The organism is Bacillus velezensis (genome assembly GCF_001461825.1).
Taxonomy (GTDB): Bacteria; Bacillota; Bacilli; order Bacillales; family Bacillaceae; genus Bacillus; species Bacillus velezensis.
The window spans coordinates 56,351-170,386 of sequence record NZ_LLZC01000012.1 but is presented as its reverse complement, the minus strand read 5'-3'; the positions used below and the strand labels follow the sequence as shown (position 1 = coordinate 170,386).

119 protein-coding genes, 4 pseudogenes and 1 other annotated feature (2 of these 124 only partly in view) are annotated in these 114,036 nt (G+C 46.3%); of the genes and pseudogenes, 35 read left to right on the top strand and 88 right to left on the bottom strand.

Going from position 1 to position 114,036, the window contains the following annotated elements:
- The 10 genes and pseudogenes from AR442_RS05055 to AR442_RS05020 all read right to left on the bottom strand — a co-directional run.
- Positions 1-655 carry the 5' portion of a response regulator transcription factor gene (locus tag AR442_RS05055; RefSeq protein ID WP_014418615.1) on the bottom strand. It extends 65 nt beyond the left edge of the window, so the window shows 655 of its 720 coding nt (coding positions 1-655); its start codon is at positions 653-655; the stop codon falls past the left edge of the window.
- Positions 656-870: 215 nt separating this feature from the next.
- Positions 871-1,809: a malate dehydrogenase gene (gene mdh, locus AR442_RS05050; RefSeq protein ID WP_003152455.1), complete on the bottom strand. Its 939-nt coding sequence runs from the start codon at positions 1,807-1,809 to the stop codon at positions 871-873.
- Between the two features lie 45 nt (positions 1,810-1,854).
- Positions 1,855-3,126, bottom strand: a complete 1,272-nt coding sequence (gene icd, locus AR442_RS05045; protein ID WP_007408075.1) for an NADP-dependent isocitrate dehydrogenase — start codon at positions 3,124-3,126, stop codon at positions 1,855-1,857.
- Between the two features lie 160 nt (positions 3,127-3,286).
- Entirely contained in the window at positions 3,287-4,405 is a 1,119-nt protein-coding gene (gene citZ, locus AR442_RS05040) for a citrate synthase (protein WP_017418343.1), read from the bottom strand.
- 717 nt (positions 4,406-5,122) lie between these two features.
- Entirely contained in the window at positions 5,123-5,275 is a 153-nt protein-coding gene (locus AR442_RS20610; protein WP_017418344.1) for a hypothetical protein, read from the bottom strand.
- The gene (locus AR442_RS05035) at positions 5,265-6,398 is read right to left on the bottom strand and encodes a Rap family tetratricopeptide repeat protein (RefSeq protein ID WP_014418617.1); all 1,134 of its coding nucleotides are present in this window, start codon (positions 6,396-6,398) and stop codon (positions 5,265-5,267) included. The genes AR442_RS20610 and AR442_RS05035 overlap by 11 nt, the downstream gene beginning before the upstream one ends.
- Positions 6,399-6,690: 292 nt before the next feature.
- The gene (locus AR442_RS05030; RefSeq protein WP_053284942.1) at positions 6,691-7,128 is read right to left on the bottom strand and encodes a hypothetical protein; all 438 of its coding nucleotides are present in this window, start codon (positions 7,126-7,128) and stop codon (positions 6,691-6,693) included.
- Between the two features lie 156 nt (positions 7,129-7,284).
- Positions 7,285-7,419, bottom strand: a pseudogene (locus tag AR442_RS19815) (peptidoglycan-binding domain-containing protein); the annotation flags it as partial.
- Positions 7,420-7,603: 184 nt separating this feature from the next.
- Positions 7,604-8,014 (bottom strand): YjdF family protein, encoded by a 411-nt coding sequence (locus tag AR442_RS05025; protein ID WP_053284943.1) that lies wholly within the window; start codon positions 8,012-8,014, stop codon positions 7,604-7,606.
- A 420-nt stretch (positions 8,015-8,434) separates the two neighbouring features.
- A complete protein-coding gene (locus tag AR442_RS05020; RefSeq protein ID WP_003152447.1) occupies positions 8,435-8,899 on the bottom strand; it encodes a DUF441 domain-containing protein in 465 nt (154 codons plus the stop codon).
- Between the two features lie 97 nt (positions 8,900-8,996).
- Here AR442_RS05020 and ytvI point away from each other — a divergent pair, with 97 nt between their 5' ends.
- Positions 8,997-10,112, top strand: a complete 1,116-nt coding sequence (ytvI, locus tag AR442_RS05015) for a sporulation integral membrane protein YtvI (RefSeq protein WP_021494434.1) — start codon at positions 8,997-8,999, stop codon at positions 10,110-10,112.
- 31 nt (positions 10,113-10,143) lie between these two features.
- Here the strand turns inward: ytvI and AR442_RS05010 are convergent, their stop codons facing one another.
- The 7 genes from AR442_RS05010 to dnaE form a co-directional block, all read right to left on the bottom strand.
- Positions 10,144-10,527, bottom strand: a complete 384-nt coding sequence (locus tag AR442_RS05010; RefSeq protein WP_012118168.1) for an FxsA family protein — start codon at positions 10,525-10,527, stop codon at positions 10,144-10,146.
- 110 nt (positions 10,528-10,637) lie between these two features.
- Positions 10,638-12,395 (bottom strand): pyruvate kinase, encoded by a 1,758-nt coding sequence (pyk, locus tag AR442_RS05005; protein ID WP_007408069.1) that lies wholly within the window; start codon positions 12,393-12,395, stop codon positions 10,638-10,640.
- Between the two features lie 39 nt (positions 12,396-12,434).
- On the bottom strand, positions 12,435-13,394 hold the full coding sequence (pfkA, locus tag AR442_RS05000) for a 6-phosphofructokinase (protein WP_007408068.1): 960 nt from the start codon (positions 13,392-13,394) through the stop codon (positions 12,435-12,437).
- Positions 13,395-13,585: 191 nt separating this feature from the next.
- Positions 13,586-14,563 carry an acetyl-CoA carboxylase carboxyl transferase subunit alpha gene (gene accA, locus AR442_RS04995; protein ID WP_014418621.1) on the bottom strand — a complete coding sequence of 326 codons (978 nt, stop codon included), beginning with the start codon at positions 14,561-14,563 and terminating at the stop codon, positions 13,586-13,588.
- The gene (gene accD, locus AR442_RS04990) at positions 14,548-15,420 is read right to left on the bottom strand and encodes an acetyl-CoA carboxylase, carboxyltransferase subunit beta (RefSeq protein WP_017418350.1); all 873 of its coding nucleotides are present in this window, start codon (positions 15,418-15,420) and stop codon (positions 14,548-14,550) included. The genes accA and accD overlap by 16 nt, the downstream gene beginning before the upstream one ends.
- A 328-nt stretch (positions 15,421-15,748) precedes the next feature.
- Positions 15,749-16,981: an NADP-dependent malic enzyme gene (gene ystJ, locus AR442_RS04980; RefSeq protein WP_007613079.1), complete on the bottom strand. Its 1,233-nt coding sequence runs from the start codon at positions 16,979-16,981 to the stop codon at positions 15,749-15,751.
- Positions 16,982-17,120: 139 nt separating this feature from the next.
- The gene (gene dnaE, locus AR442_RS04975) at positions 17,121-20,459 is read right to left on the bottom strand and encodes a DNA polymerase III subunit alpha (RefSeq protein WP_032863545.1); all 3,339 of its coding nucleotides are present in this window, start codon (positions 20,457-20,459) and stop codon (positions 17,121-17,123) included.
- A 142-nt stretch (positions 20,460-20,601) separates the two neighbouring features.
- On the opposite strand from dnaE, the gene ytrH reads away from it, so the two are divergent.
- The 3 genes from ytrH (at position 20,602) to AR442_RS04960 (ending at position 21,740) form a co-directional block, all read left to right on the top strand.
- The gene (gene ytrH / locus AR442_RS04970; protein WP_003152438.1) at positions 20,602-20,943 is read left to right on the top strand and encodes a sporulation membrane protein YtrH; all 342 of its coding nucleotides are present in this window, start codon (positions 20,602-20,604) and stop codon (positions 20,941-20,943) included.
- On the top strand, positions 20,940-21,443 hold the full coding sequence (gene ytrI / locus AR442_RS04965) for a sporulation membrane protein YtrI (RefSeq protein WP_007408062.1): 504 nt from the start codon (positions 20,940-20,942) through the stop codon (positions 21,441-21,443). Before ytrH ends, ytrI begins: the two co-directional genes overlap by 4 nt.
- Before the next feature lie 105 nt (positions 21,444-21,548).
- Positions 21,549-21,740 (top strand): YtzJ family protein, encoded by a 192-nt coding sequence (locus tag AR442_RS04960; protein ID WP_003152436.1) that lies wholly within the window; start codon positions 21,549-21,551, stop codon positions 21,738-21,740.
- 17 nt (positions 21,741-21,757) lie between these two features.
- Here AR442_RS04960 and AR442_RS04955 read toward each other — a convergent pair whose 3' ends face one another.
- The gene (locus tag AR442_RS04955) at positions 21,758-22,699 is read right to left on the bottom strand and encodes a DHH family phosphoesterase (protein WP_014418624.1); all 942 of its coding nucleotides are present in this window, start codon (positions 22,697-22,699) and stop codon (positions 21,758-21,760) included.
- A 116-nt stretch (positions 22,700-22,815) separates the two neighbouring features.
- Here AR442_RS04955 and AR442_RS04950 point away from each other — a divergent pair, with 116 nt between their 5' ends.
- The gene (locus AR442_RS04950; RefSeq protein ID WP_014418625.1) at positions 22,816-23,118 is read left to right on the top strand and encodes a YtpI family protein; all 303 of its coding nucleotides are present in this window, start codon (positions 22,816-22,818) and stop codon (positions 23,116-23,118) included.
- A 28-nt stretch (positions 23,119-23,146) separates the two neighbouring features.
- Here AR442_RS04950 and AR442_RS04945 read toward each other — a convergent pair whose 3' ends face one another.
- From AR442_RS04945 to sppA, 14 genes are all read right to left on the bottom strand, one after another.
- A complete protein-coding gene (locus AR442_RS04945) occupies positions 23,147-24,463 on the bottom strand; it encodes a CBS domain-containing protein (RefSeq protein ID WP_007408058.1) in 1,317 nt (438 codons plus the stop codon).
- Between the two features lie 138 nt (positions 24,464-24,601).
- A complete protein-coding gene (locus tag AR442_RS04940; protein ID WP_053284944.1) occupies positions 24,602-25,288 on the bottom strand; it encodes a metal-dependent hydrolase in 687 nt (228 codons plus the stop codon).
- Between the two features lie 60 nt (positions 25,289-25,348).
- Positions 25,349-26,116: an SDR family oxidoreductase gene (locus tag AR442_RS04935; RefSeq protein WP_053284945.1), complete on the bottom strand. Its 768-nt coding sequence runs from the start codon at positions 26,114-26,116 to the stop codon at positions 25,349-25,351.
- Between the two features lie 137 nt (positions 26,117-26,253).
- Positions 26,254-26,382: a hypothetical protein gene (locus tag AR442_RS20975; protein ID WP_007408056.1), complete on the bottom strand. Its 129-nt coding sequence runs from the start codon at positions 26,380-26,382 to the stop codon at positions 26,254-26,256.
- Positions 26,383-26,455: 73 nt separating this feature from the next.
- Positions 26,456-27,832 (bottom strand): argininosuccinate lyase, encoded by a 1,377-nt coding sequence (argH, locus tag AR442_RS04930; protein WP_017418356.1) that lies wholly within the window; start codon positions 27,830-27,832, stop codon positions 26,456-26,458.
- Positions 27,829-29,040 carry an argininosuccinate synthase gene (locus AR442_RS04925; protein ID WP_003152428.1) on the bottom strand — a complete coding sequence of 404 codons (1,212 nt, stop codon included), beginning with the start codon at positions 29,038-29,040 and terminating at the stop codon, positions 27,829-27,831. Before AR442_RS04925 ends, argH begins: the two co-directional genes overlap by 4 nt.
- 151 nt (positions 29,041-29,191) lie before the next feature.
- Entirely contained in the window at positions 29,192-29,704 is a 513-nt protein-coding gene (locus AR442_RS04920; RefSeq protein WP_007408054.1) for a MogA/MoaB family molybdenum cofactor biosynthesis protein, read from the bottom strand.
- A gap of 99 nt (positions 29,705-29,803) precedes the next feature.
- On the bottom strand, positions 29,804-30,991 hold the full coding sequence (locus AR442_RS04915; protein ID WP_007408053.1) for an acetate kinase: 1,188 nt from the start codon (positions 30,989-30,991) through the stop codon (positions 29,804-29,806).
- Positions 30,992-31,301: 310 nt separating this feature from the next.
- Positions 31,302-32,288 carry a class I SAM-dependent methyltransferase gene (locus AR442_RS04910; RefSeq protein ID WP_014418629.1) on the bottom strand — a complete coding sequence of 329 codons (987 nt, stop codon included), beginning with the start codon at positions 32,286-32,288 and terminating at the stop codon, positions 31,302-31,304.
- A 61-nt stretch (positions 32,289-32,349) separates the two neighbouring features.
- Positions 32,350-32,853 carry a thiol peroxidase gene (gene tpx / locus AR442_RS04905; RefSeq protein ID WP_007408050.1) on the bottom strand — a complete coding sequence of 168 codons (504 nt, stop codon included), beginning with the start codon at positions 32,851-32,853 and terminating at the stop codon, positions 32,350-32,352.
- Positions 32,854-32,968: 115 nt separating this feature from the next.
- A complete protein-coding gene (gene ytfJ / locus AR442_RS04900; RefSeq protein WP_003152423.1) occupies positions 32,969-33,409 on the bottom strand; it encodes a GerW family sporulation protein in 441 nt (146 codons plus the stop codon).
- A 12-nt stretch (positions 33,410-33,421) separates the two neighbouring features.
- Positions 33,422-34,111 (bottom strand): DUF2953 domain-containing protein, encoded by a 690-nt coding sequence (locus AR442_RS04895; protein ID WP_032863542.1) that lies wholly within the window; start codon positions 34,109-34,111, stop codon positions 33,422-33,424.
- Between the two features lie 77 nt (positions 34,112-34,188).
- Positions 34,189-34,680, bottom strand: a complete 492-nt coding sequence (locus AR442_RS04890; protein WP_022552833.1) for an RDD family protein — start codon at positions 34,678-34,680, stop codon at positions 34,189-34,191.
- A gap of 13 nt (positions 34,681-34,693) precedes the next feature.
- The gene (sppA, locus tag AR442_RS04885) at positions 34,694-35,701 is read right to left on the bottom strand and encodes a signal peptide peptidase SppA (protein WP_003152419.1); all 1,008 of its coding nucleotides are present in this window, start codon (positions 35,699-35,701) and stop codon (positions 34,694-34,696) included.
- Between the two features lie 181 nt (positions 35,702-35,882).
- On the opposite strand from sppA, the gene AR442_RS04880 reads away from it, so the two are divergent.
- Positions 35,883-36,689 carry an NAD kinase gene (locus AR442_RS04880; RefSeq protein ID WP_017418362.1) on the top strand — a complete coding sequence of 269 codons (807 nt, stop codon included), beginning with the start codon at positions 35,883-35,885 and terminating at the stop codon, positions 36,687-36,689.
- 16 nt (positions 36,690-36,705) lie between these two features.
- Here the strand turns inward: AR442_RS04880 and AR442_RS04875 are convergent, their stop codons facing one another.
- From AR442_RS04875 to AR442_RS04855, 5 genes are all read right to left on the bottom strand, one after another.
- Positions 36,706-38,301, bottom strand: a complete 1,596-nt coding sequence (locus AR442_RS04875; RefSeq protein ID WP_053284946.1) for an amidohydrolase — start codon at positions 38,299-38,301, stop codon at positions 36,706-36,708.
- A 23-nt stretch (positions 38,302-38,324) separates the two neighbouring features.
- Positions 38,325-39,911, bottom strand: coding sequence for an acyl-CoA synthetase MbcS (gene mbcS, locus AR442_RS04870; RefSeq protein WP_014418632.1), 1,587 nt, complete (start codon positions 39,909-39,911; stop codon positions 38,325-38,327).
- A gap of 148 nt (positions 39,912-40,059) precedes the next feature.
- A complete protein-coding gene (locus AR442_RS04865) occupies positions 40,060-40,281 on the bottom strand; it encodes an alpha/beta-type small acid-soluble spore protein (RefSeq protein ID WP_007408043.1) in 222 nt (73 codons plus the stop codon).
- An 80-nt stretch (positions 40,282-40,361) separates the two neighbouring features.
- Positions 40,362-41,567: a tRNA uracil 4-sulfurtransferase ThiI gene (thiI, locus tag AR442_RS04860; protein ID WP_007408042.1), complete on the bottom strand. Its 1,206-nt coding sequence runs from the start codon at positions 41,565-41,567 to the stop codon at positions 40,362-40,364.
- 3 nt (positions 41,568-41,570) lie between these two features.
- Positions 41,571-42,716: a cysteine desulfurase family protein gene (locus AR442_RS04855; RefSeq protein ID WP_032863539.1), complete on the bottom strand. Its 1,146-nt coding sequence runs from the start codon at positions 42,714-42,716 to the stop codon at positions 41,571-41,573.
- Positions 42,717-42,909: 193 nt separating this feature from the next.
- Between AR442_RS04855 and brnQ the strand changes: the two genes are divergently transcribed.
- Complete coding sequence (gene brnQ, locus AR442_RS04850) at positions 42,910-44,250, top strand: branched-chain amino acid transport system II carrier protein (protein WP_012118184.1); 1,341 nt, start codon at positions 42,910-42,912, stop codon at positions 44,248-44,250.
- A 113-nt stretch (positions 44,251-44,363) separates the two neighbouring features.
- On the opposite strand, the gene ezrA is transcribed toward brnQ, so the two are convergent.
- Complete coding sequence (gene ezrA / locus AR442_RS04845; RefSeq protein WP_014418634.1) at positions 44,364-46,055, bottom strand: septation ring formation regulator EzrA; 1,692 nt, start codon at positions 46,053-46,055, stop codon at positions 44,364-44,366.
- A 195-nt stretch (positions 46,056-46,250) separates the two neighbouring features.
- On the opposite strand from ezrA, the gene hisJ reads away from it, so the two are divergent.
- Positions 46,251-47,063, top strand: coding sequence for a histidinol-phosphatase HisJ (hisJ, locus tag AR442_RS04840; RefSeq protein ID WP_014418635.1), 813 nt, complete (start codon positions 46,251-46,253; stop codon positions 47,061-47,063).
- Here hisJ and refZ read toward each other — a convergent pair.
- A complete protein-coding gene (refZ, locus tag AR442_RS04835; RefSeq protein WP_007408038.1) occupies positions 47,053-47,676 on the bottom strand; it encodes a forespore capture DNA-binding protein RefZ in 624 nt (207 codons plus the stop codon). The genes hisJ and refZ overlap by 11 nt on opposite strands.
- Positions 47,677-47,801: 125 nt before the next feature.
- Here refZ and AR442_RS04830 point away from each other — a divergent pair, with 125 nt between their 5' ends.
- On the top strand, positions 47,802-48,284 hold the full coding sequence (locus tag AR442_RS04830; protein ID WP_007408037.1) for a GAF domain-containing protein: 483 nt from the start codon (positions 47,802-47,804) through the stop codon (positions 48,282-48,284).
- Positions 48,285-48,318: 34 nt separating this feature from the next.
- Here AR442_RS04830 and AR442_RS04825 read toward each other — a convergent pair whose 3' ends face one another.
- A complete protein-coding gene (locus tag AR442_RS04825; protein ID WP_014418636.1) occupies positions 48,319-50,067 on the bottom strand; it encodes a sensor domain-containing diguanylate cyclase in 1,749 nt (582 codons plus the stop codon).
- Between the two features lie 290 nt (positions 50,068-50,357).
- Between AR442_RS04825 and rpsD the strand changes: the two genes are divergently transcribed.
- Positions 50,358-50,960 carry a 30S ribosomal protein S4 gene (rpsD, locus tag AR442_RS04820; RefSeq protein WP_003152406.1) on the top strand — a complete coding sequence of 201 codons (603 nt, stop codon included), beginning with the start codon at positions 50,358-50,360 and terminating at the stop codon, positions 50,958-50,960.
- A 254-nt stretch (positions 50,961-51,214) separates the two neighbouring features.
- On the top strand, positions 51,215-52,585 hold the full coding sequence (locus AR442_RS04815; RefSeq protein WP_053284947.1) for an aldehyde dehydrogenase: 1,371 nt from the start codon (positions 51,215-51,217) through the stop codon (positions 52,583-52,585).
- 137 nt (positions 52,586-52,722) lie between these two features.
- Here the strand turns inward: AR442_RS04815 and AR442_RS04810 are convergent, their stop codons facing one another.
- The 5 genes from AR442_RS04810 to AR442_RS04795 form a co-directional block, all read right to left on the bottom strand.
- Positions 52,723-53,280: an SMI1/KNR4 family protein gene (locus tag AR442_RS04810; RefSeq protein WP_014418638.1), complete on the bottom strand. Its 558-nt coding sequence runs from the start codon at positions 53,278-53,280 to the stop codon at positions 52,723-52,725.
- An 18-nt stretch (positions 53,281-53,298) separates the two neighbouring features.
- Positions 53,299-53,844 carry an HNH endonuclease signature motif containing protein gene (locus AR442_RS04805; protein WP_014721671.1) on the bottom strand — a complete coding sequence of 182 codons (546 nt, stop codon included), beginning with the start codon at positions 53,842-53,844 and terminating at the stop codon, positions 53,299-53,301.
- Positions 53,845-54,456: 612 nt separating this feature from the next.
- Positions 54,457-55,137 carry a hypothetical protein gene (locus tag AR442_RS04800; RefSeq protein WP_014418639.1) on the bottom strand — a complete coding sequence of 227 codons (681 nt, stop codon included), beginning with the start codon at positions 55,135-55,137 and terminating at the stop codon, positions 54,457-54,459.
- 23 nt (positions 55,138-55,160) lie between these two features.
- Positions 55,161-55,337 carry a hypothetical protein gene (locus AR442_RS21030; RefSeq protein ID WP_017418372.1) on the bottom strand — a complete coding sequence of 59 codons (177 nt, stop codon included), beginning with the start codon at positions 55,335-55,337 and terminating at the stop codon, positions 55,161-55,163.
- Between the two features lie 314 nt (positions 55,338-55,651).
- Entirely contained in the window at positions 55,652-56,224 is a 573-nt protein-coding gene (locus tag AR442_RS04795) for a hypothetical protein (RefSeq protein WP_017418373.1), read from the bottom strand.
- A 181-nt stretch (positions 56,225-56,405) separates the two neighbouring features.
- On the opposite strand from AR442_RS04795, the gene AR442_RS21065 reads away from it, so the two are divergent.
- Positions 56,406-56,516, top strand: coding sequence for a type II toxin-antitoxin system HicA family toxin (locus AR442_RS21065; RefSeq protein ID WP_101287773.1), 111 nt, complete (start codon positions 56,406-56,408; stop codon positions 56,514-56,516).
- Positions 56,517-56,600: 84 nt separating this feature from the next.
- The gene (locus tag AR442_RS04790) at positions 56,601-57,017 is read left to right on the top strand and encodes a type II toxin-antitoxin system HicB family antitoxin (RefSeq protein ID WP_014418641.1); all 417 of its coding nucleotides are present in this window, start codon (positions 56,601-56,603) and stop codon (positions 57,015-57,017) included.
- Positions 57,018-57,035: 18 nt separating this feature from the next.
- On the opposite strand, the pseudogene AR442_RS04785 reads toward AR442_RS04790, so the two are convergent.
- The 5 genes and pseudogenes from AR442_RS04785 to hmpA all read right to left on the bottom strand — a co-directional run bounded on the left by AR442_RS04785 (position 57,036) and on the right by hmpA (position 59,650).
- Positions 57,036-57,517 (bottom strand): annotated as a pseudogene (locus AR442_RS04785) (sigma-70 family RNA polymerase sigma factor).
- Positions 57,510-57,752 carry an XtrA/YqaO family protein gene (locus AR442_RS21060; protein WP_014418643.1) on the bottom strand — a complete coding sequence of 81 codons (243 nt, stop codon included), beginning with the start codon at positions 57,750-57,752 and terminating at the stop codon, positions 57,510-57,512. Before AR442_RS21060 ends, AR442_RS04785 begins: the two are co-directional and overlap by 8 nt.
- Before the next feature lie 159 nt (positions 57,753-57,911).
- Entirely contained in the window at positions 57,912-58,082 is a 171-nt protein-coding gene (locus AR442_RS20605; RefSeq protein ID WP_014418644.1) for a hypothetical protein, read from the bottom strand.
- A pseudogene (locus AR442_RS19795) lies at positions 58,051-58,356 on the bottom strand (DnaB-like helicase C-terminal domain-containing protein); the annotation flags it as partial. The gene AR442_RS20605 and the pseudogene AR442_RS19795, both read right to left, overlap by 32 nt.
- Positions 58,357-58,459: 103 nt before the next feature.
- Positions 58,460-59,650, bottom strand: coding sequence for an NO-inducible flavohemoprotein (gene hmpA, locus AR442_RS04770; RefSeq protein ID WP_014418645.1), 1,191 nt, complete (start codon positions 59,648-59,650; stop codon positions 58,460-58,462).
- 236 nt (positions 59,651-59,886) lie between these two features.
- Here hmpA and AR442_RS04765 point away from each other — a divergent pair, with 236 nt between their 5' ends.
- From AR442_RS04765 to AR442_RS20970, 3 genes are all read left to right on the top strand, one after another.
- Positions 59,887-60,114 carry a hypothetical protein gene (locus AR442_RS04765; protein WP_007613133.1) on the top strand — a complete coding sequence of 76 codons (228 nt, stop codon included), beginning with the start codon at positions 59,887-59,889 and terminating at the stop codon, positions 60,112-60,114.
- A gap of 170 nt (positions 60,115-60,284) precedes the next feature.
- Positions 60,285-60,794, top strand: coding sequence for a type 1 glutamine amidotransferase domain-containing protein (locus AR442_RS04760; protein WP_014418646.1), 510 nt, complete (start codon positions 60,285-60,287; stop codon positions 60,792-60,794).
- A 141-nt stretch (positions 60,795-60,935) separates the two neighbouring features.
- On the top strand, positions 60,936-61,064 hold the full coding sequence (locus tag AR442_RS20970; RefSeq protein WP_014721673.1) for a hypothetical protein: 129 nt from the start codon (positions 60,936-60,938) through the stop codon (positions 61,062-61,064).
- Between the two features lie 15 nt (positions 61,065-61,079).
- Here AR442_RS20970 and AR442_RS04755 read toward each other — a convergent pair whose 3' ends face one another.
- The 4 genes and pseudogenes from AR442_RS04755 to AR442_RS04745 form a co-directional block, all read right to left on the bottom strand.
- On the bottom strand, positions 61,080-61,832 hold the full coding sequence (locus tag AR442_RS04755; protein ID WP_014418647.1) for an SGNH/GDSL hydrolase family protein: 753 nt from the start codon (positions 61,830-61,832) through the stop codon (positions 61,080-61,082).
- Positions 61,833-62,011: 179 nt separating this feature from the next.
- Positions 62,012-62,257 (bottom strand): hypothetical protein, encoded by a 246-nt coding sequence (locus AR442_RS20430; protein ID WP_032863536.1) that lies wholly within the window; start codon positions 62,255-62,257, stop codon positions 62,012-62,014.
- A 47-nt stretch (positions 62,258-62,304) separates the two neighbouring features.
- Positions 62,305-62,355: pseudogene (locus AR442_RS21055) on the bottom strand (hypothetical protein); the annotation flags it as partial.
- Between the two features lie 160 nt (positions 62,356-62,515).
- Entirely contained in the window at positions 62,516-63,385 is an 870-nt protein-coding gene (locus AR442_RS04745) for a cation diffusion facilitator family transporter (protein ID WP_014418648.1), read from the bottom strand.
- Between the two features lie 222 nt (positions 63,386-63,607).
- Here AR442_RS04745 and AR442_RS04740 point away from each other — a divergent pair, with 222 nt between their 5' ends.
- The 3 genes from AR442_RS04740 to AR442_RS04730 all read left to right on the top strand — a co-directional run bounded on the left by AR442_RS04740 (position 63,608) and on the right by AR442_RS04730 (position 65,538).
- On the top strand, positions 63,608-64,414 hold the full coding sequence (locus AR442_RS04740; protein ID WP_007408765.1) for a TrmB family transcriptional regulator: 807 nt from the start codon (positions 63,608-63,610) through the stop codon (positions 64,412-64,414).
- A gap of 72 nt (positions 64,415-64,486) precedes the next feature.
- Entirely contained in the window at positions 64,487-65,218 is a 732-nt protein-coding gene (locus AR442_RS04735) for an AzlC family ABC transporter permease (RefSeq protein ID WP_014418649.1), read from the top strand.
- Entirely contained in the window at positions 65,215-65,538 is a 324-nt protein-coding gene (locus AR442_RS04730) for an AzlD domain-containing protein (protein ID WP_007408767.1), read from the top strand. Before AR442_RS04735 ends, AR442_RS04730 begins: the two co-directional genes overlap by 4 nt.
- Before the next feature lie 40 nt (positions 65,539-65,578).
- Here AR442_RS04730 and sr7p read toward each other — a convergent pair whose 3' ends face one another.
- From sr7p to acsA, 3 genes are all read right to left on the bottom strand, one after another.
- A complete protein-coding gene (sr7p, locus tag AR442_RS20965) occupies positions 65,579-65,704 on the bottom strand; it encodes a small protein SR7P (protein WP_007408768.1) in 126 nt (41 codons plus the stop codon).
- A gap of 119 nt (positions 65,705-65,823) precedes the next feature.
- The gene (gene tyrS, locus AR442_RS04725; RefSeq protein ID WP_007613147.1) at positions 65,824-67,089 is read right to left on the bottom strand and encodes a tyrosine--tRNA ligase; all 1,266 of its coding nucleotides are present in this window, start codon (positions 67,087-67,089) and stop codon (positions 65,824-65,826) included.
- A 50-nt stretch (positions 67,090-67,139) separates the two neighbouring features.
- Positions 67,140-67,373, bottom strand: a binding site (T-box leader).
- Between the two features lie 53 nt (positions 67,374-67,426).
- The gene (gene acsA / locus AR442_RS04720; RefSeq protein WP_053284948.1) at positions 67,427-69,145 is read right to left on the bottom strand and encodes an acetate--CoA ligase; all 1,719 of its coding nucleotides are present in this window, start codon (positions 69,143-69,145) and stop codon (positions 67,427-67,429) included.
- A gap of 158 nt (positions 69,146-69,303) precedes the next feature.
- Here acsA and AR442_RS04715 point away from each other — a divergent pair, with 158 nt between their 5' ends.
- From AR442_RS04715 to AR442_RS04705, 3 genes are read left to right on the top strand one after another with little or no spacing between them, the layout of a single operon-like run.
- Positions 69,304-69,936 (top strand): GNAT family N-acetyltransferase, encoded by a 633-nt coding sequence (locus AR442_RS04715; RefSeq protein WP_014418651.1) that lies wholly within the window; start codon positions 69,304-69,306, stop codon positions 69,934-69,936.
- Positions 69,937-69,960: 24 nt separating this feature from the next.
- On the top strand, positions 69,961-70,605 hold the full coding sequence (locus AR442_RS04710) for an acetoin utilization AcuB family protein (RefSeq protein WP_014418652.1): 645 nt from the start codon (positions 69,961-69,963) through the stop codon (positions 70,603-70,605).
- On the top strand, positions 70,602-71,768 hold the full coding sequence (locus AR442_RS04705; RefSeq protein WP_053284949.1) for an acetoin utilization protein AcuC: 1,167 nt from the start codon (positions 70,602-70,604) through the stop codon (positions 71,766-71,768). The genes AR442_RS04710 and AR442_RS04705 overlap by 4 nt, the downstream gene beginning before the upstream one ends.
- 9 nt (positions 71,769-71,777) lie before the next feature.
- Here AR442_RS04705 and motS read toward each other — a convergent pair whose 3' ends face one another.
- The 12 genes from motS to AR442_RS04645 all read right to left on the bottom strand — a co-directional run bounded on the left by motS (position 71,778) and on the right by AR442_RS04645 (position 83,392).
- The gene (gene motS, locus AR442_RS04700; protein WP_053284950.1) at positions 71,778-72,467 is read right to left on the bottom strand and encodes a flagellar motor protein MotS; all 690 of its coding nucleotides are present in this window, start codon (positions 72,465-72,467) and stop codon (positions 71,778-71,780) included.
- Complete coding sequence (motP, locus tag AR442_RS04695) at positions 72,457-73,272, bottom strand: flagellar motor protein MotP (RefSeq protein ID WP_007408775.1); 816 nt, start codon at positions 73,270-73,272, stop codon at positions 72,457-72,459. Before motP ends, motS begins: the two co-directional genes overlap by 11 nt.
- 68 nt (positions 73,273-73,340) lie before the next feature.
- On the bottom strand, positions 73,341-74,345 hold the full coding sequence (ccpA, locus tag AR442_RS04690; RefSeq protein ID WP_003152385.1) for a catabolite control protein A: 1,005 nt from the start codon (positions 74,343-74,345) through the stop codon (positions 73,341-73,343).
- Between the two features lie 279 nt (positions 74,346-74,624).
- Positions 74,625-75,701: a bifunctional 3-deoxy-7-phosphoheptulonate synthase/chorismate mutase gene (locus AR442_RS04685; protein WP_003152383.1), complete on the bottom strand. Its 1,077-nt coding sequence runs from the start codon at positions 75,699-75,701 to the stop codon at positions 74,625-74,627.
- 236 nt (positions 75,702-75,937) lie between these two features.
- Positions 75,938-76,264 (bottom strand): bacillithiol system redox-active protein YtxJ, encoded by a 327-nt coding sequence (gene ytxJ, locus AR442_RS04680; protein ID WP_053284951.1) that lies wholly within the window; start codon positions 76,262-76,264, stop codon positions 75,938-75,940.
- A gap of 25 nt (positions 76,265-76,289) precedes the next feature.
- On the bottom strand, positions 76,290-76,703 hold the full coding sequence (locus AR442_RS04675) for a YtxH domain-containing protein (RefSeq protein ID WP_003152380.1): 414 nt from the start codon (positions 76,701-76,703) through the stop codon (positions 76,290-76,292).
- Between the two features lie 32 nt (positions 76,704-76,735).
- A complete protein-coding gene (locus AR442_RS04670; protein WP_007408777.1) occupies positions 76,736-77,158 on the bottom strand; it encodes a DUF948 domain-containing protein in 423 nt (140 codons plus the stop codon).
- A gap of 155 nt (positions 77,159-77,313) precedes the next feature.
- Positions 77,314-78,612, bottom strand: coding sequence for a UDP-N-acetylmuramate--L-alanine ligase (murC, locus tag AR442_RS04665; RefSeq protein ID WP_053284952.1), 1,299 nt, complete (start codon positions 78,610-78,612; stop codon positions 77,314-77,316).
- A 240-nt stretch (positions 78,613-78,852) separates the two neighbouring features.
- The gene (locus AR442_RS04660; RefSeq protein WP_053284953.1) at positions 78,853-81,456 is read right to left on the bottom strand and encodes a DNA translocase FtsK; all 2,604 of its coding nucleotides are present in this window, start codon (positions 81,454-81,456) and stop codon (positions 78,853-78,855) included.
- A gap of 167 nt (positions 81,457-81,623) precedes the next feature.
- Positions 81,624-82,229 carry a YtpR family tRNA-binding protein gene (ytpR, locus tag AR442_RS04655; protein ID WP_022552814.1) on the bottom strand — a complete coding sequence of 202 codons (606 nt, stop codon included), beginning with the start codon at positions 82,227-82,229 and terminating at the stop codon, positions 81,624-81,626.
- A 14-nt stretch (positions 82,230-82,243) separates the two neighbouring features.
- Complete coding sequence (locus AR442_RS04650; protein ID WP_021494468.1) at positions 82,244-83,053, bottom strand: DUF1444 domain-containing protein; 810 nt, start codon at positions 83,051-83,053, stop codon at positions 82,244-82,246.
- Positions 83,054-83,068: 15 nt separating this feature from the next.
- Positions 83,069-83,392, bottom strand: coding sequence for a thioredoxin family protein (locus AR442_RS04645; RefSeq protein WP_003152373.1), 324 nt, complete (start codon positions 83,390-83,392; stop codon positions 83,069-83,071).
- Positions 83,393-83,588: 196 nt separating this feature from the next.
- Between AR442_RS04645 and AR442_RS04640 the strand changes: the two genes are divergently transcribed.
- On the top strand, positions 83,589-84,035 hold the full coding sequence (locus AR442_RS04640; RefSeq protein WP_053284954.1) for a YtoQ family protein: 447 nt from the start codon (positions 83,589-83,591) through the stop codon (positions 84,033-84,035).
- A gap of 230 nt (positions 84,036-84,265) precedes the next feature.
- Here AR442_RS04640 and AR442_RS04635 read toward each other — a convergent pair whose 3' ends face one another.
- The 3 genes from AR442_RS04635 to AR442_RS04625 form a co-directional block, all read right to left on the bottom strand.
- Positions 84,266-84,754: an HPP family protein gene (locus AR442_RS04635; RefSeq protein ID WP_026092269.1), complete on the bottom strand. Its 489-nt coding sequence runs from the start codon at positions 84,752-84,754 to the stop codon at positions 84,266-84,268.
- 401 nt (positions 84,755-85,155) lie between these two features.
- The gene (locus AR442_RS04630; RefSeq protein WP_014418661.1) at positions 85,156-85,737 is read right to left on the bottom strand and encodes a CGNR zinc finger domain-containing protein; all 582 of its coding nucleotides are present in this window, start codon (positions 85,735-85,737) and stop codon (positions 85,156-85,158) included.
- 188 nt (positions 85,738-85,925) lie between these two features.
- A complete protein-coding gene (locus tag AR442_RS04625; RefSeq protein WP_014418662.1) occupies positions 85,926-86,999 on the bottom strand; it encodes a M42 family metallopeptidase in 1,074 nt (357 codons plus the stop codon).
- 158 nt (positions 87,000-87,157) lie between these two features.
- Between AR442_RS04625 and AR442_RS04620 the strand changes: the two genes are divergently transcribed.
- The gene (locus AR442_RS04620; RefSeq protein ID WP_003152366.1) at positions 87,158-87,475 is read left to right on the top strand and encodes a PepSY domain-containing protein; all 318 of its coding nucleotides are present in this window, start codon (positions 87,158-87,160) and stop codon (positions 87,473-87,475) included.
- Between the two features lie 55 nt (positions 87,476-87,530).
- Here AR442_RS04620 and AR442_RS04615 read toward each other — a convergent pair whose 3' ends face one another.
- The 3 genes from AR442_RS04615 to trmB all read right to left on the bottom strand — a co-directional run bounded on the left by AR442_RS04615 (position 87,531) and on the right by trmB (position 90,864).
- Positions 87,531-89,228, bottom strand: coding sequence for an NAD-dependent malic enzyme (locus AR442_RS04615; protein WP_007408782.1), 1,698 nt, complete (start codon positions 89,226-89,228; stop codon positions 87,531-87,533).
- A gap of 78 nt (positions 89,229-89,306) precedes the next feature.
- Positions 89,307-90,152, bottom strand: a complete 846-nt coding sequence (locus AR442_RS04610) for a YtnP family quorum-quenching lactonase (RefSeq protein WP_032863531.1) — start codon at positions 90,150-90,152, stop codon at positions 89,307-89,309.
- Between the two features lie 58 nt (positions 90,153-90,210).
- A complete protein-coding gene (gene trmB / locus AR442_RS04605) occupies positions 90,211-90,864 on the bottom strand; it encodes a tRNA (guanosine(46)-N7)-methyltransferase TrmB (RefSeq protein ID WP_003152359.1) in 654 nt (217 codons plus the stop codon).
- 185 nt (positions 90,865-91,049) lie between these two features.
- On the opposite strand from trmB, the gene AR442_RS04600 reads away from it, so the two are divergent.
- Complete coding sequence (locus AR442_RS04600) at positions 91,050-91,328, top strand: YtzH-like family protein (protein ID WP_003152357.1); 279 nt, start codon at positions 91,050-91,052, stop codon at positions 91,326-91,328.
- Here the strand turns inward: AR442_RS04600 and AR442_RS04595 are convergent, their stop codons facing one another.
- From AR442_RS04595 to thpR, 4 genes are all read right to left on the bottom strand, one after another.
- Positions 91,329-92,126, bottom strand: coding sequence for a phosphotransferase family protein (locus AR442_RS04595; RefSeq protein WP_003152355.1), 798 nt, complete (start codon positions 92,124-92,126; stop codon positions 91,329-91,331).
- 270 nt (positions 92,127-92,396) lie between these two features.
- Entirely contained in the window at positions 92,397-93,326 is a 930-nt protein-coding gene (locus AR442_RS04590) for a YegS/Rv2252/BmrU family lipid kinase (protein WP_007408786.1), read from the bottom strand.
- A gap of 52 nt (positions 93,327-93,378) precedes the next feature.
- The gene (locus AR442_RS04585) at positions 93,379-94,311 is read right to left on the bottom strand and encodes a hypothetical protein (protein WP_014418665.1); all 933 of its coding nucleotides are present in this window, start codon (positions 94,309-94,311) and stop codon (positions 93,379-93,381) included.
- A gap of 26 nt (positions 94,312-94,337) precedes the next feature.
- Entirely contained in the window at positions 94,338-94,889 is a 552-nt protein-coding gene (gene thpR, locus AR442_RS04580) for an RNA 2',3'-cyclic phosphodiesterase (RefSeq protein WP_014418666.1), read from the bottom strand.
- Between the two features lie 128 nt (positions 94,890-95,017).
- On the opposite strand from thpR, the gene cysK reads away from it, so the two are divergent.
- Positions 95,018-95,950, top strand: coding sequence for a cysteine synthase A (gene cysK, locus AR442_RS04575; protein WP_007408789.1), 933 nt, complete (start codon positions 95,018-95,020; stop codon positions 95,948-95,950).
- A 37-nt stretch (positions 95,951-95,987) separates the two neighbouring features.
- Here the strand turns inward: cysK and pepV are convergent, their stop codons facing one another.
- Positions 95,988-97,379 (bottom strand): dipeptidase PepV, encoded by a 1,392-nt coding sequence (gene pepV / locus AR442_RS04570; RefSeq protein ID WP_014418667.1) that lies wholly within the window; start codon positions 97,377-97,379, stop codon positions 95,988-95,990.
- Positions 97,380-97,474: 95 nt separating this feature from the next.
- On the opposite strand from pepV, the gene AR442_RS04565 reads away from it, so the two are divergent.
- Positions 97,475-98,779, top strand: coding sequence for an NCS2 family permease (locus tag AR442_RS04565; protein ID WP_014418668.1), 1,305 nt, complete (start codon positions 97,475-97,477; stop codon positions 98,777-98,779).
- Positions 98,780-98,812: 33 nt separating this feature from the next.
- Here the strand turns inward: AR442_RS04565 and AR442_RS04560 are convergent, their stop codons facing one another.
- Together AR442_RS04560 and AR442_RS04555 are read right to left on the bottom strand one after the other, a co-directional pair.
- Positions 98,813-99,973, bottom strand: a complete 1,161-nt coding sequence (locus AR442_RS04560) for an ABC transporter permease (RefSeq protein WP_014418669.1) — start codon at positions 99,971-99,973, stop codon at positions 98,813-98,815.
- Positions 99,970-100,674 carry an ABC transporter ATP-binding protein gene (locus AR442_RS04555; protein ID WP_014418670.1) on the bottom strand — a complete coding sequence of 235 codons (705 nt, stop codon included), beginning with the start codon at positions 100,672-100,674 and terminating at the stop codon, positions 99,970-99,972. The genes AR442_RS04560 and AR442_RS04555 overlap by 4 nt, the downstream gene beginning before the upstream one ends.
- A gap of 279 nt (positions 100,675-100,953) precedes the next feature.
- Between AR442_RS04555 and AR442_RS04550 the strand changes: the two genes are divergently transcribed.
- Entirely contained in the window at positions 100,954-101,175 is a 222-nt protein-coding gene (locus AR442_RS04550) for a DeoR family transcriptional regulator (protein ID WP_003152337.1), read from the top strand.
- Positions 101,176-101,302: 127 nt separating this feature from the next.
- Here the strand turns inward: AR442_RS04550 and AR442_RS04545 are convergent, their stop codons facing one another.
- Positions 101,303-102,022, bottom strand: coding sequence for a pseudouridine synthase (locus tag AR442_RS04545; RefSeq protein ID WP_007408795.1), 720 nt, complete (start codon positions 102,020-102,022; stop codon positions 101,303-101,305).
- A 55-nt stretch (positions 102,023-102,077) separates the two neighbouring features.
- Positions 102,078-103,715: a putative polysaccharide biosynthesis protein gene (locus AR442_RS04540; protein ID WP_014418671.1), complete on the bottom strand. Its 1,638-nt coding sequence runs from the start codon at positions 103,713-103,715 to the stop codon at positions 102,078-102,080.
- 207 nt (positions 103,716-103,922) lie between these two features.
- On the opposite strand from AR442_RS04540, the gene AR442_RS04535 reads away from it, so the two are divergent.
- The gene (locus AR442_RS04535) at positions 103,923-105,188 is read left to right on the top strand and encodes a BaiN/RdsA family NAD(P)/FAD-dependent oxidoreductase (RefSeq protein WP_014418672.1); all 1,266 of its coding nucleotides are present in this window, start codon (positions 103,923-103,925) and stop codon (positions 105,186-105,188) included.
- A gap of 179 nt (positions 105,189-105,367) precedes the next feature.
- Positions 105,368-106,903 (top strand): glycine betaine transporter OpuD, encoded by a 1,536-nt coding sequence (gene opuD / locus AR442_RS04530; RefSeq protein ID WP_014418673.1) that lies wholly within the window; start codon positions 105,368-105,370, stop codon positions 106,901-106,903.
- 35 nt (positions 106,904-106,938) lie between these two features.
- On the opposite strand, the gene AR442_RS04525 is transcribed toward opuD, so the two are convergent.
- Positions 106,939-107,121, bottom strand: a complete 183-nt coding sequence (locus tag AR442_RS04525) for a sporulation protein Cse60 (protein WP_003152309.1) — start codon at positions 107,119-107,121, stop codon at positions 106,939-106,941.
- Between the two features lie 200 nt (positions 107,122-107,321).
- Between AR442_RS04525 and AR442_RS04520 the strand changes: the two genes are divergently transcribed.
- Genes AR442_RS04520 through melA form a run of 5 tightly spaced genes read left to right on the top strand, consistent with a single transcriptional unit; the run spans position 107,322 to position 112,716 of the window.
- Positions 107,322-108,347, top strand: a complete 1,026-nt coding sequence (locus tag AR442_RS04520; protein WP_014418674.1) for a LacI family DNA-binding transcriptional regulator — start codon at positions 107,322-107,324, stop codon at positions 108,345-108,347.
- 41 nt (positions 108,348-108,388) lie between these two features.
- A complete protein-coding gene (locus AR442_RS04515; protein WP_007408801.1) occupies positions 108,389-109,666 on the top strand; it encodes an ABC transporter substrate-binding protein in 1,278 nt (425 codons plus the stop codon).
- On the top strand, positions 109,663-110,577 hold the full coding sequence (locus AR442_RS04510) for a carbohydrate ABC transporter permease (protein ID WP_014418675.1): 915 nt from the start codon (positions 109,663-109,665) through the stop codon (positions 110,575-110,577). Before AR442_RS04515 ends, AR442_RS04510 begins: the two co-directional genes overlap by 4 nt.
- Positions 110,574-111,395, top strand: coding sequence for a carbohydrate ABC transporter permease (locus AR442_RS04505; RefSeq protein ID WP_014418676.1), 822 nt, complete (start codon positions 110,574-110,576; stop codon positions 111,393-111,395). The genes AR442_RS04510 and AR442_RS04505 overlap by 4 nt, the downstream gene beginning before the upstream one ends.
- A gap of 22 nt (positions 111,396-111,417) precedes the next feature.
- Positions 111,418-112,716 carry an alpha-galactosidase MelA gene (melA, locus tag AR442_RS04500; RefSeq protein ID WP_014418677.1) on the top strand — a complete coding sequence of 433 codons (1,299 nt, stop codon included), beginning with the start codon at positions 111,418-111,420 and terminating at the stop codon, positions 112,714-112,716.
- Positions 112,717-112,752: 36 nt separating this feature from the next.
- Here the strand turns inward: melA and AR442_RS04495 are convergent, their stop codons facing one another.
- The 3 genes from AR442_RS04495 to leuS form a co-directional block, all read right to left on the bottom strand.
- Positions 112,753-113,229, bottom strand: coding sequence for a GNAT family N-acetyltransferase (locus tag AR442_RS04495; protein WP_014418678.1), 477 nt, complete (start codon positions 113,227-113,229; stop codon positions 112,753-112,755).
- An 84-nt stretch (positions 113,230-113,313) separates the two neighbouring features.
- Complete coding sequence (locus AR442_RS04490) at positions 113,314-113,625, bottom strand: rhodanese-like domain-containing protein (RefSeq protein WP_007613212.1); 312 nt, start codon at positions 113,623-113,625, stop codon at positions 113,314-113,316.
- 116 nt (positions 113,626-113,741) lie between these two features.
- On the bottom strand, positions 113,742-114,036 hold the 3' portion of the coding sequence (gene leuS / locus AR442_RS04485; protein WP_014418679.1) for a leucine--tRNA ligase. 2,120 nt of this gene lie beyond the right edge of the window; only the last 295 of its 2,415 coding nucleotides appear in the window; the start codon falls outside the window, past its right edge; the stop codon is at positions 113,742-113,744.

The window sequence follows — 114,036 nt, the reverse complement described above, 5'->3', positions numbered from 1 at the left end:
GTTTTTTGGTATTTGATTCGATTTTGTCGCGCAGATGGCTGATATGAACGTCAACAATCCGGGTATCCCCGGCAAAATCATAGTTCCAGACCGCGCTCAGCAGAAGATCTCTCGTCAGCACTCTTCCCTTATGTTTTCCCAAATACAGAAGCAGTTCAAATTCTTTAGGCGTCAGTTCCAGCTGTTCTGACTTAAAGTACGCTTCGTAATGCTCCGGAAGAATTTTCAGCTCGCCGATGAGGATCTGCCCGTCCTTTTCCTCTTCTCTGCCTTGTGACAGCGAAGAAATGTCAGCCCTTCTTAAAATGGCTTTCACCCGCGCAGTGACTTCCCGCGGACTGAACGGCTTTGTCATGTAATCATCCGCTCCGAGCTCCAGTCCCAGCACTTTATCAAACTCCTCATCTTTTGCTGTCAGCATCAAGATCGGAACCATCATTTTCTGCTGTCTGAGCTGTTTACAGACGTCGATTCCGTCCACTTTCGGCAGCATGACATCCAGTACGATTAAATCCGGATTTTCATTCTCTGCCTGCTCCAGAGCCTCTTCGCCGTCTGATGCGGTGATGACATCATAGCCGGACCGTTCCAGATTATACTGTAAAAGAGTAACGATAGATTGTTCATCATCTACAACTAAAATTTTTTTGTTCATGCTGCGCCCTCCGCTGTCTAATTTCCCCGACATCCAATTTTCTCTATTTTATGTGCTGCATATCACTTTATGATTTCATTTTATCCAATACTGCCCGTTCAGACAATTCGCCTTTTTGATCATTTTCAGAGAAAGGATCGCTCAGGGAAAAAGAAAACGCTTTCATTAATTGTAAAAAGAGGAAGGCTTCTGATTCGGAAGCCTTCCCTTTTTTCTTATGACAATACTTTCATCACGTTTTTGACAGATTCAACTGATTTACTCAGCTGCGCTTTTTCATAGTCTGTCAGTTCAAGCTCGATGATTTGCTCTAGGCCGTTTCCTCCGATAATCGTCGGTACGCCTAAGTAAATGCCTTCATGACCGTATTCGCCTTCTAAGTAAGCGATAGTCGGAAGCACGCGGCGCTGATCTTTCAAAATGGCTTCTACCATTTCAGTCAGTGATGCAGCAGGCGCGTAGTAGGCGCTTCCGTTGCCGAGAAGGTTGACGATTTCCCCGCCGCCTTTTCTTGTGCGTTCTACAATCGCATCAAGACGGTCTTTCGGGATAAGCGTTTCAAGCGGAATGCCGCCCGCATAGGAATAACGGACGAGAGGAACCATGTCGTCACCGTGTCCGCCAAGAACAAAACCGGTCACATCTTTTACAGACAGGTTTAATTCTTCAGCGACGAATGTTCTGAATCGCGCAGTGTCAAGCACTCCGGATTGTCCGATGACGCGTTCTTTCGGGAAGCCTGATTCTTTGTACACCGCATATGTCATCGCATCAACAGGGTTTGTCAATACAACGATAATGCAGTCAGGAGAATATTTCACGATCTCACGTGTGACGCTTCTCATGATTTTTTCGTTTGTAGATACGAGATCATCACGGCTCATGCCCGGTTTTCTCGCAATTCCGGCTGTGATGACGACGATATCAGAACCGGCTGTGTCCTCGTAGTTGGACGTGCCTGTGATTTTCGCGTCAAATCCTTGAACCGGACTTGCTTCGAGCATGTCTAGCGCTTTTCCTTTTGTCGGGTTTTCTAATTGCGGAATATCAACGAGCACAACGTCTGCAAGCTCTTTTTGAGCTGTAAGAAAGGCTGTTGTCGCTCCCGTAAATCCTGCTCCGATAACAGAAACTTTACTGCGTGTTTTTCCCATGATTCTCTTCTCCTTTTTTGGCTTCATTAGAAGTCTGCTTTAGGTTCAGTCCATGTTTTTGATTAGCTCTTCACCAAACTCTGAACATTTCACTTCAGTTGCACCGTCCATTAATCTAGCAAAATCGTACGTTACTACTTTTGAAGCAATCGTTTTTTCCATAGATTTAATGATCAAGTCAGCAGCCTCATTCCAGTTCAGGTGTTCAAGAAGAAGCACTCCTGAAAGGATGACGGATGACGGGTTGACTTTGTCAAGGCCGGCATATTTAGGAGCCGTTCCGTGAGTCGCTTCGAAAATCGCATGCCCTGTTTCATAGTTGATGTTCGCTCCCGGCGCGATTCCGATTCCGCCTACCTGAGCGGCAAGCGCATCAGAGATATAGTCTCCGTTTAAGTTCATTGTCGCCACGACGTCGAATTCGCTCGGACGGGTTAAGATCTGCTGAAGGAAAATATCAGCGATGCTGTCTTTGACGATGATTTTCCCTGCCGCTTCCGCGTCGCTCTGCGCTTTATCAGCCGCTTCTTTTCCGTCTTTTTCGACAATGCGGTCATATTCAGCCCAAGTGAATACTTTATCTCCGTATTCTCTTTCGGCAAGCTCGTAGCCCCAGTTTTTAAATGCCCCTTCAGTGAACTTCATGATGTTTCCTTTGTGGACAAGCGTGACAGACTTACGGCCGTTTTCGATCGCATACTCAATGGCAGCTCTGACTAAGCGGCTTGTGCCTTCTTCAGAAACAGGTTTGATGCCGATTCCTGACGTTTCAGGGAAACGGATTTTGTTAACACCCATTTCATTTTGCAGGAAACTGATCAGCTTTTCAACCTCTTCAGAACCTTTCGCATACTCAATTCCGGCGTAAATATCTTCCGTATTCTCGCGGAAAATGACCATATCCGTATCTTCAGGTCGTTTGACCGGAGAAGGCACTCCCGTGAAATATCTGACAGGACGCAGGCATGTAAACAAATCAAGCTCCTGTCTCAGCGCCACGTTCAGAGAACGGATACCGCCGCCGACCGGTGTCGTCAGAGGACCTTTGATGGCGATGAAGTACTCTCTGATGTCTTCCAGCGTTTCGGCAGGAAGCCACTCACCTGTTTTATTATAAGCCTTTTCACCGGCATAAACTTCTTTCCACGTGATTTTTTTCTCGCCTTTATATGCTTTTTCAACAGCGGCTTCCAATACTTTAGAAGCGGCGTTCCAAATATCAGGGCCTGTGCCGTCACCTTCAATAAACGGGATAATCGGATTATTTGGTACGTTTAATACTCCATTAGAGACTGTAATTTTTTCACCTTGTGACACAATATTACCTCCCAGTATGTAATTCATATTTAGAAAACATTTTATTTTTCTTGTATAGAAAATAAAATGACTTTTCTCAAGATTCTATCAAAATTGTAAACCAATCCGGGCTTGATTAACAAGAGGCTAACGACATGAAAATCACCAGCCTCCCGTTTGATCAGGCTCTTTCATCAATCGGAACAAAAGTCTGCTTATCCGGACCCGTGTAATCAGCGCGCGGGCGGATGAGGCGGTTGTTATCGTACTGTTCAAGAATATGGGCGATCCATCCTGACATTCTGCTGATCGCAAAGATCGGCGTGAACAGATCGTGATCAATGCCGAGACTGTGGTATACAGATGCGGAATAGAAATCAACGTTAGGCGGGAGTTTTTTCTCCGACGTTACGATTTCTTCGACACGGATTGACATCTCGTACCATTTGCTTTCACCCGTCAGATTCGTCAGGCGTTTGCTCATTTCTTTTAAGTGTTTGGCGCGCGGGTCTCCATGCTTATACACACGGTGTCCGAAGCCCATTACTTTTTCCTTTTTCTCCATTTTGCTGCGGATATAAGGCTCGGCGTTTTCCACTTCGCCGATTTCTGTCAGCATTTTCATGACGGCTTCATTGGCTCCGCCGTGAAGCGGTCCTTTTAAAGCGCCGATGGCGGCAGTGATGCCTGAGTAAATATCAGATAAGGTGGCGACACATACTCTCGCCGTAAATGTTGATGCATTCAGCTCATGATCCGCATGAAGAATGAGCGCTTTGTTAAACGCTTCCACTTCAATCGGAGAAGGCTCTTCACCGTTTAAGGTGTAAAGGAAGTTCTCCGCGATTCCATACTCTTCCTTCGGTTCAACAGGATCAAGTCCTTTGCGGATTCTTGAGAAAGCGGCGACAATGCCCGGCACTTTCGCCTGCAGACGGATGGCTTTTCTGTAGTTCGCTTCCGGATTCATGACATCGGCTTCACTGTCAGTCAGACCGAGTAATGAAATCGCCGTCCGGAGCGCAGCCATTGGATGTACGTTATTGAGGGGATAGGATTTGAAGTGCTCAATGATTTCTTGTGGAACGGCAGCTTCTTTCGCAAGCTGTTTTTTCAGTTCAGCAAGTTCCGTTTTATTCGGCAGGCGCAGATGCCACAGCAAATAAATGATTTCTTCAAAACTTGCATTCTCTGTCAAGTCGTCAATATCGTACCCTACATATGTAAGGGTATCGTCGATAATAGAGCTTACAGATGATGTTGTTGCTACAACCCCTTCAAGACCGCGTGTTGCTGTCATATTCAACCTCTCCTTTTCAATCAAAATTCCCCTTTAAAGAGTATATAAAACATACGGCTTACTTAAAATGAGTCATGCAAACAATCCCTTTCCCCTTTAAGAAAATGCTTACATTTCAATGATTGCGATTACATAACCAGTATGCTTATAGAGGAACATAACAAATTCTTATAAGCTTATTTAAGTTTAAGCCTATTCTTATTATAAACAATAATCTGATTAATTTGTAGACTTTTAACTAAAAATGTTTTAAAAGCCTTATATATCAAGGCTTTTCGTTGATAAATTTAATCGTTTGCTTTCAGGCGCTTTGTAAAACCATGTATTCTATGTCTTCATTTGGGGGAGCATTTGGAGGAGACTTTAAAAGGACAAGCGCGACAACTTCACCGCAAGTTTAACCCCCTTCTTTACCGGAGAAGGGGGTTAATTTGTTTACTCGACTGAATCAATGTTCGGATCAGCTTCAGAAATCCATGTCTTGGTTTTAGTTGGCTCAAATTTTCTTATATATATCTTTGTTGTTACTTCGTATTTCGCTTTTGTGTATATAACGATCCTTTTGTATTTTTATGCGGACTTCAAACGAATATCACCCTTGTAACATAACCTGTTACCATGCTTGTAATGCAGCAGCCGCAGCCCCGCCTAAAAAGAGAAAAATCGAAAATGCATGACAAAAAAAGATGCAGCCCTAAAAAGGCCACATCTTTTAAATCATGTTTGCAGTCGCGCAGCTAGTTGTATTACCTCATTATCAGTTTTGGCTGCATTATGATGAAGATGAGTCGTGTTTCCTACAAAAGCAATTACACCGAACGTAATAGCGAAAGCAGAGACAGAGAAACAAATTGCTTTTTTAATATTCATACAAACAATCCCCCCGCTGTATTTGAAGTTGAGACTCCACCATCTTATCATAAAAAATTGTAGCCATTTCAAAGTCCTTCATTCCTTTGAAAAAGTTTGCTGTTAAAAGTGTCAACTCTTCGACATACGAATACATATGAATATTTTCAAGCTTACTTAAAATTTCTACAAGGCTGTCTTTGTTAATCGGTTCAGCAAATAAAACATATAAAAACTCTGTTAATAAGCAAAACAAATTGTCGTCATATTTTACTGCTGTTTTTAAACCTTCTTTTAAAGCTTGGCCTGCCGCGGCTGTTTTCTTTTGCTTAAATAATACTATGGAAAGTGAATAATATGAATGGGGCAGAGTTCTCAATTTCATTTCTTCACCAATCACAATTGCTTGTCTCAAATACGCTTCGGCCTTTTCTTCTTGTCCCATGTAGTGATAACTTTCACCCAAATTATAAAGAGCAGAGGAAATCAACCTTTTATGACCAAATTCTTGCGAAAGCTTCAAGGCTTCCTCAAGATGCTGTAATCCTTTTTCGTAATGTTTAAAATCAAGATAATTACCCACAATTACAAATAAACTTTGAATTTTTCGGACGGTATAAAGCGGGTTTCGATCATAAATTTCTAACGCTTTTAGAATATGATGCATGGATACGTGCGTTTGTTTCATATTATAATAAGCCTCTGCCAACTTAAAATGAAACTCAGCTTGTTCTATTTCATCAGAGACATGATGAATTTCCATCTCTGCTTTACGATAAAAATTAATTGCTTCTACATACTGCTTCTGATCAAATTCGTACATTCCGCGAAAAAAATGTGAGTAATATTTTAAGAGGCCGGTAAGTGTTTTTTGTGGTTTCTCAATCTTCTCAAGTAGTTCTGTGGTGGTTGGCCTATCAGTCCTATACTTTATTTCTGGGTTTAAATAATCTAGCATAAGTTGATGACGAAAAGTCATGAGAGAGTAATAAATAAGTAAATATTCGTCTTCTTCCATTTCTTTTATTTCGTGTTCCACTTCGGCTTTTAAAATTTCCGCGTCTGGCACACTAAATTGACGAATCATCTTGTACCACTCGTTAATTTTAACGCCTACATGTGAAGACGGTAATACCTGGTCCATGCATTCATTCCCCTCCTCCTCTTTTGATTTATTTTCCACTAATTTCTTATTTTCTGTAAACGAAAAAATACCGCAATTTTCCTAATTAACCGAAAATAACAAAAAATGATAGCGATTTTGGAAATAGAACATCCATGATAATAAAGCACTTGTATACACCCCTTGCGGGTGCTGAACTTACGATTTTCGTCAATTGTATTTATGCTATAAAGAGAAACTAGAAGTCTATTTTTTGCCTTAAAAAGGAGTACAGAAATTATCTTCTGTACTCCTTTAAAATCTAAATAAGAAATCAATCTTGAGATAAATAAATCCAATTTATATCGTCAAATTCTTTGATAACATAATCTGATCCTATACTACGTAAAATTCTATTAAAGAAAATGATGTCATCTTCATCATCGTAATTATATAAATCCTTTTGAACATATTCTTTAATAATTAAATTCGTTAAATTTGTATGATTAACAAATTCAGAAAAGTAAGATCTTATAAAAATTGAATTATCTTCATTTAATTTTTCATCATTAACAATTGAAATCTTAAAAACATTTAAAATCGCATTAATATCTTCTTCGTCCATATAACATAATGGTTCTAATTTTTTGTCTTCTTCTGTAAATGGCTTTCGAGTATCTTCAATTATTACGTAAGATAAAATGTTACCATCTTTCAGCACACGAAAAACTTCTAAATCACGTAATTTTAAAGCTCTATTAAGTGATAGCATTCTTTCCCCCTAATCAAATATTAAAACCCAAATACTAACCTTAGATTCTTTAGTAATCTACCTCCTGTTACACCTATTTAAAGCTGCTATTGTTATCACATATGCAGGGTTCAATAATATATCAATCCAACTATATTTAGAAATTTTTTTCGTTCTTTATCTAATTTTCCCTATTTCTTTAACGCTGATTTTCATCTTTGTCTTTGGCCCATGAATGCCGTCAGCAGTCACGCCGTACATGGACTGGAATCGTTTGACTGCATTTGCTGATTTCGGTCCGTAAATATCTTCATCAAGCCGTTCACAATTGAAACTGACTCATTTACTGATGTAAGTGAATTTAAATAAATTGCAGAAAAACCCTCCTCATCTCGAGAAGGGCTCTGACTTATACTTCTTTTTCTCTAAATCAGTGCGAAGAAACTAACTGATGCCGCTCAACTTTTCAATCGAAGGGCTTCATCGGGTTCTCCGACTATTTGCCCCTATGCTTTTCTTTTGCTTTTTGTTTTCTGATTAAATATTTTTGTTCCTTTATTTTTTCTCTTTGTTTTCTATTCAGTTGTTTTTTCTTTTCTTTTCTTGCTTCAAGCTCCTGTTTTATCGCTTTTTGTACCTTAGTTGATATCCCGATATTTTTCATCTCTTTAGAAGCTTGTCGTTGCAATCTTTTTGGGTTTAATTTCTTAGATTTTGCTTTAACACAAACCCCTTCTTGTTCAGTGTGGGAGAGAGTCGGTAAAAGTTGATTATTAACAAAATGCATTATTTCTGAATCCTTTGGCTCTTGTCCAAACAAATGACGAATTGCTCTTAATTTCCCATCATTCACAACTTCAATGACTCCTACCCAAAACTGACCATCGTAGTAAACCGTTAATTTCATAACGATTCCCTCCTCCTAAATTTACTGAAGAATGATGGACATCCCGAGGAGGGGAAGGTTACTGACATTTTAAATCATGCATCCGGACTACCAACCGAATTGTGTTTTTTCATTCTCATTATAAATTTAACAAACTTTCAAATTGAAGGAAAGGGTCTCCGCTTATTTTGACAACACTTCAAGTTTTGCTTTGGTATCAGCGCATAAATTCCATCAGCTTTTAATCCATTCATCAATTGGAATTACTGCAATCGCTGTTTTCGCTCCATGTGCGCCGTCAATCCCGAAGTTCTTTGTTACATGGTAAGCCACTTCATTCATCGGAATAATGCAAATGGCATTTGTCTGAACTACAAAATGCGCAAGTGCAAACTCTAATTTTCTCCACAAAAAAAAGCAGCTATACGCCGCTTTTTTACTTTACGAAGTGAATATTTTAACGATTTGCATGGCCAAGTAGGCGATTCCGGCGCCGATTAACGGGCCGACGGCGACGCCTCCGAAAAGCGCGACGGCAAGTATCGTGCCGATGACCAGCGCCGTTGTAATATGAGGGTCGTTTTCCAATAAGGTGAGACCGTTTTTGGCGATTAAGGCAACCGCGATCCCGGCACCGAGAGCGATCCACGCATAATACGATTTCATCGCTTCTCCGAGCTGTTTAAAACCGATATCACCTGTGGCAATCGGCACTAAAACGGCGATTGTAATCACGGTGACCCCCCAGTTGATGCCTTTTGACTGAATAACCGGAAATAGTTTCTGATCAAGACCGACAGCTTTTATCACAATGAGAAAGCCGACGGCAAAAAGCAATGACTGATTTTTGGCTACCAATGCGATGGCCAGCAATAATAGTAAAAATAAATTCGCCTGTGTAAACATCCTGAAAGCACCCTCTTTCATCATATCTGTATTCATATCCTTTTTTTTGACGAATAAACTAATGTAATAGGACGTGCCGACCGAGAGGAGGATCGATGTGAATCCGCACTATGCAACTGTTTTTTTCCGCGCGCTGTTTGTACTCGCTGCGGCCGGCGGCGCTTTAGCGGCCGGTTACGCCTCATTTCCGTTAACTTATCCGTTTCTGATCGCCCTTATTCTGTCATCAGCGATCATTCCCGTAGTTGACTGGCTGGACAAACTGACGGGGATGCCCCGGTCAGTCAATACAGTCATTGTCCTGGTCTTCTTTTTGCTTATTCTTCTTGGCGCGGCGACATTTCTCGTTGCGGAAATCATTTCGGGAACCGCCTATCTGGCCAAAACGCTCCCTCCCCATATCAGCGCCTTTATGACGTATTGCGAAGAGCTGTTCACTTCCCGCATTCAGCCATTGTACCACGAGCTGACCGTCCTATTTAACGGACTGGAAACCAATCAGCAGGCATCCATCGTGACGCATATTCAGACCCTCGGTGATACAGCCGCTAAAAATGCGGGGCTGATGCTTTCACATCTTTTGGAGCTGGTGCCGAAATGGATTGCCTTCCTTCCCAATACAGCTGCCGTCTTCATTTTCGCAATGCTGGCGACTTTTTTTATGACAAAGGACTGGCATAAGCTGAAGGCGCTGCTTTATTCCATTCTTCCGGAACGGGTTTCGGCAAACGCCAAGGCCGTATCGGGAGAGCTGAAAAAAGCGATGGCAGGTTTCATTAAGGCGCAGGCCGTGCTCATCCTTTTCACGATGATCATTGTCTTTATCGGACTTTTTCTTTTAGGGATTGAGCATGCGGCAACCATCGCCTTTTTTATCGGCCTGGTTGATCTGCTCCCGTATCTCGGCGCCGGGTCGGTCTTTGTTCCCTGGATTATGTATTTGGCCATTGCCGGTCAGCTTCCTCAAGCCATCGGTCTCGGTATTTTATATATTGTGGTTCTCATTCAGCGCCAGCTGACGGAGCCGAAAATTTTAAGCAAGTCAATCGGACTTGATCCGCTTGCGACCTTAATCGCCCTGTTTGCCGGCTTTAAACTGTTCGGAATTTTAGGACTGGCTGCGGGGCCCGCCCTGCTCGTTTTCATTCAGGCCTTTATCACAACGGGCGCTTTAAAAGAAATATGGGCCTATATTACTGTTCAGTCCAAATAAAAACAGCAGCCCTGTAAGAAGGCTGCCGTTTTTATTTGATAATGATCCGCTTATTTTTTGACATTCCTCTCAGCCATTTGAACAAAAGCGGCTTCATGCGGTTCCGAGTGAACGGAATCAGAAGACAGGCCCCTGCAATATCGGACAGAAAACCCGGAAGCATCAAAAGCAGGCCTCCGAAAAAGACGCATATTCCGTCAAGAAGCGCTTCCCCCGGCATTTTGCCGTGCTGCAGGTCGCGCATCACCCGATGATACACATCGGTTCCCTGTCTTTTTGCCACCAAGGCGCCTAACACGCCTGTCAAAATGATGAGAAGGAAGGTCGGAAAAATACCGAGCCATTTTCCCGCCAGCAGAAACAAGCCGATTTCAATTGCCGGACACACGATAAACAGTAAGAATAACACTCTCATTTTTCTGCCCTCCCGCCCTTCTAAAAGCGCGTCACCGCCCGCATGGGAATAGGAAAATCAGCCTAAAGACAAAAGAGAAGGGAGAACCCCCCTCTCTTTTTTAAAGCTGTTTAAAGAACGCTTGCGCGGCCTTCATACACAGCGCCGCGGGCAGCGTCAACTGTGATAACCTGTCCTTCTGTTAAAACTGAAGTTGCGTTCTCCAGACCGACGATAACCGGAATGCCCAAGCTTAAACCGACAACGGCTGCATGGCTTGTCAGACCGCCTTCTTCAGTGATGAGCGCTGATGCTTTTTCAAGTGAAGCGATCATGTCGCGGTCAGTGCTTGAAGCAACCAATACTGCGCCGTCTGTCATTTTTTGTTCAGCTTCTTTCGCATTTTTTGCAACAACGACCGGACCGAATGCAGATTTGCGTCCGATGCCTTGCCCTTTCGCGATAACGCTGCCGACAGTGTGGACTTTCATCAGATTCGTCGTGCCTGATTCACCGACAGAACCTGCTGTAATGACAATCAGATCACCGCGTTTCACGATGCCGCTGTCAAGTGATTTTTGAACCGCGTCTTCAAGCATTTCATCGGTTGAATTCGCGTTTTGGCCGCTTGCCGGGAATACACCGAATACAAGGCCGAGTTTGCGTGATACAGACTCATTAACCGTAACGGCTACAATCGGAGCCTGCGGACGGTATTTCGCGATCATACGCGCCGTATGGCCGCTTTCTGTAGGGGTAACGATAGCTGCCGCACTCAGATTGATCGCCGTGTGCGCAACTGATTGGCCGATCGCATCGGTAATCGTCATGCCGACCTGATCTCTGCGTTTAGACAGAATTTCTTTGTAGTTCAGAGATTCTTCCGTACGTGTGGCGATGTTAAACATTGTTTGAACCGCCTCGACAGGATATTGTCCCGCAGCCGTCTCACCGGAAAGCATGATAGCGTCTGTGCCGTCGAAAATGGCGTTGGCAACGTCACTTGCTTCAGCGCGTGTCGGACGAGGGTTGCGCTGCATGCTGTCAAGCATTTGTGTCGCAGTAATAACCGGTTTGCCGAGCGCGTTGCATTTTTTGATCATTTCTTTTTGCACGAGCGGCACTTCTTCAGCCGGAATCTCTACGCCGAGGTCTCCGCGCGCTACCATTAAACCGTCAGATACTTCCAGAATCGCATCCAGATTGTCTACGCCTTCCTGGTTCTCAATTTTAGGGATGATTTGAATGTCAGACGCGTTATGCTCTTCAAGCAGTTCGCGGATTTCCAGGACATCCGTAGAACGGCGTACAAATGACGCAGCGATGAAATCAACGCCTTGCTCGATACCGAATACGATGTCTTTGGCGTCTTTTTCAGTAATTCCGGGAAGGTTGACGCTGACGCCGGGAACGTTTACGCCTTTTTTATTTTTCAGCGTGCCGCTGTTTAAGATTTTTGTTTTGATTTCGTGTTTTTCCGGATTTGATTCCAGCACTTCCAATCCGATTAAACCGTCATCCAACAGGATGATAGACCCTGCTGACACGTCGTCTGCCAGGCCTTCATAAGAAACTGAGAATTTTTCAAGCGTTCCCAGCACCTGTTTCGTAGAAACGATAATTTCATTTCCCGCCTGAAGCTCAAGCGCGCCGTTTTCCATATCGTGCGTGCGGATTTCCGGACCTTTCGTATCGAGGAGAATCCCCACGTTTTTGCCGAGCTTTTTGCTTGCTTCTCTGATGTTTTTGATTCTTGCGCCGTGCTCTTCGAAATCACCGTGTGAAAAATTCAGACGAGCAACGTTCATACCCGCTTCCATCAATTTTGTCAGCATTTCTACACTTTCACTGGCCGGACCGATTGTACAAACGATTTTTGTTTTTTTCAACTCGTTCACTTCCTTCTGAAATCTTCAGCTTCTTCCGCCTTAAATAGACAGTTCTTTTGAAAGCTGATACATGTTTGGTTCAACAGTATGTTTTGATTCTAAAATTTCTATAATATCATGGTCTACAAGCTTGTTGTTTTGTATACCTACGCAGCGTCCGCCTTTTCCTTTAAGCAGAAGCTCAACCGCGTAAGCGCCGAGGCGGCTTGCAAGAACCCGGTCAGAAGCGCTTGGAGATCCGCCGCGCTGGATGTGCCCTAAAACGGATACCCGTGTTTCAAGGTTCGTTTCTTCTTCGATGCGTTTTCCGAATTCAACCCCGCTGCCTACCCCTTCTGCAACGATGATGATACTGTGTTTTTTGCCGCGGTCGTGCCCTCTCTTCAAACGGCCGATAATTTCCTGCATATCGTAGTCCGCTTCAGGAATTAAAATTGATTCCGCTCCGCCTGCAAGACCTGCCCATAAAGCAATGTCGCCCGCATGGCGCCCCATCACTTCAATAACGTATGTACGCTCATGAGACGTAGCGGTGTCACGGATTTTATCAATCGCATCAATTACGGTGTTTAGCGCCGTATCAAATCCGATCGTAAAATCAGTTCCCGGGATGTCATTATCTATCGTACCCGGTACACCTACACACGGAAACCCGTGTTCCGTTAATTTTTTCGCACCCATGTATGAACCGTCTCCGCCGATGACGACAAGACCTTCAATGCCGAGTTTCTTTAAATTTTCGATTCCTTTTTCACGGCCTTCAACTGTTTTGAATTCAGGACATCTGGCCGTGTACAGCTTTGTTCCGCCGCGGTGGATGATGTCACCGACCGAACCAAGCTCCAGTTTCTCTATTTTTCCGCTGATTAATCCTGAATAACCGTTATAAATTCCGTACACTTCGACGTCGTGGTAGATAGCTTTCCGCACAACCGCGCGCACCGCAGCGTTCATACCCGGGGAATCCCCGCCGCTCGTTAAAACTCCTATACGCTTCATTTCCTATTCACCTCAGCAACATATATATGTTAAACATATCATGATCATTGCCCTAAAACAATGAAAAGGGACGCCTGAGCTCCCATGAAACCTTACCTATTATACAATTAAATAAATTGTTTTTAAATAAAATTTAAGGAATATCACAAAAATCACAAAAAATAAACGTGAGCCATAGGCTTCACGTCTATTCAGTTTACCCCGATATATTGATCTTCAACCGAAACTTTCCCGATTGCTTTATATTTTTCATAGCGCTGTGAGATCAATTCTTCGGCGTTCATTTGAAGAAGAGATTTTAACGTTTCTTTAAGAATACCGTCAATGTAGCCCGCCTGCTGCTTGATATCATGGTGAGCTCCGCCCTTCACTTCTTTAATCATATCATCAATAATTCCTAATTCTAATAAATCGGGCGCAGTAATCTTCATGGTTTCGGCCGCTTTTTTCGCAAGGCTGGAGTCTTTCCACAAAATGGACGCGGCTCCTTCAGGAGAAATAACGGAATACGTCGAGTTCTCAAGCATCAGCATGCGGTTGCCCACACCTAATGCAAGCGCGCCTCCGCTGCCGCCTTCCCCGATGACGATACAAACGACAGGCACTGTCAGGCCGGCCATCTCGAACAGGTTCTTGGCGATGGCTTCACTTTGTCCCCGTTCCTCCGCCGCTTTACCCGGGTACGCTCCCTTCGTGTCGATGAAGCAGATAATCGGGCGGTTGAACTTATCCGCCTGCTTCATGAGACGAAGCGCTTTGCGGTAGCCCTCAGGGTGAGGCATCCCGAAATTGCGGACGAGGTTTTCTTTCGTGTCTTTTCCGCGCTGATGTCCGATGACGGTGACCGGCATGCCGTGATATTTGGCGACTCCGCCGACAATCGCAGCATCGTCTCCGTATGTTCTGTCTCCGTGGCACTCAAAAAAGTCGGTAAACAGGTATTGAATGTAATCAAGCGTCGTCGGCCGGTCGGGAAGGCGTGCGATCTGCACTCTGTCCCACGGCTTCAGGTTTTTATAAATCTCATCCTGGAGCTTGCTTAGCCGGTCTTCAAGCCTTGCGATTTCAGCGCTTAAATCCATCTCCGAATCTTGGGTGAATTTTTTCAGTTCGGCGATTTTCGTCTGCAGTTCAATCACTGGTTTTTCAAATTCTAATCTTGCAGCCACTCATGCTCACCTCCTGTTTGGTGCATGTCCAGCAGAAATGCGAGTTTGTCTTTCATGTCGTTTCGGTGAATCACCGCATCAAGCTGGCCGTGCTTTAATAAAAATTCCGCCGTCTGGAAATCTTCCGGCAGTTTTTCCCCGATCGTCTGTTCAATAATACGTCTTCCGGCAAATCCGATCAAGGCGCCCGGTTCAGCGAAATTATAATCACCGAGAGACGCGAAACTGGCCGATACGCCGCCTGTCGTCGGATGGGTCATGACAGAAATAATCAGTCCCTGCTCCTCACTGAACAGTTTTAATGCAGAGCTTGTCTTGGCCATTTGCATAAGGCTTAAGACCCCCTCCTGCATACGTGCGCCGCCGGAAGCGGTAAAGATGATAAACGGGACTTTTTCCTCTTTTGCTTTTTCAATTGCAAGCGTGATTTTTTCGCCGACAACCGAACCCATGCTGCCCATTCGGAATGTTGAATCCATGATCGCGATCACGGCCGGGAATCCGCCGATGGTTCCTTTTCCGGTAACCACCGCTTCATTCAGCGATGTTTTCTCACGGTCTTTTTCGATTTTTTCTAAGTATCCCGGGAAACCGAGCGGGTTTTCAGATATCATTCCCTGGTTGAATTCTTCGAATGAATCTTCATCCAGGAGGCTTTCAATGCGCTGCTTTGCATTCATCGGGAAATGGTGCCCGCAGTTCATGCAGACGCGCAGGTTTTTATCTAACTCTTTTGTGAGCATGATTTTTTTACATTTGGGGCACTTTGTCATAATGCCTTCCGGAACATCATGTTTTGCCTGCTCAGACGGCACGGAAGCATATTTTTTCTTTTTTGTGAATATATCCTTTAACAAATGATTACCTCCCTTTTGTGAAGGGTTCTCTTCACTGCATGTCTTCCGATTAGATAGACTTAATAATAACTTTACCGAAACTATTGTACTTTTTTTGTCAAACGGTGTCATCCTCCATTCGACATTTTTTGCTGCAAAACAGACGGAAACGGACGGATTTCATACCGTAAAAAGCGTTGTTCAGCCTTATCTGTCAGCGTTTTCAAAAGAAATAAGGATTCTGCTGAAATTTTTTTAAGACCTGCCCTTAAAAAAATGCCAGCAGTCCGTATATTGAACAGCAGCGCGTTGTTTTTTTCCAACGCGCTGCCATTTCATTTTTGTGTTATTATTCGCCGATGACTGTGAGCTGTCTTGTTTTTTCAGCCACTTCCTCAGGATCGACCGTAATTCTGGCGACGCCCGTTTCCATCGCTGCTTTCGCAACAGCTTTCGCAACGGCAGGAGCCACACGTTTGTCAAATGGAGCCGGGATGACATAATCAGCGCTTAATTCTTCCTCTGAAACGAGGGAAGCAATCGCTTCAACCGCAGCAATTTTCATTTCTTCGTTGATGTGAGTCGCGCGAACGTCAAGCGCGCCGCGGAAAATTCCAGGGAATGCCAGAACGTTGTTGACCTGGTTCGGGAAATCAGAACGGCCTGTTCCGATTACGCTTGCGCCGGCTGCGCGCGCGTCTTCAGGCATGATTTCCGGATTCGGGTTGGCCATTGCGAAGATAATCGGATCTTTCGCCATGCTTTCCACCATTTCTTTCGTCAGCGCGCCTTCGACTGATACGCCGATAAAGACGTCTGCATCTTTAATGACATCCTGCAGCGAACCGTCGTTGCGGTCTTGGTTTGTAAACTTCGCCACTTCGTTTTTCACTGCGTTCATGCCGGCCGGACGCCCTTCGTAAATCGCCCCTTTAGAGTCGCACATTACGATGTCGCGTACGCCGAAATGGTAAAGAAGCTTGATGATCGCGATGCCTGCCGCTCCCGCTCCGTTTGCCACAACTTTAATGGATGACATGGATTTTCCTGATAATTTCAGCGCGTTTACAAGTCCGGCAACGGTTACGATGGCAGTGCCGTGCTGATCATCGTGGAAAACCGGAATGTTTGTTTCTTTTTTCAGGCGCTCTTCGATAATGAAGCAGTTCGGCGCCGCAATATCTTCAAGGTTGACACCGCCGAATGTCGGTGCAAGCAGCTTCACAGTGTCAATGATTTTGTCCACATCGTTTGTGTCAAGCGCGATCGGGAATGCATCCACGCCCGCGAAACTTTTGAACAGCACCGCTTTCCCTTCCATGACCGGAAGAGAAGCTTCAGGCCCGATATTACCGAGACCGAGAACGGCTGATCCGTCTGTTACGACTGCTACCATGTTCCCCTTCATTGTATAATCATATACTTTATTTTTATCGTCATAAATCTCTTTACAAGGCTCAGCTACTCCGGGAGAGTAGGCAAGGCTTAAGTCGTCCGCGTTTCTGACTTCTACCTTTGCTTTTGATTCCAGCTTTCCTTGATTTACTTTGTGTAAATGTAACGCTTCTTCTCTTAATGACATTCTAAACACTCCTTTTAAGTACTTTGTTACATATTCTGCCGCATAGACTGGTACAATCGCTGGAGGTGAAAAATTTCAGAATCTTTAAATAAGATAGCACAATTGTTTCAATTGTATAACAAAACGATTATTGTTACCACTATTTTAACACGACGTTTTCGCGGCCCAGCAGCTCTTTTAAACGGTATAACGCCTGATGGTCCGCCTGAATATGAAAAGTATCCGGCAGCCTGATCGTCTGCTTGTCTTTTTCATAATAAAGATAAACGCCGGTTTCCCCTTTATGCTCCAGTAAAATACGCTTCATCTTTTCCAAAAACTCCTGATTGTGCCGGCTGCCTTCGATTTTGATGTAAACAGACGGCGCTCTGTCTGCCTCCGTCTGCTCAAGAAGAGAGGCGGATGACATGATGAATTGTGTCTTCTCCTGACGCTCTTCCATTTTCCCGGCGGCGAATAAAAGCGCGCCTTCTTCTAACAGCGGAGACAGCCTTCTATATTGGTCAGGAAACACGACGGCTTCCATTTCTCCCGTTTCATCGCTTAATGTGAGAAACGCCATATGCTGACCTGTCTTTGTCCGAATCGTTTTGATGCCCGCGAGCAAAGCGCCGATTGACAGCTGCCCCTTCGGCATCTGCCGCGCTGCTGTGATCGCTTGCGCCCCCCGTTTTTTCAGGAGATCCCTGAAAGCAGACAAAGGATGGCTTGAGAAATAAACACCGAGAGCTTCTTTTTCGAACCGAAGCTTGTCCACGAGCGGAAATTCCTCAGCCTCTACATATTTTGGCTTAATGGAGAACGATTCTTCCAAAAACAATCCCATTTGGTCATCGTCTGCACGAAAAAGTTCAGCGTGCTCTAAAGCCACATCAACGGAGGCCAGCAAGGCTGCGCGATTTTGATTGAATTCGTCCATGGCGCCAGAAAATATAAGGGCTTCGATGGTTTTCCGATTCACGCTTTTTGCAGGTACGCGAAAGCAGAAATCGAAAAGATCCTCGAACGGTTTATGTGTTCTTGCTTTATAAATATCTTTCACTGCCGAGACGCCTACGTTTTTAACGGCCCGCAAACTGTATCTGACGGCTCCGTTTTCCGGCGCAAACGGAAAACCGCTTTTGTTTATTGACGGCGGAAGGACTTGAATCCCGCTCCCCTTCGCTTCATGCAGATATTGCGATATTTTGTCCTCATTGCCGATGACGCTCGTCAACAGCCCGCACATAAAATATAACGGATAATGGGCTTTTAAATAGGCGAGCTGATAGCCGATCATGCTGTATGCGACAGCATGGCTTCTGTTGAATCCGTAGTTAGCGAATTTTACAATCAGATCGTAGACCTCGTTTGCAGTGACTACAGAATACTCCTTTTTTAAGCACCCTTCAACAAAATGGCTTCGCTCTCTGTCCAGAATGTCCTTTTGCTTTTTGCTGACAGCCCGTCTGAGCAGATCCGCTTCACCTAATGAAAACCCTGCCATGCGCGAAGCGATCATCATTATCTGTTCTTGATAGACGATGACGCCGTAAGTGTCACTGAGAATATTTCTTACGTCCTCGTGCGGCACTTCCACACGCGCCCGCCCGTGCTTCCGGTCGATAAATAACGGAATATTTTCCATCGGTCCCGGCCTGTAAAGCGCGTTAACCGCGACAATGTCTTCCAGTCTTGACGGCTTCAGGCGTTTCAGCACGTTTCTCATTCCTGATGATTCCAGCTGGAAAATACCCGTCGTATCACCGTTTGACAATAGCGAGAACGTTTTTTCATCCTGATAAGAAATCTCGGAAAAATCAATTTTCGTATTCGTCTCTTTTTCAATCATCATTTTAATGGATTCAATAAGCGTCAGGTTGCGCAAACCTAAAAAGTCCATTTTTAAAAGACCGAGATCTTCCAAGTGATCCATCGCATACTGCGTTAAATACACGCCGTCATGCCCTTCTTGAAGAGGGACAACTTCAGAAAGCGGCTCTTTACTGAGAACGACCCCCGCCGCGTGTGTTGACGTGTGCCGCGGAAGACCTTCAATTTTCCTTGCGATCTGAAACACTTTATGAAGAACGGCGGATTCGGACAGCCGCCTGTTCAGCTGAGCGGACTGCCGCCTCGCCTCCTCAAGCGTCATTCCCGGTTTTGACGGAATCAGGCGGGCAAGCTGGTCGGCTTCTTTCGGGCTGATTCCGAACACTCTCCCAGTATCCCTTAACGCCGCCTTGGCGGCCAATGTCCCGAAGGTGATAATCTGGGCGACGTGCATGGCCCCGTACTTATTTTGTACATACTGAATGACCTCATCCCTTCTCGTATCAGGGAAATCGATATCAATATCCGGCATGCTGATCCGCTCGGGATTAAGAAACCTCTCAAACAGCAGAGAATGTTTAAGCGGATCCACGTCGGTAATGAAAAGGGAGTAAGCGACAAGCGAGCCTGCCGCGGACCCCCTTCCCGGGCCTGTCACAATGCCCTTTTCATGCGCGTACTTCATAAAGTCCCATACGATGAGAAAATAATCACTGAATTTCATGCGCCTGATGACGTCCAGCTCATATTCAAGCCGGCGGACAGCGCGCTCATCAGGAGTCCCGAAACGGAGGCGCAGCCCCTCATGACAGATCTCCGCCAAATAGTCATCGGCTGATTTGCCGTCCGGCGCCGGAAAAGACGGAAGCTGTGTCTGTCCGAGGCTGACATCGACCCGGCATTGCCGGGCGATACGCGCGGCTGCTTCAATCGCTTCCGGATGCCGCGTGTAAAACTCTGCCATTTCTTCAGGCGTCCTCAAGTATAAGTCCGGCAGATTCCCGCTCTGATCCTCCCATTTCTCTCCGGCTTTAATAGCGCACAGACAGCGGTACGCATCTTGATCTTCTTTCTTGATATAACGGACATCCCCCGCAGCGCAGACAGCGATTTCCGTTTCGGCTGACAGGCGGAGAATCTCTTCTGATAACGTCTCATGTCCTTTAAACGGCTGGTACCCTAAATAAAAACGGCCGTCTCCGAACAGCTCCCGGAAACCTTCGGCAGCCCGGACCGCTTCTTCAAACTTCCCGGCTTGAAGCAGGCTTTCAATGTACCCGTTTTCACCGGGCGTAATGGCGATCAGCCCCTCATGATAGCTCTTCATCCATTTTCGCTTCATACCGCCCTTTGCCATGGATTGCAGCGCACTTGAGATTTTCACCAGGTTCTGATATCCGGTGTTTGTCTCTGCTAAAAGAATGAGCGGGTGTGCTTCAAGCTCCGTATCGTCCGTGTATATAGAAGCCGTCAGACCGATAATCGGCTTAATTCCGTTTGATTTGCATGCTTTATAAAACTCAATGGCGCCGTACATCACATTTTCGTCCGTCAGCGCCAATGATGAATATCCGAGTTCCTTCGCTTGTGCAACAAGCTCTTTTACAGAAGCGGCGCTGTTTAACAGGCTGTAGCCGCTATGTACTTGCAGGTGAACAAAAGACAATGCCGCCACTCCTTTCCCATACGTTCATTTTGCCTTTCTACATTATAAGACGGGTTTTCTTAAGAAACAAATGTTCTTTTTTGACTCATCATCATACTTGTCCGTTTCGCTCAATATGATAGAAAAGTGAGGTGGTGTATATATGGATCAGGAAGCCGGATTTATGGCGAATTTCATCAGCAGTTATTTTATCGCCCTCGGTGTGTTGCTCGGCGGCGCGCTGATCGGCGGCCTCGGAGCTTATTTATCAGGCGAGCCTCCGCTGACGGCGATCACAAAATTGGCGAACAGGCTGAAGATCTGGGCGCTTGTCGCGGCCATCGGGGGAACATTTGACGCGGTATACAGTTTCGAGCGGGGGCTGTTTGAAGGCAACACGCGCGACATCTTCAAACAGCTTCTTTTAATTATTTCAGCAATGGGCGGCGCGCAGACCGGCTGGCTGATTATTTCATGGCTGACCCAGGAGAATATGTCATCATGAGAATTCCCGAGTATTATAAAAAACCGGGATGGCAGCGTTTTTTTGCGGGAATGATGTGCGGAGCCATCGTCAGCTGGCTGTTCTTTCTGTTTACATACGGAACGTTTCAGGAAGAACAGGTGACGTTAATTGAAAAGCAGCGGGAGCACGCGCGGGATTTAAAAAACCAAATCTCCATCTATCAGAAAGATCTTCATAAATTAAATGAGGATAATAAGCAAAGGCTGCTCATCCAAAGTGTTGATGTGAAGCTGATCAATGGGGAAAAATACAGAATCGCCCAGCCTGACAAGATGAAATTTGAGGAACAAGTGAAAGATAATATTTCTGAAGTCATCACAAAGGATATTGAAAGCGTGTATAAAACAAAGGAGCTTTTAAAACGGACGATCGAAAACAAAATATACACCATAAATGAGAAGGAATTTAAAGCTGAAGTAAAGGAACTGACGATTTATACGAGATTGTCTGTCGAAATTCATATTTCTTTTGCGACGTAATTATGTCATTTTTAAAAATTTTCCATAGATCTGTCGCTTTTTTCTCCGCTTTTTTATAAACTGTAGATGAGACATTTTCAATGATTCTGAAGGGAGGAAGGGAAAATGGAGGTTTTTAGTGAACGACGCTTGGCAAAAGATCATGCAGCCCGAATCAGACAAGGCTATTCCGCATATGCAGAAACAGACACACTCGCTTCCCTCATAAAAAAAGAACTCCAAATCTGTAATCTCCGCGTCTACGAAGACCTGACTGAATTCGGCTGCTGGTTCATCCCCGTGACAGATGAACACTAAGAAAGAGGGTCTCCCCTCTACTTGTGTTCGTTACATATCTCTTCCAGATCAGCAAGAATCTGATCGGTTTCATCCCAGCTGAAGATGGATGCGCCGGCCGCAAGCGGATGTCCGCCGCCATTGTATTTCCGGGCAATTCCGTTGATGACCGGACCTTTTGAACGGAACCGGACTCTGATTTGATCGTCTTCTTCTACGAAAAACACCCAAGCGCGGATACCCGAAATATTTCCGAGTGTTCCGACAAGCTGCGACGCTTCAGAAGCGGTGGTTCCATATGTCTCCAAAATGTCTTTTTTAATGAAAACGGAAGCGACGCCGTTTTCAGACAGTGACACATTTTGATAAATAAAGCCGTTAAGCTTCACCACATTTAATTTTGTTTCATACAATTGATTGAACAGCTCTGACGATGAAAATGGGAACTCAATGAGCTCTCCCGCGTATTTTAATGTCTTTTTTGTGGTGTTCGGGAATAAGAAGCGCCCCGTATCACCGACGATACCCGCGTAGATCAGCTCAGCTGCTTTCGTATTCAGTTTCCAGCCGTGCTGCTTTCCTTCCAGGTACAGCTCATAGATCATTTCGCTTACGGAGCTTGCATTCGTATCGACCCATAACAGATCGCCATACGGATCTTCATTTGGATGGTGGTCTATTTTCATGAGCTTCGCGCCGGAATGGTAGCGCTGATCGTCGACCCTGCCTTGGTTTGCGGTGTCGCACACGATGACAAGAGCATCTTTATAGGTTTCGTCATCCACCTCATCGAGGGAATATAAAAAAGACAGGGACGGCTCAGGCTGTCCGACGGCAAAAATATTTTTTTCGGGATACGTTTCCCGCAGGATTTCCGTAAGGCCGCACTGTGAACCGTAGGCGTCCGGGTCAGGCCTCACATGTCTATGTAAGATAATGGTGTCATATAATGATATGGTTCTGATCAGTTCGGATTTCATCGTTTTCTCCTTTTCGTTTTTATTCATTTAATCATACTCTTTATCCATGGAAAAGGAAAATCTTTCAGTAACGGTATAAACGGTTTTGCAAACTCATATAATGGAGGATTTCATTTATGCTGGTTTTTGTTTTTCTCATCGGGCTTTCTGCCTGCTTTTACGTGTATTACAAAGTAAAAGGAATCCAGACGAAACGGGCGCTGGAGAAGGAATGTTTTTCGGCTAAATCAAGTATGGCATTAGGTGCGCTGGTGCTTTTGTACGGAGTAAACCAAATGATTCTGTTTCACTCCGTCCTGACCCTGGTCATCGGCGGCGTCTTCATTTTAATCGGAGCAGGCAGCGCATGGGCCGGGTATAGAGCCTATAAGCATTATGAGCCCATCCATGCAAAGGAAGCGGAGAGGGACCACGCATAATGAATGCAAAGGGACCCGGGTGCGTCCCTTAACTTCTCTCCATCAGCTGCACCATGAGCATCGCTTTTGAGACGATGCCGCTTTGGCTTGACACTTCCACTTCCATTTTCCCGAATTTCCGGCCCGCCTCTAAAATGCGCGGTTTCACTTCAATGACCGACTCCATCTGTACGGGCTTCAAGAAGAAAATCGTAATGCTTTCAATGACCAGCTCGCCGCGTTTGCGGGAGCGTAAAAATCGGCTGGCGGCCTGGGTTAAAATCGTCGTAAACACCCCGTAAGAAATCGTGCCGAGCTGATTGGTCATTTGCGGCGTGACTTCATATTGATAAACGGCCGGCGTTTTGTCATCTTCCTCTTCTTTAAATCCCCTTGAAACAATATCATCCAGCTTTTCACCGACCTGAGGCTGCTTTTGAACCATTTGAAGCGCTTTTAAGACATCCTGGCGGCTGATCATTCCGATCAGTTTGTGATGCCCGTCTGTCACCGGAAGCACTTCAATTCCTTCCCAAACCATCATTTGAGCCGCTGAGGCGACAGATGTTTTCCCGATCACCGTGACAGGGTTTTTGGTCATTACTTTTTCAATCGGAACTGACCGGTCATGCCCCGCGATATCTTTCGATGTGAGGATTCCGTGGATTTTCATCTGCTGATCGATAACCGGGAAGCGGCCGTGTCCGGTTTCATAGTTCTTTTCGTACCATTTCTCCAGCTTATCCTTAGGAGACAGCGTCACTGTCCGATCTGCGGGCGTCAAAATGTCTTCCACGAGCACAATCTCTTTTTTTATGAGCTGATCATAGATCGCCCGGTTGATCATCGCGGCTACCGTAAAGGTATCGTAGCTCGTGGAGAGAATCGGAAGCTCAAGCATATCAGCCAGCTCGATAATGCTGTCGTCGGTATTAAACCCTCCCGTTACCAAAACAGCCGCGCCCGCTTCAAGCGCCTGGCGGTGGGCGTTGATTCGGTTCCCGACGATTAACAGGTTCCCCGCCGCCGTATAACGCATCATCGCGTCAAGCTCCATCGCGCCGATCACAAACTTATTCAACGTTTTATGCAGACCGGCTTTTCCGCCGAGCACCTGGCCGTCTATCACATTGACGACCTCGGCGTATGTCAGCTTTTCAATATTTTCTTTTTTCTTCTGTTCAATCCGGATGGTCCCCACACGTTCAATAGTGGAAACGAATCCTTTGTTTTCGGCTTCCTTAATGGCTCTGTAAGCCGTTCCTTCACTGACTTTCATTTCTTTCGCAATTCTTCTGACCGAAATTTTTTCACCGACAGGAAGCGAATCTATGTATGATAGGATTTGTTCATGCTTTGTTGCCAAGCGTTTCACCTCTAAGGACAGTCTTCTGCTTTTATTATAAGGGTACGGGGGATTCATTCGCAATGAGACGCCCGAAAAAAGGCGGCATCACAAAAAGACCTTCTGAATGCTTGATTCAGAAGGTCTTTGACACATATGTCAGGCAAGCTCAATGGTCTCGCCGACCGCCATGACTTTGCCGACGCCTCCGGGCAGACTTTCGGCGAAAGCGTCAGGGTCCTGTTCAATGACAGGAAATGTATTGTAATGGACGGGAACGACCTGTTTCGCTCTCAGCCATTCAGCCGCGAGTTTCGCGTCTTCAGGGCCCATGGTGAAGTTATCACCGATCGGCAGAAACGCCAGGTCAATGTGATTCAGTTCCCCGATCAGTTTCATATCTGAGAACAGCGCCGTGTCTCCGGCGTGGAAAATCGTTTTGCCGTCAATCGTCAATAAAATCCCGGCAGGCATCCCCGTGTACGTAATGGTTTTGTTTTCTTCATCAGTGACCGCCGATCCGTGGAATGCCTGTGTCAGTTTCACTTTGCCGAAATCAAATTGGCGCGCCCCGCCGATATGCATCGGGTGGACGTTTAAACCTTTAAAGCCGAGATAAACGGCCAGCTCGTTCGGCGCAATGACGAGCGCATCGTTTTGTTTAGCGATCTGCTCTGTATCTCCGACATGGTCATTGTGTCCGTGAGTAAGCAGGATGACATCCGCTTTCACTTCTTCCGGTTTCAAATTTGTCAGACTGTTTCCGGTCAGAAACGGATCAAAAATAATGTTATGGGTTCTCGTTTCCACTTGAATGACAGAATGTCCGTGATAAGTCACTTTCATCGTTTTCACCTCATAAAAAATTAATATTTATCAAGTTCCCTTTTTGACAAACGAAAAAACTTACAGGGATTGATGCCTGTTAATCACATTCAGCCCGCCTGTTGCTTCAATGACCGTTCCGGTTACAAGATCGGAATCTTCCTCACATAAAAAGGCGATGATTCTCGCAATGTCCTCTCCGGTTCCGGACCTGCCGATCGGCGTCTTTTCTTTGCCGATTTTCCGTCTTGCTTCCTCTATAGACGCTTCTTTCATATCTCCTACAATATCACCCGGGCAGACCATATTGGCCGTAATGCCTGATTCGGCTTCTTCAATCGCAATGGTTTTCGTTAACGAAGCCAATCCGACTTTAGCCGCTCCGAAAGCGGAACGGTGAAGCCAGCCGGGGGCATGGTCCGCTCCTTGAAAACCGTATGTAATAATCCGGCCGAACCGCTGCTGTCTCATGACCGGGATAACCGCTTTAAACAGATGGAAAACGGCGCTTAAATTCCCTTCAAGCATGTCATACCATTCGTCATCGGAGTAATCGGCTAGCTTTTTGCGCTCAAATATGTACGGCCCGGCATTGTTAATCAGTATGTCAATCCTTCCAAACCGCTGAAGGGCTGCATCGGCGATCCGCATGAGATCTTCTTTCCGGGTTACATCGCCCTTAACGAATTGCAATCTGTCATGGCACCCGGGATAATCCGACTTCAGACAGGCGACCGCTTCTTCGTCTTGTCTGTAATTCACTGTGACAGAAAAGCCTTTTTCCAGAAGCATTTCAGTCACTTTTCGGCCCAATCCCTTTGTACCGGCAGTGATTAGAGCATGTCGCACATTGAATACCCTCCCCAGGCAACGTTGCCGCTTCAATAAAATCAAGACGTTTCTCCCTCTACTTTACTATAAACAAACGGCAATATCACTTTTTTGCACTTCGTCCGCACGAAAAAAAAGCCGTCTTTACAGACAGCTTAATTTTCTGAAGGAGCAGAGGCTTCCTCCATGCCGACATAACCGCTTTCGTATGCCTCTGAGATGAGCCTGGCCGTTTCTTCACTTTCTTTTTCATCATAGATGTAACGGTCTTGTTCTTTGCGCATTCCTTCTACCTCCCATCTTTATAGATGTAGGGTGTCTGATATAACGGGAAAATATGAAGGAAATTTCAGCAAATTAAATGCCTGCGCAGGCTTTTGCTTTTACGAGCGCCTGTTCTACCTGCTGAAAACCCGTTCCGCCGGCGCTCATTCTTTTTTCAACCGCATGATGCGGATCGAGCACGGTATAGATGTCTTCTTCAAAAAGACTGCTGGCTTGAAGGAATTCTTCAAATGCCATATCACTTAAATAGATTCCTTTTTCAATGCAGCTGTACACAAGCTTGCCGACCACTTCATGCGCTTCTCTGAACGGCATGCCTTTTTTAGCTAAATAATCGGCAAGTTCCGTCGCGTTTGAAAAATCTTGTTTTGTCGCTTGTTTCATGATGTCTTTGTTTACTTTCATCGTTTCAATCATGCCCGTGAAAATCTGAAGGCTTCCTTCAACGGTTTTCACCGTGTCAAACATGCCTTCTTTATCTTCCTGCAGGTCTTTGTTGTAAGCGAGCGGGAGCCCTTTCATAATCGTGAAAAGCCCCATCATATCACCGTATACGCGTCCGGTTTTACCGCGGATCAGCTCCGCCATGTCGGGGTTTTTCTTCTGCGGCATCATGCTGCTTCCCGTCGCATACGTATCATCCAGTTCAATGAATCTGAATTCCTGCGAGCACCATAGAATGATTTCTTCTGATAAACGTGAAAGGTGCATCATCAGCATGCTGCTGCCGCTTAAAAACTCGAGAATAAAATCTCTGTCACTGACTCCGTCAAGACTGTTCTCATAAATGGAGTCAAAACCGAGCAGATCCGCCGAATAGTTACGGTCTATCGGAAACGTAGTTCCGGCAAGCGCCCCGCATCCGAGCGGCGATATGTTAATCCGCTTCATAGCATCGCGAAAACGCTCTTTATCCCGTTCAAGCATCCAAAAATAAGCAAGCAGATGGTGGGCGAAAGAAATCGGCTGAGCCCGCTGTAAATGGGTGTACCCCGGCAGAATGGTCTCGACATTGGCCTCCGCTTTTTCGATCAGCGCTTTTTGGAACTGTTCAATCAGTACGATGATATGTGAGACATGATCTTTCAAATACAAATGCATGTCGGTCGCCACCTGGTCATTCCGGCTTCTGCCGGTATGGAGCTTGCCGCCTAGCGGTCCGATTTCTTCGATCAGCATTTTTTCAATATTCAAATGGATATCTTCATAATCAACAGAGAATTCAAGCGTCCCTTCCTCTGCTTTTTGCAGGAGGATCTGCAGCCCCTGTCGGATGGCGCCTTCTTCTTCTTCCGTCAGAATGCCGCATTTTTTCAGCATTGCCGCATGAGCGAGAGACCCTGTAATATCCTCTTTGACTAAGTTTTGGTCGAATGTGATGGATGCGCCGAACTCATCGACCCACTTTTCCGGTGTTTTTTGAAAACGGCCTCCCCAAAGCTTCTTCATGCTTCAATCTGCTCCTTCTTTTTCACAATGCTGTTTACTTTTGTCGGCAGCCCCCAAAGCTCAATGAAACCGATTGCCGCGTGATGGTCAAACGCATCGTCTTTTGTATATGTCGCAAGTTTTTCATCGTAGAGTGAATATTCCGACTTACGTCCTTCTACAATGGCATGGCCTTTAAACAGCTTGACGCGCACGACGCCGGTGACGTGTTTTTGAGTTTCTTTCAAGAATGCAAGCAGCGCGTCTTTTAACGGCGAGAACCATAAACCGTTATAGATGATTTCAGACAGTTTTTGTTCAATTGCCGGTTTGAAATGGGCCACTTCTTTCACTAAAGTCAGATCCTCAAGCTCTTTGTGAGCCGTAATCAAAGTCATCGCGCCCGGGCACTCATAAACTTCACGGGACTTAATGCCGACCAGGCGGTTTTCCACATGGTCAATCCGGCCGATGCCGTGTTTTCCGGCAGTCTCGTTCAGCTTGAGAATTAAATCAGCGAGCGGGTAGGTTACGCCGTCGATTGAAACCGGAACACCGGCTTCAAATGCGATTTCGATGATTTCCGGAACGTCCGGCGTGTTTTCAAGAGATGCTGTCAGGTCATATGCCCCTTCAGGCGGCGCCGCCCACGGGTCTTCTAATATACCGCATTCATTGGCGCGTCCCCATAGGTTCTGATCGATGGAATAAGGGCTGTCAAGATTGATCGGAATCGGAATGCCCCGGCTTGCGGCATATTCAATTTCTTCTTCACGCGACCATTGCCACTCACGGACCGGAGCAATGACCTCCAGATCAGGATTTAATGATTTGATGGATACTTCGAAACGAACCTGATCGTTGCCTTTTCCCGTGCAGCCGTGCGCTACGGCCACCGCGTTTTCCTTTTCCGCGACTTCAACGAGTTTTTTCGCGATTAACGGACGGGATAATGCAGATACGAGCGGATACTTGCCTTCATACATTGTATGGGCCTGCATAGAAATAAGCGCGTACTCCCGTGCGAATTCTTCTTTCGCATCAATCACATAGGAATTTACGGCGCCTACTTCCAGCGCTTTTTGCTGAACGAATGCCAAATCCTTTCCTTCCCCTACATCTAAGCAGCAGGCAACAACATCGTATCCCTGTTCTTGCAGCCATTTTATCGCTACAGAAGTATCAAGACCTCCTGAGTATGCCAATACAACCTTTTTTTGTTCTGCCATGTTAAAAGCTCCCTTTGTATAAAAATTAGTTTTAATTAATAAAAATGCATTTTGTATGTATACACTGTAACAAGTAAATTCTGTTTTTTCAAGCCTTTTATAAAAAAAACCCCACCCAATTTTTTGAGCGGAGCAGAGCCTTTTTATACATTTATAAATCTTTTCGGATTTCCCGGAGCACATGGGGCAGTTCAGGAATAATCAGTTTACTCATCGCAAGCTTTACGGCGCCTGAGGAGCCGGGCGTGCAGAAGACTGCGGTATTTTGGATCACACCCGCTGCCGCTCTGGACAAAATGGCGGCGGAACCGATGTCCTCCGTATAGCTCAGCATGCGGAACAGCTCGCCGAATCCCGGGAGTTCTTTTGAAAACAGCGGCGTGACCGCTTCAATTGTGACATCCCTTTCGGCAATGCCCGTCCCTCCGTTTAACAGCACCGCATCTGTATATTCATCCATACAGCCGGATAAAACGGCTTTCTGCAATTCATCTTTTTCATCTTTAACAATGTCATAAGCGACCGTTTCAAATCCCGCTTCCCTGAGGAAGTCCATCATGACGCGCCCGCTTTTGTCGGTTTCTTTCGTTCTCGTGTCGCTGACTGTAATCACCTTGCAGCGCACCGCTGACGGGGCTTCTTGTTTATGTTCATGCACACTCATTGCTTCACCTCATCGTTTATGTAATAAACATATCGTAACGTTTGATTCTGGGGCATTCAATAAAAAAGCACACCCTAAAGGATGTGCTTTTTTCGATCATTACTGTGCAAGGCGGACAACGTCGCGTGCGATCATGACCTCTTCGTCAGTCGGAATGATCATGACTTTGACAGGAGAGTGAGGGTAGCTGATAAACGCTTCCTCGCCGCGCACGTTGTTCAGCGCAGGATCCCAATATACACCCATGAATTCTAAGCCGCGAAGCACGCGTTCTCTGACTTCAACGCTGTTTTCACCGATACCCGCAGTGAAAATAATCGCGTCAACGCCGCTCATTCTCGCAGCGTAAGAACCGATGTATTTATGGATTCTGCTTGCAAACACTTCAAGAGCCGTTTCCGCTCTTTCGTTTCCTTCTTTTGAAGCTTCCACGATATCGCGAAGGTCGCTGGAGAAACCGGATACGCCAAGCAGTCCGCTCTTTTTATTTAATGTATTTAATACTTCATCTGCCGTCTGATCCGTTTTTTCCATAATGTACGGAATCAATGCAGGGTCGATGTTTCCTGAACGTGTTCCCATCGCGACACCCGCAAGCGGTGTGAAGCCCATTGACGTATCAATGGATTTTCCGCCTTCTACGGCCGCGATACTTGCGCCGTTACCGAGGTGGCAGGAAATCAGACGCAAATCTTCAAGCGGGCGGCCGAGAAGCTCAGCTGCGCGCTGTGTCACGTATTTATGAGAAGTGCCGTGGAAACCGTATTTGCGGATGCCGTATTTCTCGTAGTATTCGTACGGTAGGCTGTACAGGTAAGATTGTTCAGGCATCGTTTGGTGGAACGCCGTATCAAACACTGCAACCGCAGGCACATTCGGAAGCACTTCTTTAAAGGCTTTAATGCCGACGATGTTAGCCGGGTTGTGAAGCGGCGCAAGTTCTGAAATCTCTTCAATCTCACGGATTGTTTCATCCGTAAGCAAAACAGAATCGCTGAATTTTTCTCCGCCGTGAACCACACGGTGGCCGATTCCGTCAATTTCATTTAAATCCTTTATAATACCGAATTCAGTCAGCTTGTGAAGCAGCATCTTCACCGCAACCGCATGATCCGGAATATCTGTCACTTCTGTATTTTTTTCGCCGTTAACAGAGATTGTGAAAACGCTGTCGGCGATACCGATCCGTTCTACTAAACCTTTTGTTAGCACCTTTTCTGAAGGCATTTCGAATAACTGAAATTTTAAAGATGAGCTTCCTGCGTTAATTGCAATAATTTTAGACATAAATGACGCTCCTATCAAAATTCTTCTTCGTTTGTTCGTTCTTTTTTCCCAGACCATAATTGCAGTCCAAAAAATATCTGACTTTTCCATTTAAACATTGTCAACTCAGCATTTCAAGTCAACATCCATATTGGTACCGCTTACAATATGAAGTCGATATTTTCTGATAAATTTTATTTGTGCCAAATGGACGGTACCGCCTTACGGAATGTTATTTTCTTTCCTTAATTTGTGTTATCGTCCTGATTTCCATTCATTTTAAAAAGCAAAAGCAGCGCGGGATTTTGCATCTCACACTGCTTTTTCGCCATTATTTTTCTTTTTGAATCCATTGATCCAATTTTGCCATCATCTCCCGCATCGCCTGCTGGTTCGCAAAGGAAGGAAGATTCGCCAAAAGCGCTTGTTTCGGCGGCTTTGCATCTTCGCCTTTTTTCTGCAAGATTAAAATGCTCTTTGCCTGCGCTTCGTCTTTAAACATAGTAGCCGGCAGCTGAAGAAGGGCGTTGATATACACTTTTTCCGCAAAAAACCGCTTCAGTTTATCGCTTTGCGCGCTGTCAAACAGATGGTTCGGAATCATAAAAAATAAGTATCCGCCCGGTTTTGTATGTTTGACGCTCTGCTCAATAAATAAGTGGTGGGCAAATGAGTGGCCTTCATCCGCTTTCAGCTCATACGCTTCAGCGCCTTCGTCATTCGGATAGTAGCCGACCGGCAAATCGCAGATGACCGCATCGGCCGGTTCGATAAATAACGGCTGAAGACTGTCCTGGCAGAACAGCTCCATTTCTTTTTCCTGCAGATTCGCCTGCGCATATGCGATCTTCAGAAGGACATCGTCGATTTCAATGCCGAAACTTTTTCCCGCTTTGTCAGAAAGCTGGTTTGCCGCGGTCAGCAGAAGATTTCCGGTGCCGCAGGCGGGGTCCAGCAATGTCAGGCCTTTTCGGCCGCCCGTAAATTTATTCACGAGGTAACTGATGAAAAGGCCGATCGTATCAGGCGTCATCTGTCTGTTCGGATGGGACTTATCTTTGAGCCCTTTTAAAATGGCGAGCTGGAACGCCTTGCGGATCCATTCATGCTCCCATTTTCGGAAGTCTGCTTTCGCGAGCAGGCTGTTAAGCTCGCCGGTTTGCTTTTCCTGAAGCGGAAGCTGGTCGGCCTTTTCAAGAAAATACATCTCTCCCGCTTCCGCAAGCCCCTCAATATAAGAAATCTGAAGGCCTTCTGCTATCACTTGGGCGGCTTCATCTAAAAGTTCATAAATCTGACCGACATGGTCGTGTTGCATGCTGTTTCCTCCTTGCCATGAAAAGAGCTCCGCGGCAGCACCCGGAGCTCTTTTTCTCTCTTTACTTAATTAACGCTTTTGCAGCTTCGATAGGCTTTTCATAATTCGGGTGGTTTGTCGCTTCGCTTACGTATTCCGCGTAAACGACTTTTCCGTCCTGATCAAGGACGAATACGGAACGCGCCAAAAGACGAAGTTCTTTGATATAAACACCGAATGCTTCACCAAATGACATCTCTTTATGATCCGATAATGTTTCAACTTTATCAATTCCGTTCGCTCCGCACCAGCGCGCTTGTGCAAACGGAAGGTCGGCGCTGATTGTATAAACGTTCACATCACCGAGTTTTGCGGCTTCTTCGTTGAAGCGGCGTGTCTGCGCGTCACATACGCCTGTGTCGATGGAAGGAATAACGGATATGATCGTTACTTTCCCTTTCATATCTGCTAATGTCTTCTCTTCTAATCCGTTTGTCAAAACCGTGAAGTCAGGAGCTTGGTCACCCGGTTTCACTTCTTGTCCGATCAGCGTCACGGCTCCGCCTTTAAATGTAATTTCAGCCATTCTGATTCCTCCCTTTATCTATGTATAGCTCTATCATAGTCGAGTTTTATGCAAACTGCAAAGGTTATGCCGCATCGTAAAAAAAGCTAACTGCGGGCGGCAGTTAACTTTTCTGTTATAAATCAATATCCGTTCTTTTTTGGTTCCGGCCTTTTTCATTCTTTTTAAACATATGCTGGATGCGTTCAATCGTTTGAGGCGCGGAGTCTAACAGTTTATCAATCAGATGGGTGTTTTCATCCAAATGAAGCATACGCACGCCGTTTGTCCCGACAATCAGAAACGCAATCGGCGTAATGGATACTCCGCCGCCGCTTCCGCCGCCGAACGGGAGCTTCTGCTCTTTTCTTTCATCATCATCGGTTCTTTTTTCAGCCGGCTTTCCTCCAAACTCGCTTCCGCCCGCCGCAAATCCGAATCCGACCTTTGAAACCGTTAAGATTACGCTGCCGTCAGGCGTTTCAACAGGATCGCCGATGATTGTATTCACGTCAATCATTTCTTTTAAATTTTCCATAGCGGTTTTCATTAAACCTTGAATGGGATGGTCTGCCATATGCGCTCCTCCTTAAACTGATGAATCATTCTTTGAAGCAACCGGAACCGGCTGTTTCTTTCGTATGATAGAAAGTCCGTTCCGCCCGTATTTGAGCAATTTGAAAGCTGCACCTATAAGATGTCCAAAACGAAAAAAGAATATACACTGCAAATGCGTCTTGGATGCAGGCACTTGAAAAGACGGAATGACTTCGCACACCGGTTTATGTATGAAACGCAGATGATCATACAGCATCGCCGTAAGGCCTCCCTTTACGGCCCACAATCCGCCGGCGGCGATTCCCGTAACGGCGGCGTCCTTTATTCCGATAACCGTCACCCATTCGAACTTCGTAATACGGACTCCCGCAAGAAATGAGGCGCCGATTTGGCGCATCTGAAAGACTTGGTGCAGAATCATTTCTATTCTGTGAATGCTCTGTTTGACATCTTCATATGTGATTTTTTTCTTCTCTTTTTTCTGACCTTTCATTTCTGATTTCGTGTCCTGTTTGACATCAATTGACGCGTCTTCGCTGTTTACTTTAATGACGGGCAGCGTTTTTTTAATACGGATCAGCCCGTATAAGGCCGAGATTTTAAACGTCAGTTTGTCGTTATCTTTATCGTGAAGATATTCGAAAGTCAGGTGGATTTTCATCCTCATGAGCAGCCAGGCCAAAATGAGAATGAGAATAACAGCTGCTGCGGCATATCCCATAAGCTTCACTTCCTTAGCAGCATTATCGCCAAAACCCAAAAAAATAAACCCGGACGTTTATTCCGGGTTTACTGCTTTTATTTGCGGTACAGCGCTTCGTGAATCACCGTTGTGTCGGCGATCAGATCATGAATGCCCTGCTTTTTGGGCGTAAACGCAATGACGATATAGAGAATCCAGATTTTATCGATATAACGCCCCACCGCTTCTCTGAAAATGACGGTGCTCCAAGTCAGCGGCTTTCCGGGCGTCAAAGAAGTGACCTTTAACCCGAAGACCATCTTGCCGAGTGTCTGATGAAACCATTTCGTCATGAACACAAAATAGGCGAGGTAGACGATCAGGGTTGTGACGGAATAAGCTGAGATTGTAAACATTCCGCTTGTTGCCGGGAGCTTCATCAGCGTGAAAATCGGTGAAACGATGAGATGGTTAAGTCCCCAGACCACCAGCCAATCGAGAAGAAACGCCCAAAACCTGATCCAAAAGCCCGCATATGCATGCTCGGGCGCCCTCTGTTGTTCGGCTTCCTCTTCTTTGCCGCGAAAGCCTTCGTAAGTCGCGTCCATTCTTTCTTCCCCCCTACTTTGCATAGAGATACATCATCCGCGGCGAACCGGATTGCGAAATGAGTTCTTTCATATTCAGAAAATCAATTTCGCTTTTAAACATTTTCGCTGCGCTCATGGAAAAGAGCGAGCCTAATCCGAATCCTTCCTCGTATGTGATGACTGAAGCGTTTTTCATATTTTTATGGTCCTTTTTCATCGCGCTGATCGTGTCATCGTAAAAACCGAGCTCATCAACGAGGCCGATTTTTTTCGCTTGTCTGCCGTCGTAAACACGGCCGTCGGCAATTTTTTTCACATCCGCTTTTGACATGTGCCGGCCTTTTGAAATGACATTGACAAATCCTTCATAAGAATCGTTGACCATTGTCTGCATGATCTTTCTTTCTTCCTTCGTCATGTCGCGGGTCGGGGACATGATGTCTTTATGCGCGCCGCTTTTAATGGTTTCAAACTTGATGCCGAGTTCATCGGCGAGCTTGGAATAATTGACGCTTTCCATAATGACGCCCAGTGAACCCGTGAGCGTTTCCGGTGAAGCATAGATTTTATCGGCGGCCGTTGAAATATAGTAGCCTCCCGATGCCGCCATGGAGCCCATGGATACATAAATCGGTTTCTTCGTTTCTTTCTTTAGTTCTTCCAGTTTTTTATGTATTTCCGCGCTTTCGTACACGCCTCCGCCAGGGGAATTGATTTTCAGCACAATTCCTTTGACGCTTTTGTCTTCTTTCGCACGCTCAACCTGTTTTAAAAATGATCTGTGATCATACCCGCCTGAGCTGAGCAGGCCAGCGGACCCGCCGTTATCCTCAATCGTGCCGTCCACTTCAAGCACGGCGATTTTACTGCCGGGGCTGCCCTTATCCAGCGTCACTTCCTCTGTGTCATCTGTCAGTGATGCAAAGTCAGACCCTGTATCTCCGATATTCTTCAGCACCCCGACGGTCACACTTGCAATGACTGATACGCCGAAAATGCCGAGCGCGATGACGAGCGCAATCCATCTTTTTGCATTCATTTGTTCTCCTCCTTTTCTGTCAATATTCGTACGTTCCCCCGTAAAAAAAGATTCATTTTTTTCATGAAGCGCTTTCCCTTAACGGATAAACAGGAAACATGTTACACTATTGCCACAGGTATTTTAACACAATACCTGCTGGGAGAAAAACGTAAATATGACAGCAAAGGGGAATGGGGATATGACCGATCTTCGCCGCAATGTTTATTTTTTTCACAAACAAAACAACGAAACAAAAGAACAAGTCAGCTCTTTGAAGCAGCTTGCTGAATCGCACGGTTTTACAGTTGCGGCTCAACCGGAGGATGCCGGAATTATTGCCAGCATCGGCAGCGACGGCTCATTTCTGCAAGCCGTCAGAAAAACCGGATTCCGTGATGACTGTCTGTATGTCGGCATCGCTAAAAAAGGGAAAGCCCATTTGTACTGTGATTTTCACAGCGATGAGCCTGAAAAAATGGCGGCCAGCATGACCGCGGAACAGCTTGAGGTCAGAAAATACCCGCTCATTCACGTAACGGTGGACGGCAGCAATCATTTTCACTGTTTAAACGAGGTTTCCATCCGTTCAAGCATTATTAAAACGTTTGTGATGGATGTGTTAATTGATGATCTTCATTTTGAGACGTTCAGAGGAGACGGGATGATCATTTCCACCCCGACGGGCAGCACCGCCTACAATAAATCTGTTTCAGGCGCCGTTGTTGATCCTTTGATTTCCTGCATGCAGGTATCCGAACTGGCGTCGTTGAACAACAACACATACCGTACACTCGGATCTCCGTTTATTTTAAGCTCAGACCGGAAGCTGACACTGCAGGTGGTGCAGGACGGCAATGAGCATCCGATTATCGGGCTTGATAATGAAGCGCTCAGCACGCGGAATGTCAAAAAGGTTGAGATTAGACTATCCGATAAAAAAATCAAAACGGTGAAACTGAAAGACAACTCTTTCTGGGAAAAAGTAAAACGATCATTTTTATCATAAAAAAAGAGGACGGGCATCACTGCCTGTCCTCTTTTTCATATACGATACGGCCGCCGACGACGGTTTTGACCGCTTCCAATTCATGAAGCTTTTTCGGGTCCGTCCTGAACGGATCACCGCTGAGTACGGTAAAGTCGGCATCATAGCCGGGGGCGATCCGTCCGCGGCTATGTTCTTTATGGATGATGGCCGCGCTTCCCTCCGTGTAAAGCTGAATGGCTTCGTACACGGTCAGACACTCTTTTTCATAATAGGCCGGACCTTCCGGGTGCTGCTTGCTCGTACGGAGCACAGCCGATTGAATGCCCAGAAGCGGATCGGCCGGCTCAATCGGGGCATCTGAACCTCCGGCGCACAGCAGCCCTTTTGACAGCAGTGTTTTCCAGGCGAAAGCCGTTTTCATCCGCTCTTCTCCGAGCCGGTCAATCACCCACGGAAAATCACTGGCCACAAAATGCGGCTGAAGATCAAGTCCGATCGACAGCCGGGCGGCTCTTTCAATCAATCCGTCATCTAATACTTGCGCATGAATGAGCCTGTCTAGCTGTCCGGGCTTTGCCGGGTATCTTTCGATAACATCCAGCACCTTTTCAAATGCAAGGTCGCCAATCGCGTGCACGGCAATCTCCATCCCTTTCTCTCTCGCTTTATAAACAAGAGCGGCAAGGGTTTCGTCATCATGCACCTGAACGCCGGAGACTGACGGATCATCATGATAAGGCTTTTTCAATAGAGCGGTTCTGCCGCCGAGCGCGCCGTCAGCAAAAATTTTCATCGCTCCGTATTCCAGATAAGGTCCGATCGATTTATCCAGAGCGCTCCAGCTGTCGACGGCTTCGTGATGTACGAGCAGATGGGCGCGAAAAGGATAAAGGCCGCTGCCGGTTAACGACTCGTACGCGGCAACGGGAATGGACGCGTCTCCGTAGTATGCCAGATCTTCTGAATGCCCGCCGGTCAGGCCTTTTGACCAGCAGTCCGTAATCGCCGTTTGAAGCGCGCGTTTGACATAGTGAAGTGAGACGGGCGGCAGGGCCTGTGTCACAAGCTCTTGGGCTTTATCCAGCAGAAGGCCTGTCGGACCGGTTCCGTCCCGGACGATAATCCCGCCGTTTGGATCAGGTGTTTCGTTTGTAATTCCCGCCGCGCGCAATGCGGCCGAATTAATCGCCGCGGCGTGCCGGCATACCCGCTTCAGCAGGACGGGGCGGTCGGGAAAGAGCAGGTCAAGGTCATGCTTCGTGACGTAAACCGGCCGTTCAAACAGATTTTCATCCCAGCCTTCGCCGATCAGCCATTCGCCATCTTCCAATTCACGCTCTGCTTCTTTTGCAGCCCGCAGTATCGCTTCTTTTGACGTCAGCTGCGACAAATCGAGGCGAAGCTGTTTTTCCCCGTGCCCGATTAAATGCATATGACTGTCCGTAAACCCCGGGAACATGACAGCTCCATGTAAATCGATTTCCTCCGTATCAGGCGAACCGTATGTTCCTTGGAGTTCCCGGAAGCTGCCCGTCTGCCTGACGACGCCTTCTTCGGTATAAACGGCTTCAGTGACATGATTCTTGTCCAGCATTGTATAGATGGTGCCGCCGTGCCAAATCGCTTTCATCCCCGCTCACCCTTTATCCTGTATTATGCTTTTTTATCAGCCTTCAGCCGTTCTTCACGCTGTCTCAGCTCCACACGTCTGATTTTTGCGGACGCCGTTTTCGGCAGGCTTTCGACAAACTCAATTTCTCTCGGATATTTGTAAGGCGCCGTAATCGTTTTTACGTGGTTTTGCAGTTCTTTGACAAGTTCGTCACTGCGCTTTTCATCGTCTTGTAAAACGACATAAGCTTTTACGATTGAACCTCTGATTTCATCCGGGCTCGCCACGACGGCACATTCTTTCACTTCCGGATGCTTCACGAGCGCATCCTCTACTTCAAAAGGCCCGATTGTATATCCGGAGCTGACGATGATGTCATCATTGCGGCTTTCAAACCAAAAGTAGCCGTCCTCGTCTTTTTTCGCGCGGTCTCCTGTAAGAAAGTAATCTCCGCGAATCTGCTTTTTCGTTCTTTCGGGATCTTTATAATATTCCTTGAATAAGGCCGGTGTGCTCAAATGCACGGCGATATCGCCCGTTTCGCCAGTTTCGCATATTTCGCCTTTATCGTTTATAATCTCCACTTGATTTCCAGGGGTCGGTTTGCCCATGCTTCCCGGCTTAATATCCATGTCCTTCAGGACGCCGACTAACAGGGTGCTCTCCGTTTGGCCGTATCCGTCTCTCACTTTAATGCCGAAATGCTTCCGGAATACGTCAATGACTTCCCGGTTTAATGGCTCACCAGCAGAAACTGCGCTGTGAAGGGCAGAAAGATCATATTTGTCCAACTCCTCCACTTTTGCCATCAGGCGGTATTCCGTCGGGGTACAGCAGAAGACATTTACTTGATGGCGCTCCAGCAGCTCTAAATACGTCTTGGCGTTGAATCTGCCGTGATAAATGACTCCTGTCGCGCCGCTTCCCAGAATTGCGAGCAGCGGGCTCCACACCCATTTCTGCCAGCCGGGCGCCGCGGTGGCCCACACTGTATCGTCTTCAGAAATATCCAGCCATGCACCGGCTGATGTTTTTAAATGGGCAAAGGCCCAGCCGTGTGTATGTACAACGCCTTTAGGCTGGCCGGTCGTGCCTGAAGTATAGGACAAAAACGCCATGTCTTCTCTTGTTGTATCAGCTGTTTGAAAACTGTCTCCGTCCGCTTCAATCGTTAGGAGGTTTTTCCAGCCGGCATCATTTTCACCGATTGACAATGTCACCAGCTGCCCGGTATTCACCTCGTCAAACGCGTTTATAAATGAAGGATAAACGATAGCGCCTTTCACTTCGGCGTGTTTGATCCGGTATTCAAGGTCTTTGGCGCGCAGCATTTCCGAGCAAGGAATGACGACCATCCCCGCTTTTAAGATCGCTAAATAAACGGCATACGCTTCAAGCACTCTCGGAACCATGACAATCAGCTTATCGCCTTTTTCAAATCCGAGACCTTTCAGGCGGGCTCCGATTTTATTCGTTTCTTCCATCAATTTTTCATACGTCCAGACTTTCTTGCCGCCTGTTTGATCTTCCCAAATAAGCGCGTTCTTCTCTTTGGAACGGCTGAACTTTTCGATTTCATTTACAAGGTTATAGTTCTTTGGGGCGATTAAATCTTCTCGTTTTAACACGAACAACTCCTCACTTTCTTTCCCCATTATACATAAACATAGGCCATTACAATAAAAATATGCATAAATTGCTTCCCGCCTTCTATCTATACTCATGAAAAAAGAGCGGGGAATTCCCCGCTCTCTTAGCCATTATGTGAAGTTGTGATTAAAACTGCTGCTGGCTGCTTCCGCCCATGCTTTGCTGAGCAAAAGAGACAAGACGTTTTGTGATTTCTCCACCGACAGAACCGTTGGCGCGAGAAGTTGTTTCCGGTCCAAGGTTTACACCGAATTCAGAAGCGATTTCATACTTCATTTGGTCGATAGCTTGAGCAGCGCCTGGCACTAAAAGCTGGTTGCTGTTTCCGCTGTTTGATTGTTGTGACATGTGTATCACCTCCTTGTGAGTATAGAATGTGATAAAACACATGTCTTCATTCAAAAAAACTTTGGTAATTGTATACAGTTTTAAAACAGGCCGGCAAACTTATCGTGAGCTTCCTGCTCTGAGTAAACAGTGATGGTTTCGATGCCGGCAGCCGCCTCAGCAATCAGCGGTTCAAAATCAACGAAGCTTTCGAAGTGCTCGATTTTTTCTTTTTTCGGGCGTGTTTTCGGACTTGGCGGCGTAAAGATGGTGCAGCAGTCCTCAAACGGCTGAATGCTTGTTTCATAAGTGCCGATTTCTTTTGATTTCTCGATGATTTCTGTTTTGTCCATTCCGATTAAAGGGCGCAAAATCGGCGTTGCCGTCACGGCATTGATCGCATACATGCTTTCAAGCGTCTGGCTCGCTACCTGCCCTAGGCTTTCTCCCGTAATGATCGCGAGCGCTTTCCGTTCTTCTCTGATTCTGTCCGCGATTTGCAGCATAAGACGCCGCGTCGCCGTCATCGTATAGTTCTCCGGGATTTGTTTTTGGATGAGTTCCTGCGTCTTTGTAAACGGCACGATATGAAGTGTCATACTGCCGCCGAACTTCGCGAGGCATCCCGCGAGATCCATGACTTTCTGCTTTGCCCGTTCACTCGTATACGGCGGACTGAAGAAATGTACGGCTTCAACTGATAATCCCCGTTTCATCGCGTAAAAACCGGCGACCGGACTGTCAAAACCGCCGGAAAGCATCAGCATCGCTTTACCCGCGGAACCGACAGGAAGGCCTCCGGCGCCTTTTTCGTTACGAATGGTCAGGAATGTCGCTTCCTCCCTGATTTCAATCCGAAGCGGAATATCGGGATGTTTCACATCGACGGTTAATCCATCCGTGTTTTTCAAAATATGGCCGCCGATTTCAGCGTTCATCGCATTCGTATCTAATTCAAACTGTTTGTAAGCCCGTTTCGTCTCGACCTTAAACGTATTCCCCGGTTTATATTCGCCTTCTATCGCGGCTAAAGCCGTTTTTTTAATGTCTTCCAGCTTGCTTTCGCATTTAATTGCGAGACTAAAGCTTTGAATGCCGAATATATTCTTTAATAAGGAACAAATTTCCTCCGGGTTTTCTCCATTAAGTGTAATTGACATCCGGTCCCGGTTTGAAAAGTATTTTACTTTTTTATAATCCTTTAATACCAGGCGGATATTCTGTTTTAATCTTTCAATAAAACTGCGTCTGTTTTTTCCTTTTGTGGATATTTCACCAAAACGGATTAAAATATGATCGTAATTCATATGCTACCTCATCATTTTTTTTAGTTTTTGAACAGCCGGCGCCAGCGCGGCCATAAACGGCTCCGTGATGTCAGCCGTATGGCTGAAGTTCAGGCTGACTCTGATGCTGCTTGATGCAATCTGTTCGCCTTTATTCATTTGCAGAAGCACACGGCTCGGTTTGTGCTCTCTTGCCGAACATGCCGCGGTTGTGGAGACATATATTCCTTTTTCCTCAAGCATGTGCAGCAGCACTTCCGCCTTCACGCCCGGCACGGAAAAATTAATGATATGCGGCGCGCTGTTTTCGGCGGGGGTGTTGATGACGACCCCGTCCGTCCCGCTCAGCCTTTCCATGAGCGCATTCTTGGCAGCCTCCACGGAAGAAAGCCGCTCGTTCATGTCACGCGCGGAAAGATTGATCGCTTTCGCAAGGGAAACGGCGCCTGCCGTGTGTTCCGTTCCGGCACGGACGCCTTTTTGCTGCGAGCCTCCCGTTATAAGCGGAATGAGCCGCGTTCCTTTTTTGACGATAAGCGCTCCGGTCCCTTTTAGGCCGTGAAACTTATGCCCTGAAACGGTGCAAAGGTCAATGCCCGCTTCTTCTATAGACAGAGGAACTTTATGAATGCCCTGCACATGATCAACATGAAACAGAATATTCCGGTGCTGCTTCAAAAACCCGCCGATTTCTTTTACGGGCTGAATGGAGCCGACTTCGTTATTGACATGCATGATGCTGACGATTATCGTATCCGGCCTGATAGCCGATTTGACGTCTTTCAAAGAAACGAAGCCGTTTTGATCGGCCGGAAGATATGTGACTTCAAAGCCGAACAGCTCTGTCAGCTGATCAAGCGTCTCCGTCACAGAAGGATGCTCAATCGCCGAAGCAATAATATGTCTTCCTTTACTCATGTTTGCCCAGGCTGCTCCCTTTAACGCATCGTTATTCGCTTCAGTCGCGCCTGATGTAAATACAATATCATAATTTTTTAAACGCAAGGTTTTTTTTATTTGCTGAGCGGCCGCTTCAAGGAGCTGTTCCGTCTCAGTTCCTAACTGGTGCAGAGACGAAGGATTGCCGAAATACCGGCTGCTCGTCTGTTTGTACACATCCAATACCTCTTCATACGGCTCGGTCGTTGAGCTGTTGTCTAAATATATCATTTTTTTTACTCCTTTAATGAAAACGGTACATCGTATGATATTTATGCTACCATAACAAAAGTAAATATAAATTCGCAATAAATCGAGTATTGACTTATCTGTACATTGCCATATAATAAGTAATGTTCGTTTTGTTATATTATCTGACAATTAATTGACAGAATATTTCAACATAGTATTTAGGAGGATTTTTATGAAACACTCACTACCTGTCAAAGATACCGTTATTATCGGTTTCATGCTTTTCGCACTTTTTTTCGGGGCAGGAAATATGATATATCCGCCGGAGCTCGGGCAAGCGGCGGGGCATAATGTCTGGAAAGCGATGGGCGGTTTCTTACTGACCGGCGTAGGTCTGCCGCTTTTGGGTATTATCGCCATCGCATTAACGGGCAAAGACGCGAAAGGGCTTGCCGATAAAGCTCATCCGGTATTCGGGACTATTTTCACCGTTGTGCTTTATTTATCAATCGGGCCGCTTTTCGCGATTCCGAGAACCGGAACCGTTTCATATGAAATCGGTGCAGTTCCGTTTTTAAGCGGCATTCCGGAAAGATTATCTTTATTTGTTTTCACGTTGATCTTTTTTTCTATTACGTATTATTTAGCTCTTAATCCTTCCAAAATCGTGGACAGAGTCGGAAAGATTTTGACTCCTATTAAATTCGGTATTATTCTAATCATCGTCGTAAAAGCCATTGTCACTCCGATGGGCGGGCTGGGCGCCGTACATCAGGCATATTCCGGAACGCCGGTGTTCAAAGGATTTTTGGAAGGCTATAAAACAATGGACGCGCTCGCCTCAATCGTCTTCGGCGTCGTTGTCGTCAACGCTGTTAAAAGCAGGGGCGTCACCCAGCGTAAAGCGCTCGCCGCCGCTTGTATTAAAGCGGGTCTGATTGCAGCGGCAGGTTTGACATTCATTTATTTATCTTTGGCCTATTTGGGAGCGACAAGCACGGACGCTGTAGGGCCGCTCGGCGAAGGCGCAAAGATTTTATCAGCTTCATCTGATTACCTGTTCGGTTCACTGGGAAACATCGTTCTCGGCTCTGCCATCACCGTTGCGTGTTTAACGACAAGCATCGGGCTTGTCACATCTTGCGGCGAATATTTTTCAAAATTGATTCCCGCTTTATCATACAAAATGGTGGTTACGATTGTCACGCTGTTCAGTCTGGCGATTTCAAATTTCGGACTTGCTGAGATTATTGCATTTTCAGTTCCTATTTTATCAGCCATTTACCCGCTGGCGATTGTCATTATCGTCCTTTCCTTTATTGATAAAATCTTTAAGGAAAGACGGGAAGTCTATATCGCCTGCCTGATCGGAACGGGGCTGTTCAGTATCCTGGACGGCTTGAAGGCAGCCGGCATTCCGCTCGGATCATTAGATTCATTCTTAAACGCAAATCTTCCGCTTTACAGCATGGGAATCGGCTGGGTGCTCCCGGGCATTGCCGGAGCGATCATCGGCTGCATTATCACGTTTTTTACCAGCCCGCCCATCGAATTAAATAAAGCAAAATCGTAACATTCAGCGCTTGCGGCTTGACGTATATCAGCCGCAGGCGCTTTTTATATTCCGTGAGAAACTAAAAAACTGCACCTCTGATTTCCATCAGGGTGCAGTTTTTGCTTATGCGTCTATGAAGCAGATTGATCAGCTTTAATTTTTTTCACGGCACCGGGAGCTGCTTTTTCAACAGCATCTGCCGCCATCTCATAAGCTTCATTATAGCTGAAAGCGTAAAACAGCCGTTCCGCTTCTTTCAGCTGTTCGGATAAAATATGATTCTGGCTTCGGAAGCGGTTGCCGTACTGGATGATCCGCTCTATCAGCTTCACCTGAATCACAAGATCTTCCGCCTCTTCGCTGACTTCCTCAACCACCTTTTCGGCTTCGGTCAGATGTTTGGCGGCTTCCTCCATGTTTAACGGCAGCTCTTCCAATTGGCTGACGGTTTCTTCTATATGATGATTTGCCGCCTCGAGCTTGTCCTTGACTTGTTCAGGAATTCCCGGCACGTTGCTTTTTTGCAGCATTCGGGCCGTGTCAGAAATGGTTTTCCGAAGATGCATCAGCGTTTCCCGCGCCTGCAGTTCTTCTTTTCTGAGCGCCTGCAGATTTTCACGGTATTCGGCATGTTCTTTCTGAGCCTCTTCCATCTGCTTTTCAATGGCCTCGACTTCTTCAATCAGCAGCGAGTAAGCGACATGCTCACCGTCAAGCTTTTCTCTCGCCTGCTCAAGGAGCCGGCCGATCGTTTCCAGCTGTTTTTCGAAGGCATGCTGTCTGCCGATTTCACCCGCCGTCAGCTGATAGCTTTCCTTGACGAGCTCCGTTTCGGTTTTTGTGCGGTCTTTTTCTTCCTCAAGCTTCTCATACGCGATGATCAGCTCAGGCATTTTGCTTAATACGGACTGTCCGGCTTCCACTTCGCCTTCCAGCTGGTCATACATCGATTGAATGGTTTCATCAATCAGCTGAAGAATGGCGGACGCTTCGTCAACATCCAATTCTTCCAAAAGCGCGTTTTCGGCCCGTTTCAATTGATTTGTGAGTGTATCCAGCTCTTTTTCGATTTGAATATGCTCCAATTTGTAGCCTTTTTCCGTCATTTCCCGGTAGCCGTCTTTCAGCTTGGCAATTTGGTTCGGCACGGTCTGTTTACAGTCCGCAAGCAGTTTCGGAACGTCATCTATGTATGTCTGAAGCTGATCCAGTCTGCGGTCCTGTTCAAGCAGCACTTTTCTCGCTTTGATGTAATTGCCGCTTTCCGTCTCTTCTTCGAACTCTTTTATGCCGCTCCAGATTTCGTCGAGATCCGTCTCCAGGCTGTTATAAAGCTCTCCGTAGAGATGGCTGTACGCCAGAAGGTTTTTCCGCGCTTTTGAATACCGCTCACGCACCTGTTCAATCTCTCCGCGGCTTTTTTCCTCGCTCGTCACAAGGTCGCTGATCTCACGCAGTATGCCTTCTATATTTGATTCGGCTGCAGTGAGGAGGTCGTCGATGTGGACAAGCACCTGATTCGCTTTTTTAAAGCGGTATTTGTCGGCGTTCTCTTCGGCATCATAAAGGAGCTCTTCTACTTTCGGCAGATGGGCTGTGACAATTTCATCCCACTCCTCGCGCCATCTTTCAAAGAACTCTTCCGTCTCTCCGGTCATTTTCAGATGTTTGATCTTGGACATTTCTTCCACTATCGAACGGTTTAAAATTTCAATCTTCCATGACTCCAGCCGGTCAATTTCCGTATAAATTTTTTTCCTGAAAAAGTAGCCCGCCGCAAAGAGCGCGAGCAGTATAACCAATAATCCGATGACTAACTCCATAATGAGCCCCCTTGTTGTTCTCTTAATCTGTCAGGGTGTTTTATGTATTCAGAAAGATTTCAATATATGTATTGAGAAAATCTGTCGTTTTCATTGTTATTATGATACCATGTAACCAACATTTTTTGACCAGAAATCAAAAACTTTTTGCATAATTTCGGCAGGATTCTGCAATTTTTTAATGGAGTGACACAAATGGAAAAACGAGACGCTCATATCCACACGCCTTTTTGCCCTCACGGCTCGAAGGATGCGCTGAAACAATATGTCGAAAAGGCCCTGGAAAGAGGCTTTGACTCGATCACATTTACAGAGCACGCCCCCCTTCCTCCGTCATTTCAAGATCCCGTACCGTTTCAGGACAGCGCGATGGATCTCAGACAGATGGAGGTTTATTTGGAGCGGCTGTCACAGCTGAAAAAGGAATACGATGGACAAATCAGCATTCTGACTGGGCTAGAAACCGATTTTATCACAGGGTATGAAGAGGAAACCGCGGCGTTTCTGAACACGTACGGCCCCTCACTGGATGACGGCATTTTATCCGTTCATTTTTTGAAGACCGGCCCGTCTTATATATGCCTCGATTTTGACGAGCACGCCTTTCAGCAGCTTGCCGACCGCTTCGGAAGCGTTGAAGCCGTATATGAACAATACTATGAAACTGTGTATTCTTCCATTGTAACACCGCTCGGCCCCTTTAAGCCAAAACGGGTCGGCCATATCACGCTCGTCAAAAAATTCGCGCGCCTTTTCCCTTACAGCATGTCACCTCAAATAAGAGAGCTTGCGGCCCGCTGTCTTGACGCCGTGAAAGAACACGGAATGGAGCTGGATGTGAATACATCCGGGCTCAGAAAGAAGTTTGCCGGGGAAGTATACATGGAGGATTGGATGGCTGAGACGGCGAAGCAAAAAAAAATCCCGCTCATATTCGGGTCGGACGCCCATCAAGCGGAAGATGTCGGCAGTTCCTATGAAACGTACAAAAGCATCATTACTTCATAAGCGCCGCATCAGGCCGTCGGAACACGCTTTCGATCCAGATCTTCACCTCTTCAAAATACCTTTTATAAAAGTACGGTTCATGAGGCTGCATATAGAGCACCTCGGTAATGTATTGAGGCTGAAGATACGGCATCATCAAGAGGGATTTCAATTGCAGAATAAAATGCGGCACGGGCAGCGTCAGCCGTCTGTGGCGTGACTGCCCTTCTTCAATCACCAGCTGGAAAATATATTTTTCTTTCATTAAGTAAGTAGACATAATTTCCCTGATAAGCACGGAATCAATCGTTACTTCCCGATATACAAACCGCGTTAATTGACGGTTATCGTGCTGATAGGATAAAATATCGAAAATCACCCGCAGGATGCGTTCCTGCGCGTCTTCACCGTTCATACTGACGGCGGCTTTTTCCAGCGCTTCAGTATAGCCTTCGTAAAACTCGGAAACTAAATGTTCCATTAATCCGCCTTTCCCTTTAAAATAGTAGGAGATGTGCGCAACATTTACATCAGCTGACTTTGCGATTTCACGGACGGACGTGCCGGAATAACCTTTTTGGTTAAACAGCTGGACAGCGGCGTTAATAATTTTGTCTTTGGTGCTTACTTTCATACGGCTCACCCCTTTATGTGTAACAATTCAAGCAGAAAGGCGCCGTTCCTGTAAGAACTTCTCGACAAATGCCGGCAGAACGGCCGGAACTTTGTTTGATATTATAGAAAAAGTGAGGGTTTTCCATGTTTCATGTCGAAAAACAATCCGGAGATAAAGAAAAAAGTTATCAGCTTCTGCTTAAACAGCTCGAAGCCATGACAGAAGATGAAACGGATGCGATCGCAAATTACGCGAATGCGTCAGCGCTTTTATACCATTCATTACATGAAGTCAACTGGGCGGGGTTTTACTTCGCTAAAGAGGGCGAGCTCGTGCTCGGACCGTTTCAAGGACTTCCTGCCTGTGTGCGCATTCCGTTCGGCAGAGGCGTATGCGGCACTGCCTACTCTAATGGCGACGTGCAGCGGATTGCCGATGTGAATGCGTTCCCGGGACACATCGCCTGTGACGCGGCTTCCCAGTCAGAAATCGTTCTCCCGATCCGCGTAAACGGTGAAGTGATCGGTGTGCTGGACATTGACAGCCCCGTGAAAAACCGTTTTGATGAAACGGACGAAACCTATTTAGCAAAGTTCGTTGAAACGCTTGAAAAACGATTAGGATAAAAAAAGGAGCCCGGCCGGCAGGCCGGCTCCTTTTTTATGTCGTCGTGCTGTTTTGATGGATGATCAGCCGGTTTTTGCCGTTCCGTTTGGCGATATAAAGCGCCTCATCCGCTTGCTGAACGAGCAATTTCAACGGCATCGGGCCGGACTTTGACCAGCAGGAAACGCCGCAGGAAATCGTCACGCGCGGCTCGGTGTTTTCCCGGATGGCGCGAACCAGCCTTTTAGCGATGCGTTCTCCGGATGACACGTTGATATTCGGCAGATAGACAGCCAGCTCCTCGCCCCCCCACCTTGCAGCGACATCATGCTCACGAATATGGTTCTTCATAACGGAGGCCACCTGAATCAGGATCGAATCTCCCGTTTGATGACCGTATGTATCATTAATATTTTTGAAATTATCGATATCAACGAGGATGAATACACCCCGTTTATGAATTTTCATGCTGTATTGAATTTTCTCATCCAAATAGGTTCTTGAATACAGCTCCGTCAGCTGGTCTGTCTGAACAAGATGCTCAAGCCTGTCGCGCAGCATGGAGTTCGTGACCGCCAATGTCGCATGGTGAATGAGCGCTTGAAAAAGCTTATACATTTCAAACGTAAAAGCATACAAATCCTTTTTCAATAAAATCGCGAACCCGAAGACGGTGTCATTTTCGATCATCGGCACCGCCATCAGCGAGCCGTAGCCGTTTTCGCCGAATACAGTCTTTCCGCTGCCGATAAACACGCCCTTTTCTCCCTCGAACAGCTTTTCTTTCACAATGCTGATATAAGGGTTCGCACGTTCTGTCTTAAAAAAAGCGGTATGTCCCGGAAGCAGATTTTGCGTCTCAAAATGATCAATATGAAAAAAAGCCACTTCTTCCGCATGAAACGATTGGGTCATAATGGCGGCGAGCTCCCTCATCGTATCAGTGAGTCTGAGGCGCTGATTCAGCTGGCGCGATGTTTCATTAATGAGCTCCAGGTTCGCAATGCTTTTTTTCGATTGCTCATAGAGCTGCGCATTTTCAAATGCTTTTCCCGCTGCGCCCGCAAGCAGCAGCATTTCACTGAGAGTACTGCACGAAAGAACGGCATCCTGCAGCCCCTCCGTCTTCAGAACCCCGTAAGTCCCCTGCTGGCCTTTGATCGGCAGATAAGCAGATGACCTGCCTTTTCTGAGCAGTCTCCCCGATAAATAAACCTTCAGGGCAGACGGATCGGCATCTTTTCCTTCCATATGTAATTCTTTTGCGGGAAGCTGTCTGTCCGTATCCTGATCCTGCGTGATAAACAGTGAAAAACGGAAAGACCGGAAAGCCGTACTCAAACTTGCCTGCAGTTTTTCCAAAACCTCATTTTGGTCCAAAAGCGAATGGAACATTTCTGTCATTCTGTGAATTTTCCGCTGATGCTTCGTTTTGTCAAACAGCCCGCTTTGTCTCACAGATTGATTAATAAACTGAGTAACGATCTCAGGCAATGATTCCGGGATCGGCAGCCCGCCTTCCGAGCACAGATAAAAGGATCTGCCGGACGTCTGATTCCTGATCATAAAACGGCCGTCGCTCTCTTTCAGCGGAGCATAATGCGGTTCATCTTCTGTTTTTATGGTGAAACGTGTTGATTCTGCCGGTGAAAGGGTCAATGAAAGAGATGTAAAGCAGGATTCTAGAGCTGAGGCCAGCCATAACAGCGAGTCGGATAATGAGACGGATTCAGATTTCGTTAAGAAAAAAGAAAGCATTTTCTGATGAAAGGCCGTCACTTCATCAATTGTTTGTTTTTTCATTTTTATCACCTAAACATGTACTACTCATTTTTGTACATTATATCATAAACCGGCACTCTTCATGGAGAAATGGTTGACGGCGGCGGGGAAAAATCATATAATGTTCTTTGTGTGAAATATTGCAGCCTTTTTGTTCAGCTTCTGTGTTTGCATTTTGTTCCTTAGCTGTAAGGTGTATCGTGTAACTCTCTGCTGCTGGAGCGAGGATACATGAAAACAAAATGTGCACGGTCGGATCGAACAGACGGTTTTTATTTTCCACAAAATAAAACCAAAGGAGGAGTCACATTATGGCTCGCTATACAGGTCCATCTTGGAAACTGTCTCGCCGTTTAGGAATCTCTCTTAGCGGTACAGGTAAAGAATTAGAAAAACGCCCTTACGCACCAGGTCCCCACGGTCCGGGACAGCGTAAAAAACTATCAGAATACGGTTTGCAATTGCAAGAAAAGCAAAAACTTCGTCACATGTACGGTGTAAACGAACGTCAATTCCGCACATTGTTTGACAAAGCTGCAAAAATGACTGGTAAACACGGCGAAAACTTCATGATTCTTTTAGATGCACGTCTTGATAACGTTGTGTACAAGCTCGGTCTTGCGCGCACTCGCCGTCAAGCACGCCAATTAGTTAACCACGGTCACATCCTTGTTGACGGAAGCCGCGTTGACATTCCGTCTTACCAAGTAAAACCTGGTCAAACAATCGGTGTTCGCGAAAAATCAAGAAACCTTTCTATCATCAAAGAATCTGTAGAAGTAAACAACTTCGTTCCTGAGTACCTTACTTTCGACGCTGAAAAGCTTGAAGGTACATTCACTCGTCTTCCAGAGCGCTCTGAGCTTGCTCCGGAAATTAACGAAGCGCTTATCGTTGAGTTCTACTCCCGTTAAGTAAAACGCTCTTTAAAGAGCATTGGATTAAACCCCGGACATGTTGTAATGACAATGTTTCCGGGGTTTTTCTTTTGGGCTGTCAGAATAATGGACAGATGCTCCCTCTCTTTATTAAAAAAAGCCCCTGTCCGGGGCTTTTTTTATGTGCCTACTGGCTTTTCAGCTACATGTACATTAGAAACCCCCATTTGACAAGCAGAAGAAATTTTCCACATAATAAATCACCATACCTTACAAAAAGGAGAGACGAAATGAACAGCATCCCCTCTATCGTCAGCAAGCACAAAGCCTATTTTGCGGCGGGGCATACGAGACAGCTAGAATCGAGACTGAACATGCTGCAAAAGCTGAAACAAGCCATCAAAACACAAGAAGCCGATATAACAGCCGCTCTCTATCAGGATCTCCACAAATCCGAACAGGAGTCGTACACAACAGAAATCGGAATTGTACTGGAGGAAATCAGTTTTGTGATGAAGCGGCTTGGGAAATGGATCAAACCGAAACGAGCCAAAACGCCTCTGACTCACCTAGGCTCCAAGAGCATCATCATCCCTGAGCCGTATGGAACCGTTTTGGTGATTGCGCCTTGGAACTATCCCTTGCAGCTGGCGCTTTCACCCTTGATTGGAGCCATTGCGGCCGGAAACACAGTCGTTCTTAAACCGTCAGAATATACGCCGGCGGTTTCCGCTGTTCTTTCCAAACTCATCAGCAGCGTTTTTCCGAGTGACTATGTCGCTATGGCGGAGGGCGGACCCGACGTCAGCACTGTGTTATTACAGCAGCCCTTTGACTATATTTTCTTCACCGGAAGCGTTGCCGTGGGAAAAATCGTCATGGAGGCCGCCGCCAAACAATTAATTCCCGTTACCTTGGAGCTCGGCGGCAAAAGTCCCTGCATTGTCCATAAGGATGCTGATATACAGCTTGCCGCCAAACGCATCGTCTTCGGGAAATTTACAAATGCAGGGCAAACCTGCATCGCACCGGATTATTTATTTGTCCACCAAGATATCAAAACGAAGCTCACAGAAGAAATGAAGCGTTCGATCAGCGAATTTTACGGCCCTCAGCCTGAACAAAATCCGCAGTACGGCAAAATCGTCAGTGAACGCCACTATCAGCGGCTGCTCAGCTTTCTGCATGATGGCATCCCGCTCACAGGCGGACAATCTGATCCCGCTCATCATAAAATTGCGCCGACCATTCTCGAACAAGTGAGGGATGACTCTCCAGTGATGCAGGAGGAGATTTTCGGGCCGATTCTTCCGCTCTTTACATACCGTGATATCGGGGAAGTCATTGAGAAAGTCCAATCACGCCCAAAGCCGCTCGCCCTGTATCTCTTCACCACAAACAAAGAAACTGAGCGCGCTGTTTTAGAGAATCTGTCGTTTGGCGGAGGCTGTGTCAATGATACGTTAATGCATGTTGCGACGCCGTATTTGCCATTCGGCGGCGTCGGGGAAAGCGGCATCGGCAGCTATCACGGATTTGACAGCTTTAACACGTTTACGCACAAAAAAAGCGTCGTCAAACAAACGAACCGCTTCGACTTCGCTTTCCGTTATCCTTCTTCCAAAAACGGGCTGCGAATGATTAGGAAAATACTTAAATAAAAAAGCGCAGAGTATCTGCGCTTTTTATAAATCCTCTATACACCAATTAATCGGTTCGTCTCTTAAATTAAACCTATTTTTAAAAGTTCAAATCGAAGTCTAATAGTAAAAATGAACCAACCCAACTGTAGGAAAGGTTAATCCTCATCACCCTGGTGAGTCCTATAATAATTCTCAGCAGTGTAGATATTCCATTCCCAAAAACTTGATCCCTGAGATAAAATATACCTATCTAAAAATATCTCAAAATTAAGTTGCATTGGTTCATACTCGACAAATCCGTGGAACCATAAATAGTTTGGATCTGTGGATATTTTGGTTTTGTCAATTAACAAATAACATCCGTCTAACAGATGTGCGACGGGAATAAACTGAGGCTTTAAAAAACCATTTTGCATATACTTTTCAATCTCTTCTAAATTAAGAATATGCAACCCCCCACCTACATTCTCACCGTAAATCAACAAATCAAATATTCTGGCTCCGTTATGCAATTTTAAAAAGGTTTTATAATCTTCAGGAAGTGAGACTTTTATTTTCTTCTCAAAACTCTCAATCTCCAGATCTGTTGCACCTTTAGAAAAAGTACATTCTGTTTCTAAAAGAGTTCCTTCATTCCCTAAAATTTTTAAGCGGCCTTTTTCATCAATTAATTCTTTTAGACCTTGGAGCGTTTTTTCAACAAAAACTGCCATTGAGCCACCTCTTACTTATTAATATTTATCCCTCCAAGGATTTAATAGATTTTGGTGCATATCACGAGGGAGAGGATACAAATTATTAAAGTTATTTTTTCCCCCATACTTTAGCGGAAGCACATGGTGAATATCGAATGAACTCCAATTCCACTTCGGATCACCGTATGTGTCGATGTACTTCTTTATATAGTTACCTCGATCCGTTCTGCTATCCCATTTAGCTCTTTTATCGACAGGTACAGCCGGGAAATTTGCTTTAGCCGGTAAGGGCATTGTTTTTTTGCTGTGAGTATTTATTATCTCTGGATACAGCATTGCTATTTTATTCGCAAGAGCAGGAGCCAATGTTCCAGTTGAAGTATCAGGAAGTGAACCTTTCCAGCCGGCTATCGAAGTATGTTGGGACATAAAAAACTTTGTCTTTTTAGGATAATACGACTTTGAATATGATTTACCTGCTTTAATATCCTTCCCTAAAAATTCTCTATTATGGAGAAAAACCCTTCCATATTTTCCGCTATAAGTGTTACTTTCATATAATCGTTTTTTCCTTCTCCCCACCGCTTCTTTCCGGGTTCCTCCTGTTGTGGCACTTTAAACAGATCGTTTTATGATTATCAAGATCAAATGCCCCGCTTGGATCATCTCTTAATGTGATGAGATTGTGGACCGTATTTGTCTCCTATTAATCCACGACGACGTCACTCACAACACAAATAGCCGTCCCTAATTAGAACGGCTTTTTTTACCCGCTTCCAGCGTGCTGTATTATAGATTTTGTCTAACTCATCACGTTGCCTTGCCATGCTTATTCCTTTTCTGATTTACCTGAACAGACTACACACGATAAACAGAAGAACGTGAGCGAAATAAACCATGACGTCTCAAATGGGTGCGCATAAATTGTTTCCATGCTCTATCTCCTTTACTCAACATAATAAAAGCTTCTGTGGATAGCGGTTTGGGTGTTGGCATCCTTTCAGCCGCACACCTTAGATTCTTTCCTAATTCCTCAAAGGCTTAATTAATTGTTTTCATGTAATCCCTCCAATCATATTCTTTCTAAACTGCCCCCCGTCCTCAGACTGTTAACCGCCATTCGTATTTCCGAGATTTATTGGAAGCAGTTTGCAGAGAATATAAAAAAGCAGGCTTAAACACCTGCTTTCCCAGTTAGCTATTAGGCAAGTCGATTTTTGTTGGGCTACTTGTCCAAGGTTTACCCATCGGCTTTTTATGTGCTTTATCTTCAAAAAATTGAGTTGTAGTATATTGATACCATGAGTTAGTCATTGCACCTTTTTCATACAAATCATATTTGTAATAAGCATCAGGGATTCGTTCTTTGGTCCAGTAAGCAAACAAGACACCTGCAGCCTTAGCACCCCATCCAAGCCCAGGAATTGTTCCAAATAAAGATCCCACTAAGGTGACTGCATTTTTAGACTCTTTTGTATGACCAGACACCGTTCCAACATACTTATATCCTGCCTTTGGTTTCGCGGCCATTGTTGTGAATGTATCTGTCGCTGATGAATTTTGAGTGCCATTTGCTATCTCTGCTTTCTTTTCATCAAAATCATAGTTCAAACCTTTTTGTACTTCACCGTCCACTTTAACAGTATGATCTTTTGCATTAAGCACAGCTTTGTGTTTCTCACCTTGTTTAGCGTATTGAATCTCCACTAGTTTGCCGTCATCCTTAATTACTTCACTTGTGATTTTAAAATCCTTATTTAACTGTTCATAGGAAGGTGCTTGAATGCTTTCAGCAAACGCAGAACTTGTTGGTAAAACTGTACCTGAAGCGATTGACGCAGCCAAAACCCCGGCCAAAAATTTTTTCCTTTTCACTTACTAATCCCCCTTAACGCACCCTAAGAATCAGCCCGACTGACTAACTGTTTGACTTTATACGCGATAACAGCAAGATAAATTACGATAATACAAATCAACGCACCTGTTCCAAAATTAGTTTGCGAAAATAAGTAAACACTTACCCCACCGAAAATAATGTACATAATAATGTCAAAGATAATTTTCTTATTAGTCATTTTGATTTCTCCAATCTGCATAATTCCGGGTGCTTGTTTTTAAGTACACCCACATTTTATAAAATATTAAATATTTTTTCTACTTGCAACTTTCTAACAATTTGTTTTTTTCTTGTACTAGCTGTAAAGATAATGATTTATTAAAAACATGTTAACACATTATTAGAGGCGGAAAAATGGTAGAGCATAATAAATGATTCTTATTAACTACATGGAAACAAAATCAGTAAATATCAACGACTGATTTACCGGAAGCAGTTTACAGAGAATATAAAAAAGCACCATCCCGTAGAATGATGCCAACTGTCCAATGCCTATCCTTTAGATTCTTCTTTAGATTCTTTTTTAGATTCTTTTTTAAACTCTTCCATTACTTCGTCTAATAACAACTTAAAACCCCGCTGCTGTTCATAATATCTCTTACTTTTAGTTGTGAGCCACCCCCACGTCCCAAACATTATAAGAGTCATAATAATACTAAAATAAAATATTGGCGAAACTAGTTGCATTCCAATTTCAATAATAGTATTAAGGATGTCTCCAGGATTTATCTTATTTTCTTTATCCTTTTGTAACATAGTGTTGGAAAAACTATTAGTAGTATTGAAATAGAAAGTGAACATAACAACAAAGACACTAAGCACTGCGGCAAGAGCTGATGTAAGTAATGTAAAAGGAATAGTTGTAAGAGAGCTTAGATCATTTGAAACATTGAGATTCGAATCTAATCTATTAACCATCAGTTTCAATTGCTCTTCACTGTGATCTCTTTTTAATGCTTCTTTAACAACTTGCTGAATGGTCAGATTTTCTTTATAGGGTTTCCCGTATCTTTTTTCTAGGTATTTCGATATTTCTTTCGCTTCCATCAACGAATGGTTTTGCATATTATCACCTCAATCCCTTTTATCGGCAAAAGAGCATGACAATGAAACCATTTACGAAATTTGTCGAACGAAAGTTCTTTTCATAAATTAGTCTCAAGTAAGACAAAAATGCTTTTTTTATAAAATAAGTATCGACACGTATAAATAATATGTCTCTTAATATATATGAAGGGAGGGAAACATGAAGTCTTCAAGAGATATCATAAAGATACTTACAAAAGATGGGTGGTATTTAAAGCGGGTTGTTGGTAGTCATCACCACTTTAACATCCAACCAAACCGGGCACGGTAACAGTCCCACATCCAAAAAAGACTTCAAACCCAGCACACTAAATTCTATACTTAAACAACCCCCTTGTAAGGAGGTTTTATATATATGGCAAAGTATTTATTTCCGGCGATTTTTGATGCAGGAGAAAACGGAAGCGACGGCTACACAATTACCTTTCCCGATTTACCCGGCTGCATTTCAGAAGGCGAGAACGTGGATGATGCTATGATCATGGCAAAAGATGCGCTCGAAGGCTTTCTATATGGCATGGAAGAAGACGGCGAAGACATCCCTTCCCCCTCCGCTCCAAAATATATCAAAGTGCCGGCAACCGGTTTTGTTGTTATGGTAAGCGCCTGGACAGATATTGTCCGTGATGAAATGGAAAACAAAGCGGTGAAAAAGACACTTACTGTACCTAAATGGCTGGCGGAAGCAGCAGAAAAAGAAGGTGTAAACTTTTCGCAGCTTCTTCAATTTGCATTACGTGAGCGGCTTGGCATTAATAAAAGATCATCATAAAAAAGACAGCCTGTTAAGCTAAACAAAAAGGCTGTCATTTGCTCTATTTTTCATTTTTAAGAGGGATCGTTCAATATTCTTTTGGACGGTTCCTTTTTTTATATTGAGTAAAGCAGCTATTTCTTCATAAACATATTTTGCACAGCGTGCATGATAAAAATATCTTTCTCGGGGTCTGTCAGTACAGATAAAGATCGCTATTCTTTCCCTGTTCCAATCGCTTGCCTCTCCATCAGGGTCCTGAACGATTGCATATTCTTCCGGCAGCGCATCAATTAAACGCGGATCAGAAAGGATCGTCCTTTTATACGCATCCCTGCGATCAGCACCACGGCGGGCGCCGGGTTGTCTTCCGTTCTGCAGCCATTCGATTGTATTCAATGTCGCTTATCATGCCGCCAATAATCTTTTTATCGCTGTTTTGTTCAGCGGTTAAGAGACTGTCAGCAACCTCCGATAACTGCCGGTACATCTTTCAATGCGCTTTTATATTCAATGATTAAATCTTACATATGTTTCCTCCTGTTTAATTCCCCTTAAATAAGCCGCTTCCGGAAAACAAAAAAACGGACACCAATCAGAGCACAGTAATTCTGTACAATGATCAGTGTCCGCAGGCTTTCCGTCTTGGACTTGTATCCAATTAAACAATTCTCCTTCGTCCCATTTAACGCGGGTGATCTTGCCATGATTTGTAATTATCTTTGTTTCCCTGTATGTGGGGAGCGGAGCCATCCTTGCAGCTCCATTGGATAGAATAACCGCAAAGTAACCGTACTGTGTCGTGTCTATGACAAGTTTATCTCTTTATATGATCTAAACTGATTAATCTCATACTGTTTCCTCCTTTAAATCCGTTGTTCGTATACCAACAAATAAGCGTTCATCCCGTCTTTAAATTTCTCTTGTAAATAAAAATTCAGCACCTCTTCCGAATCCTGCAGCCGCACCGTTTTTTTTCTCGCACACCAAAAATTCGATCAGCAGGATAAGTGAGTAATAATTGTTTCGGAGCGCTGCTTCATACCAATCTCTAATCGTCAAAACGCCGCTCCAAGTTGACAAAAAGCCCGTACTCTTTGATGAACACGAGTGAAACAGTTCCGACCGGGCCGTTTCGCTGCTTGCCTATTTGATCTCAATAAATTTTTGCTCTCACTTTCCTTGTCGTAATAATCATCCCGATAAAGAACCCCAATGACATCCGCGTCCTGTTCAATGTGTCCCGATTCTCTTATGTCTGACATCATCGGTCGTTTATCCTGCCGCTGTTCAACGCCCCGTGAGAAAGCTGACTGAGAGCAATCACGCTAATATCCAACTCTCGGCTCATGTGTTTTTAACATGCGGCGGCACTTAATTCAATCGTTCCTTGCAAGAGAATAAAAAAGCACCCAATCCGGGTGCTTCATACATTAAAATCATCGTCCTTCCTTCTTCCATCACACCATACTCAGCTGGGGTTCGAATAATTCATAGTGAATGGATTCCGGCGGTGTATTGAATTCAGAAATCAGCTTTTTCATTTCTTTAATGAACGACGGTGATCCGCACAGGTAAAAATCAGCATCTTTATCTGTCATCACTTCTTCTAACAGCTGTTTGTCAATCCGGCCTTCCCGAAAACGAATGTTTTCTGAACGGTCTTGTTCGGACGGCTCGCTGTAAATAAAGAGGGTGTCAACGGATGAGTGTTCCGCGGCTTCTTCTGCTTCATGCCGCAACGCATGATACTCTCCGCTCCTTGCCGCATGGATAAAGAGAACGTTTCGCTGCGGCTGGGTTTTGGCAACCGTCTTTAACATGCTGATCATCGGGGTAATTCCGACACCGGCACTGATGAGAACCAGATTCTTTTTAGAATCAGGGTCTAATACGAAATCCCCGGCCGGAGCGCTGATCTCAATTGAATCCTTTTCGTGTAATTGGTCATGCAGATATGAGGAAACAACCCCTTCTTTTTTCACGGAAATCCGGTAATAATCCTCACCGGACACGTCGGATAAGCTGTACTGGCGGATATGCGTATATCCCGTGTCCGGAATGTATACTTTTACACTGATATACTGCCCCGCTTTGAATTCGGGGAGAACTTGTCCGTCTTCCGGTTTTAAATAAAACGACGTTATCTCCTTGCTTTCTTTTACCTTTTTATCAATTGTAAACGCCTTATAGTCTTTCCAGCCGCCTTTTTGCGTTTCCGCTTGTTCGTACATGTCCTTCTCAATTCCGATAAAAGCGTCTGCAATGACGCCGTATGCTTTTTCCCATGCCTGAATGACCTCAGGAGCGGCCCCGTCTTTTAGCACATCCTTTATCGCGATTAACAAGTACTTTCCAACGATTGGGTAATGCTCGGGCTTAACACCGATACTCCGGTGCTTATGGCTGATTTGTTTGACGACGGGGACTATGTTTTCCAGCCGGTCAATATTGGCTGCGGCCGCGATCACAGCATTCGACAAGGCCGTACGCTGTGTTTTTTTCTTTTGATTTGTCTGATTAAAGATATTCAGCAGCTCAGGGTGATGCTGAAACAGCAGGTCATAAAACCGGCCTGTGATTTCTTCACCATGCTCTTCTAAGACCGGCACTGTGCTTTTAATGGTTTCAATCGTTTTTTCATCGAGCATTCTGAAATCCCCCTAAAGATGTATGCATCTCGATTGACCTGAGAAAAGAATCGTTTTTGAATTCTTTTTTATAGATTTCCCCGCTCAAAAAGGGTTAGCCATTCCAATTTGAGGCGGATTCAGGAAAAATCAGAAAAACGAAATTGCATATGAAAAATTGTGGACTTGCCATGGGGTACTTGTCCGATGCAAAATCCTCCTTGTCAGCATTTAATAAAGTACGGGAGGTGAGATGAATGGGTAAAAAATCGAAAGTGTATTACTGTGACCCTAAGTATATTGTGACTGACAAGTATACTGACAAAGAAGTGGTTTACGTCCATCCCATCAAACACATTAACAGAGAGCATATCCGTTATGTTCCCCGCCACGTTTATCAGGAAGAAACAATTCACGAAGTCATTGATCCGGGAGATCCGGGGAAATGCGGGTGTAAAAAGAATAAAAAAAGACACAAAAAGTAATTGGTTCGATTTCTTGCCTTATCTCAGGTTAAACACGTAAGTTTCAGCAGACCTCCGTACCTTTTGGCTCCTCTTTTTCAGAGGGGTCTTTTTTTCACAAGCAAATACGTTGTGAGGCGGCAATCCGCCTGATATTCTTGTCATATACAAATTCACAGGGGGCATGATGTATGAGCAAAAAAATCGCAGTTCTGATGACAGATCAATTTGAGGATATTGAATATACAAGCCCGGCGGAAGCATTTAAAGAAGCGGGCCACAGTGTGGTGACAATAGATTTGGAAGCAGGGAAAGAAGTGACGGGCAAGCACGGTGAGAAAGTAAAGATCGATCAAGCGATCTCAGACGCAGACGCCAAGGAATTCGATGCGTTATTGATTCCCGGAGGCTTTTCACCGGATCTTCTGCGCGGAGATGACCGCCCGGGTGAATTCACTAAAGCATTCGTGGAAGATCAGAAACCTGTTTTCGCGATCTGCCACGGCCCGCAGCTGCTGATTGATACCGACCTTCTTAAAGGAAAAGATATCACGGGATTCCGCAGCATCCGCAAAGACTTAATCAATGCCGGCGCAAATTATAAAGATGAAGAAGTCGTCGTGAGCCATAACATCGTAACGAGCAGAACACCTGACGATTTGGAAGCCTTTAATCGTGAATCATTGAACCTGCTGAAATAAGAGAAAAAAGCACAGACCCGTTCAGTCTGTGCTTTTTTTATGGATTTATAAAGAAACACCAATAGTTAGACCTATTCTCTTCCCCATCCATAATAAGTAAAATTAAGAGTGGGTTTTTCGACACTCGACAGGAGGTTCGCTATGTGGATGATCATTTTGCTGCTTATCATTTTAATCGGTTTTACCGGTAATATCATCTCGCTTTTGAGAGCGCAAAGACACGCATCTCAAAGAATAATTGAGCTTTTAGAAAAGCAAAGCCGAAAATAATCTGTTAGCGCTGTGTTACCCATAATAGTAATAATAATTCCGGCAGATTTCCTGAAATATGATTTGATGCCCTTTCTCGTTCGGATGAAGACCTTCTGACATGCACATGCTGCGGAAAGCGGGATTATACGGGTCGATGAGATCTGTATCAAACAGGTCGGCATACGGTACAGAGAGGAGTGTGCAGGCTTCTTTTTGGGCTTTCACATAGTCAGCCAGCTTCAGGCCCAGTTTATTTTTATCAGTATCACGGCGGACGATTTTTCCTTTTGATATTTTTGCTTGTCTCGTTGGGGTCACCACAATGATGCTCGCGCCTTTATTTCCGCTCCGCAGCTGCTGGATCACTTGGCAGAAGCCTCCGTAAAATGTGGTGATATCCTTTTCATCTGTGCCGATGGGAATGTGGTTGCACCAATCATCATCTGTTCCCTGGACAATGATGACATCATGTCCCTTTGTTTTAAGCGCCTGCTGATAAATGTTACCGCTTCCGTTGTTGCTCATGTTAACGCCGCTGACAGACAGATTGGTTATTTCAGCGTTTGTCCGGTCTTTCAGAATGTCACCAAAGCCGTATTCCGCACGCAGCCCCCGGGCGACGCTGTCACCTAAGATCGCGATTTTTGAAGCCTTCCGCAGCCTGCTTATGCTGATGAAGTCAATGCTGATATGCCCGCTGTCCGTGATATGCAAAAGCTTGCTGCTTATGTTTGGCAAAGAGACTGTCTTTCCTTCAGAGTTATAAAAATCCTCATTCAGCTTCATTCGGCGTCATCCCTTCCTTTTTATCCTCCGGCATCTTTTTTGACATAAAAAACGGACACGAACAAACAGCGCCATGTTGTCAGTTCAGTGTCCGCAGATGATGATACCGGATCTTTTATGCAGTTCTCTTGCCATTATAGCAGATCCCCGTTACTTGTAATAGAGTCTGCAGTCAGCATTTAAAACAGCGTTTGCGGGTACGTTTTTGATGAGACCGTCTGCTGCGGGAACGGTGTGTCCGGCGATGCGTCCGTCTTCTGCTGCGGGAACGGTGTGTCCGGTGATGCGTCCGTCTTCTGCTGCGGGAGCGGTGTGTCCGGTGATGGCTCCGTCTTCTGCTGCGGGAACGGTGTGTCCGGTGATGCGTCCGTCTTCTGCTGCGGGAACGGTGTGTCCGTTTTCTGCTGCGGGAACGGCGCGAACATTTTTTAGAAACCGGTTCTTGGTATAAATACTCCCCTAAACCTTCTCTTTCCGCAACGGCAACTCCATGTTCAATTTCTTTAACAGAAATAGCGTTCAATTCTGTTCACCTCCCTTTTTCTTTACAACATAACGTATGAAATGAACCCCTCACGTGTATAAGCTTCTCTCTCATATGAGCGAGAAATAGTCATTTATACAACAAAAAGACCCGTGGGAACGGGCCTTTTGCCGGGAACAAACGCAAACATAAGATCGATTTATTTCTTCCTCTCGCTCTCCGGCTCGGGGTGAATCATTACCTGTGCTTGTTTGAATTCATTCGTAATATCCCTTTCAATGCGGTCACACAGGTCGTGCACGTCTTTAATCGTCACGTGAGAGGCTACGACCAGGTGAAAATCAATATACTCCTGCGGGCCGGAGCGTCTTGTACGAAAATCGTGAATTTCAATAAATTCCTGTTGAAATGTTTCAATAATCTTTAAAATTGTTTTTTCTTCCTCTTCCGACAAACGGGTATCAATCAGCGGCGGGAATGCTTCTTTCATTAACTTAAACGCTTCATATATGATATACACCGCCAGCACCATACCTATAATGGGATCAAGTATGTACCACTCCGTTACGGTAACGACCAAAAGGCTTGCCGCTACGCCTAATGATGTGTACACGTCAGTCAGTAAATGCAGGGCATTTGATTTCATTGCCACGGAATTAACCTTTTCGGCTTCTCTTTTTACGAACTTCGAAACGATCAAATTAATGAGAGCCCCCGCAAGCATCACAACAATGCCCAATACGGGCAGATGAACCGGCGCCGGGTTGACCAGTTTTTGAACGCATTCATATATCATCCAAATCCCTGCCGCAAAAATCAGAATCGTCTCGATAGTCCCCGACAGATTCTCGACTTTTCCATGACCGTACGGATGCCCTGTATCAGCCGGCTTTTTTGAAATCCTGACGGAGATAAAGGCAATGAAGGCGGCGATCAAATCTAAAAAAGAATGAATGGCTTCAGAAAGTATCGCGACAGATCCGGTTATTATCCCCACCACTATTTTGAGCATGACGACCAGGGAATTGCTTATAACCGATAAAAAAGCGATTTTAGAGGTGTTTTCCACCGTGATCCTCCTCTTTTTAACTTCTTGAATTTATCGTATCAAACGGCATTCGTGTGGGTCTACGGCAACGTTTTTCACAAAAGCCATACATGTAACTCACCATAAACTAAGTTGGAAAGCGACAAAACAGGCGCACCTTTCTTTCAGCACTCAAGTCCCATTGACAAGATATAATCGCTTACATTATAGTAGTTTCATGAATAACCACTACGGAGGATGTTTATGGAGGATGTTCTGAAAGAATTACAGAAGTTTGGATTTTCTCAATATGAATGTAAAGCATATATCGGCTTGTTGAAACACTCGCCTGTTACCGGATATGAAATCAGCAAAAGGTCAGGCGTCCCCCGCTCAATGATCTATGAAGTATTGGGGAAATTAGTTGATAAAGGCGCTGTCCATATTGTGCCGTCTGATCCGGTTACATATGCCCCGCTGGCCGGAAAGGAATTAATCGACCGGCTCCGGCACGATTTCGAGAGCTCATTCGGCTACCTTGAGGAAAAGTTATTGGCTCTGGAAAGCGAGCAGGAGATGAATGTCATCCGCCGCATCAGCACGAATGATCATGTCATCAATGAGATGAAGGATATGATTGAAAAAGCCGAGGAAGAGTTGTGGCTGTCTGTCTGGGAACAGCAGATTCCCTTTATTCAAGAAGCCGCTAACAAACGCGCCGCCGAACAATTGCCCGTCTTTTCGATTGTGTTCGGCCCTCCGGAAGTGAAGCTCGGAAATACGACAAATCATAATATGTCTCCTGAAGTGGCGGAGAAACGGATGGGCGGAAGATTAACGATAGCTGCCCGCGATAATAAAGAAGTCTTAATCGCCAATTTTTCTCCGCAGACGAATGCCTGGGCCATTAAATCAGAAGATCCCGCTCTCGTTCTCGTGGCCATGGAATATATGAGGCACGATCTGATGTTCGCGGAGCTTGTGAAAGAAGTAGGGGCTGAAAAAGTTGAGGGCCTGATGAAACAAAACCATTCGTTATTTCATGTCGTCACCGGAAATCGGTTCATATAAATGTGAACCGTATTTTCTTTGATTTTTTCATTAGTCGTTATCATTATAATCTCTATGAAAGGAGTATAAAAAATGATTAACACAGAAGTGCAAAAAACCGCCGTTTCCCGGGAAATGAACGATACGTTTTTACAGGGGGTGCGGGATTGTGTGCCTACGCTGCTGGGCTATATGAGCATCGGTTTTGCTTTCGGCATCGTTGGCGTTGCCTCTCATCTAAGCATTCTTGAAATTTGTTTGTTATCTTTGTGTGTCTATGCCGGCGCCGCCCAATTTATTATTTGCTCGCTCCTTGTTTCCGGGAGTCCGATTTCCGCCATTATTTTAACGACGTTTATCGTCAATCTGCGGCACCTTCTGCTGAGCCTGACCATCGCACCGTATTTCACGAAATACTCTTTGGCGAAAAATATCGGCTTCGGGGCTTTGCTTACTGACGAATCTTTCGGGGTAGCGGTGAACAAAGCGGCTCAGAACGGCAGGTTATACGATAAGTGGATGAACGGTCTCAATATAACCGCTTACGTGTGCTGGGTTATTTCCTGCGTGATGGGCGGGCTTCTCGGACAATGGATATCTGATCCTTACGCGCTCGGCCTGGACTTTGCTTTGCCCGCTATGTTTGCGGCGCTGCTTGTGCTGCAATTGCAGTCGTCCGCTTCGGAAAAGCTGAAGCACAGCCTCTCCTTAATTCTCTATATGATCATTTTTATGGTCTTGTTATCGTATTTCGTCCCGTCACACATCGCGGTTATCGCCTCAACCGTGATTGTGGCAACGATCGGGGTGGTGACGGACAAATGAGCATCAGCACACAAATGATCTGGATTATACTCGGCTGCATGATTGTTACACTTGTGCCGCGCATTGTTCCGTTTATATTTGTCCGGAACATTCAGATGCCTGAGTTGGCTTTAAAATGGCTCTCCTTTATTCCGCTTTGTATTTTGACGGCTCTGGTAACGGAAAGCATGATTGTGAAAACAAACAGCGCTCTGACCTTTGATTGGAAAGCAATGATCGTTCTCATCCCGACATTGCTTTGCGCGATGCGGACAAAAAGCTTATCCATCACGGTCATCACAGGAGTCGTGCTGATGGCCGCCGTCAGGCTGATATGGTGACAATCAAAAGCCTCCATTCCGCAGAATGGAGGCTTTCCCTTTATGATGTCGGATTTTCTTCTTCCGTCTCTGATTCCTCGGCTTTGGCTTCGGCATTTATGCTTTGCTGCTGTTCCCAATGATCCCGCTGCAATCTTTCTTTTGCGATGGTAAACATGAAATTCACGGCGCAGCACCCCTTCCCTGTTTTGCTTATACTATGTACTGTACTCATTTCCCCGTGCAGTATTCACAAAACATAAAAAAGCAGCCTGCCGCATTGAGCGGCCGGACTGCTTTTTATTTTCAGTACGTGATCAGGAAGTATTTTTTCTTTCCGCGGCGCAGTACGGTAAATTGATCTTCAATGCGGTCTTCCGCAGTCAGAAGATGCCCGATGTCCGTCTGGCGCTCGCCGTTAATGTAAACAGCTCCGTTTTGAATGTCTTCGCGGGCCTGCCGTTTTGAAGGCGACAATTTAGATTCCACAAGCACGTCTACTAAAGACAGTTCTTCAGAGCGGTCTTTTTCAAACGAAGGTACATCTTTAAATCCTACCTTGACGTCTTGAGCGGAAAGCTCTTTAATATTGCCGCTGAATAGCGCCTGGGAGATATGAACGGCCTGCTCAAGCGCTTCGCGGCCGTGTACAAGAACAGTCACCTCTTCGGCGAGACGTTTCTGCGCTTCTCTTTTCTCAGGAGCCGTCTCCGTTTTTTCAGCATAAGCTTCAATTTCCTCTTTTGACAAGAAAGTAAAGTATTTTAAGTATTTGACGACGTCGCGGTCATCTGTATTGATCCAGAACTGGTAGAATTCGTACGGCGATGTTTTTTCTTTATCAAGCCAAATGGCGCCGCCTTCCGTTTTGCCGAATTTCGTGCCGTCAGCTTTTGTGACGAGCGGAATGGTAAGACCGAAAGCTTTCGCCCCTTCTTCTTCTGATTTTCTGATCAGTTCAAGACCGGCCGTGATGTTGCCCCACTGGTCACTGCCTCCGATTTGGAGTTTGCAGTTCTTTTCTCTGTACAGATTCAGAAAATCGTAGGATTGCAGGATCATGTAGCTGAATTCTGTGTAAGAAATTCCGGTTTCAATTCTTGAGCTTACAGTATCTTTCGCAAGCATGTAGTTAATTCCGAAGTTCTTTCCGACGTCACGGAGAAATTCAATAATGCTCAGCTTTCCGATCCAATCAAAGTTGTTCGCTATGACAGCGGGGTTTTCTCCGGCCTCGAAATCTAAAAATCGGGAAAGCTGATTTTTAATTTTTTGCGACCATTCGACAACGATATCCTGAGTATTTAACGTACGCTCCGCTTTTTTGCCGCTCGGATCGCCGATCAGTCCCGTCGCGCCGCCTACAAGCGCAATCGGATGGTGGCCTGCAAGCTGGAAACGGCGCAGTGTCAATATCGGCAGAAGGTGTCCGATGTGCAGGCTGTCAGCCGTCGGGTCAAACCCTGAGTATAAACGGATTTTTTCTTCGTTCAGCTGTTTATTCAGTCCTTCTTCATCCGTCATTTGCTGGATTAAGCCGCGGAATGATAAATCCTCTAATAAGTTAGTCATTTTGTCTGCTCCTTTGTTTATGAAAATAAAAAACGCCCCTTCGTTTAAAACGAAGGGACGATATAATCGCGGTACCACCCTACTAATAAAAACATAAAAAAAGCTTTTATCACTCTTTTTGATAACGGACCGTGTCCGCTCTTTCACTACTGAAAGCCTTGGAATGGCTTTGTTCGCAAAAGCGGTTCATGAGTGTATTCGGCATATCTTATGTGCTGATTTTCACCGGCCATCAGCTCTCTTGAACAATCAGATACCCTACTTGTCTCAATCAAAACCTTTTCGTATGAAGCTTACTCATTTTTAACATAAATAAGATACGATGTCAACGCCGTCTTTAATCTTCCATTGTGGACAGGTCGCCTGCCGGCAGGTTCAGCTCCCATGCCTTCAGCACACGTCTCATGATTTTTCCGCTCCGTGTTTTTGGAAGTTTATCTTTGAATTCAATTTCCCGCGGTGCGGCATGCGCGGCAAGCCCCTGTTTTACAAAGAGGCGAATGTCCTCCTTCAGCTGATCGGATGGCTCATGCCCTTCTCTGAGCGCGATAAACGCTTTAATAATTTCTCCCCGGACAGGGTCCGGCTTTCCGATAACGCCGGCTTCGGCAATCGCCGGATGTTCAACAAGTTTGCTTTCGACTTCAAACGGGCCGACGCGCTCGCCGGATGTCATGATGACATCATCGACTCTGCCTTGGAACCAGAAATAACCGTCTTCATCCATATAAGCAGAATCTCCGGAAACATACCAGCCGCCCGGCATGAAATAAGAATCATATTTCTCTTTGTTATTCCAAATGGAATCCATCATCGACGGCCAGCCCTTTTTAATGGCGAGATTTCCCATTCGGTACGGCGGAAGCTCATTTCCCTGATTGTCAACGATCGCCGCTTCCACTCCCGGAATCGGTTTCCCCATTGAACCCGGCTTGATCTCCATGCAAGGATAATTGCAGATGAGCTGACCGCCCGTTTCTGTCATCCACCATGTGTCGTGGATGCGCTTGCCGAATACTTTATGTCCCCACTTGATGACCTCGGGGTTCAAAGGTTCTCCGACACTCAGGACGTGACGAAGTGAAGTAAGGTCAAATTTGGATGCCATTTCATCTCCGGCGCCCATAAGCATTCTGAAAGCCGTCGGAGCGCTGTACCAGACGCTGACACCGAGCTTCTCAATCGTGCCGTACCAGTTTTCCGGACTGAATCTGCCGCCGACGATCACATTCGCCGCTCCGTTCAGCCACGGCGCAAATATCCCGTACACCGTCCCGGTCACCCAGCCCGGGTCCGCAGTGCACCAGTAAATATCGTCTTCTTTAAGATCAAGCACCCACTTGCCGGTCTGGTATTGCTGAATCATGGCTTCATGAACGTGGAGCACACCTTTGGGCGTTCCGGTAGATCCTGATGTGTAGTGAAGCAGGTAGCCGTCTCTTCTGTCCATCCATTCAATATCAAGTCTCGTGCTTTCTCCCTCAGCCGCTTTATCATAATGGATGATTTTATCTCCCGCTTCTTTGCTGCCGCCGACAATGAAAATATGCTCGAGGTCGGGCAGGCTGTCCGCCGGAATCCGTTCGGCCAGTTCAGGTGTCGTCACGACAACCTTTGCCTGGCTGTTCAAGAGGCGGTCTTTGACGGCGCCTTCCATAAACGCTTCAAATAAAGGACCGGCGATCGCACCGATTTTAATTGCGCCGAGCATGATAAAGTAAAGCTCCGGCGAACGCGGCATGAAAATAAAAACGCGGTCCCCTTTTTCCACGTTTCCATACCGTCTCAGTACATTTCCCGCCCGGTTCGATTCCTCCATCATTTCTTTAAATGTGTATTTTTCATCCCGGTTTGCGTCCTTGTAATACAGCGCTACTTTGTTTTTTCCAAATGATTCGGCATGACGGTCAATTGCTTCATACGCCGCATTCAGCTTCCCCGTCTGATGCCAGGAAAACTCCGCTTCGACCTCTTTCCAATCGAAGCTGCGGTACGTTTCCTCATAATTTCGCAGATGATAATTCCCCTTTTCCGCCGGCAACGCTTTCAAATTCATGCAACATCCCCCTTTGCTTATCTATAGACTAATTATAGTAGATGTTCACAGTTTTCTCAATTTTTAAAATATAAATTACAACACTATTGAAAACGCTTTATATTTTGTTATGCTTAAGAGAGATGTGTTTTTATTAAGAACCGACAGGCGGTGAATCAGTGAAACATCATAAAACGTACCATTCTTCATTAATTCAGACAGCAGCCGGCCCTCTTTTAGTAGAAGGGCCCGTTCCTCCAGATGACCTAGCACAGTATGAGTTTCATGAAGGCCTGACAGCCTTTCGCCTTCCTCATGAACAGCACAAAGCGTTAATCGAGATCGCCGGGCTTCCTGAAGGTCGGATCATTATCGCCAGGGACGGACAGACGATTATCGGCTATGTGACGTATTTATATCCTGATCCGCTTGAACGGTGGTCTGACGGAAATATGGAAGACCTCCTTGAACTCGGGGCGATCGAGGTCGCTCCCGGCTACAGGGGCTGTTCTGTCGGAAAAACGCTGCTGACAGTCAGCATGATGGATGAACAGATGGAACGGTACATCATCATGACGACGGAATATTACTGGCATTGGGATTTAAAAGGAATGAAAAAAGATGTGTGGGAATACAGAAAGATCATGGAAAAGATGATGAATGCCGGGGGTCTTGTCTGGTTCGCAACGGATGAACCGGAAATCAGCTCTCACCCGGCCAATTGTCTGATGGCCCGCATCGGCAGGCACGTCAGTCAGGAGTCAATTGAACAGTTCGACAGGCTTCGTTTTTATCAGCGATTTATGTATTGACTGACATACAAAGGGGATAAAAAGATGATTGCAGAACAAATCATGAAACGGGACGTCATCACCGTCTCAAAACACGACTCCATTGAAACAGCCGTCCGTAAAATGAAGGCATATCATATCCGCCATCTCCCTGTCATCGACGACGAGCTGCACGTCACCGGTATTGTCACAGATAGAGACATTAAACAGGCCGGCCCCGGCAGCTTTGAACAAAAGGAACGCGGCGCGTTTCTGACAAACAAAGTGGAGACCATTATGAAGCGGAATGTCATCTGCGCCCATCCGCTTGACTTTGTAGAAGAAATATCCGCTTCCTTTTATGAGCACGGCATCGGCTGTCTGCCGATTACGGTAAACCATAAGCTGACGGGCATTTTAACGAAAACCGACGTGCTCCGGACTTTCGTCAGCCTGACAGGCGCGGCCCAGCCGGGATCACAGGTGGAAATCCTGGTGACGGATATGACAAAAAGCCTTGCTGATCTCAGCTGCATGTGCCGTGATCTTCAGCTGCAAATCCTGAGTGTGCTCGTCTATCCCCATGATTCCGCCGGGTCGAACATTCTCGTCTTCCGGGTGAAGACGATGAATCCGCTCCCTTTTATCCGTGCCGTTCAAGAAGCCGGATACAATGTCTTATGGCCGAAACATTTGAGGGATCAGCCATGAGAGACAGCGTTTTTGTTTACTCGCCTTCTTATCAGACGTATCAATTTCATCAGGAACATCCGTTCAATCAGCGCCGCGTGCTTTTAACATACGATCTGCTTCAGGCGGCGGATGCGTTTGACGAAGGAGATATCGTCACACCGCGCACGGCCGCTAAAGAAGAGTTGGCTCTCGTTCATACGGAGGATTATATACAGGCGGTGGAACTAGCGGGTGCGGGCCGGCTCCCTGCCGCGGAAGGAGAAAGCTACGGTCTCGGAACGGAAGACACTCCCGTTTTTGCCGGCATGCATGATGCCGCGTCACTTCTGGTGGGCGGCACCTTAACGGCGGCTGATTATGTCATGACGGGACAAGCTAGGCACGCCTGCAATTTAGGAGGCGGCCTTCACCACGGCTTCCGCGGCAGGGCCTCAGGCTTTTGTATCTATAATGACAGCGCCGTGGCCATCCAATACATCCAGAAGAACTACGGGGCAAAAGTGCTATACATTGATACAGACGCTCATCACGGCGACGGCGTTCAATTTACGTTTTACGACAGGTCTGATGTCTGCACTGTATCTTTTCACGAGACCGGGCGTTATTTATTTCCCGGGACGGGACAGGTACTGGAAAAAGGAAGCGGGCAAGGCTACGGCTATTCTTTTAACATTCCGCTGGACGCTTTCACAGAGGACGATTCCTTTCTTCACGCTTACAAAACGGCCGCCTCAGAAATCGCGGCTTTTTTTAAACCGGATGTGATTCTTACCCAAAACGGTGCGGACGCCCATTATTACGACCCGTTGACACACCTGTCCAATACAATCTCCATTTATCAGGAGATCCCGCGGCTCGCTCATTCATTAGCCCATCAATATTGCAGCGGCAGATGGATTGCGGTCGGCGGCGGCGGATACGATATTTGGAGAGTCGTCCCGAGAGCGTGGAGCCGTATTTGGCTTGAGATGAAAGGGATTGATCCCGGGGAGCGCATACCGCAGAAATGGATCGATAAATGGCAGAGGCACTCCCCCTGCACGTTGCCCGCTTTTTGGAGTGACCCTGAACAATTATATCCTCCGATTCCCCGCAAAGAAGAAATTTCAGAAAAAAATGCCCAAACCGTGGAAAAAGCACTTTTTGCCATCCGGTCTGAGCAGCGGTATAAAACAAAATAAAAAACGACCTTATGAGGAGGTCGTTTTTTTGATCACAATTTCTACACGGCGGTTTTCTTTCATATGTCCGGGACTTTTGTTGTCCTTCACAGGTTTCGTATCCGCATACCCGGCAGAGATAAACCGTTTGGCGGAAAAGTCTTCATTCGCGGTAAAATACCGGATCACACTCGCCGCTCTTGCAGACGACAGCTCCCAATTTGACGGAAATTGATAGGTGGAAATCCGGCGGCTGTCCGTATGGCCTTCTACCTGTATGTCATTCGGAATTGTTTTTAAAAGTACCGCGATCTGATGCAGAACCGGCTCGGCGTTTTTCAGCACATCCGCTTTTCCTGTCTGAAACAGAACGGCCTCCTGCAGCACAAGGACCACTCCGCGCTCATCGCGCTTCGCCGTCAATTTCGAACTCAAATGATGCGCTTTTATGTATGTCTTCACATTTTGTAACAGCAAATCCTGTTCTTTATTTTCGTTTGCTTTGTCTGATGACGCCGGTTCACCCCCGCTGCCGTTTGTATGAATCGATGAAACGGCAGATTGAAATTTTTCCGCGTCTATTTGCGACATCGAAAAAAGCAATATAAAGAACACGAGAATGAGCGTGATCAAGTCAGCGAACGTCACCATCCATCTCGGTGAACCGCCGGAATGTTCCGGTTTGTTTCTTCTTTCAAAACGCTCTAATCTAAGCTTCATGGACAGCGCCCTTTTTCTTGTTCGCAGGCTGTCCTTTACGCCAGTCTTCTCTTGAGCTGAAGACGACGAGCTGACTTTCGAGGTTGCGGGGATTTTTGCCCGATTGGATGCCGACAACCCCTTCGATCATGACCTGTTTGATGAAAATTTCACTTTCCGTTTTTTCTTCAAGCTTTGCCGCGATTGGGATAAATACCAAGTTGGCAAGCAGCGCTCCGTACAGCGTCGTCAATAGCGCAACGGCCATGTTCGGTCCGAGGGTATGCGGGTCATTTAAGTTTTTAAGCATGAGAACGAGTCCGACGAGCGTCCCGATCATTCCCCAGGCGGGTGCGAAATCACCGGCTTTTTCAAAAACGCGTCTTCCTTTTCTGTGTCTTTCTTCCATCGCGGCGATCTCAGAATCCATCACCAGCCGGATCGTTTCCTCGTCCCAGCCGTCAATCGCAAGCAAAAGCCCTTTTTTTAAAAACGGATCCTTGATCTCACGCGCCTGGTCATCCAGAGACAGCAGCCCCTGCCTGCGCGCCTGCTCCGAAAGGCTGACAAATACTCTGACAAGCTCTTTCACATTGTCATCCTGACGGGAGAATACCTGTTTCAGAACAGAAGGGGTTTTCTTTAAATCCCTCGGCGGAAAACTGATAAAGATCGCCGCAGCAAGGCCGCCTGTGACGATTAAAAAAGAAGTCAGATCTAAAAATGAACTGATTCCCGCCAGTCCCGTCCCTGACAGAATACCGATTGCGACAATAATACAGCCTAACATAAAGCCAACGGGCGTCAGATAATCAAAACGTTTCATATCTTCTCCTTACTCAAGTAAAAAAGCAAGATTCCACCCCTCAGAGTGAAGCTTGCTTTTCCGTTTTTTTATGACTTGGTTGATTGTCTTAATTCGATGCGGTGAGGCAATTCGACGATATGCTCTTCAACCGGCTCTTTGTTCATCAGTTTTGTCAAAAGTCTCATCGCCACGGCGCCGATATCGTACGTAGGCTGCACGACTGTTGAAAGCTGAGGGCGGACCATCAGGCTCAATCTCGTATTGTCAAAACCGATAATATCAAGATCATCAGGAATCGAAAGACCTTGATCTTGGGCCGCATGGATAATGCCGAGGGCCATTTCATCCGTCGCAGAAAGAATCGCCGTCGGTTTCCGGTCAAGGCCCATCAAGCTTTGAAGCGCCTCCATACCGGAATCATAGGTGTAATCGCCTTCCGCTACGAATTGCTCGTTAAACGGAATCGCCGCTTCTTCAAGCGCCCGTTTGTACCCTTGCAGTTTTTTCGAACGGTTGATCGGCTCTTGCATCGGTCCGGAGACGAATGCGATATCGCGATGCCCTTTATCAATGAAAAGCTTAACGGCATCATAAATCGCCTGTTCATAATCAATAGCGACAGAAGGCGTCTCGCCCTGTTCTTCCACTGATGCCGCCAAGACGATCGGCACAGGAGAGCGCTTAAATTCTTCGACATGCTCGTCCGTAATGTTGCCGCCCATAAATACGATACCGTCCACTTGTTTGCCGAGCATCGTATTTAACAGATGCAGTTCTTTCTCAAGATTTTGGTCCGAGTTGCTTAAAATAATATTATATTTGTACATCGTCGCGATATCTTCAATTCCACGCGCAAGTTCCGAGTAGAAAATGCTTGAGATATCAGGGATGATGACGCCGACCGTTGTCGTTTTTTTGCTTGCAAGCCCTCTTGCCACCGCGTTCGGGCGGTAGCCGAGCCGGTCAATGGCTTCCAATACTTTTTTTCTGGTCGTCGGTTTTACATTCGGGTTGCCGTTCACGACGCGGGAAACAGTTGCCATACTGACATTTGCTTCTCTGGCCACATCGTATATCGTAATGTTGCTCACTGAAACCACTCCTTTTACTGGATACACTTATCCTTATCTATAGCATAAACACTTTATGTAAAGAAATGTCGTACGATTTCGCATTCTGTCGTTTATGATTGTAAGCGTAAGTCAGTAGTGTACATTATTTTTCATTATTCATCAAATTTAAATATCTCTCATGAAATTATACACGTTTTTCCCAGTGATGAAAACGTTCACTTTCATTTTATAATTAAATAAAATGAAGATACGAAAAAAAAGCCGCGCGAGGCGGCCTTTAAAGAGCGGAACGTTGTATTATGCTTTTACTTTCAGCATTGGCTTTAATTCGTTCAGCCATTTCTCGAATTCAGGTATATCCATCTGCTGCGCAGAGTCTGAAAGGGCAACGGAAGGATCAGGGTGAACTTCGGCCATCACGCCGTCAGCGCCGATCGCAAGCGCCGCTTTTGCTGTCGGAAGCAGGAGATCGCGGCGTCCTGTTGAGTGTGTGACGTCAACAAACACCGGCAAGTGAGTTTCCTGTTTCAAAATCGGCACGGCAGAAATGTCGAGTGTGTTTCTCGTTGCCGTTTCGTACGTTCTGATTCCGCGCTCACAAAGAATGATTTGGTCGTTTCCTTGTGACATGATGTATTCAGCTGCATTGATGAACTCTGAAATTGTTGCGGCAAGACCGCGTTTTAACAATACCGGCTTTTTAACGGAGCCGGCCGCTTTCAGCAATTCAAAGTTTTGCATGTTCCGCGCGCCGATCTGAATGACGTCAATGTAATCAATCGCTTGCTCAATGTGGGCGGGCGTTACGATTTCACTGATCACCGCGAGGTCATATTCATCAGCGACGCGTTTAAGAATTTGCAGGCCTTCTACGCCGAGACCTTGAAAATCATACGGGCTTGTGCGGGGTTTAAACGCGCCTCCGCGCAGGATTTTAATGCCTTGTTTTTTCGCTGCGGCCGCTACTTCGGCAACCTGCTCATAGCTTTCTACGGCACAAGGTCCGACGATGAATCTCTGATCGCCGTCACCGATTTTTTCACCTTTAATATCAACGATCGTATCTTCTGCTTTTTTCTTCCGGGAGACGAGCAACGCTTTGCTGTGATCCTCTTCTTGAAGTTCAAGTCCGGCTTTGAAAATTTCTTTGAAAATATGCTGGATCGTTGAGTTTTCAAATGGGCCGTCATTGCTTTCAATAATGCGGTTAAGCATTGTACGCTCTCTGACAGGGTCAAATCGGTTGACACCCTGTGCTTCCTTTGCTTTACCGATTTCTTTTACAACGGCTCCGCGTTCATTGATTAATTTAAGGATTTCTAAGTTTAGTGCGTCTGCCTGCTGTCTTAGGCTCTCTAATTCCTTGTTGCTCATCTTTTTCATCCCTTCTATGCTATGTTTTATTTTAATGGTTAACATGCATCTTACTACAGTTATGCGAAAATAGGAATATGAAATAATAAATTTTTTCACATTTTACTTTATCACCAAAACGCTTTTAAGCTTTTATGCGTTGAAGTAACGTATATTGATATCCTACATGATCCGGCTGAAATGATCAATAGTTTTTTTCAAAAAAAAAACCGCCGGTATCAACCGGCGGCCAGCAATTATGAAAGGTGCTGCTCTATTGCGTTTTTTGTGATTTGTGAATGAGACGCGTGCCATTTCACTTCGCCGTTTGTAATGACGAATACTTGCGGGCTTTCATGTTTCACGCCGTATGTCTCGGCGATATAGTTTGAAAGCGGTCGGCTGTCCTGCACCTGCAGGTAATAAGAAGGCACTTCCGAATGCTCCGATGCAAAGGCGTCAAACTCCTGAAACGCGGCTTGGCTGATCGGGCAGGTTGTGCTGTGTTTCAAAAACACGAACGTGTTTTCTTTCTCAGCGGCATTTTTGAACTCTTCTTCAGACGATATCAGCTGTTTTGTCATGTCGGTTATCTCTCCTTATTGAAGATCAGCGATTTGCCTGACCGGCTTTTTCCCCGGCGTCTTCTGCTTCGGCCTTGATGCTTTGGGCCGTGTCCTGCATTTCGCTTCTCGTCTCTTCGGCTTTCTCGGTTAGTGTGCTCTTAGAACGGTCTTTTAAATCCTTCACTTTATTCATAATCTGGCCTGACTGATCGGCTACCAGCTGGGTGATATTAGATGTTTTGTCTTTGGCGATGCTGACATATTGAGAGCCTTTTTCTTTCGCGTCGGCCGTCATTCTGTCCGTCTTATCCTTTAACGCAGAAGCCTGACTGCCGAGATCGTCGCGCAGCTCCTTACCTGATTTAGGCGCCAGAAACAACGCCGTTGTCGCGCCGATAATTCCCCCGATCAGCGTTCCGATTAAAAAATCCTTACTATTGATTCCATCTTTGCTCATTATGATTCCTCCTTAGTGGATTTTTCTTATGATTAAAGCGATGTTTTTTTCTTTTGCTTCCACTTGTCCCATATTTCCATAGCGGCCTGGCTCCAGGTGACAACCTGACTGATCTTATCCTGATTCTCTCTTACAGAGGCCGTAACGGAACCTGCTGCCTGCTTTATGGATGTATTAAACTGCTGGACGGAAGTTCCCACTTCCTGGACAGCATGGACAACCGTATTTAATTTCTCTGATTTTTCCTGAATGTCTTCCGCGAGACGGTTTGTCTTATGTAACAGCTCGGTTGTCTCTGCGGTAATGCCTTTCATCTGCCCTTCAAGGCCGTCTAAAGTCGAGGCAACGTTTGTTAAGGTCATCTGCACGGACTTTAATGTTTTGGACAGATAGATGACGAGGATGAGAAATGCAACGGCAATGAGTGCGACGCTTAAGTAAAGAATGATGATCATCTAATACCTCCTTAATGCAGGATATAGTGGTATATACCCAATTCTTAAAATGATAAACATATATGAAAGATCTGTATGTATACTATTTCTCCGTTTCTCGGTAAATCCCTTTGCAGCACGCACAAAAAAGCAGTGAGAGCCCCACTGCTTTTTCGTTACGCTATGACGTTTTCATAGGCTCTCATATATTTTTGAATGTCTCCGGCGCCCATGAAGATCAGCACTGCGTCTTCATGCGCTTTTAACACGGATGTGTCATTTTCTTCGATGAGTTCTGCGTTATCGATTTTTTCCTGAAGATCCGTGATCGTGAGCTTGCCGACGTTCTCGCGGGCAGAGCCGAAAATGTCACACAGATACACGCGGTCGGACGCGCTTAAGCTTTCTGCGAATTCATCCAGGAATGATTGCGTCCGTGTAAACGTATGCGGCTGAAATACCGCGATGATTTCACGTTCGGGATATTTTTGGCGCGCCGCCTCAATCGTGACTTTGATTTCAGTCGGATGGTGGGCGTAGTCGTCGATCAGTACCTGGCTGCCGATCACTTTTTCATTGAATCTGCGTTTGACGCCGCCGAATGATTCAAGTCCGAGCTTAATCATGTTCACGTCTATCTCTTCATAGTGGCAGAGCGCAATGACCGCTAAGGAATTGAGGACATTGTGATGGCCGTATGCCGGGATGTAGAACGTATCGTAAAACGTATTGCGGACAAAGACGTCAAATGTCGTGCCTTCCGTATTTTTTACGATGTTTCTCGCTTGAAAATCGTTTTCTTCTCCCGTGCCGTAATACACGACAGGCACATTGGCGTGAATTTTCGGCAGGTACTCGTCATCACCGCAGGCAATGATGCCTTTGTTGACTTGAAGCGCCATGTTTTGGAAAGCATCAAACACATCGTCAATGTTGGCGAAATAATCAGGGTGGTCAAAATCAATATTCGTCATAATCGCATAATCAGGCTGATAGCTTAAGAAATGACGGCGGTACTCGCAGGCTTCAAATACAAAGTATTCGCTGCTTTCATTTCCTCTGCCCGTCCCGTCCCCGATAAGAAACGAAGTCGGCTTCGCCTGCTGCATCACGTGTGCCAAGAGGCCCGTTGTGGACGTCTTGCCGTGTGCGCCCGTTACCGCGACACTTGTATATTTTTTCATATATTCAGCTAAAAATTTATGATATCTGATGACAGGAATCCCTTCAGCGAGCGCCTTTGCGATTTCCGGATGAGAATCAGGGAATGCGTTTCCGGCGATTACCGTTAAGCCGGGTTTGATGTTATCGGCGCTGAACGGATAGATCGGGATATTTCTTTTTTCAAGGGCAGCCTGAGTGAAAATCTGCTTCTCGATATCCGATCCCTGCACCTGATACCCTGTATCATGCAGGATTTGAGCAAGCGGGCTCATACCTGTCCCTTTTATTCCAACAAAATGATAAACAGTCATAATCGTACCTCCAACAAACGTCTATCTGTTCCCCAGTATATGACGCTCATTTCATTTTGCGACCGCCGCGGGCGAAAAGCCCGCACAGCGGCGCTTCCATTTATTTTTACGTTATCGTCAGTATCTGTAACTTTCTTTTTGATTAAACCTGCCGCATGATATTTCAGCGCGTGACAGTGATGCAGTTTTGATGGTCCATCCACTATCATACCATGTTTGTGAGAAAAATGAACGATATTCTTATTCTTGAGCAATGTCAGCGGCCGTAATCAGCACTTCACGGGGTTTGCTGCCCTTCGCTTCTGAGATCATACCTTCGGCTTCCATCATGTCAATCAGCCTCGCGGCGCGGTTATAACCGATTCTGAACCTTCTTTGAAGGCTTGAGGTGCTGGCGCTGTTTTGCTCCACGACGAATTGGCACGCCTCAGGAAACAGTTCGTCTTCTTCCTTGAGGGCGGTTCCCTGCCTGATCAGTTCTTCCTGTTCAAACAAATAAGAAGGCGGCAGCTGCTTTCTGACATGAGAGACGACGCGGTCAATTTCTCTGTCGGATACAAAGTTGCCCTGCAGGCGCACCGGTTTTCCGGTACCGTTTTCCCAGTACAGCATGTCGCCTTTTCCGAGGAGCTTTTCCGCTCCCGCCATGTCGATGATCGTTCTGGAATCTACCTGGCTTGAGACGGAGAATGCAATCCTCGTCGGTATGTTTGCCTTGATCATTCCGGTAATGACATCGACAGACGGACGCTGTGTCGCGACAAGCAGATGAATGCCGCAGGCTCTCGCTTTCTGCGCGATTCTGGCAATGCTTTCTTCCACATCGTTCGGCGCGACCATCATTAAATCGGCAAGCTCATCAATAACCACTACGAGGTACGGGAGCTTTTCGCCTGTCTTATGATCGGCGGTTAATTCATTAAAGCGGCCGATATCTCTCACACCCGAATGGGCAAACAGTTCATATCGCCGTTCCATCTCTTCCACAACCCATTTTAACGCGGCGGTCGCGGCTTTGGCGTCCGTGATGACGGGGCTGACCAAATGCGGAATTTGGTTATAAGGCGCAAGCTCGACCATTTTCGGATCAATCAGAAGCATTTTGACATCACTCGGATCCGCCTTATAAAGCAGACTGACCAAAATGGTATTGATGCAGACGCTTTTTCCCGACCCTGTCGCACCAGCTATCAACCCGTGCGGCATCTTTTTCAAATCAATGACGACCGGGTTTCCGGAAATATCGACACCGAGCGCGGCTGTAAGCGGAGACGGATTCGTCCTGAAAGCGGCGCTTCTGATCATCTGCCGTAAATCGACGACTTTGCTTACGCGGTTCGGAACTTCAATGCCGATCGTGTTTTTACCGGGGATCGGCGCCTCAATCCGAATATCCTTGGCAGACAGGCTCAGTTTAATATCATCTGCTAAGTTTGTAATTTTGTTTACTTTCACTCCGGGCTCAGGATGCACTTCAAAACGTGTGACGGACGGGCCTTGTGTGACATGAACGACTTGGGCGCGCACATTAAAGTTTTTCAGCGTAACGTTTAAAAGCTCGCGCTGTTCTTCAATCCACGATTGGTCGTCATGTCTTTGCGCCGGCGGTACGTCCAGAAGCGACAGATTCGGAAAGACATAGCTCGCTCCGCCCTCCGGCGTCTTCGTCTGCTTGTGTTTATCGCTTTTAAGCATCATGACGTTAAACGGAACATTGCGCTCTTTCGGCCGCTCCGCTTTTTTCATAGGCTGAGGCTCTCCGCGATGCTCCGTTTTTTCTTCGGCAGGCCGGGACGGGGCATCGGCCGTCTCGATGCTTGCAGGTTCAGGCTCGGAATCTGAATGCCGCTCGGCTTCATTGTACTCAGGCTGAGCATCTGCTTCCTGTTTCGCGTCGGTTTCACCTGATTCGGGCTTGTCTTCAGACTGCGGCTGAACTTCCTCATCGTATCCGGGTTCTGTGTATGTATACACCGGTTCTTCTGCGGTTTCAAAAGGCGGTGCTTTTTCCGGCTCAGGCTCTTGATATTCCTCCTGCGGCGCCGCTTGTTCCTCTGTGTTGTCAGCCGTTCGGGATGCTTCATACTCAGGCTCTATTATAGGCTGCGGGCGGGTTTGTTCATGCTCCTGTTTTTCTGTAAAGCCGGCAGACTCCGCGCTTTCCGTGTGCTCCCGCTCTTCAGTCTGCTGCGGTTCTGCTGCTGCAAACACTTGCTCTTTTGCATTCTCACCCTCGGTGTGAAGCTCCTCTTTTTTAGCAGCTTGGATTTCTTCCGTTTCTTGTTTCGCAAACGGTTCTGGCCGGTCATTCGTCTGTTTTGTTATGCCGGATGTTGTGAAGACGGGCTCTTTTTCCGTTTCCTGACCGGCTTTTGGCGGAACAAATTGCTCCTCTGACAGCAATGTTACGTTCTCTTCACGCCGCTTTTCGGAAATAGGCGCTTTTTTTATGCTGTGCTGAGATTGAAAGCCGTAAACCGGTGAAGGAATCGATGACGGTTTAAAGGGCTTTTTCACCGTATCAGGCTCTTTATGTGTATGCTGTTTCCGCTCGGTTTGCTCCTGCCCGGCGGCATAACCCCGGGACGGCTGGCGGCGTTCGTGCCTTTCCCGCTGTCTTTGGTTTTGCTCCGTTCGCTTATAGCCGTCCGGAACGACGGGGAAGCGGAAATTCCCTTTCGGATATTCGTAATATATTTTAGGATCTTCCATGCGCGTTAATTTGCCTTCTGGCTGATCCGGTATCTGCTGTTTCGGGATTTGGGCATGCGTGTTCGGTTCACTTTCATGCTCTTCTTCTTTTTCACCTAAAAATAAGTCAAAAAATTTATTCAGCCAACTCATGTTTAATCACTCTCTAACTCCCTTTTTAGTAGTCTGGGACGATATTTAGTATACCATTGCCGGGCGGCTCAGAAAAGATTAAGCTTCTAACTGAAGAAAGCCGTTAAGCAGGCCTGCTTAACGGCTTTCTCTCACATCATTCGATTCTGTGCGCTTATTTATGGGAGTTAGAATTGAAATGCTTCGCCGGCCTCGCGGCTGTCTTCAAGAACAAGAATCCCTTTTTCCGCCGGCGCATCCGGCAAAGCGAGTTCTTTCGCGGAGCAGATCATGCCGCTTGACGGAACGCCTCTTAATTCAGCGTCTTTAATCACAAGTCCGCTCGGCATTACCGCGCCGACTTTAGCGACGACGACTTTTTGTCCTTTGTCCACATTCGGCGCGCCGCAAACGATTTGAAGGGTTTCCTCTCCCACATTCACTTGGCAGATATTCAGTTTATCCGCATTCGGATGTTTTTCTTTCGATTCAACGTGACCGACAACAAATTTCGGAGAAAGGTCAACCGTCAGCGTTTCTGAAACGCCGTTTCTGTTCAGTATTTCATTCACATCCTGAACGAATGTCTCAGACAAAGCGACGGGGCCGTTGTCCTCAATCTGTAAGTAAGAAGACACGTTAAAAATGTTAAAGCCCGTCGTTTCTTTTGTTTCTTTGTTAAAAATTCTGATGACATCGCCTTCTCTTTCATAGGCGATTTCTTCGCGTGCCGCATCTTTAAGAGAGATCAGAAGCGTATCTCCCACACCTTCTTTATTGTAAAAAGCGTTCATAAGAAAAATCCTTTCTAATCCTTTTTCGGCCGGCTTTTCGCCATGATAAACACAGGTTCCAGTCTGCCTTCATTATACAGAAATGAAAGGGCCGTAATCGGCACCGTGCCGCTTGCAAAGAAGCTCATGGACATTTGCCCTAAAATATCATAACCCGATTCATTTCGAATGTCAGCAAGTATTAATACATCCTGATGCGGGACGGAAATCGCCAATTCGCCTTCAGCGGCCTGCTTGTATTCATGAAGAATCGAATCATTGAGAATCCGGCTGGCGTCATAGCCGTCATTCGCCCTGAAAAAATAAAAATAATTGTCCGCAACCGTATCCTGTTTCACAACCGAAGGAAGAGAGCGGAGATTGAATGACGCCGTCTCCCTGATCCGTTCTTTTGTCCAGTTTTCTTTCTCGAGCATACGGCTGTCAATTAAGCGGTACGTCTTACCGAGGTCAAGCGCGTAGTAGATTCTCGTTTCGGCCGTATGGTCATCATACACGAGCGGAATGCCGTCGCTCGTTTGATCGGGAAATGATGTGGAGCGGATGACCGGATAGATTCCGGCTTCCTTTCCGGACATCTCCTGTCCGCTGCCTTCCATCGCGTCCATCGCTTCTGACACATAGTAGACAATTTCGTCGATCGCTTCTTCTTTTTTCGTCTCCCACTTCGCAATGATCGGCGGGAGCTCCAATGTGATGCCTTTTTTGGTCGTTTGATCCTCAACACGTAGGGTGTCTTTTTCTCTGTCAAAAAAGAAGGATCGGTTCTCGTGCTGCAGGCGCTGTTTTAATAAATCCGCCAGCTTCCTTGACGTCATTTTCAAAGCCCGTGGCCTCCTTTATGCTTTAGCAAGGGAATCGGTTAAAAATTGCTCAATTTCTTCTTTTGTTTTACGGTCTTTGCTGACGAAGCGGTTCACTTCTTTTCCTCCGTTAAACACAACAAAGCTCGGAATGCCGTAAATTTCCCATTCCGCGCATGTATCAATAAATTGATCGCGGTCTACGTAGTAATAAGTGAATTCAGGAAAGTCCGCTTCCAGCTCAGGGAGAAACGGCTCCACAAAGCGGCAGTCCGGGCACCAATCCGCTGAAAACATAAATACCGCCCAATCGTCTTGTACCGCTTTTTGCAATTCTTCCGTGCTTTCAATCTTTTTCATTGTTATTCCTCCATCTGGATTATGAGTTTTTATATGCTGATGTTTGTCCAATTGGATCATACCAGACTGTTTACGGCAAGACCAATTATATGCAATATCATTATCATATTTCATTTGCATTATCAAGCAAGTTTCGTTTACCATTTTGCTTGTAGCCGTACGAAAATCTGAATATGTACATAAGGAGGGGCAAAAGATGCAGCTTGTCGTGTATTTAGCGGGTGAAATCCACAGTGATTGGCGGGATGAGATCAAACAAAAAGCAACGGCGCTGGACCTGCCGATTACGTTTGTCGGCCCGATGGAAAACCATGAACGCTCAGACAATATCGGAGAAGAGATTATGGGCGTGCAGCCCGATTCTGTTTTAAAAGACGCCAGAGCTTCCGATATCAACAATTTCCGTACAGAGGTGCTGATGGAAAAAGCCGATTTTGTGATCGCCCTGTTTGGCGAGAAATATAAACAGTGGAATACCGCGATGGATGCTTCTTATGCCATCGCAAAAGGAAAGCCGCTCATCCTCATCCGTCCGAAAGAACTTCATCATCCGCTGAAAGAGCTTTCCGGAAAAGCCAATATCACGGTCGAAACCGTCAATCAAGCGATGAAAGCACTCTCTTATTTATTTGAAACAGAATAAGCAGGCCGCCTTTATGCGGTCCTGCTTACCTATTTACAATAGAATGGTATCAAATCTTACTATTCAGACTCTTTTCTCGAAACCCAAAAGAATTTGTCCGCAATCAATGATTCCCACACCCACTTCATTCATAAATGATTTTATTCAACCTCAAACTATTTTCTTTATATGTAAGGAAGGAGAGCGAAATCTGCGCAATAACGGATACATATGCGTATCGCCAAAATTGATTAAAACCAAAAAGTGGGATACTGCCGATTATTTCGCAAGTTATTAATAATAACTGCTGCCGCAACAATAATTACAGATCCCACAAAAACCGGAAAAGCTAAATAGCTCCAAGCATACGCCCCTTGAATAACTACAATAGGGTCCGCTCCAGCAGGTGGATGAGTAGTCTTTGTAACCGCCATAAAAAATATAGCTAGCCCCACTCCTAAAGCCAATGTCCAGGGATGAGAACCAAGAAGATTATATATAACAAGTCCAGTCAATGTCGAGATGAAGTGTCCGCCAATAATATTTCTAGGTTGTGATAAAGGGGCATTCCACGCTCCGAAAGCCAGTACACAACTTGCCCCAAAAGGCGCCATCAGCCACAGAGATCCAGTTTTATAGGTTATCAATGACAAGATTAAAATTGTTATAAAACCACCTAATAAGCCTGTTGAAGCATCTTTAACATTTACTTTTAAAGGACTTTTTCCTCCTCCTTTCATTTTTTTGAAATAATATCCTTTTTTACTTTGTGGATTTTCTGCTGTTTGCTCAATCTTCAATATAACCCCTCCTTTTCACTAAGTTTAAATCAACTTAACTAACCTGTAAATAACATTTTTAGAGGTTATAATTTAAAGGTTACAATCCATCCCTCTTCATGGATCATTCTTCTCTTCAAAAGTGATCCTTTAAACGTTCATTTGGTTTTAGCTGCGAATGAGTTGTTTTATGAAATCATATTTTTGTTTTTCTTATGAATTGTTTTCAAAAAAGACAAACAGCCTTACTCAAAAAAATATGAGATAAGGCTGTTCATTAATTTTTATTTATATATGATGATTCGACATTAAAATAAAGTGCAAGATTTATTCCGACCACAATGTAATAGAGGAAATTCGTTTTATGTTTTCTTAAGGTGACGGGAAACCTTTTCTCTGTTGCCGCATATCTTCATTGAACACCATTTTCTTCTTCCGGTGTTATCAAGGAATAATAAGACACATTCTTCATTAGCACATCGCTTCATTAACTTGATCTTTTTTGTATATATAAGCGATAAACCTTCATAAGCGATGAGCGATATAATTGCATCATCAATTTTCCCAATCGGAATACGGGCAAGTTTAGCATCGAGAATCTTATATGAAAATGGAGCCGATTCAATCTTTTTTTCTAAAAAAGTGATAAAAGATTCTCCAGGTTCTTCACCATCTGCAATTTTCTCGAAATTTTCTCTTAGTATTGATCGAAACTTTAGTATTTTCTCAACCATCACAGCGGACAATTCATCTTGTGCATTTTTTAAAGTTAATTGACTGAAAAAAGGGGTTCCTTTCCCCATTAACCTTAACCATTCCAAAAGATCCTCTTTTGACTTTATTAAATTATGACGTTTACCGTAACTCACCACCTCAGTATTAATCAGATCAAGAGGAAGATAGTTAGAGACAAGAGGAAATTTTATGTTTGTCTTTTTTGTCATAAACATACCTCCTTGCAGAACAAATAAAAAATGAAAATGTCACTCGACTTTGTGAAATCGCTACTCATCTCAATGCTTGAATTGGAACAATTTTGATAATAATATTGAGAAGCAATATGTGTTACCTGGCATCATGTAAAAACAGCAGTCAATAAGTATTCAAAAGGACTTATTGACTGCTTATTTTTTTACACATTTTCTCTGATCGTTTCGACCGTCTGTTTGTCACTCGCCATGACCAGCTTAATGAGCATTTCTTTCGCCGCGGCATAATCATCGACATGGATGATAGCGGCATTTGTATGAATGTATCTTGAACAAATGCCGATGACGGCAGACGGAACCCCGCTGTTTGATATGTGGACCCGTCCGGCATCCGTTCCCCCGCCTGAAGCGAAATATTGATAAGGGATATTGTGCGTTTCCGCCATATCAAGGACGAACTCTCTCATCCCGCGGTGCATGACCGTCGTTCTGTCGAGAATGCGGAGCAGCACCCCCTCGCCGAGACGGCCGAACAGCTCCTTATCGCCGCTCATATCATTTGCCGGGCTGGCATCAAGCGCGAAAAAGAGATCAGGCTGAATCATGTTGGCCGCTGTCTGCGCCCCTCTCAAGCCGACTTCCTCCTGAACGGTGGCCCCGGCGTACAGATTGTTCGGCAGGTCTTTTCCTTGCAGCTCTTTTAATAATTCAATGCTTAACCCGCAGCCGTAGCGGTTATCCCACGCTTTGGACAATATTTTCTTCTCGTTGGCCATCGGGGTGAACGGGCAGACCGGCACGACCTGCTGTCCCGGTCTGATCCCCATTTTGACCGCGTCCTCTCTGTCATCGGCACCGATATCAATCATCATATTTTTGATCTCCATCGGCTTTGCGCGCTGGGCATCTGTTAAAATGTGGGGCGGGATGCTTGAGATGACGCCGATAATCGGTCCGTTATCCGTCTGCACCTCGACGCGCTGGGCAAGCAGCACCTGGCTCCACCAGCCGCCTAGCGTCTGAAATCTCAGCATGCCGTTATCCGTAATCTGCGTTACCATAAACCCGACTTCATCCATATGGCCGGCTACCATAACGGTCGGCGCATCTTCAGCGCCGCGCCTTACTCCGAAAACACTTCCGAGTCTGTCCTGCACGATGTCATCCGCATATTTCGCAAGCTCCCGTTTCATAAAGGAGCGGACCTGATGTTCATTTCCCGGTGCGCCGGGAAGCTGCGTCAGCGTCCGGAAAAGCGTTTTCGTTTCCTCATTCATATTTTCCCCTCATTTCTATGTAATGCTTTTATTTTATTAGAAAAACAACCGTTTTCCAAGCGCTCAGATTGAATGGGCTGTAAAACCGCCGCTTTACTTAACACCGTCTGGCATCTTCTGTATAATAAAAACTACGACATAAATGGAGGTGCTTCATATTGAAATTACGTCATTTTCTCTTAGGTGCAGGAGTCGGATTATGCGCTGCCATCGCAGTGAAAAAGTATGCGATGAAACCTTATATCTCTTCAGAAAAAGCGCTCCGTATCGTGAAAGCGGCTTTTAAACAGCGCGGGCCGATAGACGGATCATGGATTTACACAGAGCCCGAGCCCTACCAGGTAAACGGAGAAACCATCCAAGTATACAAAACCGGCGTGACACGTTCGGCATTCGGCGAACTGGAGCAATATGAAGTTATGGTCAATGCAAAAACAGGCCAGATTGTCGATGTCATTGATTCTGTCGCCTCATAATTCGGACAAGCAAAAAATAAAGCCCAAAACCATCAGCGTTTTGGGCTTTATTCGGTTACATCGGCCGAATTCGTTTATATACGGGGTGCCACATCGCGTCCTGCACCGCTTGGATCAGATCCTCGGGTTCCGTTTCCGCTACACCGTCCTGAATGGCTGCTTTCGCTACGGCTACCGCCACGGTTGCCGATACCGTCCTGAGATCCTCCACTTTCGGAAGCATCGGCGCACCGGGCTTGCCGACGTCCACCATACCGGCGATGGCATTCGCGCAGGCAACGAACATATTGTCCGTAATGAGCCTTGCTTTCGTCACAATCGTTCCGAGCCCGAGTCCCGGGAATACGAGCGCGTTATTCGCCTGTCCGATATGGTAGGTAACGCCGTTATACGCAACAGGCGGGAATGGACTTCCCGTAGTGACAAGCGCGCGGCCTTCCGTCCATTTAATTAAATCTTCAGGTTTTGCTTCTGATAATGTCGTCGGGTTTGACATCGGCAAAATAGCGGGCCGTTTGACATGCGAGGCCATTTCTTTGACGATTTCTTCCGTAAATGCGCCTGATACGGTGGATGTGCCGATCAGAATCGTCGGCTTGGCCTGACGCACCGTCTCCGCCAGATCAATTGATCCGCCTTCACCGCTGCGGCCGTACTCTTTCACTTCATCAGCAGGGCGAGCGTACGGAACCTGAAAATCACGCAAGTCCTTCATATCATCCGTTAACAATCCGTTTCTGTCGATACACCAAAAATGGCTGTAGGATTCTTCTTCGCTTAATCCGTCATGCACCATGGCTTCACGCAGTTGCTCAGCAATTCCGATCCCGGCCGTTCCCGCGCCGAAGACGACGACTTTATGCTCTTTTAAAGGCACTTTTGATGCTTTCGCACACGCTAAAACAGCTGCAAGCGATACCGCGCCCGTTCCTTGAATGTCATCGTTAAACGTACAGACTTTATCTTTATACCGTTTTAATATGCCGCGGGCGTTAGCCGTACCGAAATCCTCCCAATGAAGCAGCGCATTCGGGAATGTTTCCCGGGCAAGCGAGACATACTCATCAATAAAGCGGTCATATTTCTCGCCGCGTACTCTTGAATGCTGGTTTCCGACGTAAAGCGGGTCATTTAAGAGGCTTTCCTGATTTGTCCCCGCGTCCAATACGACCGCAAGCACTCGTGACGGATCAATTCCGGCCGCCGCCGTATACACCGCGAGTTTTCCGACAGAAATGGCGATGCCGCCGACGCCCCAGTCACCGATTCCCAGAATGCCCTCCGCATCTGTGGCAACGATTAAGTCAATGTTTTCATTTTTTCCGAACTGCTGAAATGCGGCGCGCATTCCCTCAGGATCATCTATTGACAAATACAGACCGCGGGGTTTTCTGTACTCGTGGCTGTAACGCTGGATCGCGGTGCCGACGGTCGGCGTATATACGATCGGCAGCATTTCGCCTAAATGATCATTTAACAGCCTGTAAAATAACGTTTCATTCCGGTCATGGAGAGCGGTCAAGTAGACATTTTTGCTCAGCTCATCAGGCTGCGAACTGAATTGTTCGTAGGCCCGCCTCGCCTGCTCTTCGATTGTCAATACTTTCGGCGGCAGAAATCCCTCGAGCCCGAGTTCCTTTCTTTCCTCCTGTGTAAAGGCCACCCCTTTATTTAAAAAAGGCGTAGAAAGCACTTCTAATCCGCGCAGAGTTGTTTTGATTTCTCCATCTTTCGTCACTTGAAATTGATTCACCTGTCTCTTCCTTTCAAAGCAATTTGTCTTAGGTTTGCTTTTATTCCCGAAATTCATACAGGTAAATCATCGATCCGCTTATTTTTTCTCCCGTTTGACAGATGCAGCCACTTCGCCGTCTTCGCCCCATTTTACCGCTCTGTAAATCGCGTCGTGATAGAAAATCAGCCAGGCGTCTTTTTCTGCCGCGAACGTCTGCCATTTCTGCTTTTGCGGAATGGAGGTCATCGGATAATCATCATAGGCCAGCACCCATAACGGATTTTTATGCGCGTTCGTCGGCATCAGGTCGGCAAAATGCACAGCCGTCTCCCCTCCGTCTTCTAAGACGATAACGCTGTGGCCGTCGCTGTGGCCGCCGGTGTGGTGCATCGTAATGCCTTCTGTCAGCTGATACTCGTTCTCAAAGGTTTCGACCTGATCTTGTACCGCCTCCCAATTTTCTCTCCAATATGTATTTTTCGATCTGATATTAGGATTTCTCATTTCGCGCCACTCTGTCGCAGAAGTGATAATGCGGGCATTCGGGAAAACAGAGACAAGCTCCTCTCCGCTGTACTCCGTCAGGCCGCTTGCATGGTCAAAATGAAGATGGGTCATCGCGGCAATATGAATGTCCTCACAGGAAAGCCCGAGTTCACGAAGAGATTGTTTCAGATTGGATTCCTGTGTTACGCCGTAATTCCTTTTTTGTTTATCAGAGAATTTCCCTCTGCCGATACCCGCGTCAACCAATATATTCAGGCCGTTTGTTCTGATGAGGATCGGGTCTGTTCTTAATTCAATCTGGTTTTTGTCATTTACGGGGTATTTTCTCGACCATAAAGGCTTCGGGACAACGCCGAACATCGCTCCGCCGTCCATATGCGTTACACCGCCGTCCAGCCATGTTAATGAAATATTCCCAATATTCAATGTCTCCATCTTGATCCCTCCTGATGTAATGGTAGCAAATGGCGGCATAAAAAAACAGACTCCCGCATCAGAGTCTGTCTTTTGTTCTCCATTCAACTTCGGCCCGGTAAATCGGCTGGCCGAGCGCGGAGAATTTTTCTTCGTATTCTGTCATAATATTGCCCTTCGGATCGCTGTTGTGCAGATCAAGGCTGACTTCCGTCAGAAGCAGGCCGTATTCGGAAAAGCTTTTCAGAGAGTATTCGAATAAACCGCGGTTATCGGTTTTAAAATGAATCTCACCTGTTTCGCCCATCACTTCTTCGTATTTTTTCAAGAACGTTTTAAATGTTAAACGGCGCTTTTCGTGACGGTTTTTCGGCCACGGGTCAGAAAAGTTTAAATATACGCGCTTGATTTCTCCCCGTTCAAATACGTCATTCAGTGTTTCCGCGTCTATATTTAACAAACGGACATTGTGAGCCCCGCTGTCCTTAACTTTTTGGACGGCAGTGACGATGACGCTTTTAAACAGCTCAATCCCAATATAGTTGATATCCGGATTCTGCTTGGCCATTCCTGAAATGAACTGCCCTTTTCCCGTACCGACTTCAATATGGATCGGGTTGTCATTGCCAAAGACCGTGTTCCACCGCCCTTTATACTGGGCCGGATCACTGATGGCGATGTCAGCGTTTTCTGCCAGAAAATCATTCGCCCAAGGTTTATGGCGCATTCTCATATGATTGACACCTCTATCTATAATTTCGAGTAACAACATATCATGAAACATAAAGAGCCGCAAGCGCCTTTTAAAGGCGCCGGCTGCATAAAAAAAGAGGCTCCCCGGTCCGGAACACTCATGTGATGCATAAAACCGCACCGCTTTGCACAATGTATGACACAGAAAGGATGTGTATATGAATCATGGGCTTAACAAGCGAACATCAGGTCCGGTTATTAAAGGACATATTGGCCGACCATCAATTGGATTGCTGCGGCACGGTTGCCGAGTATGAACAGCTGGAGCGCGTCATCAAATCACTGATGGCCAACACCGGGCTTGATTCAAATATAAAAAACGTGCTCGAGGATGTCTACCGCTACAGCCAGTCCGGCATCACGGCCGATTCCATCGACACGCATATTCAGGAGCACCAAAACCATTTGTCCCAATGGGTGGAGCAGATGGATTCGTACTCCTGACTACTTGACAATCCGCTTCATCAGGGCATGAAGCTCTTCCATGGCATCATGATACGCTTTGTCGTTTCCTTTTGATTTGTGCCAGGCGATGAAGGTGATGGTCTCCGATAACATGTACCACGCCATCCGCAGCCGAAGCCCTTCCGTGAGCTTCATGCCGTACATCCCAAGCCAGCTGTCCCACGCTGGCTCTTCGACGTAATGATACAATAAAGGGCCGAGATCCATGGCCGGATCGGCTATCATGGCGCCGTCCCAATCTATTAAATACAGCTGGTTGTCTTCAGACAGAAGCCAGTTATTATGATTCACATCACAATGGCAAACGACTTTTTCACCGAATTGCACCTGATCCACATGAGCTTCCAAATAAGCAAGGCCTTCCTGAATAAGCGGCGAAAATTGCCGCACGGCAAAGACGGCCTGCTTCAGCTGCGACAAAAGGGCGCCCGGATCAAGCGGTTCTTTTCCCAATCTTTTCAGCATGTCGAGCAAAGCTTTTGATGTGTGGATTTTGCGGAGCAGCTCAGCCACCGGGCGTCCGCTCATATCCTTTGCCTTCAGCTCCCTGCCCGCCATCCAATGCTGAGCCGTAATGACGTCCCCGTTTTCCATCCGTTTCGTCCAAACCAGCTTCGGAACAATGCCTTCGGCGGATAACACGGCTAAAAAGGGCGAGCTATTACGTTTTAAAAAAAGCTGTTGGCCGTTATGTTTCGCATAATATGCATCTCCTGTAGCTCCTCCGGCGGGGAAGATCTCCCAATCGCTACCTAGTAATTGTCCCAACCAGTTCATATCAATGTTCAACCCATCATTTCTTAAAATATTTTAGAATAGGCCTCCAGCCTTTCTCTATTGGCGGAGCGGCCTGTCATAAACAATTTCATGAGAATAAAAAAGACAGCTATTGAGAGTCTCATATGCTAATCAATAGCCGTCCTATAAATTTTAGCGCTACAGCACAAACTTCGTCAAGCAAAACTAGCAAGAACACCTGTGAATTCTGAAGATTTATGCCGCGAACCGCTCTTTGCCGTGAAACATGTGACGGGTTTCATTTGTTTATTATGTTTTTATTTTCAGCGGCGTACCGCCCGGCATAAGCCGAAACGGCGTCGTTCCGATCAGCTCGCCGTCAGCGTGAAACGGAATTTTCCCATCTGTTTCAAAAACGAATTCCTTCCCCTTTATCATCGTCACTCCGTCCATTTTGATATGCCGGCCGAAGCTCATCGCCCATAAAAAACGATACAGCGAGAAAAAGGACAGGTTTTCTGCGATGACAATATCAAAATGGTTTTGACGGGGATTTGCTGAAGGCGCCGCTTTCATGCCGCCTCCGTAATAAGGGTGATTAGCCGCAATGACAAACCAGACATTGCGGAATTCACGCCTCTGGCCGTCTGCCGTGCAAACAAATCTGAACGGCTGAAACCCCGAGGCCGTATGTAAATGCGCGAGTGGGTAAATCACAAAACCGAGACGCAAAAACCGAAGAACGCGCGATAACGGAAAATTCGCGGCTGCCTTCAAAACTGAGGCATCGAAGCCGACAGACAGGTGGTTAATAAAATAAAGTGATTGCGCTTTGTCATGAAAAAAGTTGATGTTTCCCGCAAAAAATTTCCGTGTGAGCGGGCGGTGCAGACTTTTGATTTCTTGGAGAAGCGCCGACTTCTTAATACCGAGCCCTTTCGAAAAGTCATTGTACGAACCGGCAGGCACAAAGGTCAGCTCAATCTGATCCGTTCCTTTCAGTCCGTTAATGACTTCATGCATCGTCCCGTCACCGCCGATGACGAACAGCCGCTTAAGCTTATGATCCTGCATCATTGAAATCTGTCTCGCCAGCACCTCCGCATGTCCGGGATGCCCGGTCAAAAAAGAGCGGTGGCTGACCCCGCGCCTGGTCAGCTCTTTTTGAACTGATTTCCAGACACGCCGGCCCCGCCCGCCTCCTGAGACCGGATTAATAATAAAAAACCATTGACTCATCGTTTGTTTTCACCTGCTTCATAGATGAAGAGACAGCCGGCAAACGTCCGTTTTAATCAAGCCATTCCTGTCTCCGGCTTGAATCGCTCAAGCCGTAAGACAAAAGAGCCTTCGCCGCCTTCAGCTGGTGGTGCTTGATCGGCGCCGTATTTTTCTGCTGCTTTTCCACCCACTCTGCGGCAGTCCGTTTATCAGCTATTTCCAGCCCGTACGGCGGCTCCGGGTAATCAATATAAGACGTTCTGCTGAGCAAAAGCTTCCGCACGGGAATGTCGGCCTGCTTTTCTTTTACGATTTGCGAAACGACCGAGCCTGTCCGGTGCAGGCTGAGAGACGGATTCAATACTTGGCGCGTGCTGCCGGAGCCCCTTTCTTCCCAAAAACGGTGTTTTGATCCGATATATACGCTGTCCTCTTCCGCTTCCATAAAAGCGGCGCAGAAAATCTCCAGCGGCGAGATGATGATCATACTCAGTTCGACGGACGCCTGCTGAATTTGGAGAACCGGATGATACATCACAAAATAGGAATCGGGCAGCTTTTGAGCCAGCATTTTTAACATCCTGTCCCTTTTGACCGCCTGCGAAAGCTCAGACTTTTGAGAAAGCGTGGAGCTCGCCCATTTTAATTGAAAGTCATACAGCTGATCTTTGAAAAAAGGCGCGAGCTCAGATTTTTGAGACGGAAGATTCCCGAACAGCGCCTCTTCTCCCTCCGGCTCATCAAACCATTGGTGCCTCTTTTCATTTATATCGGCCGTATTTTCTTCTTTTCTCTTTTTTAAAGAAAATTTTTTCCTGGCCGGCGCTTGATCGGTTTCCCCGCCTGCAGCCGTTTCCGTTTCTTTTTCTTCCGTCATCCGGTCAAACGCTTCAAGAAGCGCCTCCCAGCGTTCTTTCTTCAGCCGGATAAACTGGTTCATATAATGATATGGATCAAGTTCATATCTGGATATGCAGTCGTGAATTTTGATGATCTGTGCCATGTGATTTCTCCACTCCGAATATTTGTTTATGTCAATTGAAACTGTGCGATTTCTTCGTATTTAGGCGACCGGTCAAGATGGGTCTGAAAAAGGGAAAACCGGCTGACGGCACTTTGCACCCTGCCGCTTTCAAACGGCACATCGTCAGGAAACGGCCTGTCTCCCGCCCACTTCCGCGCCATCGTCATATGAGGTTGATACGGCCGTTTTTCCACTTGAAAACCGGCTTTCAAAACAGCCTGTTTTGTTTTTTCCCGCAAATCAAAGAGCAGTTCATTCCGTTCGGGCTCAAGGTGAAGCACTCTCGGCTGTCTGCGGTCGCCGAAAATATCCAGATGCTGAAACTGTACGGTAAACGGCTGCGCTGCCGACGCTGCATCTGCGAGCAGAGACGATAATTTCGCAAGCCGTTCTTCATCCGCGGCTCCTAGAAAAATGAGCGTAATATGATAGTCATGCGGATGCACCCATTTTTTGAATGATAACGCCGGCTCCTTTTTGGCTGCTTCCCAAATCGGTTCAGCAATGTCAGCCGGAATCGGAATGCCGATAAAATAATGCGGCAATGAAGCTTTCATACGAGGATCTCCCCCTCTTTGGTTATGGTGTTATTATAAAACGGATAAGCGGAGAGGAGAACCCTGTCCGCTCATTATGATAGGATATTATGTACTGAACGTTTTATACAGAAAGGAATGAGCCGGCCTTGAAAATCGTAAACAGCACGGCGGAGCTGATCGGCGGCACACCGATCGTAAAGCTCAATCGCCTTCAGCCAGAACATGCAGCACAGGTCTATTTAAAATTAGAATCGTTTAACCCGAGCGGCAGTGTCAAAGACAGAGCGGCTTACAATATGATCATTGAAGCGGAAAACAGCGGGCATTTAAAACCCGGCTCTGTCATCATTGAACCGACAAGCGGCAACACAGGCATCGGCCTGGCGATGAACGCGGCGGCGCGCGGCTACAAGGCAATCCTCGTCATGCCTGACACGATGACGAAAGAACGCATCAACCTCCTGAAAGCGTACGGCGCGGAGGTTGTGTTAACACCGGGGGCGGAAAGAATGCCCGGCAGCATCAAAAAAGCGAAAGAACTCGCCGAACAGATCCCGGGAAGTTTTATCCCGATGCAATTCGATAACGGCGCTAATCCAGATGCCCACCGAAAAACGACCGCCATTGAAATCTATCAGGCCGTTCAGCAGCTCAACAGACCGCTCGGTGCTTTTGTGGCAACGGCGGGAACGGGCGGAACCATTACCGGAACCGGAGAAACGCTGAAGGAGCTTTTCCCGGATATGATTGTTCATGTGGCCGAGCCCGCGGGATCTCCCGTCCTGTCTGGCGGAAAACCCGGCGCTCATAAGCTTGTCGGGACAAGCCCCGGATTTATTCCCGGCATACTGAATCAGGACGTTTACGATGAAATCATGAAAATATCTGATGAAGATGCTTATACGACAACACGTCGTCTGGCCCGGGAAGAAGGTATACTCGTCGGCCCGTCTTCAGGCGCCGCCTGCTTCGCCGCCATTGAAACCGCAAAACGCCTCCCTTCCGAACAGATCGTCATCTGTATGACGGCCGATACGGGGGAACGTTATTTATCAACGGATTTATGGTCATTTGAATGATAAAAAGGGATGCCGCTTTCGGCGTCCCTTTTTATTATCACTTGGCAAGCTCATAAATGGCTTCGGCGTATAAAGCGGTTGACCGGAGAAGGTCATCGATTTCAATGTACTCATCCTTTTGATGCGCGCTGTCAGGCCGGCCGGGGAACAGCGGCCCGAACGCGACGCCCGCCGAAAGGGATCTCGCATACGTTCCTCCGCCGATTGAAATCAGATCCGCTTTCTTTCCCGTCTGTCCTTCGTAAACCTTTTGAAGCGTCTTTACGAGCGGATGATCGGCAGAAACGTGGTGCGGTTTGCTGTCTTTAAATTCTTCAAGCCTGAATTCTTCAGCAGACGTAAAAGCATCACGGATGACTTTGCTGTCTGAAGTGACGGGATAACGGATGTTGATGCCGAGTTCTCCTTCCTCACCCTTTCTGTATGTAAAGGTGCCGACATTCAATGTAAGCTCTCCGCTGATGTCATCCCTGCAATCAATTTTCAGTTTTTTGCCTCGTGTATCATTTGAAAAATAGTCACTGACGGTTTTGACAAAGTGCTTTCCGGCTCCATCCAGCTCCGTTCCGTTAAGGCATTCAGCAAGCTTTAAGCCGGCATTGACACCATTATCCGGTTCCATCGCATGGCATGATTTTCCGTATACCCGAAGCGTCAGTTTTCCATTTTCCGAAACTGCTTCACCTTGTGTTTTTGACTGCTCAAGCCATTTGCTGAAATATGCGTGCACGGCATCAAGACCGTTCCCTTCAATAACCGCTTCAGCCGCATCCGGCACCATGTTCAAGCGCAGTCCTGAACGGAAGGACAGAAGCCCGTTTTTTGCGTCTTTATCAGAAGCGCTTTTTGCAATGCGCAGTGACGCATCTATAATTCCTTTTTCCGCGTTAATGATCGGAAAATCCGCGTCAGGAGCAAAGCCGATGTCAGGCATTTTTTCGTGTTTGAAGTAGTGATCCACGCATCTCCAATCACTTTCTTCATCCGTTCCGATGATGATTCTCACGCGTTTGGATAAAGGAAGCTGCATGTCTTTGACGATTTTCAGCGCATAAAACGCCGCCATTGTCGGCCCTTTATCATCAATGGCGCCTCTGGCATATATCCGGCCGTCCCTGATATCGGCTGAAAACGGATCGCTCGTCCAGCCGTCTCCGGGCGGAACGACATCGACGTGGCACAGAACGCCGACGATTTCGTCACCCGTTCCCCATTCAATATGGCCCGCATAGCCGTCAAGATTCTTTACGGTGAAGCCTTCTTTTTCACCGAATTCCAGCAGTGACGTCAGGCTGGCATTGACGCCTTCTCCAAACGGCCGGCCGGGACCGGCTGTTGTTTCGTCCATTACGCTGTTGATCTGCAAAAACTTCTGCGTGTCACGGATCAGATCTTCTTTGTTTCTGATGACTTCAACTTCCCAGTTCATCACAAATCCCCTTTCTTGATAAAGACTTGCAAAATGTCGATAAAACGAATAATATAGATGATGTTTTGAAAAAATGTTCGTCATTGGAGGTACTTATGTTTCATCTCGACAAGCATCAAACGACAATAAAAAGAGAAATTACCGCGGGATTGACCACCTTTTTCACAATGGTATATATCATTGTCGTCAATCCGGTGATCCTTTCCAATGCGGGAATTCCGTTTGACCAGGTGTTCACCGCGACGATTATCGCTTCCATTGTCGGAACTTTATGGATGGCTCTCGCTGCGAATTTTCCGATCGCCATTGCCCCCGGCATGGGCTTAAACGCGTATCTCGCCTTTCACGTTGTCGGCACAGGCAGCGGCATTACGTATCAGACGGCTTTCAGCGCCGTTTTTATCGCGGGAGTCATCTTTATTATTTTATCGTTAACGCCTTTAAGAAAACAACTTATAGAAGCGATTCCGGACAATTTAAAATACGGAATTACGACCGGCATCGGCTTATTTATCGCTTTTATCGGCTTACGCCAATCCGGAATCATCACCGCTGATAAATCTAATCTGGTCGCACTCGGCGATCTTCATTCGCCCGCCGTCATTTTAACGCTTATCGGACTTATCATCAGTATTGTACTGATGGTGCTGAATGTAAACGGGGCTCTGTTCATCGGAATGGCGCTGACCGCTATCATTGCCTTTTTGACCGGACAGATCCATTTCGCGAAAGGATTCATGTCCTTCCCGCACCTGCCGGAGGGGCTTTTGATCACAAATCCGTTCGGTGCCCTCGGGGATGTCGTGCATCACGGTCTGTACGCCGTTGTGTTTTCTTTTCTTCTCGTTACGATTTTTGACACGACCGGCACCATGATCGGTGTCGCCGAACAAGCGGGATTGATCAAAAACAATCAGCTGCCGAATGCCAGAAGAGCGCTTTTGGCTGATTCGACCGCTACGACGGTGGGAAGCATCTTCGGCACCAGCCCGACGACCGCGTTCGTTGAATCTTCAGCAGGTGTGGCGGCCGGCGGAAGAACGGGTCTGACGGCGCTGACGATAGCCGTTATGTTTGCCGTTTCCATGTTTTTCAGCCCGCTTGTCAGCGTCTTATCGGAAGTGTCCGCGATTACGTCACCGGCTCTGATTATTGTCGGCAGCCTGATGATGGGCGCAGTCTCAAATATCCGCTGGAATGAGCTTGATGAAGCGTTCCCGGCCTTTCTCGTCATTTTGGCGATGCCTTTAACGTCCAGTATTTCAACCGGAATCGCACTCGGCTTCATTTCATATCCGCTTGTTAAAGCAGCTAAGAAAAAATGGCGCGAAATCCATCCTCTAGTCATCATCTTCGCCGTGCTGTTTTTTATTCAGCTTTTTATTTTGAACGGACATTAAGAAAAATCCCTTTCCTTTTTCGGAAAGGGATTTTCACATATAAAGAACGGAAAGAATCGCGGCAATGAGACACCAGGCGGAACAGATGATTTGAATGACGGTTAATGCGCTGTTTCGCGCCCTGAAATAGTCATCACTGTCTCTCTTGATACCGCTTAAAACCGGTTTATCCGTGATCCGGTCAAATAAAAGCGACGCGGCATAGCGGCTGACGATCGCAAATAAAATAAGGACTGCCGGCTTCACTAAGAGCGGAAGAACGAGAATAAGAGCCGTAAAAGCCGCGGTTAAAAGGTAAAGCTGCCGGAGATACCCGCCGTTTCGGATCAGCACTTTAAAGAACAATTCTTTCCACGCCGTATACGCCGACCGTTTTGTAAAGATGTGCTTTGAGCCGGGATATAAAAACGGCTTGCTCCGCCCTTTATTTTTACCATTCGGGAGCTGCACATCATGGCTGAGCATCAAAACAGAGGCCGCGAATGAAAGCTTGCGCCTGTTCTCTTCAAGCACTTCTTCCTCAAAGGCTGATAATGTCTCCGTCCCTTTCCAAGTCAAAAGAGCGGAACAGATGAACAATATACAGCCCGCCGGCCAAAGCCAATACCATTCGGCGGCAAAGACGATCATAAAAAACGCCCCCGCCATCAGAACCATCACTTTCAGCCAGCCCGCCGCCTGATTCCCGAATGTCCGCCTGCTGTTTTTTCTGTGCCGGTGCACCGCTAATATTGCAGTATGGAAGCCGAACAGACAGCAAAACATACCTGAATATGCCGGTAAGGTACAGTCACCGTATTGGCGCCATAAGGGAAATAACAATACGGCAAGCGCACCCCATTTGATAAGGGAAAGGAACATCGAATACAAAAGCGCATACCGTTTCAGCTTTTGCATCAGATGTTTTGCATGCACCAAAAATACGTGATCCGCTTCCAGCAAAAAGGTATGAATAAAACCCGTGCACAACAGCAGGGCACTGAATACATACAGCCAGCCCCACCCTAATACTCCTGCCGCTCCATTAAGAAGCCCCCTGCCGTTCAGCCAATCAGCATATTGATAAACGGCAAATGCGGCAGCGGGAAGAACGATATACAGCGCGACCGTCCAATCAATGACCGTCTGGAACACCTTCCATTGATAGCGCCAATAATGAAACAGCCTTTGAAAAAACAAAGCCCGCCCGGTCATCGCTGACTGCTCCGAACCGCTGAATAAAAGCAATCCAGCAGTGAACGGCTCCCCGTTTTTTCCTGAAGCTCCTCTAACGTGCCTTGAAGAAGCAGAGCGCCCTGATCCAGCAAATAAAACCGGTCGCAGATTTTTTCCGCCGTATCCAGAACATGAGTGCACATCAAAATCCCCGCGCCCCTTTCTTTCTCAGCAATCAGCATGTCGGTAAACAGCTTCGTTGAGATCGGATCAAGTCCGATAAAAGGCTCATCAATGATGTAAATATCCGGCTTCGCCAAAAATGCCTGTATGAGCATCAATTTTTGCTGCATCCCTTTTGAAAAGCCGGAAGGCAAATCATGTTTTACAGAAGTCAGCGAAAACTCTTCAAGCAGCCGCCCTGCCCGCTCACGGCATTCTTCCCCTTCTATACCCCGCAATGACCCGGTCAGCTCGAGGTGCTCCCAAAGCGTCAGTTCATCGTAAAAACTCGGACGCTCCGGTATGTAAGCATAAGATGAATCATTCCACTCAATACCGCCTTCTATATCCCGGGACAGCCCGAGAACCGCCTTTATCACTGTACTTTTCCCCGCGCCGTTCGCTCCGATTAAACCGGCAATTTCACCAGCGTTGACTGACAGAGATACATCAGAAATCACCTTCGGCCTGTCAGCATAACCGGCGCAGACAATGTTTGCATTCAATAATTCTCCCAAACTTCTCACTCCCCCGTTTTCATACGGACATGTATAAAAAAAGTTTCAGTTTCCATAATAATAAAAGCGGACCGGACATAGTAATGCACCAAGGCGGCACCCATTTGGAAAAAATTATCTGCGCTTATTCCTAGATTCATGTCGTCCATATCGTGTATAATGGAGGCAGTTAAAAGAGAAAAACAGAATGTCATCCTTTGTTGCTTATTCGTACGAAGTTTTAGAGTCGAAAGTTGTGGTATATCAAGTCCATCCGATCTTATGATAGGGAGTGGTTTTTTGAAACCTTCAACAAATCGTATGCTGACTCGGATTAAATCAGTTTACATGTTCATCCAGGAAAAAGGCCTTGTGACAACACAGGAACTGGTTGATGAATTCGGCATTACACCTAGAACCATTCAGCGAGACTTAAATGTGTTAGCATACAATGATCTTGTTCATAGTCCTAGCCGAGGCAAGTGGGAGACAACACGAAAAAAAGTGAAAATTACATCTTAAGCGAACAATTACATAAGGCCCTTTTCGGCCTGACATGCTGCAAGGCAAAGCAGCGTCTTTGCCTTGTTTTTTGTTCCTCTATATAAAAAGCCCAAAACAAATCTGTTTTGGGCTTTTCTGATATCGATTACACTTCAGCGCCTCTCAGCGTTTCGAGCTCCTCTTCAGTCAGCTCGCGGAATTCTCCCGGTTTAAGATCCGGGTCAAGAGAAACAGCCCCCATCGAAAGCCGCTTCAAATAAGCCACTTCATTTCCGACAGCCTTTGCCATCAGCTTCACCTGATGATATTTGCCTTCTGTAATGGTCAAGTGAATCACCGTTTCATCCGGGCTTTCTGTAATGATTTCAACGGCTGCCGGCTTCGTCTTATAGCCTCCTTCAATGACGACGCCTCTTTCCAGATGAACGATGTCTTCCGGTGACAGGGGTGAAGTTAACCGGACCTCATATGTTTTAGGCACATGCTTTTTCGGAGAAAGCAGGCGATGAGCGAGCTGCCCGTCATTGGTCAAAAGCAAAAAGCCTTCCGTATCCTTATCAAGACGTCCCGCCGGAAACGGTTCAAATCGCTGTTCTTCAGGCGTCAGCAGATCAACCACCGTTTGCTGGCGGCTGTCTTCGGTAGCGGACAGCACTCCTTGCGGCTTATTCATCATGACATAAATAAATTCACGATAATCTGCCGGCTCTCCGTATACCGTGATGTCCTGTTTTTCCGGATCGACATGGGTTTTCACATCTTTCGCCGGCTCTCCGTCAATCATGACAGCCCCAGCCTTGACGATTTTTTTCACATCTTTTCTTGAGCCGAATCCGCTGTTGGCAAGCAGCTTATCAAGTCTCATCCTGATCCTCTCCTTTAAAAAGAAAAGCCCGCGATAAGCGGACTATTCATTATTCTTAATGGGCGGAATGCCTGCCTCTTCTCAAAACGCGGGGCAGACGGTTTCCAAACATTTTCTGTAAAAATCCGATTCGGTACGCGGCAAACATGTACACCGCACCGCCGACAGCGGCGCAGACAAAGACGACAATCGCCGCATGCACCTGGCCGCTTTGGTATGTTACAAAGAAGCTGAGCAGCCATTGAGTCAGCTTGACCGCGACTCCCATCAGGACGGACAGGACTGCGATTAAAATGACCCGTTTTATAAGTACCGTATACGAATAGCCCGCATGGCGCTTAATCATGATAAAACCGTACAGAAGAGAAGCGATATAACCGAGCGCCGTTGCCAAGATGGCCCCGTCCCCCTGAAACAGCTTGATCAGCGGCACGTTCAGCACCACTTTTATAATGACGCCGATGAAAAGGCTCACGACAGCAAATTTCTGTTTATTAATCCCTTGCAGGATCGCGGCGTTTACGGTAAACAGAGAAAACAGAATCGCGACAGGCGCGTACCAGAACAATATATCCTGTCCGATATCCGGGCGAAGACTTTCAGAGCCGTAGAAGAACGTATAGGCCGGACCCGATAACACGGACATCCCGACAACGGCGGGAATAACCAAAAACAGAATGATTTGCATCGTCTGGTTAATCTGCTGGTTCAAAAGCTTATAATTCCTGCTCGTAAACGATTCAGTAATCGTCGGAATCAGCGTCAGACCGAAAGCGGTCGCCAGAGAAACCGGGATCATAACAAGCTTCGGCACATAAAGGGTGACAATCGCAAGCATGTCCTGGCTGATATCCTTATGGCCCGCCGCAATCATCGCTTTATTAAACGTATTCGTATCGATATATGAATACAAAGGAATCGCCAGTCCGACAAATACGTAAGGAGCGGCATAACTGAAAAGCTCAATGAACATTTTTTTATAACTTAAGTTCGCAGACGGGACGAGATTCGGCTTCATCGCCAGGAGATCGCCCTTCCGCTTATTCCAGTAAATATAAAGGACGACAAGCCCTCCGAATGATCCGATCAGCGCCGCGAAAGTCGCGTATCCGACCGCGATGACAAGGCCGCCGTTGATCACTCTTAAAATCAAATACGTTGCGCCCAATAAAAAGATGATCCGGGCAAGCTGCTCCACAACCTGTGAAACGGCTGTCGGCCCCATCATCTGGTGACCTTGGAAAAAACCGCGCACAAGACTCATAATCGGCACGACCAAAAGTGCCAGACTGACCATCCGGATGACATAAACGACGTGGTCAATCGTAAGTCCGTTGTTACTCGTGCCGCCGAGAGATGTTTCCGCAAAAAACGGCGCCGAAATATAAAGAATTGAAAAAGCGATCATCCCGGTTACGAGCATAACCGACATTCCCGCTCTCAGCATCCGCCTGCTCGTCTCATAGTCTCCTTTGGAGTTATATTTCGAGACAAATTTTGAAACCGCGGCGGGAAATCCCATCGTGGCAATGTTTAAAAACAGTGTATATTGATTATATCCGTATTGAAACAAAGCTCCGCCCGTCGCTCCGACCATCGCTCCGAACGGGATCAGATAAATCATCCCTAAAATCCGCGATATATAGGTGCCGAGCGTCAGCACGAACGTGCCCCTTAACAATTTGCTTGACATGTTTCCTCATCACCATTTTCTACGAAGATTCAACTTTTCTATTTTAACACAACTGGGCAATTAGACGGTAATAATTACAGCGGGAAACTTTTTGGGAAAACCCTTTAAAAAACAAAATACGTTTAAGGATTCCCTTTCTTTCGCTATAATAGCAGAAAGCGGACATTTCCGCCTATTATACGTGAAAAAGAAAGTTGTTGATGAAATATGAAACATTATGACGTGATTGTGATCGGCGGCGGTCCGTCCGGTTTAATGGCTGCGATTGCCGCAGGCGAAGAAGGGGCGGACGTATTATTAATCGATAAAGGAAACAAGCTGGGACGGAAGCTGGCGATTTCCGGCGGCGGGCGCTGCAACGTGACCAACCGCCTCCCCGTTGAAGAAATCATCAAACACATCCCCGGCAACGGCCGCTTTTTATACAGCGCGTTTTCCGAATTTAATAATGAAGATATCATCGCCTTTTTTGAAAAACTCGGCATTCAGCTGAAAGAAGAAGACCACGGGCGCATGTTCCCGGTGACGGACAAAGCGCAAAGCGTTGTCGATGCGCTTTTGAACCGATTAAAACAACTGAATGTCACCATCCGCACAAATGAAAAAATCAAAGAAGTGCGGTACGAGAACGGCAGGACAGCAGGCATTACGACAAACAATGACGAACACATTAACGCAGACGCCGTCATTATCGCGGTCGGCGGAAAATCAGTCCCGCATACCGGCAGCACCGGAGACGGCTATGCATGGGCGGAAGCGGCCGGTCATACCGTGACCGAACTCTTTCCGACGGAAGTGCCGGTTACGTCGTCAGAACCGTTTATTAAACAAAAAACACTTCAGGGGCTGTCTCTTAGAAACACGGCCGTCAGCGTCCTGAATAAAAAAGGCAAACCAATCGTCACACATGTGATGGACATGCTGTTTACCCATTTCGGCTTGTCAGGCCCCGCCATTCTCCGCTGCAGCCAATTTGTCGTCAAAGAACTGAAAAAGCAGCCAGAGGTCAAACTCCGCATCGATCTGTTTCCCGGCATCAACGAGGAAGAGTTATTTCAAAAGATGCACAAGGAACTGAAAGACGCACCGAAAAAAGCGCTCAAAAACGCGCTGAAGCCGTGGATGCAGGAACGGTACCTGCTTTTTCTTCTGGAACGGAACGGTCTTGATCCGCAGACAAGCTTTACGGAACTGCCGAAGGATCAATTCAGGGCTTTTGTCAAAGACTGCAAACAATTTACGGTTGCCGCTGACGGAACGCTTTCTTTGGACAAAGCGTTTGTCACAGGCGGAGGTGTTTCCGTAAAAGAGATTGAGCCGAAACAAATGGCGTCTAAAAAAATGGAAGGCTTATATTTTTGCGGAGAAATACTCGACATTCACGGCTATACCGGGGGCTACAATATCACTTCAGCCTTTGTCACGGGTCGTCTCGCCGGTTTGAATGCAGGACGTTTCTCACGCTCGCTCTAAATGGTTTAAAGCGCATTTACCTGAGCGTCCCCGTTGATAATTGACCAAAAACATGATAGAGTTTTCTGCGTTTTGTTTCACCTGATTGAGGGAATAGGAAGAAAGGAATGATCTGCAATCGTACGACCACACTAAAACAAAATGGCGTATTGAAAAAAATAGTCAGAGGGTGAGAACGTTTGAAGAAGAACATCTCCAGTGTTTTTTGGATTGTGATTGTCATCACAGCAGCTGCGGTTTTATGGGGGGCCATTTCTCCTGACAGCCTGCAGCAAGTCACTGATACGGCACAAAAATTTATTACGGATTCTTTCGGCTGGTATTATCTGCTGGTCGTTTCTATATTTGTCGGTTTCTGTCTCTTTCTCATTGTGAGTCCGATCGGCACAATAAAACTCGGAAAACCCGGGGAAAAACCGGAATTCGGCTTATTATCATGGTTTGCCATGCTTTTCAGCGCAGGCATGGGAATCGGTTTGGTATTTTACGGGGCTGCGGAACCGATCAGCCATTACGCCATCAGCTCTCCCTCAGGTGAAACAGAAACGCCCCAAGCATTTCGTGATGCGCTCCGGTACACATTTTTCCACTGGGGGCTGCACGCTTGGGCCATCTATGCGGTCGTCGCTTTATGTATCGCATATTTTCAATTCAGAAAAGACGCGCCCGGTTTGATCAGCAGCACACTGACACCGCTTTTGGGCGATAAAGTAAACGGGCCGATCGGCAAAGCGATTGACTGTATCGCGGTGTTTGCGACCGTTGTCGGTGTGGCGACAAGCTTAGGGCTCGGAGCGACTCAGATCAACGGCGGTCTGCATTATTTATTCGGCATTCCAAAAACATTTTCCATTCAGCTGATCCTGATCGCTGTCGTGACCGTGTTATTTTTGATTTCTGCGTGGAGCGGAATCGGCAAAGGGATTAAATACTTAAGCAATACCAACATGGCGCTCGCGGGTATTTTAATGATCTTTATGCTCATTGCAGGCCCGACGGTGCTGATTATGAACTCATTTACCGATTCTATCGGCCAATACATCCAAAATATCGTGCAGATGAGCTTTCGCTTGTCTCCGAATGATCCCCAAAAACGCGAATGGATTAACAGCTGGACCATTTTCTATTGGGCCTGGTGGATATCCTGGTCGCCGTTTGTCGGCATTTTTATCGCCCGTGTATCAAGGGGCCGGACGATCCGGGAATTTTTAATCGGGGTGTTGGTGACACCTTGTATATTGGCTTTCTTATGGTTTGCGATCTTCGGTGTATCCGCGATGGATCTTCAGCAGAAAGGCGTATTCAATGTCGCGGGAATGTCAACGGATACGATGCTGTTCGGCGCACTCAGCCACTATCCGCTGACAATGGTGACATCCGTATTAACGCTTGTTCTGATCGCTGTATTCTTTATTACATCAGCGGATTCAGCGACATTTGTGCTTGGAATGCAAACGTCTTACGGCTCATTAGACCCTTCAAACCGGGTGAAAATCATCTGGGGCATCATCCAGTCCGCCGTGGCAGCGGTATTATTATATTCCGGCGGTCTGGCCGCACTGCAAAACACGGCCATTCTCGCCGCGGTTCCGTTTTCAGTCGTGATCCTTCTGATGATCGTGTCTCTGTACAAGTCATTAGCGAGCGAGAGAAAAGGAATCAAACAAGCGGAGAAATACCAAAAACCGAGAAGTCCCCGCGTCAAAAAAGCATAATGCACAAAGAAGCCCGGCATTTCGTCCGGGCTTTTTTATTTTCGGTATAAAATGAGAGCGGAAAAACAATAAAGCTGCTCACCTTCAGGATCACAGGCCGCCGCTACCGTATATTTAATATCAACGAGCTGTTCATCAGAAATCCCCTTTAAAAATGTATTGACTTCAGTCTGCAGATCCTTTTCATGCTCCTCATCAAAAACAGCTATCTTCAGCACATCACCCTCTCCTTTCTCTATCAATTTATTCCGGTTCAATTGAAATATGATAGAGAAAAACAGATTTTCTTTTTTACTGATTTTTACTAAAAGCAACCAAAAATAGTTATTGAAAACGCTTACTAACGTATGATAATATCATTTTAACAATAACCAGGTCATTTCTGTTTAGTAAATATTTAGTAAAAAGGAGATGCGAAATGGTCCGTCTCAAAGATATTGCCTTACAGGCATCTGTATCCAGCGCGACAGTATCGAGAATTTTAAATAAGGATGACTCTTTGGCCGTGACTGATGAAACAAGAGAAAAAGTTCTGAGGATCGCCGATGAGCTGGGCTATCAGCCGTCGGCAAAAAAACGGAAGAACCGCAGCCGCAGCGATTCAGCGCCCCTGATCGGCGTTGTCAGCTGCCTGTCACCCGAAGAAGAACGGCAGGATCCTTATTTTTCGGCGATCCGAAAAGGCATTGAGGAAGAATGCTTTCGGCAAAAAGTTTTTATCACATCTTCTATCCATCTCGGTTCTTTTCAAGAGCATATGTTTCACGAACTGGACGGCGTCATCGTCATCGGCAGCCTGCAAGACGAGGCGCTTACGAATATCAGCGCCGCTTTCAGGCACGCGGTATTTGTTAACGGCACACCCGATCCCGCCCGCTACGATTCCGTCAGCGTGGATTTTTATGCCGCAGCGCAGAAGGCGATAGAACATCTTCTGTCGCTCGGTTATCAGCGGCTAGGTTATATCGGCGGCCGGGAGCGGGAGCATACCGTCATAGACGGCGTAAACAGCAATAAAACGATTGAGGATAAGCGTCTGACCGCTTTCTTACAAATGGCCGGCGCCGAGCCGGAGCATGTACTGATCGGCGAATACAGCATGCACGAAGGGTTCCGGCTGATGAATGAAGCCATCAAAGGCGGAAGTCTCCCCGATGCCTTTTTTATCGCAAGTGATTCGATGGCTGTCGGCGCTTTAAAAGCCTTGCAGGAAGCCGGCCTTCAAGTCCCGCGCGATGCGGCGGTTGTCAGCTTCAACGGAATTGATGAGGCAGAATACGCCAGCACGCCGTTATCAACGGTAAAAGTATACACGGAAGAGATGGGCAGGACGGGTGTCAAATTGCTTCTCGACCGTTTAAACGGCAGAACCGTCCCGCTGGCCGTGACGCTCCCCACTTCATTGATTGTCAGACAAAGCTGCGGCTCACAAGAAAGGAGGTGACGTGTCCCGCAGCGTTTATATCATATTTAAAGGAGGAAAAGATGAAACGCTTACTGGCTTTGTTTCTTTCTTTTACTTGCATGATACTTCCCGGCTGCTCGGCAGAACAGAGCGGCGCCGGAGAAAAGCAGAAAACATTGACAGTCTATTCCACAATATCCTCAGACAGCGAACGCGCCGTATTCAGAAAGTTGGCTGATTCATTCCAAAAAGAACATCCGGACATTCAAGTAAACGTTCATTTCCCAGGCAATGACTACGAAAATATGATGAGGGTCAGAATGGCGGCCGGTGACATGCCCGATCTTTTCGACACACACGGCTGGGCCAAAATCCGCTACGGAGAATATACCGCCGACCTCAGCGGGATGTCTTGGACGAAGCGGCTCGATCCGAATTTAAACAGCATGCTCAAAGACGCCAAAGGCAGAATATACGCCTTCCCTCTGAATCAGGCAAAGGACGGACTGGCCTACAACCGCACGTTGTTGGAAAAATACGGAATCAAACCGCCGGAAACAATGGATGATTTTATGAAGGCACTGAGACAGATTAAAGAAAAAAGCGGCGGAACAGTCACCCCCTTCTGGTTTGCCGGCTATGAGAAAAGCTCATTTGCCCAATATTACGATCAATTCGCCGCACCGCTTCTCATCACAGATCCCGCACACCGTTACAAAAAACAGCTGTTAAACGGAACCTTCCGCTGGACACACTTCACCTATTTATCTGACAAACTGAAAGAGATGCAAAAGGAAAACCTGCTCAATATAGATGCCGTGACGGCAAAACGATCCCAGCTCATTGAACTGATGGCGCAAAACAAAATCGCCTTTACGCTGCAGGGCGGCACCCTCGGCCAAGACGTCGCTCAAATCAATCCGAAGGTAAAAGTCGGCATCATACCGACCCCGGCCGTCCACAAGGGAGACGCGCCGGTTTGGATCGGAGGCGAACGTTACACGCTGGCGGCATTCAAGGATTCCCCGCGGCTTGAAGAAGCGAAACAGTTTATCGCATTTATGGCCCGACCCGAGCATGCAAAATCAATTGCCGAAGCGACCTCGCTTCCGGCCGGATTAGTGAATGTACAAACGGACATTTTCTACGCAAATGACTATAAGCGCTATCAGCATATTAAGGTGCAGCCTTATTTTGACCGCCTTTATTTGCCGAACGGAATGTGGGATGTGATGGGAACAGCCGGGCAGGAGCTGATGGCCGATATCTTAACCCCCGCTGAAATTTCAGCGAAACTCGGCAGGGAATATAAGCGGCTCCGGCTTCAATCTGATTCACGGGGAGCTGAAAAAGAATGAGTGATCTTGCAAGAGAAACCCAAGGATTTCAACATCAAAAGCCGGTAAAACCCGCGTCACTGTGGTGGATGTACGTTCCCGCTCTTGCCACGGTTTTTATTTTCATGATTTTTCCGTTTGTCAAAGGCGCTTTTATTACGTTCACAAACTGGAACGGCTTCTCACAAACGTATCAATGGGTGGGAGTCACTCAATATAAAAGGCTTTTTACAGATCCAGACACGTGGCTTGTTGTGAAAAACACTTTGCTTTACGGCATCGGAAGCACTTTTTTTCAGAATATGCTCGGACTTTTATATGCGCTGCTTTTGAATCAAAGCCTAAAAATGAAGGCGCTCACAAGAACGATCATCTACTTGCCCGTCATTATCAGTCCGCTGATAATGGGATACATTTGGTATTTTATTTTCTCATATGACGGGGGTGCGCTGAATGATGTGCTTGGCGCACTGGGAATCGGTCCTGTCAACGCCTTGGCAAGCCCTGCGGCAAACCCGTGGATTATCGTGATGATTAACACGTATCAATACGCAGGCATTGCGATGATTGTATATTTAGCGGGGCTGCAAAGCATTCCGAAAGATTATTACGAAGCCGCAAAAATGGATGGCGCTGGAGGTCTTCAGCCGTTTTTCACCATCACCCTGCCTTTATTGATGCCGGCTGTCACCATCAACATGGTCATCAATATCATCGGCGGGCTGAAGCTGTTTGATGTCATTTTCGCGCTGACCGCAGGCGGGCCGGGCAATTCCTCTCAATCGATGTCGACGTTTATGTATGATTTATATTTTAAACGGCAGGATGCGGGATATGCCGCCGCCCAAGGAGTATTTATGTCCGTCATTATTCTTATCATCAGCTTTTCGGCTCTCGTGTATTTCAAGCGAAAGGAGACGGAAATGTCATGAAAACAGCCCGAATGCGGATTTTTACGCTGTTGGCAGCCGTTATCTCGTGCGTTCATATTGTCCCCTTTTATATTTTGCTGACCACGTCATTAAAAGCAAAAGGAGACTACAGTTCAAAATGGTCGCTGCCATCCGTCTTTTCATTTCAGAATTTTCGTGAAGCATGGGAACGTGCCTCTCTCGGGCAATCCTTTCTGAACACGATCATCATTACAGCCGTTTCCGCCGCTTTGTTAATTTTCATGGGTTCGCTTGCCGCATACCCGCTCGCAAGAAGAAATACAAAGCTGAACAAAATCGTCTTCGGCCTTTTGATTTCAATCATGATCATCCCGCCTTTGACTTCCATGGTTCCTTTATACAAGATGGTCGCTGATGCGGGGCTGATCAATACGCATGCCGCAGCCATTCTCATTAATACGGCTGCATATATGCCGCTGACCGTTTTCTTATATTCAGGGTTTATCCGCTCTTCCATTCCGAAAGAGCTTGAGGAAGCCGCCAGGATGGACGGCGCGGGATTGATCAGGACTTTTTATACAATCGTGTTTCCTTTGTTGAAACCGATTACCGCAACGGTCTGCATTATTTCCTGCGTGTTTATCTGGAACGATTACCAATTTGCGATTTTCTTTTTACAAGATCAACAGGTGCAGACATTGACCGTGGCCATGGCGGGATTCTTCGGCGAAAACGCGAACAATCTTCACTTAGTCGCCGCAGCCGCGATTATGGCGATGCTGCCGATGGTCGTATTGTTTTTGGCGCTTCAAAAATATTTTATCTCAGGGCTGTCCTCCGGGGCGGTCAAAGGCTGAGAAGAAAAGGGAGGAATTTCTGTTGAAGAAAATTACGTTTATCGGAGCGGGAAGCACGATTTTCGCAAAAAATGTACTGGGGGACTGCTTACTGACTGAAGCATTAAACGGGTTTGAATTCGCGCTTTATGATATTGACGCTGTACGGCTGAAAGAATCCCAGCTCATGCTGGAAAACATGAGAGACCGCTACAATACGAGTATATCCATCATCTCCTACGATGACCGAAAACAGGCGCTTAAACACGCCGGCTATGTGATAAACGCCATTCAGGTCGGAGGCTATAAACCCGCGACGGTTATTGACTTTGACATCCCGAAGCGGTACGGTCTCCGCCAGACGATTGCCGATACCGTCGGAATAGGCGGCATTTTCCGTTCCCTTCGCACCATCCCCGTTTTATTTGACATCGCAAAAGACATGGAAGAGGTCTGCCCGGATGCGTGGCTGTTAAACTATACAAATCCGATGGCCTCTCTGACCGGAGCGATGCTCAGACATACAAATGTCAAAACGGTCGGCCTGTGCCACAGCGTCCAGGTATGTACCAAAGATCTGTTTGACTCACTCGGCATGGATCATGAAGGTACGGAAGAACGCATTGCCGGCATCAACCACATGGCTTGGCTTTTGGAGATTAAAAAAGATGGAATTGATTTATATCCGGAAATTAAAAGACGGGCACGCGAAAAACAAAAGACGAAACATAAGGACATGGTGCGGTTTGAGCTGATGGATAAATTCGGCTGCTACGTAACGGAATCATCTGAGCATAATGCCGAATATCACCCGTATTTTATAAAAAGCCGGTATCCGGAGCTGATAGATGAACTCCAAATTCCGCTTGATGAATATCCGAGGAGATGCGCGGAACAAATCAACAATTGGGAAACGATGAGAGACGGCATCATCAACAACCAAAACCTGACGCATGAACGCTCAAAAGAATACGGTTCGAGAATTATAGAAGCGATGGAGACGGGCCGTCCGTTCACATTCGGCGGCAATGTGCTGAATACCGGGCTGATACCGAATCTGCCGGCGAAAGCGGTCGTTGAAGTGCCTTGCACAGCCGTCAAAAACCACATTATGCCGTCCTATTCGGGCGAACTTCCGGAGCAGCTCGCGGCGCTCAACAGAACAAACATTAACACACAGCTTTTAACCATCGAAGCGGCCGTTACATTAAAAAAGGAAGCTGTATATCAGGCGGCCATGCTTGACCCGCATACGAGCGCCGAGCTTTCCATGAATGACATCATATCTTTGTGCGATGACTTATTCGAAGCGCACAAAGACCGGCTTCCGGCTTATCACTGATCATTCGCGATCCGGCCCCGGAAAGGCTGGATCGCTTTATATGTTCAGCACCAGTTTGACCGTCTGTAAGGTGTGTCCCCTAAAGTCTTCTTCAAATTCACATACCCATTGAAACCCTTTCGCTTGATAAAAGGACAAGGCGATGCGGTTCTCTTTTTCTGCATGGACATAAAGCTTTTTTACCCCGCCGGACTGCCTGATGCATTCTTTAAGGAGTGCCGTTCCTATCCCGCTTCCCTGGCAATCCGGGTCAATATAGATGGCGGTCAGCTCCGCATTTCCGTCTTTTTGAACCGGAGTGACATTTGCAAAACCGAGCACTCGCCCCTCTTCTTCTGCCACAAAGAACAGAGAATGCAAGAGCCGGCGTTCCATCATCTCATCCTGATAGGCGGATTCGAGAAACTGATCCTGAATGTGTCTGGGAATAATCCCTTCATACGTATGATGCCAGCTGCGTTCTGCGACTTGCCGGACCTGTTTGATATCGTTTGTTTTCATAGCGCGGATCATCGGTTTCACCTGATTCGCCTCCCGTTTTTTTATAAAAAAAGAAGAAAAAGACGCACGTCCCTTTTCTTCTTCCACTTCAAAGCGTTATTTCTTCGGCTTTGTTTCGCCTTCCCACTCCAGCATGCCGCCTTCAACATTAACCGTACGGAAGCCCTGCTCATGTAAATACATACAAACGTTCATGCTTCTTTTTCCGGAACGGCAGATAAATACATATTCCTTGTCCTTGTCTAACGCATCCATCTTCTCAGGGATGTCTCCCATGCGGATGTGAACGGCCTGCGGAATCATTCCTTCGGCAACTTCTTCGTCTTCTCTGACATCAATCAGATACAGCTCTTCTCCCGCTTTTAATTTTTCTTCCAGTGCGGCTGTGCTGATTTCATTTATTTTCAATGTGTGACACTCCCATTCATCTTTATGGTGTTAAGTATACCAAAGCCTGCGGTGCAATTTCTATGATAGAGGCCTGATAAAAAAGCCCCTCTCTGTAGGAGAGGGGCTTCGTCCGGTCAGTTTGCCACGATATTGACAAGCTTGCCCGGTACGGCAATGATTTTTCGGATCGTTTTTCCTTCAAGCTGCTCTTTTACTTTTTCGTCAGCTTGTGCGAGCTGTTCTAATACTGCTTTATCAGCATCAGCCGGAACCATTAATTTCGCTTTTACTTTTCCGTTCAGCTGGACGACGATTTCCACTTCATCATCCACCAGTTTTGATTCGTCATAAGCAGGCCAAGCCTCGTATGCAATCGAACCTTCGTGGCCGAGTTTTTCCCACAGTTCTTCCGCCAAATGCGGCGCAATA

Excerpts from the sequence above, each read along its gene's own strand:
- AR442_RS04890 (WP_022552833.1), bottom strand. The coding sequence starts at position 34,680 with ATGGACGCGACTTACGAAGGCTTTCGCGGCAAAGAAGAGGAAGCCGAA.
- AR442_RS05010 (WP_012118168.1), bottom strand. The coding sequence starts at position 10,527 with ATGAGAGTGTTATTCTTACTGTTTATCGTGTGTCCGGCAATTGAAATC.
- ystJ (WP_007613079.1), bottom strand. The coding sequence starts at position 16,981 with ATGTCATTAAGAGAAGAAGCGTTACATTTACACAAAGTAAATCAAGGA.
- AR442_RS04880 (WP_017418362.1), top strand. The coding sequence starts at position 35,883 with ATGACCGATCTTCGCCGCAATGTTTATTTTTTTCACAAACAAAACAAC.
- ytpR (WP_022552814.1), bottom strand. The coding sequence starts at position 82,229 with ATGAACGCTTTTTACAATAAAGAAGGTGTGGGAGATACGCTTCTGATC.
- brnQ (WP_012118184.1), top strand. The coding sequence starts at position 42,910 with ATGAAACACTCACTACCTGTCAAAGATACCGTTATTATCGGTTTCATG.
- ytrH (WP_003152438.1), top strand. The coding sequence starts at position 20,602 with ATGGATCAGGAAGCCGGATTTATGGCGAATTTCATCAGCAGTTATTTT.
- AR442_RS04825 (WP_014418636.1), bottom strand. The coding sequence starts at position 50,067 with ATGAAAAAACAAACAATTGATGAAGTGACGGCCTTTCATCAGAAAATG.
- ytxJ (WP_053284951.1), bottom strand. The coding sequence starts at position 76,264 with ATGACAAAACAGCTGATATCGTCTGAAGAAGAGTTCAAAAATGCCGCT.
- AR442_RS04565 (WP_014418668.1), top strand. The coding sequence starts at position 97,475 with ATGTTTCATCTCGACAAGCATCAAACGACAATAAAAAGAGAAATTACC.
- AR442_RS04635 (WP_026092269.1), bottom strand. The coding sequence starts at position 84,754 with ATGAAAGGAGGAGGAAAAAGTCCTTTAAAAGTAAATGTTAAAGATGCT.
- trmB (WP_003152359.1), bottom strand. The coding sequence starts at position 90,864 with ATGAGAATGCGCCATAAACCTTGGGCGAATGATTTTCTGGCAGAAAAC.
- AR442_RS04495 (WP_014418678.1), bottom strand. The coding sequence starts at position 113,229 with ATGATCCGCGCTATGAAAACAAACGATATCAAACAGGTCCGGCAAGTC.
- AR442_RS04950 (WP_014418625.1), top strand. The coding sequence starts at position 22,816 with ATGCTGGTTTTTGTTTTTCTCATCGGGCTTTCTGCCTGCTTTTACGTG.
- AR442_RS04920 (WP_007408054.1), bottom strand. The coding sequence starts at position 29,704 with ATGAGTGTGCATGAACATAAACAAGAAGCCCCGTCAGCGGTGCGCTGC.
- AR442_RS04910 (WP_014418629.1), bottom strand. The coding sequence starts at position 32,288 with ATGCAACACGACCATGTCGGTCAGATTTATGAACTTTTAGATGAAGCC.
- AR442_RS04875 (WP_053284946.1), bottom strand. The coding sequence starts at position 38,301 with ATGAAAGCGATTTGGCACGGCGGCACCATCTATACAATGCTGGACAAG.
- sppA (WP_003152419.1), bottom strand. The coding sequence starts at position 35,701 with ATGAATGCAAAAAGATGGATTGCGCTCGTCATCGCGCTCGGCATTTTC.
- AR442_RS04630 (WP_014418661.1), bottom strand. The coding sequence starts at position 85,737 with ATGACAAAAAAGACAAACATAAAATTTCCTCTTGTCTCTAACTATCTT.
- ytrI (WP_007408062.1), top strand. The coding sequence starts at position 20,940 with ATGAGAATTCCCGAGTATTATAAAAAACCGGGATGGCAGCGTTTTTTT.
- AR442_RS04645 (WP_003152373.1), bottom strand. The coding sequence starts at position 83,392 with ATGAAAAAGATTGAAAGCACGGAAGAATTGCAAAAAGCGGTACAAGAC.
- AR442_RS21060 (WP_014418643.1), bottom strand. The coding sequence starts at position 57,752 with ATGGCTCCGCTCCCCACATACAGGGAAACAAAGATAATTACAAATCAT.
- AR442_RS04685 (WP_003152383.1), bottom strand. The coding sequence starts at position 75,701 with ATGAGCAACAAGGAATTAGAGAGCCTAAGACAGCAGGCAGACGCACTA.
- acsA (WP_053284948.1), bottom strand. The coding sequence starts at position 69,145 with ATGAATTTGAAAGCGTTGCCGGCGGAAAAGGGGAATTATCATCTGCGA.
- AR442_RS04535 (WP_014418672.1), top strand. The coding sequence starts at position 103,923 with ATGAAACATTATGACGTGATTGTGATCGGCGGCGGTCCGTCCGGTTTA.
- hisJ (WP_014418635.1), top strand. The coding sequence starts at position 46,251 with ATGGAAAAACGAGACGCTCATATCCACACGCCTTTTTGCCCTCACGGC.
- tpx (WP_007408050.1), bottom strand. The coding sequence starts at position 32,853 with ATGGCTGAAATTACATTTAAAGGCGGAGCCGTGACGCTGATCGGACAA.
- AR442_RS04925 (WP_003152428.1), bottom strand. The coding sequence starts at position 29,040 with ATGGCAGAACAAAAAAAGGTTGTATTGGCATACTCAGGAGGTCTTGAT.
- AR442_RS04515 (WP_007408801.1), top strand. The coding sequence starts at position 108,389 with ATGAAACGCTTACTGGCTTTGTTTCTTTCTTTTACTTGCATGATACTT.
- AR442_RS04830 (WP_007408037.1), top strand. The coding sequence starts at position 47,802 with ATGTTTCATGTCGAAAAACAATCCGGAGATAAAGAAAAAAGTTATCAG.
- murC (WP_053284952.1), bottom strand. The coding sequence starts at position 78,612 with ATGACTGTTTATCATTTTGTTGGAATAAAAGGGACAGGTATGAGCCCG.
- AR442_RS04915 (WP_007408053.1), bottom strand. The coding sequence starts at position 30,991 with ATGTCTAAAATTATTGCAATTAACGCAGGAAGCTCATCTTTAAAATTT.
- refZ (WP_007408038.1), bottom strand. The coding sequence starts at position 47,676 with ATGAAAGTAAGCACCAAAGACAAAATTATTAACGCCGCTGTCCAGCTG.
- AR442_RS04590 (WP_007408786.1), bottom strand. The coding sequence starts at position 93,326 with ATGAGTCAATGGTTTTTTATTATTAATCCGGTCTCAGGAGGCGGGCGG.
- AR442_RS05035 (WP_014418617.1), bottom strand. The coding sequence starts at position 6,398 with ATGGACCAGGTATTACCGTCTTCACATGTAGGCGTTAAAATTAACGAG.
- AR442_RS04815 (WP_053284947.1), top strand. The coding sequence starts at position 51,215 with ATGAACAGCATCCCCTCTATCGTCAGCAAGCACAAAGCCTATTTTGCG.
- AR442_RS04610 (WP_032863531.1), bottom strand. The coding sequence starts at position 90,152 with ATGGAGACATTGAATATTGGGAATATTTCATTAACATGGCTGGACGGC.
- AR442_RS04795 (WP_017418373.1), bottom strand. The coding sequence starts at position 56,224 with ATGCAAAACCATTCGTTGATGGAAGCGAAAGAAATATCGAAATACCTA.
- AR442_RS21030 (WP_017418372.1), bottom strand. The coding sequence starts at position 55,337 with ATGACTAATAAGAAAATTATCTTTGACATTATTATGTACATTATTTTC.
- AR442_RS04710 (WP_014418652.1), top strand. The coding sequence starts at position 69,961 with ATGATTGCAGAACAAATCATGAAACGGGACGTCATCACCGTCTCAAAA.
- AR442_RS04755 (WP_014418647.1), bottom strand. The coding sequence starts at position 61,832 with ATGAAGCTGAATGAGGATTTTTATAACTCTGAAGGAAAGACAGTCTCT.
- pfkA (WP_007408068.1), bottom strand. The coding sequence starts at position 13,394 with ATGAAGCGTATAGGAGTTTTAACGAGCGGCGGGGATTCCCCGGGTATG.
- thpR (WP_014418666.1), bottom strand. The coding sequence starts at position 94,889 with ATGAAAGCTTCATTGCCGCATTATTTTATCGGCATTCCGATTCCGGCT.
- argH (WP_017418356.1), bottom strand. The coding sequence starts at position 27,832 with ATGAAGAAGCTTTGGGGAGGCCGTTTTCAAAAAACACCGGAAAAGTGG.
- AR442_RS04560 (WP_014418669.1), bottom strand. The coding sequence starts at position 99,973 with ATGACCGGGCGGGCTTTGTTTTTTCAAAGGCTGTTTCATTATTGGCGC.
- AR442_RS04740 (WP_007408765.1), top strand. The coding sequence starts at position 63,608 with ATGGAGGATGTTCTGAAAGAATTACAGAAGTTTGGATTTTCTCAATAT.
- AR442_RS04510 (WP_014418675.1), top strand. The coding sequence starts at position 109,663 with ATGAGTGATCTTGCAAGAGAAACCCAAGGATTTCAACATCAAAAGCCG.
- AR442_RS04670 (WP_007408777.1), bottom strand. The coding sequence starts at position 77,158 with ATGATCATCATTCTTTACTTAAGCGTCGCACTCATTGCCGTTGCATTT.
- citZ (WP_017418343.1), bottom strand. The coding sequence starts at position 4,405 with ATGACAGCAACACGCGGTCTTGAAGGGGTTGTAGCAACAACATCATCT.
- AR442_RS04790 (WP_014418641.1), top strand. The coding sequence starts at position 56,601 with ATGGCAAAGTATTTATTTCCGGCGATTTTTGATGCAGGAGAAAACGGA.
- AR442_RS04505 (WP_014418676.1), top strand. The coding sequence starts at position 110,574 with ATGAAAACAGCCCGAATGCGGATTTTTACGCTGTTGGCAGCCGTTATC.
- AR442_RS04520 (WP_014418674.1), top strand. The coding sequence starts at position 107,322 with ATGGTCCGTCTCAAAGATATTGCCTTACAGGCATCTGTATCCAGCGCG.
- AR442_RS04730 (WP_007408767.1), top strand. The coding sequence starts at position 65,215 with ATGAGCATCAGCACACAAATGATCTGGATTATACTCGGCTGCATGATT.
- AR442_RS04640 (WP_053284954.1), top strand. The coding sequence starts at position 83,589 with ATGCAGCTTGTCGTGTATTTAGCGGGTGAAATCCACAGTGATTGGCGG.
- motS (WP_053284950.1), bottom strand. The coding sequence starts at position 72,467 with ATGAAGCTTAGATTAGAGCGTTTTGAAAGAAGAAACAAACCGGAACAT.
- AR442_RS04595 (WP_003152355.1), bottom strand. The coding sequence starts at position 92,126 with ATGAACTGGTTGGGACAATTACTAGGTAGCGATTGGGAGATCTTCCCC.
- AR442_RS04660 (WP_053284953.1), bottom strand. The coding sequence starts at position 81,456 with ATGAGTTGGCTGAATAAATTTTTTGACTTATTTTTAGGTGAAAAAGAA.
- AR442_RS05020 (WP_003152447.1), bottom strand. The coding sequence starts at position 8,899 with ATGTTTACACAGGCGAATTTATTTTTACTATTATTGCTGGCCATCGCA.
- AR442_RS04760 (WP_014418646.1), top strand. The coding sequence starts at position 60,285 with ATGAGCAAAAAAATCGCAGTTCTGATGACAGATCAATTTGAGGATATT.
- mdh (WP_003152455.1), bottom strand. The coding sequence starts at position 1,809 with ATGGGAAAAACACGCAGTAAAGTTTCTGTTATCGGAGCAGGATTTACG.
- AR442_RS04705 (WP_053284949.1), top strand. The coding sequence starts at position 70,602 with ATGAGAGACAGCGTTTTTGTTTACTCGCCTTCTTATCAGACGTATCAA.
- AR442_RS04940 (WP_053284944.1), bottom strand. The coding sequence starts at position 25,288 with ATGAAAGTGACTTATCACGGACATTCTGTCATTCAAGTGGAAACGAGA.
- hmpA (WP_014418645.1), bottom strand. The coding sequence starts at position 59,650 with ATGCTCGATGAAAAAACGATTGAAACCATTAAAAGCACAGTGCCGGTC.
- AR442_RS04540 (WP_014418671.1), bottom strand. The coding sequence starts at position 103,715 with ATGTCAAGCAAATTGTTAAGGGGCACGTTCGTGCTGACGCTCGGCACC.
- AR442_RS20610 (WP_017418344.1), bottom strand. The coding sequence starts at position 5,275 with ATGAATATTAAAAAAGCAATTTGTTTCTCTGTCTCTGCTTTCGCTATT.
- AR442_RS20430 (WP_032863536.1), bottom strand. The coding sequence starts at position 62,257 with ATGTTCGCGCCGTTCCCGCAGCAGAAAACGGACACACCGTTCCCGCAG.
- ytfJ (WP_003152423.1), bottom strand. The coding sequence starts at position 33,409 with ATGGCAGACCATCCCATTCAAGGTTTAATGAAAACCGCTATGGAAAAT.
- AR442_RS20975 (WP_007408056.1), bottom strand. The coding sequence starts at position 26,382 with ATGCGCAAAGAACAAGACCGTTACATCTATGATGAAAAAGAAAGTGAA.
- thiI (WP_007408042.1), bottom strand. The coding sequence starts at position 41,567 with ATGAATTACGATCATATTTTAATCCGTTTTGGTGAAATATCCACAAAA.
- motP (WP_007408775.1), bottom strand. The coding sequence starts at position 73,272 with ATGAAACGTTTTGATTATCTGACGCCCGTTGGCTTTATGTTAGGCTGT.
- AR442_RS04865 (WP_007408043.1), bottom strand. The coding sequence starts at position 40,281 with ATGTCACAACAATCAAACAGCGGAAACAGCAACCAGCTTTTAGTGCCA.
- AR442_RS04895 (WP_032863542.1), bottom strand. The coding sequence starts at position 34,111 with ATGGGATATGCCGCAGCAGCTGTTATTCTCATTCTCATTTTGGCCTGG.
- AR442_RS04955 (WP_014418624.1), bottom strand. The coding sequence starts at position 22,699 with ATGAAATCCGAACTGATCAGAACCATATCATTATATGACACCATTATC.
- AR442_RS05030 (WP_053284942.1), bottom strand. The coding sequence starts at position 7,128 with ATGCTATCACTTAATAGAGCTTTAAAATTACGTGATTTAGAAGTTTTT.
- AR442_RS04765 (WP_007613133.1), top strand. The coding sequence starts at position 59,887 with ATGGGTAAAAAATCGAAAGTGTATTACTGTGACCCTAAGTATATTGTG.
- tyrS (WP_007613147.1), bottom strand. The coding sequence starts at position 67,089 with ATGACTAACTTATTAGAGGATTTATCATTCCGCGGCTTAATCCAGCAA.
- ezrA (WP_014418634.1), bottom strand. The coding sequence starts at position 46,055 with ATGGAGTTAGTCATCGGATTATTGGTTATACTGCTCGCGCTCTTTGCG.
- AR442_RS21065 (WP_101287773.1), top strand. The coding sequence starts at position 56,406 with ATGAAGTCTTCAAGAGATATCATAAAGATACTTACAAAAGATGGGTGG.
- pepV (WP_014418667.1), bottom strand. The coding sequence starts at position 97,379 with ATGAACTGGGAAGTTGAAGTCATCAGAAACAAAGAAGATCTGATCCGT.
- AR442_RS04625 (WP_014418662.1), bottom strand. The coding sequence starts at position 86,999 with ATGAATGAGGAAACGAAAACGCTTTTCCGGACGCTGACGCAGCTTCCC.
- AR442_RS04600 (WP_003152357.1), top strand. The coding sequence starts at position 91,050 with ATGGGCTTAACAAGCGAACATCAGGTCCGGTTATTAAAGGACATATTG.
- AR442_RS04960 (WP_003152436.1), top strand. The coding sequence starts at position 21,549 with ATGGAGGTTTTTAGTGAACGACGCTTGGCAAAAGATCATGCAGCCCGA.
- AR442_RS20970 (WP_014721673.1), top strand. The coding sequence starts at position 60,936 with ATGTGGATGATCATTTTGCTGCTTATCATTTTAATCGGTTTTACCGGT.
- AR442_RS04855 (WP_032863539.1), bottom strand. The coding sequence starts at position 42,716 with ATGATATATTTAGACAACAGCTCAACGACCGAGCCGTATGAAGAGGTA.
- AR442_RS04585 (WP_014418665.1), bottom strand. The coding sequence starts at position 94,311 with ATGGCACAGATCATCAAAATTCACGACTGCATATCCAGATATGAACTT.
- AR442_RS04735 (WP_014418649.1), top strand. The coding sequence starts at position 64,487 with ATGATTAACACAGAAGTGCAAAAAACCGCCGTTTCCCGGGAAATGAAC.
- AR442_RS04675 (WP_003152380.1), bottom strand. The coding sequence starts at position 76,703 with ATGAGCAAAGATGGAATCAATAGTAAGGATTTTTTAATCGGAACGCTG.
- AR442_RS04545 (WP_007408795.1), bottom strand. The coding sequence starts at position 102,022 with ATGAGACTTGATAAGCTGCTTGCCAACAGCGGATTCGGCTCAAGAAAA.
- rpsD (WP_003152406.1), top strand. The coding sequence starts at position 50,358 with ATGGCTCGCTATACAGGTCCATCTTGGAAACTGTCTCGCCGTTTAGGA.
- AR442_RS04810 (WP_014418638.1), bottom strand. The coding sequence starts at position 53,280 with ATGGCAGTTTTTGTTGAAAAAACGCTCCAAGGTCTAAAAGAATTAATT.
- AR442_RS05025 (WP_053284943.1), bottom strand. The coding sequence starts at position 8,014 with ATGAAATTAACGGTTTACTACGATGGTCAGTTTTGGGTAGGAGTCATT.